Origin of the sequence: Chitinophaga varians (assembly GCF_012641275.1) — a bacterium.
Lineage (GTDB): Bacteria > Bacteroidota > Bacteroidia > Chitinophagales > Chitinophagaceae > Chitinophaga > Chitinophaga varians_A.
In genome coordinates this window covers 230,686-346,028 of sequence record NZ_JABAIA010000003.1, presented here as the reverse complement: position 1 = coordinate 346,028, position 115,343 = coordinate 230,686, and the positions used below count along the sequence as shown (strand labels likewise).

Below are 115,343 nucleotides of genomic sequence, written 5' to 3'. Positions count from 1 at the left end.
CCGGTGTCAGGTTGCCTGCCCTGTCAAGGATATAGAGCGGCGTATTGGCCACCGGCGCCCCAATAGGCACCAGCCCGTTTGCCTGTAATTCCCTCGGTGCATGCCAGCAGGTAACATCGATAGCCGCCTCCGTAGGGCCGTATAGGTTATATAATGCCGCCGTTCGTGATTTCTCATAGAAACGCACCACCTGCTGCGGCTTCAGTGCCTCACCGCTACAGAGCACCCTGCGCAGTGACACACAGGTATCGGCCGGCATATCGTCCAAAAATGCGTCCAGCATAGATGGCACAAAATGGATAGTGGTGATATTTTGCGCTGCGATCACTTCCCGCAGATACCCGGCTTCCTTATGCCCGCCCGGTTTGGCAAACACTAATTTAGCGCCAGCTATCAACGGCCAAAACAGTTCCCAGACAGATACGTCGAAACAGAAAGTCGTTTTCTGCAGAACGGCATCACTTTCATTCAATTTAAAATAGTCTTGTGTCCACAGCAAACGGTTCACGATACCACCATGTTCGTTCATCACGCCTTTAGGCTGACCGGTAGATCCGGAGGTATAAATCATGTAAGCCAGGTGATGCGGCGCCAGAGCCGTTTCAACGGGCGTGACCGGTTCCTGTGAAATGGTATCAGGCGTCACCAGCTTAACCGCATCCGCAATAGTTGCCAGTCTATCGGCGCTGACAGCATCGGTCAACAGGATATCCGACTGAATATCCTCCAGCATAAAACGGATTCTTTCTTCCGGATACTCCGGATCTATGGGCACATAGGCGCCGCCTGCCTTCTGAATGCCCAGTATGGCGATGATCATTGCCTCGCCACGGTCCAGGCATACGGGCACCAATGTGTCTTCTTTTATGCCCTGCTTCCTCAAATAGTGGCCCAGCTGGTTGGTTTTTTCATCCAGTTCACGGTAGGTCAACTGCACTGTATCCGCTACTACTGCCACGGCATCAGGCGTCTGCCGTACCTGCTGCCGGAACAGGTCTATGATGGTCCTATCTTTTGGATAATCCGCTGTGTTGTTATTAAACGCCAGCTGCAACTGCTCTTCCTCTGCCGCAGAGGTGATACGCAGCGCGTTGATCGCTGTGGCCGGCGCCATCACGATAGCACGCAGCAGCTGTTCGAAATGCTTCATCATTTGTTTCATCCTGTCGGCACTAAACAAATCGGTGCAGTACTCTGCGTAACCACGGATAACATCTCCCTGCTCTTCCAGAGAAACGGTGATATCGCATAAAGTGGTTTTATGCGGCACTTCCTCGTACGCCAGGTGCAGATCGCCCAGTAACAATTCCGGTACCGGCGGCGTGTTCTGCAAAATGAACATGGTCTGGTATAAAGGGCTGCGGCTCATATCCCGGTCTTTCACCACCTGTTCCACTATCTTTTCGAAAGGCACCTGCTGGTGCTCATAAGCGTCCAGCGTTGTACCTTTCACCTGCTGCAACAGGGAAATAAAAGAAGGATTATCACTGAGGTCTGTCCTTAATGCAACGGTGTTCAGGAAGAAGCCTATCAGGCCTTCTGTTTCCTGCTGCGTTCTGCCGGATACAGGCGAGCCCACGCAAATATCGTCCTGGCCACTATAACGTTGCAGCAATACATTGTAAGCTGTCAACAGGGTCATGAACAGCGTTACGCCCTGCTCCTTCGACAACTGCTGCAATTTGCCGGTCAGGTCCTGGTCAAGCTGGAACCAGCTGATAGCGCCATTGAACTGTTGTACCGCTGGACGGGTGTAGTCCGCAGGCAGGTCTAACGGCGGCACATTGCTCAACTGACGGTTCCAGTATGCCATTTTCTCTGCCAGCACGGCCCCATCAAAACTATTACGCTGCCAGAGAGCATAGTCGGCGTATTGAATTTCCGGTTTCTCCAGTATGGGCGCACGTTTCTCGGCATAGGCACGGTACAGCTCCACCAGTTCCTTCACCAATATGGATATAGACCACCCATCACAGGCGATGTGGTGGATAGTGATCAGCAGTAAATGTTCATCTGCCGCCAGTGATAGCAGGTGCGCTCTCAGCATATGATCGCGGCACAGGTCAAACGGCGCGTCTGCCAGGCTGCTCAATAGCTGCTTCAGGGCAGCTTCGTTTGACAACTCAGGTGTTGACGGTACCAGCGCCAGTTGCCACTGGTCTTTGTCCATAACATGCTGCCAGGCCACACCGTCTTTCGGCGCAATCACTGTACGTAATACTTCATGTCCGTTCACAATATTGCGAAGGGCAAACTCCAGTCCCTGTACGTCCAGGTTGCCGTGCAGCCGCAATATTACCGGCATATGGTAAGGCACGGTGCCCTGCAGCTGATCAATGAACCACAAACGTTCCTGGCTAAACGAAAGCGGAATATTGGCAGGCCTTGGTCCTGCCACCAGCGGCGGCAGGTGCGAACCTTTCTCCTGCTGTTGCAGATATACCGCCAGCAAAGCAATGGTGGGATAGATGAAGAAGTCTTTCACCGTCAGCTCCACGTCCATGTCTTTGCGCACAGCGGCCACTACACGGGTAGCCAGCAGGGAGTGGCCTCCCAACTCAAAGAAATTATCTTCAATGCCTACGCGGTCCACTCCCAACAGATGCTGCCAGATATCGGCCAGCCGAGCTTCTGTGTCATTGGTGGGAGCCACATAGTTGATCAGGCGTTTACGTTGTATATCTTCCCATGCCGCCAGGAATTTACGGTCTACCTTGCCGTTGCCGGTCAATGGCAATTTTTGCAAGGCCACGAAATCGGCTGGCACCATATAATCGGGCAAACGGTCCAGCAATTGCTGTTTGATATTTTTCTGCAAGGACTCGCAGATATCGGTGAACAGCGGAACGTTTGTTTTCACTGTGTCCGTAAAGCTGATGCTGTTGCTGTAGGATTGTTCCACAAATCCGTCAAACGGATCGCGCTCTATGAGGAGGTTGACCTTCAGCGGATCTTCGTCCAGCAAAAAGCGGTAGCTATAACCGGCGGCGGCAGCTTCATTCAATATTTCATTGACGGTGTGTGTTACCGCGTCCGGCGCGCTGATGTAATCAGACAGGTCGCCCACGTTGTTGCACAGGTTGTTTTTCAACGCATGCTCCAACATCCGCTCTCTCCATACACGGTGCCCGGGCACGTCCTGCAATGCTATCACCGGGATACGGTTCGTTAACTGGTCAATAATGGTGCTTTTGTCCGCAATAGCGTCCCACGGCTGCCAATCAGGCTGCAGCACGGGCTTTTCAACGCCTACGTGCATGATCACCGTATAACGGTAAAGGCTCAACTCATTGATATAGTCACCCTGTTTCCAAACAATTTCCACATGGGTGATTTCCGGGAAACGGGTTTGCAAATGATAGAAATAGGCAGGAGAAAAACACAGCTCTTCTTCTTTTAACACCTCCTGGTCCACGCTCCATTCAAACTCGCGGACACTGGTTTTATCATGTAATTTATCCAGTTGCAGCCGGCGTTTGAAAGAAGGCAGCAAACGCAGGTCACGCACGTCGCCCACTACAATGCGGCCTTTGCCTTTTAACAGCGTGATGGCCTTCGCCAGCACATCCGTCATATAAGCGGCTCCCGGGAAGTACTGCACAATTGAGTTTAAGATCACCAGGTCGATTTCTTCTTTTTCATCCAGGATGATTTCGTGAGCAGCACACAGCTTCATCTCCGTATCCGGATAACGGCGCTCACCTTTGGCAATGCGGCGTAGTATCTGTTCTACCGACACACGGGAAAAGTCGGTACCAATATACCGCTCGATATGATCGGCGATCGGATAGAAGATCAACCCCGTACCCGATCCTATTTCCAGTACCCGTTTAGGTTTCAGCCCGATGATCAGGTTAGTGATATCATCCACCCACTGCTGCATGTTTTCCGCAGGGATAGGCCCGCTGGTGAAGCTGTCATTCCAACCGGTGATATTGAACTCTTCATCCAGGTCTTCTATCTCGTCTGTTTTACTGTAGGCAGTATCGTACAAAGCGCGCCAGCTGGCGATCTGCAACTGCGATAGCTCATATTCCTTTTGTTGCAGCGTTTCCTGTTCCGGCACATAATAGCTGACCAGCCGTTTTTCGCCGCTATGCTGTTGTTTTACCACTACACAGCTGTCGCCTATTTCCGGCAGGTTGTTTAATACACGTTCTATTTCACCTGGTTCGATACGGTAACCGCGGATTTTCACCTGGTCATCAATTCTGCCTGCGTAGGCAATGGTGCCATCCGGCAACCAACAGGCTTTATCGCCGGTGCGGTACCAGCGGCCGGGCGCATTCTCCAGCGTTACATATTTTTCTGCTGTTAATTCTTCGTTATTGACATAGCCTAATGAAACGCCGTCACCTCCTACATAAATTTCACCGCTAACGCCTACCGGCACCAGCTGTTTATTTTCATCCAGGATGCGGATACGGGTATTGGCCATTGGTGTACCGATGGGAACGGATATCTTTCCGGTTACATCATTCACTTCGTAGCAGGTAGCGGCCACTGTTACTTCCGTAGGGCCGTACATGTTCACCAGCTTGTCTTTTCCAAGTACGGCCAACGCTTTCTCCAGATGCGGCAGCGAGGCCTTTTCACCGCCAAACAGAATTTTACGCATGGGTTTCAGGCCCAGCACCTGGTTATCGACAAAGTTGTGGAACAGGGCCGTCGGGAAAAGCGCGATCGTGATTTTCTCCGCAGCAATGATCCTGGACAGTTCGAATACATCTATCGCGGCATCATCTTCCACCATGCATAAGCAGGCGCCGTTGAGCAGCGTGCTGTAAATATCGAAAGTAGAGCCGTCGAACGCGTAGTTGGAGCATTGTAGCAGCCTGTCGCCAGGCTGTACTGATGTAGCCCCCCGGTCGAAAGCCAGGTTGATCAGGTTTTTATTGGTGATGGCGATCCCTTTGGGACGGCCGGTAGTGCCGGAGGTATACATCACGTTCACGCAGGCATCGCCGGCAGTGCGTATACCCGGCGGCGTTACCGCGCTGTTGCGCGCCGCAGTAATATCCAGTCCGGCTGTGAATGCCGCCATACCTGAAGCGTTGAATAGCTCCCTGCTGGTATATAACAATGTGGCGATACCGGCATCTTCCATCATGCCATAGAGACGGTCTGCCGGGTAACCGGTATGGAAAGGCGCATAGGCATTGCCGCTTTTAAGGATGCCCCAGATACCGACGATCATCTCTATACCGCGTCTTGACAGTAAAGCGATGGTATTACCAGGCTGAATACCTTGTTCCGCCAGGTAATTTGCTACCTGGTTGGCCTGCTCGTCCAGCTCTTTGTAAGTCAGCGTGCGTTTGCCGAAAGTAACGGCCGGCGTGTCCGGAGAAGCAGCCACCTGTCCTTCGAAAATAGACACCACGCTTTCGGCGGACGGATAGAGCGTAGCGGTATCGTTAAATGACACCAGTAATTGATTCACTTCCGCTTCACTGAGCATGTTCAGCATACCGATGGGCTGCGCCGGGTTATCTACTGCCGATTGCAGCAGTACCTGGAAATGCGCTACCATACGCTGAATAGTGGCTTCACTGAAGATATCCGTGTAATATTCCACTTCCACTTCTATGCCATCGGGGCCTTGTTCCATGGACCAGGAAAGATCGAACAGGCTGGTGGTACGCATGATCTTTTCATCCTGCATAGTCACCTCGCCCATTTTCAGTTCTTTGGTAGGCGGCACGTTCTGTAATACAAAAACCACCTGGAACAAGGGGTTCTTACTGATGTCCCGCTCTCCCATCACTGCTTCCACTACTTTCTCAAACGGTACTTCCTGGTGCTCATAGGCATCCAGCAACGTATTTTTCACCTGTTGCAGTAAAGAGGCAAAGTCCGGGTTACCGCCCAGGTCAGTGCGCAGCACCAGTGTATTTACGAAGAAGCCGATCAGGCGTTCCATTTCTGTCCGCATCCTGCCGGCCACTACGCCGCCGATGCTGATGTCTTCCTGACCGCTGTAACGGTACAACAACACTTTAAAAGCCGCCAGCAACGTCATGTACAAGGTAGCGCCGTGTTCCTGTGATAATTTCTCCAGCGCCGCGGTGAGCTGCTGAGGAATATGGAAAGTGACCAGCGCGCCGCGGGTGCTCTTTATCGCCGGGCGTTCATAGTCAGTTGGCAGGTTCAATAAAGAAGCGCCATCCAGTTGCTTTTTCCAGTAGGACAGCTGTTTGTCCAGCATATTGCCGGCCAGGTATTTACGCTGCCATACGGCGTAGTCGGCAAACTGGATGTCGAGCGGCTCCAATACCGGTTCGCGGCCGGTGGCGGCGGCAGTGTATGCCTCATTTAGTTCATTGACAAGAACGGCGGTAGACCAGCCATCGGAAGCAATGTGGTGCATCACCAGCACCAGCAGGTATTCATCTTTCGCCAGCTGTATCAGGTGGGCGCGCAACATATGATCGTGGAACAGGTCAAATGGTATCTGCACCAGCTCATCGATGTACGCCTGTAAAACTGCCGCATCTTCATACCCGGAGGTGCCATCGATGATATCCAGCTCCCACTTGTCTTTTTCCAGTACACGCTGCCAGGCATGACCATCTTCCAGCTGGATAACAGTACGCAGCACTTCATGACGGTTCACCACTGTACGCAGCGCATAGTTCAGCGCAGCGACGTCCAGTTTTCCCTTCAGCCGCAATGCAGCAGGGATATGGTATTGCACGCTGCCTTCCAGCTGGTGAATGAACCACAAACGGTCCTGGCTAAACGACAAAGGCACAGGCCCGCTGTCGTTGGCACGGGCTTCCCTGATGCTACCGGAGAAATGTTTCTCCTGCACACCGGATTTATGTTTCTTAAAATATGCTATCAGTGATTGTTTGTTGTCCCTTAATCTATTGAGAAAACCAGCATCAATCTCTTTATCTTCGTCGGCTTCCACCAATAAATTATCATCTTCACAGGATACCCTGATTCCGCTACCGTGGGCCTCGTTCAACAGATCAATTATTTCGTTGAGATTAAAATCAAACATCGTGAATGGTTTAAAAAAATAGGATTATAGAATAATTTTTTTCTGTTTAGCAGTTGGGGCAGCCACCACCGGCATATTGACGCCGATATACTTCGCCAATGCAGCCACCGTTGTCAGCTGGAAGAAAGTCCGCACGGATACCTGCATCCCAAAATCTTCGTGTACTGTAGCAGCCAGGCGCATCACCAGCAGGGAGTGCATCCCGATTTCGAAGAGATTATCGTGTATGCTTACCCGTTCTGTCTCCAGCAGCCGTGCACAAATAGCGGCCAGTTTTTCTTCCAGCGCATTCGTAGGCGCCACGTACAAGGCGGCAGACACGGGGCCCATATCTGATTCAGGTAATGCTTTCCTGTTGATTTTTCCATTCGCGGAAAGCGGCATTTCATCCAGTACCACCCATTGCGCGGGCACCATGTACTCCGGCAGTTTGGCTTTCAGGTATGCGAACAGTTCTTCTTTATCGAAGTTTTCCTGCCCTACCACGTAACCTACCAATCCTAATTGCTGGTGCTGGTCTGTTTTGGTGATAACGACCGTCTGTTTTACCATTCCGCTTTTTTCTATCACCCTTTCAATTTCTCCCAGTTCGATGCGGTAGCCACGGATTTTCACCTGGTCGTCTATTCTGCCGAGGTGTACCAGCGTGCCGTCCGGCAGCCATTTGCCAAGATCGCCGGTGCGGTACATCGGTATATCGCCGTTGCCACGGAAGGGGTCTTTCACAAATTTTTCTGCTGTTAATTCCGGCCTGTTGAGATAACCGCGGCCTACGCCGATACCGGACACACAGATTTCCCCGGCCACACCAATGGGGCATAACTGCCGGGACGCGTCCAGTACATAGATGTGCAGGTTTTGTATGGGCTTGCCTAAAGGCACATTGGCATGCTCCGGTGTTTCATACATAAAATGATGCGTAATATCATCGGAGGCTTCTGTAGGGCCATAGGCGTTCACCACAGGGATTGTATGATAATTTTTATGCTGGAACCATTCCGCCAATAACTGCCGGGGAAGCGTTTCGCCCGTCACCAGCAGGTATTGCAGGTATTGGAGCGATACTCCTTTCACGGTGGCCAGTATGGCCGACAGGTAAGAAGGCACCACTTCCAGTATTGTCACCTTGTCCTTCTCCACGGCCTGCATCAGCGCCGTGGGCTGTAAAATGGTATCGGTGTCGTAAATAATCGTATAGCCGCCACATAACAAAGCGGAAAACATCTGCCAAACAGAAATATCAAAAGTAAAGGCAGCAGTGAAGGCGACCACGGAAGCAGCGTTCATCCGGAGATCATTTACTTTGGCATACAGGTGATTGAGCATGCCGGCGTGTTCGATCATGGCGCCTTTGGGCAAGCCGGTAGAACCGGAAGTATAGATCACATAGGCCAGTTGCGATGGCGTCGGCAATGCCGGTAAGGCAGTGACCGGGCAACTGTCGATGGCCACACGCTCTTCGTCCAGGGAGATAATACGTACCAGCCCGGTTTGCGCCGGTTTGTGTTTGTCGGCGCTGCTGCTGATAACCACCTGCGCCTTGCTGTCGTTCAGCATATAAGCCACCCGGTCTTCCGGGTATGCAGGATCTATCGGCAGATAAGCGCCTCCGGCTTTCATAATGCCGAGGATAGCGATCACCATCTCCGGAGAGCGGTCTAAACAAACCGGTACCAGCGACGTATTATCTACGCCGGCCTCCCGCAGGTAGTGCGCCAGTTGATTGGAGCGCTCTTCCAGGGAGGCGTAGGTCAGCATCCGGTCTTTCATTACCAGTGCAGGCGCCGCAGGCGTGTGTTTGGCCTGCCCGCTCAACAGGTCGATCAATGTGCTATTGTGAGGAAAATCTACCGTAGTGTTGTTAAAAGTAACCAGCTGTTGCCGTTGTTCTTCTTCTGTCAACAGCGGCAAGGTGTTGATACGTGTATCCGGCGACGTGATAACGGCTTCCAGCAGCTGCATAAAATGCGTCATCAGCTGGGAGACAGTAGCTTCCCGGAAAACATCGGTGCAGTACTCCACATATCCTGTCAGCCCGTCGGCGCCGTCTTCCATAGACACCACGAGGTCAAACTGCGCCGTATTGTATTTCAGGTCCTCCCGGACAACGCTCATATCGCCCAATTGCACCTGCTCCACCGCGGGGGTGTTCTGTAATTCAAACAGCACCTGGAACAATGGCGTTCTGCTCAGGTCGCGGTCTGTGTTCACCGCCTCCACCACTTTCTCAAACGGAATGTCCTGGTGGTCGTAAGCCGCCAGGGTGGTCTGTTTCACCTGTTGCAACAAAGTGAGGAAAGAAGGATGCTGGCTCAGGTCACTGCGCAGTGCCAGGGTATTGACAAAGAAGCCGATCACACCGGCCACTTCTTCCTGTGTTCTGCCTGCAATGGAAGTGCCCACGCAGATATCGTCCTGGCCACTGTAGCGGTAAAGCAACACTTTAAATGCCGCCAGCAAAGTCATGAACAGCGTTACGTCCTGCTGCCGGGAGAACTGCCGGAGCTGCGCAGCGAAGGCAGGTTCCAGGGTGAACCGTTTCGACGCGCCCCTGGTGCTTTGAATAGCAGGACGCGAGAAATCGGCCGGCAGCTGCAATACTTCCACACCTTCCAGCTGCTGTTCCCAGTAAGCCAGCTGTTTACGTAATTGTTCACTGTCCGCTATGCTCCGTTGCCAAACGGCATAATCGGCAAACTGAATAGGCAGCGGCGTCAGCACTGCCGCACGATTTTCGATATATGCGTTGTATAGTTCAGCGATATCATTCACCAGGATGGTCACCGACCAGCCGTCAGAAGAGATATGATGTAAGGTGATCAGCAAAATATGTTCATCTGCCGACAGGCGCACTAAACCAGCCCGCAACATATAATCTTTCGCCAGGTCAAAAGGCGCGTTGACCATGTCTATCAACCGGTCCTGTAACAGCTCCGGCGAATCGTACATCTCGCCGGCCACCACGGAGAGCTGCCATCCATCTGCGGAAATAACCTGCTGGTAGGGCACGCCATGCTCTTGCCTGATGATGGTACGCAACGCTTCATGCCTGTCTACCACTGTATACAAGGCATGAGACAACGCAGCTTCGTTCAGCGTTCCCTTTAAACGCACCACCAGCGGCACGTGATAGGCCACCGTGCCGTTCATCTGGTCAATAAACCACAAACGTTCCTGGCTAAACGCCAGCGGCGCCCGTTCAGGTCTTTTGCCGGCAACAATAGCAGGCCAGCCGCTCTCCTTGTCTTTGCCAGCAAGGTGGGCTGCCATGGCTGCAATGGTGGGATACTGGAAAAACCGGGTAATACTCAGTTCTACGCTGAGGGTATTACGTATAGCCGTCACCACCCGTGATGCCAGCAGGGAATGGCCTCCCAGCTCAAAGAAATTGGCATGGGTGCTGATGTCGTTCTTCTGTAAAAACCGTTCCCATATAGCGGCCAGTTGTTGTTCTGTTTCATTGGCCGGAGCGATATAGGCCGCCGTTTCCGGGTCGTCTCCTTCCAGTGCCCGCAACGCTTTTTTGTCTGCCTTTCCATTGGAGGTAAGCGGAATTTTTTCGAGGGGCACCAGGCGGGCAGGAATCATATAAGCCGGCAGCCGGCCTTTCAGGTATTCTGTCAGCGCAACTTTATCAAAGTCGCCCTGCGGCACAATATAACCTGACAGGTATTTATCACCGGTGGCATTGACCTGCATCAGCACGACGGCCTGTTTAACGCCAGCATACTGTAGCAGCACGCTTTCTATCTCTCCCGGTTCTATACGGTGGCCATGTATTTTCACCTGGTCGTCAATACGTCCCTGGTAAACGATGGCCCCGTCTTCCTGCCAGCGTGCCAGGTCACCGGTACGATATAGTTTGGCGCCCGGGATATTGCTGAAAATATCAGCCACAAATTTTTCTGCGGTCAACGCCGGTTTATTCAGATAACCACGGGACACGCCGGCACCTCCTACATATAGTTCACCAGTCACGCCTACCGGCTGCAACTGACCCTCACGGCTCAGGATATACGCCGTACGGTTGCCCAAAGGGTAACCAATAGGAATGTTTATACCGGGCGTTATGCTGTTGATATACCAACGCAGCGAGAAACCGGTATTCTCCGTAGGGCCGTATACGTTAAGGACCTGTATTTCCGGGTATGCTGATTTGAATTTCCGGATATGTTCTTCCGATATCTTCTCCCCGCCTGTCATCAGGGCTTTCAATCCTTTAAAAACACTGATCTGGTCATCTACCAGCTGATTAAACCAACTGGTGGTAAAGAACATTTTAGTAACACCGCGCTGCCGGATCTCCTGTTGAAGCAACTGGTTGTCCAGCATCTTCTTCTCCGGGCATAATACCAGGTGCCCGCCGTTCAGCAGCATGCCCCAGTATTCCACGGTGGTAGCATCGAAGGAAGGAGAGCCGGTAGATAAGATAACATCAGCGGCGCCCAGCTCCACGTAATCACCGCCCATAGCCAGACTGGTCACGTTGCGGTGAGTTACCATCACACCTTTGGGTTGACCGGTAGAACCGGAAGTATAAATGATATAAGCCAGTGATTCAGGCGTAGTAGATACGGTAGGCGGAGGCGTGGCAACAAGCAGTTCCAGCACTTCGTCAACGCATATCAGCGTTGTACCCGGCACCTCTTCCCGCAACATAGACAGCTGTGCCCTGTTAGCAAGAATCAGTTCAGCCCGGGTATCTTCCAGCATATACCGGATACGCTCTTTGGGATACGCCGGATCTACCGGCACATATGCACCACCGGCTTTGAGTATGGCCAGTATGCTGACGATCAGTTGCACCGAGCGTTCCATACATAGTGGTACCATCGTCTCCTCACGCACGCCCCTGTTGTACAGGTAAGCAGCCAGTTTATCAGACTGTTCCTGCAGTTGCCGGTAAGTGAGCTGTTCATCTTCAAAGCTAAGTGCAATAGCATCCGGCGCCAGCGCTACCTGCTCATCAAATAACGCGGTAATAGTTTTATCAGCCGGATAGGGAATAAAGGAATCATTGCAGCGGAGGACCAGCGCTTCTTTCTCGCTGTGGCTTAGCATATCCAGACGGCCAATGGTTTGCGCCGGGTCTTTCGCGATAGCGGCCAGCAACATTTCATAATGCGAAAACATCCTGCGGACGGTACTTTCGAGGAACAGGTCAGTGCTGTATTCCAGGTAAATACTAATTCCTTCCGGACGTTCCTCTGCGATCCAGGTAAGGTCAAACAGGCTGGCGTTACGGGCCACCTGCTCCTCGGTAACCACTACGTCGCCTATACGCAGCGCCGGTATGGCCGGAACGTTCTGTAAAATAAATATGGACTGGAACAACGGGCTCCTGTTCATATTGCGTTCCTTCACCACGGCTTCCACTACTTTTTCAAAAGGAGCGTCTTCATGTTCAAAGGCTTCCAGCAAGGTGTTTTTCACCCGTTGCAACAAGGATAAGAAAGAAGGGTTTCCGCTGAGGTCCGTACGTAAAGCCAGTGTGTTGACAAAGAATCCGATCAGCGGCTCCAGTTCAGTGCGCATCCTGCCGGCGGCAGCACCGCCTACACAAATATCATCCTGGCCGCTGTAGCGATACAATAGTACCTTAAACGCAGCCAGCAGCACCATATACAGCGTGGCGCCCTCCTGTCGGGCCAGTTGCCGCAAAGAGGCGGAAAGGGCATTGTCTATATTGAATACCAGGAACGCGCCCCTGGTGCCGGCCACCGCCGGACGTTCAAAGTCCGCAGGCATTTCAGCCATGGTCACACCTTCCAGTTTGTCTTTCCAGTAGGCGATCTTCTGGTCCATCACGGCGCCTGACAGATAATTACGCTGCCATACGGCATAGTCGGCATATTGTATGTCCAGTGGCGTATAAACAGGATCACGCTTTTCTGCAAAAGCGCTGTACCCTTCCATCAGCTCATTGATCAGTACAGAAGAAGACCATCCGTCCGAAGCGATGTGGTGCATGATCAGCACCAGTACGTATTCTTCTTTGGTAAGGGTGATCAGGTGGGCACGCAACATATAATCTGCTGCCAGGTCAAATGGCCGGCTGATCAGTGCGGCGACGCGTTCCTGCAAGGCGGTACCGTCTTTCGTATAACCGGCACCGTTGATGTGGTCCAGCTGCCAGGTGTCGCGGGTTATGGTTTGCTGCCAGGTACCTTCTTCATCAGCGTTGATAACGGTACGCAATATTTCATGCCGGCATACAATGTTGCGCAGGGCATGTTCAAGCGCTGCTGTATCCACGGCGCCCTGTAGTTTTAATACGGCAGGCACGTGATATTGTACGGAGCCTTGCAACGCATCGATGAACCATAAACGCTCCTGGCTAAACGAAAGCGGCGTGCGCTCACCCGCTGTACGTTCCGTCGCCCGGATCTTTTCCGTACCGGGCGCTATGGCCGCGGTATCCGCTGTTGCCTTAAAGTAAGCCACCAGCTGCGCCTTGTTTTCCTTCAGGGTTTGCAGGAAAGCAGGCGCGAATTGTTGCTGCTGATTTGTTTTCAACACCAGCTCTTCTCCGTCCAGGGAGAGGCTTATTCCCAGGTCCTGTGCCTGTTCCAGTATCAGGACCACCTCCGACAAATTAAAACCCGGCATATATTTAATAAGTTAAATGATGAGAGAAAAAGCCGTTACAACCTCATTTCCTGTAATCCTTCTGATGTTTCCGGTACCGCCGCCTGGCTGATTTTGATATAAGCCGCCAGTGTTTTGATGGTGGTTAACCGGAAGAATGTGCGGACGGATATATGCAATCCGAATTTTTCCTGTACAGCCGCTGACAGGCGCATCACCAACAGGGAATGCATGCCTAAGCCAAACAGGTTATCGTTGACGCCTACACGGTCTGTCTCGAGCAGTTTTTTGCAGATGTCTTCCAGCACTTCTTCTATTTCATTGCCCGGTGCTTCGTATGGTGTCTGCACGACTTGTATGTCCGCCTCCGGCAATGCTTTTTTATCTACTTTTCCATTAGGCGTCAACGGGAGCCTGTCGAGCGTAACGAGTTGTTCAGGCACCATATATTCCGGTAAACGTTCTTTCAGATAAGCCACCAGCGCGTCGCGATAGTAGTCATCACCTGTCACGATGTAGCCGACCAGGCGTTTAGGGCCGCCGGTATCATCCCCATTCGCCAATACTACGGCAGCCTTCACGCCAGGGTACTGTTGCAGTGTGTTTTCAATTTCACCCAGCTCTATCCGGTAACCGCGTACTTTCACCTGTTCATCTATTCTGCCCAGCATCTCGATGCTGCCATCAGGCAACCACCGTCCCAGGTCACCGGTGCAGTACATGCGTACCGTGCCATCTGCATGGAAAGGGTCTTTGATAAACTTCGCTGCCGTTTTCTCCGGGTCGTTCAGATAACCCCTCGACACGCCGATACCGGAAACACAGATCTCTCCGGCCACGCCAACAGGGCATAGCTGCCGCGCAGTGTCCAGTATGTAAATGCGGAGGTTCTGTATGGGCTTGCCCAGCGGTACATTATTACGGGCAGGCGCTGCATACATGAAATGATGCGTAATATCATCAGATGCTTCCGTAGGGCCGTAGGCGTTCACCACCGGGATAGTGCCGTAGGAGGAATGGTTAAACCATTTCGTCAACACAGCCTGGCTGACCGGCTCTCCCGTCACCAACAGGTACTGAAGGCTGTCCAGCGGAGCCGGGTTCTCTTCCATCAGTATGGTGGCCAGATAAGAAGGCACCAGCTCCAGCACGGTAACGCCATCACTGCTGAGACGGCGTAACAACGCGGCCGGATGATGGACCTGCGCTTCCGTATAAACCACCGTACGTCCGCCGCTCAATAAAGGCGAGAACATCTGCCAGACAGAGATATCAAATGTATAAGATGCTGTATAGGCCATAATGGTATCAGCATCCATCTTGAGATCATTTACCTTGGCAAATAAATGATTCAGCATACCGGCATGCTCCACCATTACACCTTTGGGCCTGCCGGTTGAGCCGGAGGTATAAATAATATAGGCGAGATCGTTAGGGGCGGGCGCGGTAAACAGCGGCGTTACCGGCTGCGCGTCCAGTGTAGCGGCATCTCCATCCATCAGGAAAGTGTTCAGCACCGTGATGTCGCTTAATTTTTCACTGCCGTAGTTGCTACTAACGATCAGCGGAGCATTACAGTCATCGAGGATGTAACTGATCCTGGCGGCCGGATATTCCGGGTCAACAGGCACGTAGGCCGCACCTGCTTTCAGAATGCCCAATATGGCGACGATCATGTCCGCAGAACGTTCCAGGCAAACAGGCACCAGCGAATTGCCGGTGATGCCCTCCCCTGCCAGGTAATGCGCCAGCTGATTGGAACGCTCGTCCAGCGCTTTATAGCTCAGCACCGTATCCCCGGCGATGACAGCCGGCGCGCCGGGCGTAATGGCAGCCTGGGACACGAACAGGTCTATAAACGTTTTATCCTGCGGAAACGCTACGGTCGTGTTGTTAAAATAAACCAATAACTGCTGTTCTTCTTCCTGCCGCAACATCGGAATAGAACCGATGTGCGCGGCCGGCAGCTGCACAACAAAGCGCAACAGCTGCTCGAAGTGCTTCACCAGTCGCTGAATACTTTCTTCCGTGAACAGGTCCACACAATATTCTATGTAACCGCTTAAGCCGTCAGCATCTTCCTGCATGCAGCAGCTGAGGTCAAACAGGGTAACGGTATGCGGAATTTCTTCCTGTGTGATATGCAGTTCTCCTAATTTCAAATCAGGAGCGTCCGGCATATTAAAGAGCTCAAACATGACCTGGAACAAGGCCGTCCTGCTCATGTCCCGGTTTTTCTCCACCAGCTCCACTATTTTTTCGAAAGGCGCATCCTGGTGGTCGTAGGCGTCGAGGGTGGTTTCTTTCACCTGCTGCAGCAGCGTGATAAACGTAGGATTATCACTCAAATCGCTGCGCAGCGGCAGGGTATTGACAAAGAAACCGATTAGTCTCTCCACTTCCTGTTGCGTTCTGCCGGCGATGGTAGTGCCTACGCAGATATCGTCCTGGCCGCTGTAGCGGTACAGCAACACTTTGAAAGCCGTCAACAACGTCATGAACAGCGTGGTGCCCTGTTGCTGCGACAATACCTGCAGCTGGTCACGCAGTTCCCTGTCCAGGCGGAAGCGGCTGATAGCACCGCGTGTGCTCTGTATCGGAGGACGCGAAAAATCTGTTGGCAGTTGCAATACGTCCACTCCCGACAGTTTTTCCTGCCAGTACACCAGCCGTTTCTTTAAAGCAGCGCCTTCGAGGTGCGTGCGTTGCCAGATGGCATAGTCCGGGTACTGGATGTCCAGGGCAGGCAGGTGTGCCGCGCCGCCGGTGCTGTACGCACGGTACAGCGTGATAAGCTCGTCCACCAATATCGATACCGACCAGCCATCGGAAGCAATATGGTGCATCATCAGCACCAGTACATGCTCTTCTGCCGACACCCGCAACAAATGCGCGCGCAGCATAAAATCCTGGGCCAGGTCAAACGGTTTGTATACCAGGCTGGTGATATAGTCCTGCAAGGCTGCGGCGTCTTCGCTTAAAGCGGCATCGTCCACTACCACCAGCTGCCACTGGTCTTTGTCCAGCAGCTGCTGGTACGGTTTTCCCTGCGTTTGCCTGATGATGGTGCGCAGCGATTCGTGGCGGTGTACGATCTGCCCAATGGCATGTCCCAGCGCGGCATTGTCCAGCACGCCTTTCAGCCTTAACACGACCGGCATGTGATAAGACACGCTGCCTTCCAATTGATCAATAAACCACAGGCGTTCCTGGCTGAACGACAGCGGAATTTGTGCGGGCCTTTCTCCCGCGAAGAGCGCAGGCAGCAGCAGCCCTTTATGTTGCAGTTGCAGGTAGGCGGCCAGTGAGGCGATTGTAGGATGCAGGAAAAAGTCTTTTACGGTCAGCTCTGCTTCCATCTCTTTACGGATGGCAGATACCGCACGGGTAGCCAGCAGGGAGTGCCCGCCCAGCTCAAAGAAATTATCCTGCGTGCCGATACGTTCCAGGCCCAGCAGGCGTTGCCAGATATCGGCCAGCTGTTGTTCGGCAGCGGTGACCGGCGCCTGGTAATTCAATATGCGCTTGCGTTGTATAAATTCCCATTCCGTTAAAAACCGGCGGTCCACTTTACCATTGCTGGTCAACGGTAACAGCTGCATGGGCACAAAAGCGAAAGGCACCATGTATTCCGGCAGCCTTTGTTGTAACTGCGCCCGGATATCTTTCTCCAGTACTTCGCAGATATCGGGGAACAGGGGGATATTGGTCTTTATACCGTCGATATAACCGGCGGACTTGCTGTAGGATGGTTCCACAAAACCGTTGAACGGCACTTGTTCCAGCAGCAGGTTTATTTTAAACGGATCTTCGTTCAGCAGGAAACGGTAATGATAACCGGCGGCTTTAGCAGCGGCCAGTATCTCGTTCACCACTTTGGTATCATCGTCCGGCGTCAAAATATAGTCCGCCAGATCGCCCACCTGGTTAACGCTTCTGTTGGAAAGCGCCTGTTCCAGCAGTCTTTCTTTCCACAGCCTCGGGTTAGGTACATGCTGCAAGGCAATACGAGGCTGACCGGCAGCTAAGCGGGACAAGACACTGTGCTTATCGGTTATTTCGTCCCATGCCTGCCATTGCGGCTGCAGCACCGGTTTTTCTATATCGAGGTGCAACACTACGGTGTAGCGGTAAAGCGTCAGTTCATTGATATAATCGCCCTGTTTCCATTGAATGTCCACATGGGTAATTTCCGGGTACAATGATTGCAGCTGGAAGAAATAAGCGGGCGAAAAACACAGCTCTTCTTCTTTCCATACTTCCTGGTCCACATTCCATTCGAATTCGCGGAGACTGGTTTTACTTTGCAGCTTGTCCAGTTGCAGCCGGCGTTTGAAAGAAGGCAGTAAACGCAGGTCTCTGACGTCCCCGATCACGATATGCCCCTTCCCTTTCAACAGGGTAATGGCGTTGTCCAGCACATCAGACATGTACTGCGCGCCCGGGAAATATTGTACAATAGAGTTCAGGATCACGGTATCAATGGTGGTGCCTTCCTCCAGCGTCACTTCATGCGCTGCACATACCTTCAGCACGGTGTCAGGATAGTGGCGCAGGCCTTTGTCGATGTGCTGTTGCAACTGACGGGTAGACACCTGCGAGAAGTCGGTGCCAATATATTTTTCGACGTGACCGGCCAGCTGGAAGTAAATCAGGCCGGTACCGCATCCTATTTCCAGTACATTACGCGGGTTGGTGGACAGTACCACGCCGGTAATGTCTTCCAGCCAGCTGCGCATGTTCTGCGCTGGTATGGCTTCACCCGTGAAACTGTCGTTCCAGCCGGTGATGTTAAATTCCCCGTCGAGGTCTTTTACTTCATCGGCTTTGCTGTAAGCTGTTTCATACAGTTCTTTCCAGGTGGCCACCTGTTGCAGGTACAGCTCCTGTTCTGTGCGGAGCACGGCCTGGTGGTCGGGCACATAATAGCTGACCAGCTTTTTGTCGGCCGCCTGTTGTTCTTTCACCACCACGCAGCTGGCAGCCACGGCTTCCAGGTTGTTCAGCGCTCTTTCTATTTCACCGGGTTCTATTCTGTAGCCGCGCATTTTAATCTGATCGTCCATGCGTCCCAGGTACTCCACTGTGCCGTCCGGCAGCCAGCGGGCACGGTCACCGGTGCGGTACAGCCGGGCGCCGCGTTGTTCGCTGAAGGGGTCTGTCACAAATTTCTCCGCTGTTAATTCAGGTTGATTCAGGTATCCGCGGGAAACGCCGTCGCCGCCCACATACAGCTCTCCCGGCGTGCCTACCGGCAACAGTTGCATGGCGCTGTCCAATACATAGGCGGTGCGGTTGGCCAATGGACGGCCGATAGGAATACTCTTGCCCGGCACCACCGCGGTGATATTCCAGGTAAGGGAGAAAGTGGTATTTTCCGTAGGGCCGTAACCGTTAATGATCTGTGTAGCAGGATAAGCCGCACGGAATTTACGGATATGTTCCTCTGATAACTTTTCGCCGCCTGCCATCACTGCGGTCAGCCCTTCAAAAATAGAGATATCGTCATCCACCAGTTGATTAAACCAGCTGGCGGTAAACCACATTTTGGTCACGCCCCGCTGACGGATCTCCTGTTTGAGCAACTGGTTGTCCAGCAGCCTTTTTTCCGGGCATAATACCAGCTGTCCGCCATTCAGTAACATGCCCCAATATTCGATGGTAGTGGCATCGAAAGAAGGAGAACCGGTAGACAGTAAGGTGTCTTCCCTGCTCAGTTCTACGAAGTTGCCGCCACGGGCCAGGCTGGTCACGTTGCGATGGATCACCATAGCGCCTTTGGGCCGGCCGGTAGAACCGGAAGTATAAATAACATATGCCAGCGAATCCGGGTCTGTCTTCACGACCAGAGGATGCGCCGGCATAGCGGCCAGTAAATCCAGAATATTATCTACAAAAATCAGGGTCGCGTGTTCCGCTTCCGCTGCCAGCAACGCCTGTTGGTCGGTGGTGGTCAGCACCAGTTTGCTGGCGGTATCATGCAACATATAGGCAATACGGTCTTTGGGATAAGCCGGGTCAACAGGCACGTAGGCGCCGCCGGCCTTCAGGATACCGAGGATGCTCACGATCAGGTGAATGGAACGTTCCATGCACAGCGGCACCATCGTCCCTTCTTTCACGCCCTGTTTACGGAGGTAATGGGCTATCCGGTTCGATTGTTCTTCCAGTTCCCGGTAAGTAAGCTGTTGTTCTCCGAAAGACAAAGCGATAGCGTCCGGCGCATGGGCCACCTGCTCTTCAAACAAGGCGGTAATCGTTTTATTGACCGGGTAAGGCACTACATTATCGTTGAAGGTCACCAGCAGCTGATGCGTTTCTTCCACGCTCAGCATTTTCAGTTCTCCTATAGCGGTGACCGGGCTTTGTACGGCCGCTTCCAACAGCGCCATATAGTGCTGTATCATTCTCCGGATAGTGGCTTCCTGGAATAAGTCTATACAATATTCCACTTCCAGCGCAATGCCGTCCGGTCTTTCTTCCACGGTCCAGAAGATATCAAACAGGCTGGTGCTGCGGATAACTGGTTCAGTCGTCATAGCGGCTTCGCCTAAACGTAGTTCAGACATCAGCGGGATATTCTGCAACGTGAACATCACCTGGAACAACGGATTTTTCCGGATGTCCCGCTCGCCCATCACTTCCATCACCACCTTTTCAAAAGGCACTTCCTGGTTATCGTGGGCATCAAACAACGTATTCTGCACTTCTTTCAAAGCAGCGGCAAAGGAAGGGTTGCCACTGAGATTGCTGCGGAGCGCGAGGGTGTTCACGAAAAAGCCCAGCAACGGTTCCAGTTCCACCTGTGCCCTGCCGGCGGTAGCGCATCCAATGCAGATGTCTTCCTGCCCGCTGTAACGGGACATCAATACTTTCAGGGCAGTGAGCAAGGTGGTGAAAAGAGTAACGCCCTGCTGCTGTCCCATTTTCTTTACCCTGGCAGACAAATCCTTGTCCAGCTGCATGTAGATCACAGCACCGCGGGTGCTTCTCACTACCGGACGTTCAAAATCCGTAGGCAGCTGTAGCAGGGTAACGCCTTCCAGTTTTTTCTTCCAGTAGGCCAACTTCTGCGCTACCAGCGGTCCCTGTAAAAAGCGACGCTGCCATAAAGCGTAGTCCGCATATTGAATTTTTAATGCGGGCAGCTCCGGCTGACGGCCGGCCAGCCGCGCATTGTATATTTCTATCAGTTCCTGGAAAAAGATATGTGCAGAGGAATCATCAAAAACAATATGATGTATGACCAGCACCAACACATGCTCCGCGTCTGAAATACGGACCAGGTATGCCTTCAGCATATTGCCTTCAGACAATTTAAAAGGCGTGTTCACCAGGCCGGCAATGTACGTTTGCAGCGCGGCCGCATTATGCTGGTACAACGGGTCGTCTATTTCCTCGAGGTGAAAGCTGACCGATTCCTGTATCTGTTGATAGGTATGACCATCTTCCTGGTCAATGTTGGTCCGTAATATTTCATGGCGATCCACGATATACTGCAACGCGTACGCGAGCGCGTTTTTATCCAGGCGGCCTTTCAGTCTGGAAATAGCCGGCAGGTTGTATTGTACGCTGCCTTCCAGCTGGTCGATGAACCACAGGCGTTCCTGGCTGAAAGACAACGGGATGCGGGACGGCCGCTCCTGTTTTTCAATGACGGTGGGCAATACATTCAGCACGGCTGCCGGCACAGGCGCGGTGTGTTTTTTAGTAGCGGCGATTTTCGGCAAAAAGCCGGCCTGCTGTAATTCGGTGATAGTGTCTCTGAAACATTTTTCGATGAAGTCAATATCATCGTCGGTATGCGCTGCAGAGAGGAAACAGGTTTTACCTTCCCATATATATACGCCTTTTTCCAGCAGATGGTAGAAGAAAAGGTCCATGTTACCGGAAATGGAGAAATAAAACAGGGAGCCAAAGTGGTTCACTTTGATAGGCACCTGGTTATCATCGAGCAGTTTGGTGATATTGCCGATCAGGCGGCTGGTGCGCATATTCAGCTTTTCCTGCAAAGCGGGGCCTTGTCTTTCCAGTTCTCCTAAAACGGCCAGGGAAGCCACCATGCTCAACGGATGTTTACAGAACGTACCGGCCAGGAAAGTAGTTTCCGCCTTGGGATAGGAATCATCTTTATAGTTCCACAGCCCGCCGTCAAAAGCCTGCATACACCAGTCCCTGCCGGCAATGATGCCGATGGGCATGCCGCCGCCGGCGATCTTGCCGTAGGTGACCATGTCTGCGCGAATACCAAAATGGGCCTGTACTCCGCCCGGGTGAACGCGGAAACCGGTAATCATTTCATCAAAGATCAGGATGATTTTTTCCTGTTCTGTCATGGCACGCAGTTCCTGTAACAGCGCTTTGGGCTGATAGCCCGGCCTTCTGCTCTGAATGGGTTCCACCAGTACAGCCGCCAGTTCGTGTGCATGCGCACGGATCTGTTCCACCACATTGGGATTGAGGTAATCGAACACCAGCACGTCGGCCACCATGTTGGGGATAACGCCCGGCGCAATGGGGATGCCGATACGGTCATGTTCGATATCCTCCACCATGGCCAGCGTACCATCAAAATAGCCGTGATAGGAACCGAGGAAAATAGCGATCTTCTTTTTACCGCTGGTGGTACGGGCCAGTCGCATGGCAGACATTACCGCTTCGGTGCCGGAGTTGTGGAAGCTCACCCTGTCCATGCCTGTGAGCCTGGCAATGCGGGTGGCCACTTCACCCGCCAGGTAGGTCTGCGGTCCAAGCTGGTAGCCTTTCTCCAGCTGCTTATGAATAGCGGCCGTCACTATCTCGGGGCGATGGCCTAATAAGTTGACACCAAATCCCATGGTCAGGTCCACATATTCATTTCCGTCCACGTCAGTCATTTTTGACCCGAGAGAAGACTCGGCCACAATGGGATATACCATTTCTTTGGTCGCAAAACGGAAGCCGGCGGATACGCGGTTGTCCGCCAGTACCGGGCGGTACTTCTCCGTAAGCGCCTTGGAGGTTTTGGTTTTGGTAGTGTATTTTTCAATAAACGCGTTCAGGTAGGCCTGTTGTTCCGGTGGCAACTGTTGTCCCGGTTTGGTTTCTATTTTCGGGAAAATAGACATGCCTTTTTTAGGCGCAGCAGCGGCAGTATTGGCCTGTGTAGCCGGTGCTGCCATAGGATGCCCGTTCGCAGCATGACCATTTCCATTGCTCTGAACAACAGCCGGTGGCATGCCCTGCGACATCCATTGAAACTGTTGCGCAATAACGCTTAGTTGTTGCTGCATCAGCTGCACCGTGTCCTGGATAACGTTATACCCCCCGGGCGCTTGCATCTGCGGGGCAAACGCCGGTGCTGGCAGCGGAGCTGGCGCAGGAGCAGCAGGCGGTGTTACGGCTGCTGTTACCGGAGCTACAGGAGCTGTTTCCACCGGCATACTATCAGCCGTTACAAACACGGTGGCATGCTCCGCGATATACTCTGCCATCAGCTGAATAGAAGTCAGTTCTTCAAAGATCAGCCGCATGGAAAAACTCAATCCATATTCATTTTCTATTTTCCTCACCAGGCTGGCCATGATGAGGGAATCCGCTCCCTGCGAGAGGAAGGGCACGTGCACGTTCAGTTCCTGCGAGGGTGACATTTTCAGCAACCTGCGCAGATTCTCTGCCAGGTATTCAGCGATATATCCGGCACTATTGGGAAGTAAATGATCTTTGTGACTCATGGGCGTGTTTTTAGGGATGGTTATTTCCGCTACTGCAGGTAAACTTTCTTTCGGCTGACGATTCTTTTTTTCTATCCAGTAGCGTTCGCGTTGGAATGGATAGGTAGGCAAAATGGCTTTATGAGGGGCACCGGCAGCGTAAAAGGCCTGCCAGTTGATATTAATTCCTTTTACATGCAATGCCATCAGGGCGTTGAGCATGGTGGTCCAGGACGAACGTCCTTCTCTCATCACCGGCAGCAAACGATGTTCTTCATATTTCAGCGTCAGTTGCGCCATCGATAAAAGCGTGGGCTGTGGTCCCAGCTCCATCAGGTTGAATTCACCTGTTTCTTTTAGCGTTTGAATGCTTTGCGAGAACAGCACCGGCCAGAGGATATGTTTGCCCCAGTAGGCGGCATCCGTCAGTTCTTTGCCGGCAATAGCACCTGTCACGTTAGACACCAGCGGGATCACCGGTACATGGTAATGCACACCGGAGGCTATTTGATGGAACTCCTTGAGCACCGGTTCCATCAGCGGAGAATGGAAAGCATGCGACACCTGCATTTCCCGGCTGCTTATACCGGACTGTTTCAATGTTTGCGTCACGGCACGCACGGCAGCCGTCTTTCCGGAAATAACTGTCAGCTCCGGCCCGTTGATTGCCGCAATAGCGATGTCGTTGCCATATGGCCGGATAGCTGCTGCTACGCTGACAGCCGTTGCAAACACCACGGCCATGCTGCCTTCTTCGGTGACGGCGTTCATCAGCGCAGCCCTTGCAGTGATGAGCGCCAGGCCGTCGTACAGGCTGAACACACCTGCAGCATAGGCCGCTGCGTATTCACCGGCGCTATGCCCCAATACGATGTCAGGCGTAACGCCCCATGACTTCCACACTTCTGCCAGCGCACATTCTACGGCAAACAAAGCCGGTTGGGTGAAAACAGTTTGCCGTAACAGGCTGTTGGCTTCTTCTTTATCCTTTTTATAGAGCAGGTCTGTCAGCGAGAAAGGCCACGTCTTTTTCAGAAAAGCATCGCAGTCATCTATCACGCGTTTAAATACCTCGTTGTGGTCATATAGTTCGCGGCCCATGTTCCAGTATTGGGCGCCTTGTCCGGTGAACAACCACGCGATTTTGCCGGGCGACCGCAGGGCATCTCCGGTGTGTACGCTATGCTCCCCCCTACCGGCAACATAGGCCTTCAACTGACCAGCAGCATCTTCTCCGGACACAGCCTGCCAGGCCATCCGGTAAGGGTGGGCATCACGACCGGTGGCCATGCTCCGGGCAATAGCGCCGATGGTGTCTGTGCTGTGAGGCAGGAAAGCGATATATGCTGACACCATCGCTTGCAAGGCAGCCGGTGTTTTGGCCGACAGCAGCAAAGGATAGGCCGGCAACGTTTTTTCTTCGGGAGCTGTCACTGTCAGCGCTTCTTCCAATATCATATGCACGTTGGTACCGCTCAGGCCAAAGGCACTGACAGCCGCTCTCCGGGGCAACGCCGCAGCAGGCCACGGCGTGAGGATATCTGTCACCTTCACGGCCATATCCTTCCAGGGGATAAACCGGTTAGGCGTATTAAAATGAAGACTCGCAGGAATCTGGCGGTGTTGCAGGCTTAGTACGGTTTTTATAAAACCGGCGATGCCCGCCGCCGCCTCCAGATGCCCGATATTTGATTTCAGGGCACCCACCAGCAAAGGCGTTTCCTTTTTACGGGAGCGGCCATATACAGCGTTCAGGGCCAGTACTTCTACCGGGTCACCAAGACGGGTACCTGTTCCATGTGTTTCGATATATTGTATGCTGCCGGCATCCACGGCGGCATTCTTCAGTGCCTTTTCTATCAGCTGCTGCTGCGCGATACCATTGGGTGCTGTCAGGCCATTGCTTTGCCCGTCGTGGTTGACGGCACCGCCCTTTATCACCGCGAGGATATTATCCCCCGCTGCCAGCGCATCTTCCAACCGTTTCAGCACCACCACGCCGGCGCCCTCTCCCCTCACATAGCCGTCCGCGTTATCATCAAATGTTTTACACTGCCCCGTTGGGGAAAGTGCTTTCATACGGCATAATTTGATCGTCGTGTCCGGCGACAGCATCAGGTTCACGCCACCGGCCAGCGCCAGGGAACACTCTTTGCGCAACAGGCTCTGTGCCGCCTGGTACACGCTCAGCAGGGAAGACGAACAGGCCGTGTCCAGCTGCAGCGCGGGGCCGTGGAAATCCAGCAGGTAAGCGATCCTGCCGGCGGCAATGCTTCTTTCGATACCCAGACCGGTAAATACATCTTCGTAGTAGGTCACATCGCTGTTATCACGGATCACCTGCTGATAATCATCTGTGCTCATGCCTACAAAAATGCCGCTGTCCGTGCCTCTCAGGGAGGACGGCGCAATGCCGGCATGTTCCAGCGCTTCCCAGCAAACCTCCAGCAGCAGCCGCTGCTGCGGGTCCATCGCCGCCGCCTCTTTGGGGGAAATACCGAAAAACAACGGATCAAACTGGTCAACGTTTTCAATAAAACCACCGTGACGGGTATACATTTTACCGGGCGCATCTTCCTGTTGATCGAAATAAGCGGATATGTCCCAGCGGTTGTCCGGCACTATGCTCACCGCATTGCGGGATGATCTTAACAACTCCCACATCGCTTCAGGCGAGTTCACATTGCCCGGAAAACGGCAACCGATGCCCACAACGGCCAACTGATTACCGGCAGGCGTTGTCTGCGGTGCTATATGTTTATTTTCCGGCAACGGGAGCGCCATTCCGGCGAAATGCGTGGCCAGGCTTTGTACGGTGGGATAATTGAATACCACTGTATTTTCCACCGGCATATGCAGGAAAAGTTCCAGATCGGCCGCCAGTTGCACGGCCAGTATGGAAGTAAGGCCATATTCAGCAAACGTCCTTTGGGCCGCCATTTCTGCCGGCGTAGTATGCAAATGCTGTATCAGCCAGGCCTCCAGCCATTCCTTCACACGGGATAACGTATGTACGTTGACGGTAGTAGCCTCCGGTAACGGCAGGGTAGCTACCGCTTCTGCCGGGGCGACAGCTTTCTCTGCAACGGCTATTTCTTTGATCGCCTCGTTGTAAGCGCCTTTGATATATTCTTCAACAAATAGATGTCTTCTTACTTTTCCGCTGGTGGTCTTGAAGATCTTCCTCACCGGAATTACCTGTTTCACTTCCAGTCCCAGCCGCGATGCCACAGTCCTTTTCACCAGTGATATCATGGGCAAAAATTTCTCCGCAGACATTTTATGCACCACAAAAACAACGATGGATTCTGATCCATTGGCCTCATCAGGGATGCCACAGGCCACTACTTTACCGGTATCAATCTCGTCCAGCGTTTCTAAAGTATGCTCTATATCATGCGGATATACGTTGCCGCCATTCACGAAAATGATGTCCTTTACCCTGCCCATGATATACAACACATCGTTCAGCACAAACCCTGTATCGCCGGTGTTCAGCCAGCCATCCCTGAAGGTGCTTTTGCTGGCGGCGTCATTGTTGTAATAGCGACCCGCCACACAAGCGCTTTTCACCCAGATAACGCCGGCATGGCCGGCAGGCAGCGCAGTGCCTTTCTCATTGGCGATCCGCAGCTGAAAGTCGCCTATGAGGGTACCCACGGCCACCACTTCGAGGGTGTCTGCCGCTGGCTTCTTCTCCAGGGCATTAGTAATATCTTTCCCGATCGTCAACGCTTCCCTTTTCACAAATACGCTCTGGAAAGGCACATCCGCCCTGGGGAACGTGATTTCCAGCGTGGCCTCCGCCAGCCCGTAAACCGCGCGCATGGCCATCGGATTGAGCTTATAGGCCGCCATCCTCTCGTTGAAAGTTCTCGCCAGGCTGGCAGAAATAGGCTCGGCGCCATTCAGGATGATCCTTAAAGAAGACAGGTCTAAACCTTCTCCTTTCTCTTCTGAAAAATGATTTAAATAATATTTATACCCGAAGTTGGGAGAACAGGTGATGGTAACGCGGTAATCAGAGGCTTTCTGCAGCCATAACAACGGATGCCTGATGAACAGGTCCGTAGGCATGATGTATTGTTGTATGCCCGCCGCCAGCGGATTAAGATGGTACCCAATTAATCCCAGGTCGTGGGTAAGCGGCATCCAGCTCAGAAAGATATCATCGTCGGTGCATTCATAGGCTTCCAATACCGCGGAGATATTGGCGATCAGGTTGCGGTGCCGGAGCTCCACACCTTTGGGATTGCCGGTAGAACCGGAAGAGAACTGGAGAAACGCGATATCGTCCGGTGTAACATTTACCGGTGTTCCCGCCGGGAAATTGTCTTTGTTTTCATCCAGGAACAGCACCTGGTCATAAAAAGTGCGGTCGGCAGCGCCATCACTATAATCCTGTTTGCACAACTTTTCATAATGCGCGGGCGTGGTAACGATGTAAGGGTTTTTAAGATATGCCCTTATCTTATACAGTTTTCTGGCATTTTCGCTGTAATGCGTAACAGAAACCGGTACAGGTATGATCCCTCCTAAAATACAGGCCCAGAAATACTGAATAAACTGCTGGCTGTCGTCCAGCTGCAACACCAGTTCATCACCGGGTTTCAATCCTTTATGTTGTAAATATCCCAACAGCTGCAAAGCGTCCTGGTACAACTGATGATAGGACAGGAAATTGGTCCTGTTAGCTGCTACTATAAAACTGACGCCTTTATCGCGTTGATCTTTCTGGTTAATCAGCAGCTCAGACAGGGTCTTCGAGGACAGCTCTTTTCTCATTTGTGCTCAGTTATTTGTTCAGTAAAAACAATGATTTAACCTGTAGAAAGATGGGACCACCACCTCACTACATCCATACTATCAGCCGGCATAGGGTTAGTAATGCTTATTCTGCGACAGCATATTTCCGTTCGTACAACAATTCCTTTTCGCCAAACAGGCGCTCGGCGATCATACCTTTCTCCTGGCAGTTTTTAACGAGTTTGTCAGACTGGATAATAGGATTGGAAGCGTCCGTATATTTAATGCTGCTGATAAACTCCAGCCATGGCTCCATGCCCATTGCATATACGTACACTTCTTTCGGGTTAAAGATTTCCACCAGCGACATTCCTTTTACACAATCAGAACCTGCCAGCCTGCGGCTGCTGTCCTGCTCACGGGTGATCTTCTTTGTCATCAGCGGGCCATAGAGCCAGGTCAGGGGCGCGCCATCGCATTCCATGCCCAGGAACATTACGTCCACATCACCGATGCTGTCATGAATATGTTGGTAGAGTGCAGGCTCACTAATGCGGGAATCCGCCAGGAATAAAAGTTTGAAGCCGCTGATCTGTACCAGGTAGCAGGCTTTGGACAAGATATTGAGATCGCTGTGTTCTCCGGTAAAGGGTAATCCTGTGATAGTGGTATTGCTAAATGTTATGGTCTCCATTTCTTCTATCGCTTCCACCTGGTCAAAACCAATGTTCTGGAACATCAGCCGCAGGTCAGGGTTCTCCAGTTGGCCGGAGTTGGTACGGGGCACGATCAGGTGTTTGATCTTATGACGGAGCGGTAACAGTGTTTCAAACAAAATATGGTCCTGGTGATTGTGGGTAATCAGCACGTAATCGATCACATCCGGCAGGTCGGCATCGGAGAAATGTTCTATGTCGCTGTCGTATCCGTAGTAGCTGATCAGCGGGTCTACCAGGATGCTGACATCTTTTGTTTCCACCAGGATACAGGCGTGGCCGAAGTAGCGCATGCGGATTTTATCACCGGTATATTTCTTATAAACGGGGGGCGGTGTGGTAGTAAAAAAGGTATTAAAAAGCGCTTCGTCCTCTGGGGAGATGGCTAACAATGTCTTGATATATTCCATGCTTTTCGGACTGCGCTTCATTCTGGCCAGTTCATCGATGCCGGCATGGTCAAAGGGTATTTCCAGGTGCAACACTCCCGGCTCATTGAGCCGTGGGGTGCTCAGGCAGAAAGGACGATGGTCATTTTCTGTCACCCACAGGGCGATGCTTTGGGAAGACTTATTATAGAAGCGGCTCTTATAGAGCAGTGCTTCAAAAAAACGGAAATCCGCGTTGTTGTTACGGTCGTAGAACAGTTCTACATATCCTTTGAGGATAGGCGGCACTTTTTCGTACAACGATTCCATGCCCATGCCTTTTCCTTCTGACTCCAGCAGACGGTCCAGTTCTTTTACGGCTTTGGAAAACTTCAACGCTTTCTCCTGCTCTTTCATGGTTTTTTCATAGAGGGCGCTCACTTCATCTACACGGTCAACCGGTATGTCCATAAAAGGTCCCCCTTTCATTTTGGGGTTCAGCACCGCTTCCGCATGAACAGAAGGTTCCATGATAAAGGAGTCCATGATATTAAGATGCCGGCCCACTACGTTCATAGCGGCCGTGGCAGGTGATATCAGGTGGCTCCAGGCGTACCATCTGTCAAACAAGGGTTCAATTACTACGTTGGGTTTTAAGTAAAATTCATTACCACTCATGATGGTGAGATTTCGCATTTAAAAAATATTGATCATAAAAGTGTTTCCTCCCAGGTGTAGCAGACCTTACCACGACGTAAGGTCCGGCGTCCGCCTGGTGGAAACACTTGTGTATCATGAATGTCACAGGAGCTGTAGTCAATCCGGCAGTTTGGTAAGTTCCACCCATACCAGTGATTATCGGATAAAAACATGCTTCCTGCGAGCATCCAGACGACTTAACAAAAATACCTGTGATCTGGTGTCGGGCTGTTTACTGTTAATCGGCGAGTACCGTACCGACGTTTGCTACTTTCGCTTTTTCATAAAAGTAAACTGCAGTAGCAATGTCAAACACGGCCATTCCCATCGGATTAAACATGACCACCTCTTCCATCCCCGCATTTTGTAATTTGTCTTCACAAATGATATCCACAAGTGACAGCGTGCTTTCTTTCGTTAGTCCCTGCGTTTTGTGCATCACTTCGATGTCTGTATTTTCCCGGCATACTTCCTCCCAGTCATCGACTACGATGTATTTAGCGTAGTTGATAAATTCGGGCACATAATCTCTCAGGGAAACATTCAGTTGCAGGGAACCTTTCTTAGGCGCTTTGTTGATGTATGGCTTTTTTGATACAGTACAGGTCATGAGTATATCAGCATGCTCGAACGCTTCTTCCCAGGTATGGACGATATTTACTTTATCTTTTAAGGACGCAGGGACCAGTGACGGGTCGGGTTGATTAAGATCGTAGATATTCACATGGTCCAGGCGGTCACCCAGCAACGTGCTGATCATGTCCAGGTGTTGCTGGCCGATAGGCCCGAAACCGATAATACCTACGGTTAATTTCCCCTGCCGGTTGCGTTGCAGGTATTCCTTCACTACCAGGCCGGTTACCGCTGCCGTACGAACAGCGCTGACATGGCTGGTATTGATAATACAGGCAGGCACACCGGTGTCTGCATCATTTAATATAGTGACAGAATTAGCACGTGGAATATTCTTCCTGATATTATCCGGAAAGCTGGCGATCCATTTAATACCGGAAAAAGATACTTTACCGCCTACAAATGCAGGCATAGCGATGATACGGTTAGTGACGTCCCGGTATCTCAGGTAAGGTTTGATGGGTTGGGCAAAATCTCCATCCTTCAATGTGTGGACTGTTTCCCGGATCTTTTCGATCACTTCTTCCCAGTTAATTCCCAAGTGTAACAGATCGGACTTACTTAAATAGTACATGTTTATTATGCTTTTATGGTAGATAGCTTTTCCATCATGTTATTTACCCATTTCTTGTCGTATACATTGTTGATATAGGAATCTCCGCGGTCGGCGCAACAAAACAGTGTAACAGGGGCACCCTCGATAGCGTGTGAATTAAAATAGTTCTTGATAGCGGCATAGACGGCACCGGAAGAGGCGCCTGCAAAAATGTTCTGTTCTTTAACAAGCTCGTGACAGCCTTTCACCAATTCTTCGTGCGACACGATCATAATTTCATCGATAATGGCATGTTCCAATATGGAAGGTACTTTGCTGGAGCCCAGGCCGGAGACATATCTCTTTTGGGGAGGGATATTAAAAATCACCGAGCCTTCAATATCTACGGCGACAATGGTGACATTGGGGAATTTTTCCTTTACTTTTTGGGATATCCCGCTGATGGTGCCGCAGGAACTCACCGCAATAAACATATAATCCAGCTGCTCAAACCGGTCGCAAATCTCTTTTCCCAGCGTGTTATAGTATCCCCGGAAGTTATCAGGATTGTCATACTGGTTCGTCCAGAAGCTGTTGGGATGCCGGGCGCACAGTTCTTTTACCGTTTCGATCCTGGTCAGGAGATAACCCCCGGTGCTGTCTTCCTTCTCCACTTTCACTACCTTGTCCGTAAACAGGCGTAGCATGGCCTCATTCTCCCGGTTAATATTAGGATCGATGACAGGGATAAAGGACAGTCCCAGATCTTTGCAGATCCTTGCCAGCGCGATGGCAAAATTACCGGAGCTGGACTCAACGATGACTGTATCGCTGTTGACTTTACCATTACGGATGGCGTTAGAGAGAATACTCAGCGCAGCCCTGTCTTTAATGCTGCCTGAATAGTTCCTGTATTCCAGTTTGGTGAACAGGGACACTCCCGGCATGTTCAACGCTACAACTGGCGTATTTCCGATCAGACCGCTGATCTTTTCGAGGGAAGATAACATCATCTCATCAGGTTTTCAATGATTTAAAATGGGACATCGGGATAACAAAATGTTTTCCATTTACCTACCCGTTGCTGTTTTCTATATATGTTTTATTACATCCATATCTCACCATAGTTGACATAATACTGCATTCACCGTAAGGGATAAATTTTCTTACAGGCGTGACAGATATTTTGTTCATATGAAAGAGAAGCCCAGACTACGCAAGGGCAACAACATTGACAACAGTATCATAAGGCAGGTGTATTAAATACCCTTTTACTGTACTTAGGCCCTGTTGTAACAATTGTAGCGTAGCGGCAGCAATCAGCACGGTTTTCCGTTCCCGATTAAATATCCAATACCATTAGTAATGTAAGCCGGGTCTGGTAAAACGACAGTTATACCGACCGGAAAAACCAGGCGCACAGTTTTTTTCTTAAATCTCTTTGTGGAAAATCGCTCTTTCCGACAATACACAGTTTGTAAATCAAGTTTGTCATAACTTGACCCGGGTCATTCTAAACAGGTTTTTAAGGATGACTGACAACAGTGCTTATACACAAAATGTATAAATGCTGATGCTGGAATCTCTTACTGGTCTCTACATGTTCATGGGATTGAAAAATAGGGTCAGAGAAAACATAGTTGTGGTGGAAACAACCTTTTTATATCGTAAATACTTTCCAGTTCGTGATGGAAACATATTCGTTAGCGAAGTAAAGTAAATAAATAATTCTCAAACAACAAAAAGTCTTATCAAGAAAATGCAAAAAATTATTTTTCCCGTAACATTGAGTCACACTCCCAAACACCAGTAAAATAGCGCCTTTACATAAACACCATGAAATATTACCTCACCGCATACTGCCATTAAACTGCCAACGACTGCGGTCAATATTAGATGTCAAAACAGGTATTATTTACGTTTATTAATTATAATAGGAAACCAAACAATCATGATCAATGCAGTAATATTTCAGTAGAAATATTGACTATAATAAAAAACAAAACCCCGCGCACTGCACGGGGTTTTGTTTTTTTATACAGCTCACATAAGGCCTGACAGCCATTGTGACGGCAGTCATTTTTTCGCTTACTGCGAAAATCACTCGGTGATCACGATCTTGCCTGTTTTCAGCGGTTTGGCTGAAGGCTGTTTACTATTGTAAATACTATAGATATAAACACCTGTGTTCAGATTACCGGTATTGACAGTGCTGCCATCATTCACATATTCAACGCGCACCATCCTGCCTCTGACATCATATAACCGCAGCAGCAGCGTAGCATTATCATGACTGCGTACAGTCACGCTTCCGCCCAGTTGCACCCTTGTGGGATATACGCTGATATTGCCAACCTGTTGTTTACCAGCCAGCACCGCTTTTGTTGCAGATGCCGTAGTGTCCGGGCAACCGGCGAATGATAGTTCAGCGATGGAAGTCCACGGATTCGCGTTTACCTCAGAAGTGGCCACCAGTTTTACATAACGGGCTTTCACGGTGGGAGAGAAAACAACATCCTGTGCCGCCGTACTGTTCACAAAGTTGCCACTGGCCACCTGCGTCCAGTTGATGCTATCGGCGCTTACCTGTACCTGATAGGCATTGATGCGCCCATTGGTACCTGACTGCCGGGGCAGATAGGTGAGCTTGCTCAGGTTATACGCGCCACCGAGATAGATGGAGATATAATGTGGCATGGGCGCCGTACTGTTGTACCACTGCGTATGCCAGAAGGTACTGTTGTTTCCGTCAATAACATTGACCGCCGGAGCGCTCTCCCCTGTTGTTTCCTGGCTGTCGAACTGCGATACCCTCAACTGCGTACGTGGTATCGGATTGTTACAGGCCCCGGCCACTGGCGGAGTGCCCGGACTGCCCACGCCAAAGCCGCCCACACCGGTATTAAAGGTGCCCGCCACATAATAGATGGTAGCGCCTTTCTTCCCGCTGCTGTCACGCGATACGTAGATCGTACCGACCCCGTCAGGCTGAGGATTTGATGGGGTAACGTTGCCCACCTTGTTCTTCACTTTCACCAGCTGCACGGAATCCCAGGTGAGACCTGTAGCGGCCTCCCAACCTTGTTTTTCAGCGGCGGTATAATATAACGTTACCTGCAGGCTGCCGGCACTGTTGTTATTGGCAGTCGTGATCTTATATGTTTTTGAAGCCAGGTAATGTGTAGGGACGGTATCCCAGAACGGCACGGCAGTGGCGCCTGCACGGTCTATCTGCACGGTGGCGCAGCCATAGTCAAAGGCCGACAGGTTTTTCACCTTCGCCAGGACCTTGCCGGTGCTGTCCGCAAAGTAAACGGTGGCATTAGGCCCGAGGTACTGCGTAGTGTTGGTATTCAGTGTACCCGCCACCGTAGTAACGGCGGGCCGTGTATTAAAGATCAGGTTAGGCCTGGTAGAGCCATAGCCCGGCGCATTGAAACTACACCCTGCACCGCTGGTCTGCCGCTGGAATGCCGTAGGATTGGCACCGCTCACAGAAATAGACGCAACGAGATTGTCTCCCTGGTCTGTACCGTCCGCATTGTTGTAGCAGGACTGTATAAGGATGTTACTGCTGCCGTCCCAGTAGAAGGGCTGTGAGAACGGAACTTGCACCCATCCGGTGTCCGTTACGCTGATGCTGCCACTGTACACCGTTGTGACCGGACTGTTATCAAATTGTGTGTCCGTAAACGTTGGCTGTAAGGTAGTGCCTACTGCCAGGTTGAAATTCTGGAACGTGCTGGTAGTAGTGACGGTACGTGAAATCACATGATAAGCGATGGAGTAGATATTGCCGCGTTGCAGCCCTGCCGCTCTCAGCTCATCTGCCGGATAAATAGTCTGGGTACGTTTGTCAGACTGTGTGCCATTGAACGGGCTGGACGCGCTGCCCCCCGTAGTACCGTTGCCGTAAGTGAGGTTAACAAGCCCCGTATCTCCTACCGGCGATCCGTCCGGATAGCTGATATTCACGCGGCAGGTTTGTGCTGACGGGTTAGCCATCGCATTCGTAGTACCGTTGACGTTAAACGACAGCAATGCATATTTGCCGGCCAGGTCTGTCTTACTGCCGTACACCCTGAGGGTAACGGTGCGTGGCGCCGTCTGTCCGGATGCGAAGACCAGCGTGTCGCCGGGCGTGGTAAAGCTGCCGTTGGTGGTCACATCATAATCGATGCCCTTCACCGCGGAAGACGTAGAACCTGCCACCAGCTGCACATTGGCATTACCGGAGGGAGCCGGGCTGATGGTCAGGTCAACTGTATAATCCGTATAAGGCCTGCATCCTGATTTGCTAACGCCGCCGGCGGTCGTATTGACAGTGGTGGCCGAAAAAGAAACCAGCGGCGTGATGGCGTTATTGAATTTGGTGCCAAAAACACCACGGCCATAAAAGCTCACCCGCAGTTCACTGCTGTCCGCCACACCGTTGTTGTAGGCAAAGATGTCCGTAATGTCAGCAACCGTGGGCAGTCCGATGGAATACAGCGACCAGTCGGCCATGTTCTTGTTGCGGTAGTATACGCCGCGCGCGGTGGCAAGGTATACCGATTCGTTGGTAGCGTAACGGTCTTCCAGCAGCCGGATAATATTCACCGGCGGCAGCGTGCCACTGATGTCAGTGAAAGTGTTCCCCTGGTCTGCGGAGCGGTACACTTTGCTGCCGCAGGAAACATACACCACATTGGTATCGCTTTTAATGGTAGTAACGCTGGCGGCTACACTGGTGGCCACCGGCGCGGCCACGCTGACAAAGGTGGGCGATGCCGCCAACGCATTGCGGGTACGGTATACTTTCTGATTGGTGGTGACATAATACACCACATTGGCATCCGCATTGCTGACATGCAGCGCCTTGATCTTTTCTGTGTTGTTCACCAGCCTGGTCCATGCGGGGGAAGCTGCGGTAATGTTGGTACTGCGCCACAGTCCCGTATCAGCGATGAACGCCACGCTCACATTGGCGGGCGTAAATTCCAGCTCCATCTTATTGGAAGCGGTGAACGGCACATTATAAGCGCTTTCACTACCGGTTACCGCTCTTCGCTTACCGTTTTCGTAATAATACACCTGGTTGTTGGTGTTATAGTCAAATGCGGAACGTGAGCCCCAGTCGCCGCCCCTGTTGGTAAACCACGGATTGACGGCGTATTTGTAATACAGCTCTCCGTTGTCCTGCGTGCCGATGCTGATCATATCCCGGCGGATAGGGCTGTTGGAGGCATGGTACACTTCCGTTGACGAAAGCCCGTCGCTGCGTGGCACCCAGTTGGTACCGCCATCTGTGCTGAGCCACACGCCGCCATCATTGTAGTTAAACACCTTACTGGTGTTATAGGGACTTACCTTGATGCCATGCATGTCCGTGTGGATCATGGTCCACCAACCCGTCTGTATCTGTGTCCAGTTGCTGCCGCCGTCAGTGCTTTTCCATACAATATGCGCCACCAGGTAAAGAATGTCCGCATTCACCGGATCTGCGCCAATAGCGAAGTTATAGTTACCCTGGCCGCTGGAGGTGGCATTATAGCCTACCAGATTGGGTGCCACGTCGCCTTTTACCTGTGTGAAACTGGTGCCGCCATTGGTGGATTTATAGATCACGCCGCCGGAAACGGCATCATTGGCGCCTACCATTCCTACATACACCCGGTTGGAATCGGCGGGTGTTACGGCTATCCTGCTGCCTTTGGCCCCCGCAGCCGGCAAGGTAAGCGCAACGGGCGTCCAGGTTTCGCCCATATCAGTGGACGTATAGAACCCACCGGCCATGTTTACGGCATAGATAGTTGTGGTATTGGTGGACGCCTTGTAAGCCATATCCGTGAACTGGCCGCCACTGAGCTTGTTGGTCCAGGAAGTGCCTCCATCCGTTGTTTTCCATATGCCATCGTTGGTAGCGGCGATCAGCACATTGTGATCTGTTTTCGACATAAGCAGTTCTACTGCCATCCGGTTGCCGATGCCGCTGTTGGAAGGCAGCCACGACTGCCCGCCGTCAGTGGTTTTGTAAACACCCAACGCTGTGCCATAGTAGTTGGGATCACCTGTTCCCAGGTACATGATCTGATCATTGGTATAATCAATGCATACGGAAGCGCAGGACGCTTTAGGCAGCTCGTCGGTGCCCTGCAACTGCCAGGTATTGGCCGTGTCCGTACTTTTCCAGAGGCCCCATACGCTGGTGGCGTAGATGGTGGCTGCATTGGAAGGGTGGAACTTCATCTGTGTAACGCGGCCGATGCCGTTGATCTGTCCCGAAGAGTTGACCGGGAACAGCACCGGGCCTATGTTCCGCCAGTTGCCATAGTTCTGCGCTGCGGCAGATACCGATAAAAAAAGGGCGGATAAAAACAGGTATATATATTTACGCATAGTCATTGCGGTTATTTCAGTTGATGATGGGGAATCGCTATTGTTTTACAACTTTTTGCCGGAGTTATCATTGTTCTTCTCCTGTTCTTTCTTGTCTTTCGCGTGCTTTTCCTGTATGTTGGTCTTTAGTTGTTTTTGCTGCTGCCATATCTGCACCTGCCTTTCGCTGCTAAGGATAGACCCGTCCGGCTGTACATAGGGCAGTACCTGCCTTCTCCACCATTGGTACTTTTTGTAGGCGAAGGCGTATTTGCGTGCATCTTCTTCCCTGTCGCGTTCCGCTTCAGATTCTTTTCTCTTGAAAATGCCCAGGAACCGCCGTTTCCGCTCGGTGTTCTTTTTCACGTCCAGTATTTCATCTTCTTCTATAGGCAATTCCTTCCCCTTCCAGAAATCGTTGAAAGATTTTTCTATCACGAAAAAATTAACATTGGGATCATCCATCATAGTGACCCAATCAGGTTCTTTAGGCTGCTGGCGTGACTCATGCCGTTGTGCCGATACCGTTGTACCGAGCAACAGCCATGTCATCAGCAGCATGCAGTGCCGTAAAGGCTTCCAGACAAATTGCTTTTTCATTATTCAGGTTGTTTAAGTGTGAGAAACAGATATTGGTGAATGATAAACAGGTATAACGGCCGCGATGTCTTCACTATCCAGCTGATATACCTGTTGAATATGGGCAGGCGTCAGCACCGCTTCACGGGTACCTTGTGCCACCATCCGGCCTTTATGCAGCAACAGGACGTTATCGGCAAACTTCGCAGCGATATGCAGGTCGTGCAGCACCGCCACGATTACCAGGTCCTGCTGTTGCAGCAGTACTTTTAGCTGGCGCATGAACCGGAACTGGAAGTGTACGTCCAGGAAGGTGAGCGGCTCGTCCAGCAGCAGGTAACGGCAGCCATGGAGCGGGCTTTCCCATATCTGGGCCAGCACACGCGCAAAATGTACCCGCTGCTTTTCCCCGCCGGACAGACTGAGATAGTCGCGCTCCGCCAGGTCTTCCAGGTCAAACAGCGCCATCGCCTCCCTGCAGTAACGTTTATCCGTCAGCGTGGGCACGCCCTGGATATGCGGGTAGCGGCCCATCAGCACCACTTCCCTTACTTTCAGCGGGAAGGCCAGCTCCTGCTGCTGCGACAGCGCCGCCCTGACAGCGGCCAGCTCTTTCACGGAGAAATCGGTGACCGGCCTGTTACCGTACATGACAGTGCCCGACGCCGGCGCCAGCTGTCCCGCCGCAATCCGCAGCAACGTGGATTTGCCGGCGCCGTTAGGCCCCATGACGATGTGCATCCTGCCAGGGCCCCATTGTACGCTGATGTCTTCCAGCAATACGTTGTTGTGTTTTATACAGGTAATACCAGATAAGGCAAGCATCAGAAATAATATTTTTTCTTCTTCAGTAAAAAAATAAACACAGGCACACCGGCCAGGGAAGTAACAATGCCTATCGGCAGCTCCGCAGGCCGCAGCAGCAGCCTGGCCGCAATGTCCGCAGCTGTCAGCAATATGGCGCCGGTGAGCGCGCCGGCAGCCACCAGGTAACGGTTGTCTGCTCCCTTCCAGATACGCAGCAAATGCGGCACCACCAGCCCCACAAAACTGATCACTCCCGTAAAAGCCGTTACCACCGCTATCATGATCACATTGATAACCATCACTTCCATCTTCAACCGCTTTACGCCAACACCCGACAACTGCGCTTCCTCCTCTCCCAGCATCAACAGATTGAGCCTGGCCGCGCAGGCCATGGCCCGCCAACAGCACAGCGTCACCACAATAGCGGTGATGACCACTGATTCCCAATTGGCGCCGGATAAAGTGCCGAGGTTCCAGAAAGTAATAGAGCGCGCCTGCGGGTCCCGCGCGATGTACGACAAAAAGCCGGTGCCGCTGAGGAACAAGGCATTGACAGCTATGCCCATCAGCAACAACGTAACAATGCCTGTTTTACCGTTTTCCCTGCTGCCTGACAAACCCAGCACCATAAAAGTGGCCAGCATAGCGCCGGCGCAGGCTGCCAACGGCAACATCCAAACGCCGGCATGAAAGTGGAAAGTTGCGCCTGCGACAAAATATAGCGCGGCGCCAAAGGCGGCCCCGCTGGAAGTGCCTATCAGGCCCGGTTCTATGATGGGATTCCTGAACAGCGCCTGCAACAGCACGCCGCCTACCGCCAGCGCGGCGCCGGCAAATAAACAGAACAGCACGCGGGGCAACCGTATTTCCAGGAAAACCCGCTCATGAAGCGTATAGTCACTGCCGTTATAAAACAGTTTTCCCGCAGCACCGGCGATCTCCCTGATATGGATATCTATGGCGCCCAGACAAGCCGACAGCAGGACAGCGGCCACCAGCAGCGCCGTTAACCAGGGGAATACGCCTTTATTCGGACTGTTTTGCATGTATCAGTTTTTGCAGTGTCAGCACATTGGCGCCGGTACGCGGCCCCAGGTATATCAGGTCATGTTCTTCTACCCGGTAAATGCGGTTATCACGCGCGGCTTTAGTGCCGGCCACACCGGGCAGTTCCTTGATCTTTCCGATAGAACCCAGCCTGTCGTAACCGAAATCCGTCAGCAGTATCACATCAGGGTCTGCTTGTGCTATCAGTTCCGCTGAAACCTGTTGCATGCCTTTATTGCCTCCGATAGGAATGACCCCGCCGGCCCATGCTACCATCTTCGCTGCCGTACTCTTCTCCGTCACAGCGAGATAAATATTCATGGCGCGGCCAAAGTGGATGATCACCACATGGGGCGTATCCGTATAGCGTTTACCGTTAGCCAACGCTTCGCTCATCTGGGCGTCCAGTATGCGGCAAAGACTGTCAGCCTGGCGTTCTCTCCCAAAGTAACGGCCCAGTTCCCGGATCATGCCTTTATCCTGTTCTATCGTAAACACACTATCAGCAAACGTTTTCATCGGTATCTTCATCTTCTCCAGCTGCTGCATTACCTGTTCGGGCCCTACGTTATTGTCATGGACCACCAGCGTAGGTTCCTGCGAGATAATGCCTTCCGCGCTCAAAGCCCGGTGGTAGCCCACTGTAGGCAGCGCTTTAATGGCCGGCGGATAGGTACTGGAAAGATCTACCGCCACCAGGTCTTTTTCTGCGCCCAGCGCATAGATCACTTCGTTGTACTGCTTGGCAAGGCAAACAATACGTTTACTTCCGGCATGCTGGTCCTTGTTGCCAAACCGGCCACAGGAACATGTCAGCAGCAGCATGGCCGGCAACAGGTATTTATTTCTCATGGTGATACTTTAGGGGATGACTAACTTTTCAGAATTTATAGGACAGATTAAAACCGCCGTACCACACGGCTTTATAGGGCCCGGGAAGATAAATATTAGGCGGCGCTGCGCTGTAGTTGGCATTCAGGAACACCATCGTGTAATACCTGCTGCCTGTCATGTTGTTACCGCCGGCAAATACATCGAGGCTGAAATGTTTCCCGAGATCACGCCGATAACCTGCCTTAGCCTGCAACAGCGTATAGGCATCGGCGTAATGTGCATTGTCGTATGTAATAGGCATACGGTCGATATACTGCCAGGTGGTATTCAGATAAACACCCCATACTGACACGAGGTCCACACCGGCATTAAACAGATGCGGCGATACGCCGGAAACTTTGTTGCCGCTGTAGTCCACCGTCTTGGCGTTGTTGTTGTTATCACTTTTAAACTGCCTGTAGGTAAAGCTGGAATAGGTATAACTTACAAATGGCCTTACCAGCGAAAATACCTGCGGATGTTTTGGTTGCAGCGCATAGGCGATATCCGTTTCGATGCCCAGGTTTTGCTGCGCGCCGGCATTGGTGCTCATGGTATATAGCACGGTACCGGTGTTGCCCTCCGTGACAGCCTGTGAGGTGAGCTTGTCTTTGATCTCCATATCAAACACCGCCACCTGGAACGACAGCCGCTTCCCCAGCAGACTGCCTTTAGCCCCTGCCTCATACTGTACCCCCTTCTCAGGGCGCAGGGCTGTATTCACCGCGCCAATCTGCGGGATCACTACCTGCCCGGACACCGGCGGCGAGTATCCTTTGCTCACGCCGGCGTATACCGACACTGTTTCATTCACGGCTTTCAGCACGCTCACCTGCGGTGTCAGTACGGGCGTAAACGTTTTATGGCCCGACTGGTCCTTGTGCGTGGGATTGGCCGTATTGGTCAACCGGTCGGTAATGCTGTATTCGATGTAGTTATTGCTGACGCCGGCCGTAACAAGGAAACCCTGTGGCAGCTTCAGTTCCCATTGCGTAAAGAGACTGTACTGCATGGCAGACACCTCCAGGTCACCGGTGGGTGGCCCTTGTACAGCATTGGCGAGCGCATACCCCTTTTTGAAGGAATTTGTTTTCTGGTATTCAGCGCCCAGGGTACCATTCAGCGTGACGGTCTTTCCCGTAAAGCTCAACCCAAAAGCTGTGCGTGCGCCCACATTCTGGGCGATGTTGGACGTCAGTCCGGCTGCAAAAGCCTGCGACTGTTTGTAGCCGCTGAAATAAGCACTGGTGATATTGTTGACATGCGGGGAGAAGGTGTACTGATGAGAAAGCCCTGCTCGGTATGTTTCAAAGGCAACGTATCCTTTATTCTTCAGATAGGGTATTTCACCGGTGTCTTTACGCTGTGCAAACTGGCTGCTGTCCAGCTGTCCGGCCAACTGGTCATTGGAATTGTTATAGGCCGCATATACGGAGAAGGTTTGTTTTTCGTTACTGTGAAAATCCCCGATGAAAGACACATAGTCTTTTTTGGAGGCGCTGTTGATACGGTAACTATCATAATTCTGATGACCGTAATTCAGCATAACGGACGATTGTTCGTCGGCATATTCGAGGCGGGTATTGGTCCTGAAAAGTCCATAGCTTCCAGCCGTCGCTTCCTGTGAAATACGTGTGCCATATACTGACGGCTTCAGCGTGTACATCCTGAGCACCCCGCCGATGCCGCTGCCATAGAGGCTGGAAGCCGGCCCTTTGATCACTTCCATGCGGCCGAGGATAGAAAAGTCTATATCATCGAGAATGGTGGTCCCTTCCCCATCCGTCACCGGAATACCGTTCAGGTAGGCCTTATAGCCGGTGCCATTGAAGTTGGTACCATTACCATAACCGCGTATGGTGATGCGTTGTCCGCCGGCCATTGTCCTTTTCTCCATCCGTACCCCGGGGATCAGGTTGAGCGTATATTCCGGGGAGATACCGTCATTACGCTGCAGGTCTTTCCGTCCCAGCACCGCCACCGACTGCGGCTGCAACAAATTACTGCGGGGCTTCGCCGCGTTGACGGAAACCTCACTGAGATTATAGGACGTGGCTGCAAGACCTATCAGCATCAGCGGGCCATTGCCTTTTACGCGTATGGTCTGCGGCTCATAACCGGAAGCCATCACCAGCAACCGGTCGTAATGCTCGCCGATACTGAATTCTCCGGCGACATCGGTTGTTGTTAATAGTTGGTCGCCTGCATAGATACCGGCACTTTTTACGGGAGACAGCGTGTAGAGATCATAGACCCTTCCTTTGAAAGACTGTTGGGCATAGGTATGTAGCATGCATAGCCATGCCACCGCCAACAAGGACATTTTTTTCATTGTTTATCAGATGTTTGGTTGAAATATAATGCTCGTCAATATTATCTATGGGCCAACGTCGGCAGGTTCAATGTCACAATGGGATCAGGTTCACAGGAGCGGTCAGATTTTTCAATGTCAGCTTGGATGTTCACTTAAATCAGGATAGCCATTCGTTACTAAAGCTAGTGAAAATTTATCATGATGCGGAATTTTTTTTCAGTTCGATTTTATGCGGGCAATAATGCATATCAAAGCCAATATCCTTGTATCCGGGGATAGATAGGTTGCTGTCCTTCCCTTATCTTTGCACGATGTACCCGAAAAAAAAGTTTCTGAAGTTTGCTGTTCGGTATAGCTTCCTGACATGCTTAATCATGGCCAGCCACCTGTTGCAGGCACAAGATGCCTCCGATACGCTGGAGGTATATAAGATCACATTTGCCGCAACCGGTAAGCCGGCCAGCAGTAAGACGCCTTCCCCTTCCATGACCGTCTGCTATCATCCTGACTACCTGTCCGCCACGCAAACCTATGCGAACCGGAAAGCTACCAGCTGGCTTATCTGGCACCACAAAAAGATGTTGCTGCAAATTGACGGTAAACAGGGGCTTCCCTTAAACTACGGGATGCAACTAAAAACCAATGTATATCTCCCGGAAGAAACGATCGACAGTACGGCAACCCCGGAGACAAACAACTCCGCTGACAACGGCGACTGGGACAATGCCAACGAATATAACGGCCCCGGATATGGGAAAATAGATTTCACAGCAGATACGATGACCATTGCAGGATACGGATGCAGGAAAGCCGTCATCAACTATTATTATCCCCCTCAATGCACCAATGGCCTTATCAGCAGTGTAACGGTATGGTATACACCTGATCTGCCCGCGTTTTACCTGCCTCCTTTTACTTACCTGCAAAAGATACCCGGTGCCATGCTGATGATTCGTATTACGATGGCAGACGGTACAAAAGACGGATACAAGGCAACTGGTATCATAAAGGAACAGCAGCCTGTTTCTTTCTTCAGGCCGGCAAAAGATATTCAGGTCCTGTATCCGCCGCGGCTTAAGTAATAGCTGGTTGATGACGGTGAATATTTACCAGCGCCGCATGCGCCCCGCAGTGAGTATCGTTATTTTCATCGTTCACCATTAAACCTGTAGTCCGCATGAAAAAAATGCTTTTGTTTGTATCCCTCGTTGTGATAAGCGCCTTCACAACGACTGGCTCCTCTTTTGGCACCAATAACGACGCCAATCACGGCCAGGCAGCTGCCAGACTGACAACTACCTACTATCCCAGCAACTGGAAAGGTGTGGCCATTGATCCGGCAGATGCCAGCTATATGTATGCTTATACATACCTGATCAATTATTCCGCGGGGACCGCCACGCTCATGAGCGGCCCTAACTACTCCATGCTGGCCCTCACTGCTTCCTGCCGGAACGAATGGCTCAATTCCAACATTAACCCTTCCTGTGTGTCCGGTTGCAGAACGTGGTCTTACTATTACAGCGCAGCCCCTTCCTTCACCTCCAGGTACAATTACCTGGTGTTTGGATGCTCTGATGTGATCGATTTTAAATAATGCCGGCCGGCAGCATACATTCATTGTGCGCTGCCGGTTTTGACTTTTCCCGTGAAAATAAAATGTAACGATATTACGCCCCAACATTTGCGCAACGATCTCCCGCCATCATGTGACACCTGTTTACCGTTCCTAAAAAAATAATTCTTCCTTGCAAATTTCTGAATAGAAACACTATATTTGTTTATGTTCATACATATGAACTTGTTGGATAGCAAGGATGAGCAAAAATAGCATCGATCAAAATCAAAATAGCATAACTATGCCCGCCATCGGGCATTACCACGTTCCTATAGCACGGGGAGATGGAGATTCATGTCAATAAGTGAACAATAATATTCCGAAAACCAGATTATGTTCCAACGTTATGTAAAGGCCGCCGCCTGTATCCTTACCATTTTTACGGCCTGCCATCATCAGGATGCGCAGGACCAGCCGTCTGATAAAATGCCAGATATAGTGGACTACAACTTCCACGTCCGGCCCATTCTGTCCGACAAATGTTTTGCCTGTCACGGCCCGGATGCCAATAAACGCGAAGCCGGCCTGCGCCTCGACATTGCCGACAGCGCCTACAAAGCGCTGAAAGACGATCCCGGCGCACATGCACTGGTGCCGGGCAACCCGATGGCATCGGCAGTATACCAGCGCATCAGCAGCACCGATACGGCCATGCGCATGCCGCCGCCATCCAGCAACATGACACTCAGCAGCTTTGAAGTGAAGCTGATTGAGAAATGGATCAAACAAGGCGCTCAATACAAACCGCACTGGGCCTTCGTTACGCCTGTCACCCCGGCACTGCCGCAGGTAAAAGACCGCACATGGCCGCACAATGAGATCGACTTCTTCACGCTCGCTCAGATGACGGAAAAAGGACTGGCACCTAACCCGGTGGCAGATCATGAACGGCTGCTGAAACGCCTCAGCCTCGACCTCACCGGTCTCCCTCCCACCATAGCACAGATGGACCGCTTCGCCAAAGACACCAGCGACAAAGGCTATGAACGAATGGTGGATGAACTGCTGCAGGACAGCGCCTACGGAGAGAAAATGGCCGTTCACTGGATGGACGTGGCCCGCTATGCAGACTCCCACGGTTACCAGGACGATAACTACCGCAGCATGTGGCCGTGGCGCGACTGGGTGATACACGCTTTCAACACCAACCTCTCCTATAAGGATTTTGTGACCTGGCAACTAGCCGGAGATATGATCCCCGACGCCACCCGCGAACAACTGCTGGCGTCAGGCTTCAACCGCAATCATAAAATCACGGAAGAAGGTGGCGTAATAGACGAAGAATATCGCGTGGAATACGTGACCGACCGTACCAATACCTTCGGTAAAAGCCTGCTGGGCATCACACTTGAATGCGCCCACTGCCACGATCATAAATATGATCCCTTTTCACAGAAAGAATATTACCAGGTCTTCGCCTTCTTCAACAATGTAAAGGAAGTCGGCCTCGAATCAACGGTGGGCGGCCCGGAGACCTACGCCAAAAAGCCTTACATGGAGATCACCAAAGAAGACCTCCGGGGCGTGCTGCGGTTTCTCAACAAACAGGATACGGCGAAGCTTATCGTATCAGTGATGGGAGAAAGAGATACAGCAAGAAAAACATTCATACTGGGCCGGGGCAACTATGACAATCCCACTGCGGAAGTAACCCCAGCCACGCCCAAAGCGATATTGCCATTTAATACCAACAGTTACCCGGGCAACAGGCTGGGCCTCGCCAAGTGGCTGTTTGATCCTAAAAACCCGCTCACCGCCCGCGTTTTTGTAAACCAGGTATGGCAGGATATTTTTGGCAGAGGCATTGTAAAAAGCACCGGCGATTTCGGCATGCAGGGCGACCTGCCCAGCAACCCCGCGCTGCTCGACTGGCTGGCGACGGATTTTCAGCAACATGGCTGGAACATCAAAAGGCTGGTGAAACAACTGGTGATGTCATCCACTTACCGTCAATCTGCTGTGATCTCCCGGGAGAAGCTAAAGGCCGATCCGGAGAACATATACCTCTCAAGGGGACCACGTTTCCGGCTGCCGGCAGAAACAGTACGCGATCTCGTATTGCAAAGCAGCGGCCTCCTCGTCCATGAAGTAGGAGGTCCCAGCGTAAAACCCTATCAGCCCAAAGGACTGTGGGAAATGGCCACCTCCGGCCGCGGACAGCTCTCCACCTATCGCCAGGACCACGGTGCAAGCCTCTACCGCCGCGGATTGTACACTTTCATCAAAAGAACAGTCCCGCCGCCTTCGATGATGATCTTCGATGCCAGCAACCGCGACCAGTGCGAAGTAAAACGGTCTGCCACCAACACACCGCTGCAGGCGCTCATGATGCTCAACGACCCTACCGTGCTGGAAGCCTCCAGGGTACTGGCCTCCCGTCTGCTGCAACAAAACAACGGCATACCGCAGCATATACAGCAGGCCTTCCGCCTGATCGTCTGCCGCACGCCACAGGCACACGAAACCGCCACCCTGCTGCAATACTACGAACAACAACAGGCATACTATAAAAAACAACCGGCCAACGCCGCCAAACTGCTGCACCATGGAGAATATCCGATGACAGCAAATCTTGACCAGGCCTCCTGGGCTGCCATGATGCAGGTGATCACCACCATTTATAACCTGGAAGAAACGCTGTCCAAAACATAAACCGGCAAAGGTCCATCTGCCTCAACATCATTCCCGATAAAAAACAACACGATGAAAAACGAATTCCTGGAGCACCACCTGAATATGAACCGCCGGAAATTCCTGTCACGGCTTAGTTTGGGCATCGGCAGCGTAGCACTTGGCTCCCTGCTGATACCCGACCTTTTCGGTAAAAGCAGTAGCCATGAAGCACCTTTCATACCAGGTATGCCTCACTTTGCACCCAAAGCCAAAAGGATCATCTACCTGTTCCAGAACGGCGCCCCTTCCCAGCTGGAGAGCTTCGACTATAAACCCAAACTGCGTGAGATGATGGGACAGGAACTGCCGCCATCCATACGCATGGGGCAAAGGCTCACCGGCATGACCGCCGGACAGTCGTCCTTTCCCCTGGTAGGGTCCCACTATGATTTCAAACAATATGGGGAAGCCCGCGCATGGGTGAGCGACCTCTTTCCGCATACCGCACAGATCGTAGATGATATTTGTATCGTGCGGTCCATGTTTACCGAAGCGATCAACCATGATCCGGCACTCACCTTTTTCCAGACAGGCGCACAACAGGGAAACCGTGCCAGCTTTGGCTCCTGGATGAGCTACGGCCTCGGCAGCGAAAACAAAAACCTTCCCGCCTTCTGTGTACTGTTGTCACGCGGTAAGGGCAACGGCCAGGGCGTATACTCCAAACTGTGGTCCAACGGGTTCCTCGACAGTATTCACCAGGGTGTACAGTTCAGCAGCGGTGATAACCCGGTATTGTACCTCAACAATCCCGAAGGTATCGATATGGGCAACCGCCGCCAGATGCTTGACCAGCTGGCCGCCCTTAACGACCAGTCCTATAAGGATTTTGGCGATCCGGAAATCAACACCAAGATCCAACAGTACGAGATGGCCTACCGCATGCAGACGGCCGTACCGGAACTGACCGATCTCTCTAAAGAATCAGACGACATCATCAAACTATACGGGCCCGAATGCCTCGTCCCCGGCACCTTTGCGGCCAACTGCCTTTTGGCGCGCAAACTCTCGGAAAGCGGCGTACGCTTCGTGCAACTATATCACCAGGGCTGGGACCAGCATGGCAACCTGCCCAATGAAATGGCCGGCCAGGCAAAAGATGTGGACCGCGCTTCCGCCGCATTGATCACCGATCTCAAACAACGCGGACTGCTCGATGAAACGCTCGTCATATGGGGCGGCGAATTTGGCAGAACAAACTACTGCCAGGGTAAAATGACGGCCGATAACTACGGCCGCGACCATCACCCGCGCTGCTTCTCCATCTGGATGGCCGGCGGCGGCGTAAAGCCAGGCATCGTCTATGGCGAAACAGACGAGTTCGGGTACAATATCATCAAAGACCCGGTGCATGTGCACGATTTCCACGCCACCGTTTTACACCTGATGGGGCTGGACCACGAAAAACTCACCTTCAAACACCAGGGCCGCCGCTACCGGCTCACCGACGTAGCAGGAAAAGTTATACCAGGGCTCATGGCCTGATAAAAAATACGATTCATGGAGAGAAGAAAATTCATACAAGCATCAGCGTTAGTTACCGCATCATTTTACATTTCCCGCGACCTCTTCGCCCGTCCCAAAGGGCCGGTATACGGCCATCAGGATATGCGCTATACCCTCGATACCCGCTGGGGCACGCTCGACAGCAGCCGGCATCCTGTAAAGGACTGCCATGAGATGGTGCAGGACAAAAAAGGCCGTATCATCCTCCTTACCAACGAAACAAAAAACAACATCCTCGTCTACAATAAATCCGGCAAACTGCTGGAATATTGGGGACACGAGTTTCCCGGTGCGCACGGCCTTACCCTGGCCCATGAAAACGGCACCGAATACCTGTTCATCACCGACACGGAAAAACACCAGGTATATAAAACCACCATGGACGGCAAAATCGTGATGACCATCGACTATCCCGCGGAAACAGGCTTCTATAAGAAGAAAGAGGAATTTGTGCCTACAGAAACCACCGTCACTGACGAAGGAGACATCTATATAGCAGACGGATACGGCGCGCAATACATCATGCATTACGACCGTCAGGGCAAACTGCTGCATACTTTCGGCGGCCGCGGCGAAGGCGACGCTCATCTGGACAACGCCCACGGCATCTGCATCGACCGCCGCCAGGGTACGCCCACCCTGCTGGTGACAGACCGCACCCGCAACTGTTTCAAGCGTTTCACGATGAGCGGACAGCTGCTGGAAGTGATATCCCTTCCCGGCGCCTGTGTATGCCGCCCGGTGATCAAAGGCGACCATCTCTACGCAGCAGTATTGCGTTCTCCCGATATGAATGCCAGCGGCAGCGGCTTCGTCACCATCCTGGACAAAAACAACAAAGTGGTGTCCAACATTGGCGGCACCGCCCCTGTCTATAACGATCAGCAGCTACAACCCATGCAGCAGGCGGAGAAACTGTTCGTTCACCCGCACGACGTATGCGTGGACAACGATGAAAACGTTTATGTAGCACAATGGGCCTCCGGCAAAGTGTACCCATATAAACTCAGGAGGGTATAATGACGTGGAACCGTATCCGCTGGCAATACGCCGGCAGCCAGCTTTTATTTGCCGCTAATATTTTTGCACTGGTATTGTTCATCGCCGGCAGCGGCGCCATTATACCTGCATGGTTGCAGGTAGTGGGCCGCATGCACCCCCTGGTGCTGCATTTCCCGATCGTATTGCTGCTGCTGGGCTCCCTGCTGCTGTTTGTGCAGCTGCGCGAACCGGAGGCCAACCGCTGGAAAACGCAGTTCACCGCCTGGCTGTTGCTGGCAGCAGCGCTCAGTACAGCCGTCACCGTTATCATGGGACTGCTGCTTGCCCGGGAAGAAGGTTATGCCGACGGTAATATCCAGTGGCACAAATGGGGCGGAATGGCCGTATTATGGACCGCATCTTCATTATACTGGCTGAGAGAGGCTTCCAGACCGTGGTTGCCGAAAACGGGAGCACTGGTAACGGCAGTCCTGTTATTGGTGACAGGCCATTGGGGCGCTGACATCACCCATGGCAATAACTTTGTGCTGGCGCCTGTTACACCGCACAACACGCCCGTGCCATTGGAGAAAGCGCTGGTGTATGAACATCTGGTGAAACCCGTTCTGGAAGAAAAATGTATGAGCTGCCACAACGCAGGGAAAACGAAAGGCGGCCTGTCGATGGAGCTTCCGCAACAGCTGCTGGCCGGCGGAAAAAGCGGCAAATTGTTCATTCCCGGCAATCCCGCCATCAGTTTGATAATGCAGAGATTACACCTTCCGGTGGATGACAAAAAACATATGCCTCCGGCCGGCAAACCACCACTCACCGAAGAAGAAGTGGCACTGCTTTACTACTGGATCAAAGGCGGCGCGGACTTCAAAACGCCGGTGGCATCACTGCCGGCGCGTGACAGCCTGCGGCTGCTGGCCGCTGCCCGCCTGCAACCCGCGGCTGCCAAAGAGCCGGTATATGATTTCTCTCCAGCAGATGATAAGCTGGTGCAACAACTGAACAACAACTACCGCGTCGTATATCCGGTGGCGTTACATGCCGCCCCGCTGGTGGCGAACTGGTACAACAAAGACAAGTTCAATATTGCTTCCGTTAAAGAGCTGCAGCCGGTAAAAGAACAGCTGACAGAAATGCACTTGCAGAAGATGCCGGTACAGGATGCCGACCTTGACGTACTGGCGCAGTTTAAACAGCTGCGGGTGCTCAATCTCAGCTTCACCAATATCACCGGGCAAACACTGGCCACCCTCGCCAAATTGCCGCATCTGCAAAGCCTCTCTGTATCAGGCACGCCGGTCACACTTCAACAGCTCACCACCCTGAAAGCCGCACCTGCCCTGCAAACACTGTACGTATGGAACACCGGTCTTTCCCATGCTGATATTCAGCAGGCACAAAAAATACTGCGGCAGGTCACCGTGGTGGAAGGCTTTACGAATGACAAAGGAGAACAACTGAAGCTGAACCAGCCAACCATACTCAACACAGCGGCCGTTTTCAGGAGCAGCATACAACTGAAACTGCAACACCCTGTGAAAGGCGTGGAAATACGGTATACCCTGGACGGTAGCGCCCCTGACAGCCTGCATTCACCGGTTTTCAAAGACAGCCTCCTGATCACCGGCAACACTACCGTGCGTGCCATTGCCTGTAAACAGGGATGGTATGCCAGTGATCCGGTACAGCTCCAGCTGGTCAAAACCACCTATATACCGGACAGCGTTACACTGGTCAACCAGCCGGAAGGGTCTTATCTCGCCAGCGGCGGCAGCACCCTGACAGACGGTCAAAAAGGCGGAACGGACTATAACAATGGTAAATGGCTCGGCTATACGAAAAATGTACTGGAAGCGGTGGTGCGGTTTCCGCAGCCGGTGCCGCTTAAATCGGTGAGCATCGGCATGCTGCGCAATGTGGGTTCTTATATCTTCCCGCCTCGCCAGGTTGAGATATGGGGTGGCGTTCATCCGCAGCAGCTCAAATTGTTGAAGAAAATCAGTCCGCCCGCAGGCAAAAAAGACGACCCTGTTGCCGCGATGGACATTGATTGTGCTTTCCCGGTGACACAGGCGTCCTACATAAAGATCATCATGACACCGGCCATCCTCCCGTCCTGGCATCCCGGCAAAGGGAAACATGCCTGGGTGTTTACGGATGAGCTGCTGTTCAACTAAATAAAACCAATTGATATATCTGCCGGTGATGACATGTCACCGGCTTTTTTATGGGTAGATTTATTCGCCCCACCAATCCGGCATAGGCACCTGTTTCAGTTCTTTATAGCTTTTGGTGATCAGGTTATTCAGCGCTTCGGCCCCTTTTCCTGCTTCCAGGATATAACCGTCGTTCAGGGTATATATCGTCCCTTCTTCATTGATGGCAAGGCAGGTGGCCGTGTTCTCTCTTCCTATCAGGGTAAGCATCTTACAACCGATGGCCCGGGGATAGTCTTCCACTATCAGGTCTTTCTCATACAACCTGGCTTTAGATAATGACCATGCTATATCAAAACTGACAAACATGTCTGCCCCCAGGCTGTTGGTATAGTTCAGGTCCAGACCCTCGAACTCTGTCAGAAAAGCCTCTACCTTGTCAAATATGAGGTACCCTGCATTCTCCAGCAAATGGATGCTTTTCTGGATAGAAACGGTTCTTCCTTCGTACCAGCCGGCTTTCTGCAACACCGCTTTAGCGGCCCCTGAAATCATGCTCATAAAAATATTATTTCATTTCGTCCCTTCGGATTTAGATTCGGTCGTGTTGATCTTTCAAAATTATATCAGCCCCCTGAATAAATTTACGATAAACCGATATCACATTTTTTTAATGATTTTCATTCCGATATTTCCAATCTGCCGTTCCGGGACCAGCGGTCATATTTCATTCATTTTTCCCTAAAAATTCCTACCTTAGAATAAGTATCGAGCCCCGTCCCTCCGCTTACCAGTCGTTGCCCCCGGCTTTTTTTTATTATTTATAATTTTAGAAACCATTTTTATGAAAAAGATTCCCCTTTTCGTATTGATTGCTTTTCTGGCAGCCTGTACCTCCAGCCCCAACCAATCCAAAACAGCAGCAGACACCACCTCCGGGCCCGGACCTGCCAAACAGGAAAACATGGCTTACCCCTACACGGCAAGCTATTCTTCGGATTTTGAGATGGGTGATGCAAAAAACGCACAAACACTGCTCACCGTTTACCAAAACTGGGACAACAACACCCTTGACAGCGCCAAACGTTTTTTCGCGGAAAATGACACCATGTTTTTCTCCGACGGTATTATGTTTGCCGGCAACAGGGACAGCCTCTTCGTGCTCGCTAAAAAGAAAAGAGAACCGATGGGCAACGTGGTTGATTCCATCCACGCCTGGATACCGCTCAGAAGCAAGGATAAAAAGGAAGAATGGGTGGTGATATGGACCCGCGAAATAGCTACCGACGCCCATGGGAAAAAGACAGCGAAAGAACTGCAGGAAACCTGGCGGTTTGATAAAAACGGAAAAATCAACCTGATGTACCAGTATGAACAGGCCCCTCCTAAAATGATGCCGCCGGCGGCGAAAAAATAATCACAAAAAATAACGGGGCTGGCCTTTTTAAAAAGGCCAGCCCCGTTCATATTATGGTAGCAGGTTTTGCATAGAAACGCAAATCCCAAACTATAATGTAATAAACTCCCCTTTCTCCTTAACAGCCTGGTTGCCCCATGCTGTAATCGCTTCCAAAACAGGGACCAGCGTTTTCCCAAAGTCCGTCAGGCTGTAAACAACTTTGATGGGAGGCTTTTTACCCTGCACCTTCCTCGCCACCAGGCCGTCCTTCTCCAGCTGTTTTAACTGCAGGCTCAATGTCATCTCTGTAACGGAAGGCATTTCTTTGCGAAGCTCATTATATCTTTTAGGCCCATCTTTTAAATGGTACAGGATCACTGCTTTCCATTTCCCTCCCACCAGGTCCATGGTCAAACTTACCGTGCAGGGATAAAGTTTACCATTCATTTTTATGTGATCACCAATACATTCTGTCTTCATGTGGTTATTTTTTGCACCTATCTGTTTTGATAGTTATTGCAAATGTACCCCACTAAAAATAGTTTTGCAACTATAATAATTATAGTTCAAAAACTTCCAGATATGACTGACCATTTAACAACAGACAGTAAAGGCGTACAGCGAGACAAACCGCTTGTTACGATCGTAGGTATTTTGGGCAAACAGGGGCTCAGTGCGGCACGCACGCTGCTGGCCTCCGGCAAATACCGGGTACGAGGCATTACCCGCCGCACCGATTCGCCGGAAGCGCTCTCCCTGGCCGCCCGGGGTGTAGAGCTGGTGAGCATACCGCTGGACCTAGGCCACAAAAAAGATTTTGTGAAAGCATTCCGGGGCGCTGATGCTGCATTTCTGATGACGCCCAACATTACCCCGCCGTCCACCCATGAGTTCGAACTGGGCAAGGAGCTGGCCGATGCAGCGATGGAAGCGCAGGTCCCACATATCATATTCAGCGCCCTGGAAAACGTCGATGAACGAACGAAAGGGGAAAAATTCGCCCCGCATTTTACGGACAAGGGTAAAATTGAAGCATACATCCGAACCCTGCCCATCAAAAGCACGTTTATCTCCATGGCGTTTTTTTATACGAATTTGATAGAATTCTATACGCCTGTCTTACGGGGCGATACCCTGGTATTCCCGGTCTATCTGCCTGAAGACTTTCGAGCGCCGTTTGTTGACCCGCTTACTGCGACCGGCCCTGCCGTATTGGAAATCCTTACCCATCCGGATCAGTATGCGGGACAATCCCTGCCCGTCATCGGCGACATCATCTCTCCGCAGGAAATGGTGGACACCTTTGTCAGGGTAACCGGTAAAAAAGCGGTTTATAGTTCAGCCTATACACGGGAGGAACTCCTTGGCCACTTTCCGGCATTCGGCGCCAACGAGACTTTGGTACGGGAACTCCTGGGCATGGTGGAATACGCGGTGGAATATGGATACTTCCGGGAAGACCGCGACCTGGGCTGGAGCCGGAAAATAAACCCTGCAACGCTGACCTGGGAACAGTTTCTGCGGAGCACCGGATGGCAGGGAGAAAAAGTAAATCTCTCCTGACATAGGGTTGTCAAACCCGGGTCCTACCTTTGTTATAACAATCACCCGTAAACTATTCTACGATGGAAACACTGGATGGAAGACAAGCAGTATATGCCCGCACCAGAAGGGAATGGCGGAAATGGCTGGAGAAAAACTGTCAGGCGGAACCCGGGGTATGGCTTATCCAATATCATAAAAAAAGTAAAGTCCCCTGCATCTCCCTAATCGAGGCGACGGAAGAAGCGTTATGCTTTGGATGGATAGACAGCAAAGCTAAAAAGCGTGACGAGGAAAGTTTCTATCTCACATTCACCCCGCGCAAAGCGAAAAGCAAATGGAGCAAACCCAATATAGAACGTGCGCAACGCATGATCGCCACCGGGCAGATGACCGTGCACGGACAGGAAAAGATCGATCTGGCAAAACGTACCGGGATGTGGACAGAAGAATAAGATAAGACAAAGAAAACAGGGCGGGTTGTCAGAAAAGCTGTTTGTGCATTACCTTTGCGACGGTATAAACAACAGATATGAGTCAATTTCCGCATATTAACCTGCCATTAAAGAACAAACTGACCTTCACCGCTAACCCGGTAAACGTAGTGCCATTACCGAATGGCGAAGTGCTGATGAACTTTGCGAGCCAGCCGCTGATCACAAAACTCAACGCTGACCTTGAAATTGTCTGGGAAAAAATCATGCAGGGGCAGAACACCAATTATGTCAGCAGCAAGCTGTCCGCCTCTGCTGATGGCCGCCTCATTGCTATTGCCGGCATGACTGACGTGCGTATTCTTGACGCTGAAGGCACTACTGTGTTACATACCGTGGAACATAGCTCCTGGGGCTGGTTCCTGGGTGCTGCCTGTTATTTTTCCAGCGATAATAAAACCATCTGGTACGTGCTGCCCGGCGGGGAAAATGAAACAGATACGCTGCAGGTGATGGATGTGGCCACTTTTGAAGTAATAGCCGCTCACCCGCTGCTCGAAAGCCATCGTTATGCCTATGCATTTCATGCCACACCCGACAAAAACACCATCCTGCTGGAAGCTGCCGCCGGCCAGGAAGAATCGGTCCTGATGCAGCTCCAATGGGACAACGGCGTCGTTTCCCTGACAACGCTCCCTGCATGTGATAATATGATCATGGGCAACTTTGCCCCTTCCGGGAAAGAGTTTGTCATGGCCCCGCATTATGATGAACCGCTGGAAATATACGCCTTCCCTGCCATGACCAAAGTAGCGGAACAGGACCAGCCGGCTATTTTCGACGGCAGCAAGGACTTCCCCGCCGCTGAACCGGACAATATCAACTACACGGTGTTTTTTGTGGATGACCACAACATCCTGGTCATCTCCCAGTTTGGAAGATTGTTATTACTGGACAGAAAAAATTTACGCTGTAAAGCCGAGGTAATGCCGGAAGGCATCGAATTCACAGCATATGACCTGGATGGCAATCCCACTGCCAACCCCGATTACATCTATGACTACAGTAGCAATATCATCAACGTGATGATGGTGCATAACAAGTTGCTGCTAACAACCGGTGACGGCCAGCTGCGCGGATACGACCTGCCGTTATGATAAAACACGTGTATTTCATATCACAGGCCCATATTGCGGGACAATATGGGCCTGTCCATCCCTGATCAATTCATTCCTATCCCCCTTCCATAGCAGGATAGTCAGTGTATCCGACATGGTCACCTCCGCCATATAGCCGGCGGCTGTCCACTATTTCATTCAAGCCGGCTCCACGCTGAAGCCTTTCCGGAAGGTCAGGATTAGAAACAAAATAACGTCCAAAGCCCACGAGGTCTGCGTGTCTGCTTTCAATGAGCGCCACTGCTTTTTCAGCCGTTTTATTACCGGTGGCAATGATCGTATTCTTAAAGGCCTTCCGTAGATCTTTTCTGAACCCGTCTGACAATTCCGTTCCGTCCGGCCAGTCGGCTTCTGCAAGATGAACGTAGGCGATGTTTAGTTTGTTTAGCTGTTCTGCTACCAGCAGTGTGGTTTCCAGTATTTCCGGGTCTTCGGTGTCTTTATAAACTACGTAGGGAGATAACCGTACCCCTACCTTTTGTTGACCGATGGCATCCGCAATACCTTTAGCTGTCTCCACCAGCAACCTAGTACGGTTTTCCATGCTGCCGCCATATTGATCTGTTCGTTTGTTCAGCGTACTTCTCAAAAACTGATCGAAGATATAGCCATTGGCCCCATGTATTTCGACGCCATCAAAGCCCGCTTCCATGGCCTTTATTGCGCCTTGTACAAACGCCTGCTGAAGCCATGTTATTTCCATCGCTTCCATGGCACGGGGAGTATCCACCGGCACAAATGTGATCAGTCCATCCGGCCGCCCGTCATAGATATATACTTTATTATCCTCTGAAGGGACGATAGTAGATGGCGCAACCGGCTGCAGGCCGTTTACCAGGTAAGACGACATTCTTCCCGTATGCCAGAGCTGTAAAAAAATCACGCCCCCTTCGTGGTGAACGGCGTCAGCAGTTTTTCTCCATCCGGCCACTTGTTCATTGGTGATGATACCAGGCGTCCTGGCATATCCTTTCCCTTCCAGACTGACATAGGTGGCCTCGGTAATAATTATACCCGCAGACGCCCGCTGACGATAGTATTCCGCCATTAATTCATTGGGGATGTCTCCGGGCTGGGATGTCCGGCTCCTGGTCATAGGCGCCATCAGTAACCTGTTTTTTAAACTGACGCCACCCAGGTTGTGTGGGGTGAATAAAGCAGGATATGCCATAACAATAGGGTTTCTTCAATTCTTAAAGCTACTGCCGGTCGCAGCATATATTATCGCAGTGTTAGCGCTGTTAATTTAACGGCCTTAAATTATCTGCAAAAAATTTCGCAAATACAGATTAAACTTAATGACACCTGAGCAGTCTTATCAGCGTTGATTAAATAATCCTTAACCCACCATTTACCGCAAAGCTGTACCCAGGCCTTGTATAATGAAGAATATTAAAGTCCTTGCGATAGGAGGATGTCACGTTGTTGGCTATGGCCTATCGGATCAAAAAGATAATTTCATAGATGTTATGATTTCCACCGTTAACTCTAAGGAAGTCTCATTTGAAAAAAAAACACAAGGTCATGTTACACTGAAAAATTTCATAGAGACGACCAATAATATTCATGAATTTGCTCCCGACATCTTGTTAGTACAGTTGGGAAATTATGAATTCTCTTTCAGTATCAAACAGGAACTATCCCGTTCCCTGAAATTTAAAAAAAAGAAGAAAGTTGCCAGGAAATCCAGCAATGATAGCACAGCCTCTTCCAAAGCTGGAGTAGTATCCCAACCACAATATCTTAAACTGTTAGTTAAGTCCTGGTTTAAAATAGCTTTCGATACTTTCAGCTCCGTTACCAGAAAGAAAATGCAGGTGAGAAAAGCTGAGCTAAAACAACTTCTGGAGATATTAGATCAGTTGAATTACAATATTATCCTTCTGTCTCCTCTTCCCGTACTAGACAACTTCGTACAAAAAACAAGAAGCTCTGCCAACAAAATTTTAGAAAACTATAAATTCCGGAATAAGAAGATAAGGTACATAGACACACATACCCTGGTGCCACAAAAAAGGAGGTATTTCCAGGATGCAACGCACCTTAACAAAGAAGGGCATTCGCAAATAGCCAATAAGTTACAGTCTGTATTTAATGAACTATGTGAACTAAATCAATCACATACTGTTACTACATAAAAATTTGCGGGACAAAAGATTTTACTATGGAATTTCTCCTGTCTGCCTGTCAGGAGACTTCAGGATATATTATGCACTGCGCAAACAATCACTACCGGCACCAGTAACCACACCTGCAAAAGATACTACAATATGCCAGGGAAATACTGTAAAATTACGTTCACTACTGTAGCCGATTTTGCAGACTCTCAAAATCGGCTGACATGTCAATCGTTCCGGCGCAACAGGAAGCGTTAAGCAGATTGTCAGCGAATTAACCTCGCTTTTAAATTTATTTTTTGTTACTTTGCCACCGAAATAACCATAATCCATATACCCGACAGAACAAAAGTATTTTATCAATCATAAACCGTGAAAACCTATGCTTAGGAAATTCTACCTACTGTGTTGCTTGTCAATGCTGGCAATTGTTATTAATCCATCGACAATTTCTGCCCAGTTGCAATTACCCTTCTCAACAGTCCTGCTTCCATTCAACGATTGTTATGAGTGTAATGTTTTTAATCCGATGTGCCCGCAGCACACACAACTATGGTCACAGCTGTATCCCAACCTGACCGTCAAATCTACCCACGGTTCTCCCGACATTGAAATGCGGGATAACCTGGTGAACCTGCGGCTCTGGTATTATAAAAGTAAATCGGAAGGTTTTTTTGTGAAGTACGACTTTAAGCCTTATATCACTTACAGGATAAGGATAATGGCATCAAACCCCGGCTATTTTAGTGGTTCTGGTAACACACACACCAACCTTGCCGCGCTGTATGTGGCGCTGACTAATGGTTTACAGGCTTCTTCCACCACCAACTGCGATTTTGGTACCATCCCAACTCCTACAGGAGATAACATGCCACCACAACAGGTGCCTATTCCCGGTAATTTCCAGGAAATGGCTGTTAATGTAAGCGTGCCGGTTGGCAAAAGCTACAGTCAGCTGTTCATGTATGTAAACAGTGCCCAGCAAGATACCGGTGGCGTATTGATCCGCTCCGTTTTCATAGATGAATACAGGCATTTTGATTTTGGCCCGCTGAATATTACACTGGCATGTGGCGACGTAGCGCCACGTACTTTTACTATCAACAATCCGCTGAATATTTCCGGCATCACTTCCTATAAATGGGAAATTGGTCCAGGATGGCTATATAATGGTCAGCCTGCCCCCTCTGTGCTCAGCACCACTACCACCAGCATCCAGTTAAAACCGTCAGGTAATGCGGTGCCGGGGAATGTATCTGTTACGCCAATGCAGCAGGAAACCGGGTATGAAAAGTATACCTGTACTGTAAAACAGAACCCGCCAACACAGCCACAGTTTACAACTACCACCGGAACTGTTTGTAACCAGTCAGCCAATTTCGCGGTTGGGGCTGTAGCCGATGCCACGCACTACCTGTGGGAAGCAGAGAATGCGAATCTCCGCATTAACGGGGCGTCTTCACCCGCTTTGCTGCCCGCTGCAACCGGCAACGCCATTACATTAACAGATGTAAGCGCAACGTTCTACTCGTCTTGGGTGTCTGTAAAAAGTTACAACGCAGGGTGCGGCTATTCCCCAGCTACCACACAACTATTGAATGTAGGAGTACAGGAACCGGTCCCATACTACTCAGACGGGCTATCTATATCAACCGAAACGCCCATACTTTATGGCCAGGCAAACGTATGTTCCGGCAAGTTCAGAGTGGGATTAACTCCTACTCCGCTGGGATCTGTGACCTGGACAAAGATAGCTGGCACCTATCCATTTGCCGGCAGCACCGGCAACTTTGTAAACGGGAATATTGCTGTAAGTCAATGGATCACTTTCAGAGGAAGTTACCCAACGTCGTGCGGCACCAGGTATCAAGAATTTACTATATGGGGAGTTAAATGCAGCGGCGGTATTGATAAATCGATGATGAAAGCCGAACGCTTCAGCATTTATCCCAATCCTACTACCAGCTATATCTTACTCACCGACAATGCCAATCAGGACCAGAATGCCAACAAGGAGATTGCCTTGTACGACCTCAGCAATAATCTGGTACTGAAGATACAATCACATAACAGTCAGACTACCATCAACACAGCCAACCTGAAGCGCGGCAACTATTACCTGGAAGTGCGCACAGGAAATCAGAGAGAAGTAAAACAGCTGATCCTGAAATAATTTTGCTGCTGAAGAATGCTGCTTCTGTTTTAAATATTAAAAAAGCTGCCTCAAATTACCTTTGAGGCAGCTTTTTTAATTTGAGAAACAGGCATGTATTTAAGGTCTCAAAGGATAATAAATTTATCTTGAATTATATTGTGTATACTGAAAAGTAAATCAAAATTCATTCCCATGAATACCAATAACCTTTGGGACTATACGCCGTTGAAATCATATTTAAGTACACTCGCGACATTTGAAGAACAGGAATGGGAGTGGCTGAATGAATTGTTATGCATCAAACAATTTGACACAAAGGAATATTTTAACAGGGCAGGAAGCAGATGCAAAACAATTGGATTTATTTTAAAGGGCTGCTTTCGATGGGTTAAAAATCTGGATGGTATAGAGCGTACTTTTGATTTTGCCACAGAGAATGATTTTGTAACAGACTATATAAGTATTTTACTAAGGAAGCCGGGAGAAGTTGATATAGTTGCTGTTGAACCGACCACCATGATCTGTATTGATGCTGAAAATATGCTTAAGCTATTTGACAGATCATATTCATGGCAGAAAGCAGGAAGACACCTGGCAGAACAAACAGCGTGCTACTCGATGGAACGCCTGTTAGCTTCGTATTACGATACGCCTCAGGCCCGATATAAGCGTCTCATGCTTACTTCACCAGAATTATTTCTGCGAATACCTCATCATATTCTTGCCAATTTTCTGGGAATGACCAAAGAGACATTGAGCAGATTAAGAAATATAAATATCTAGGAGTTATTTGTTGATTCAGATCAACAATTTCACTTTGTCCGCTGTGTAAGTTTGAGAAATTTTAAGATGAAATGGAAAATAATTTCTACCTGAAGCAGCAAATGGATGCCATTTTCACAGCCCCGCATACCCCGGCAGGTTTAGATTTCCGAAGGACAGACATACCACTTCCCAAACCCAATCAGGCACTGGTAAAAGTAAAGGCCTTCACCGTCAATCAGGGTGAAACACGTACCGCCTTGTCAACAACAGAAAGTTATATCGTAGGGTGGGATTTTGCCGGTATTGTTGTGAAAGCTGCCGAAGATGGCAGTACTCCCAAAGAAGGTACCAGAGTGTTCGGCTATATAGCACAAGGGTCCTGGGCTGAATACCTTGTTGCTCCCGGAGGACTGATGGCTGAAATTCCGGAAGGCATTACAGACGCACAGGCGGCCTGCTTACCAATTGCCGGCCTCACAGCTCTTGACTGCCTGGATGCCAGTGGAGACATTCAAGGTTTACGCGTACTCATAACTGGTGCTGCAGGCGGAGTCGGACGTTTTGCCTGTCAGTTGGCAGCCAATGCCGGAGCAAAAGTATTTGCGGTAAGCAGACGTACCGAATTGGCCAATCTGTTGCAAAACCCATCTGGTATATTTAAAGATGCAGCTGAAGCCAAAGCGGCCGGTGAATATGATATAATCTGGGATTCCATAGGTGGTGATACCCTGGCCACAGCTCTAACGGCATTGTCCCGTAATGGCATTTGTATCAATTATGGTAACTCTGCCCGTGAGTTTAGTAACATAAACATACGTTCAGCAGGATGGCCATTACATCGCATAAAATGTATCTGGCTTGGAAGAGAACCACTATTTCCAAGTACTCCAATGCTGGAGCGTCTTGCAGCTATGGTAGAAAATGGAAGCCTGAATACACCTATCGACCTTGAACTTCCCTGGAAAAGTATATTCACTGCCGTTAATAAATTATTACAGCAGCAGGTGAATGGCAAAGTAGTCTTACACGTAGCGTAACAGCACTACTTTCGCGGCAGAAGCTCACTCGGACCGAAGTAATTTTCGTAGCTGATAAAAGAAACGTTCTATCAACCGTAGGTCCTGTGTAACAATCTCCGCATTGCCTTTCAGTTCTTTATCGAAGGCAAGTGTTTTGTGGAAAGAGGTTTTCAGGCCATCCGGGAGAATCACGTTCACGTAGTAGTTACCATCTTTATCGGGGGTATTAGCGATGCTTTTTACCTTGCCCTGTACCGAGCCAAATTCCTGGTAAGGATAGTTGTCCAGCTTCAGCAGTACCTTCTGCCCTTCCTTCACTTTGCCGGAGTTGGTGGCTGGTACCTGCAGGCGGCCAATCAGCATATTTTTATCTTCCGGCATAACGGCAACGAGTATATCACCGGACTTTACAAACTGGTTTTTACCCAGGAACTGCTGAAAGCCTACCACGCCATCTACGGAAGAGGTGAACAGGTAGTTCTGCTCCCAGGATTTAACAGACCGCCGCAATTGTTCAAACAGCTGGGCGGTCTGTGAGCTCAGGTTGATCTGGTCTTTTTGCGCGCTGATAGCCACACCGCTTCTCGTTTTTTCTATACCCAGTATACTCTCCTGCAACTGGGAAATTGTAACATTAAGATTTTCAATATTTTGTTCTGCCTGCAGGAATTTGATTTTCTCCTGGCCCATCTCCGCCGCAGACACCACTTTTTCCTTAAACAGTTCCTGGTACCTGTCGAACTCCCGTTTGGAGACTTCATACTTTTTTTGCTCCAGCTCTTTTTGCTGTTGCAGAGTACGGATGCGGTTACGTGACTCCGTGAGGCCCCTTTCCGCCGCAGCGAAGTCCGGAGAATAGGGCTGCAAGCGGGCATACAGCTGTTCATCCGTGAGTGCTTTGGCAAAAGCATTATAGTCAGCCTGTACCTCCCCGAGCTTAAACCGCGCTACTTCCGCCAGGGGAAAATGCGGCAATGCCTTACAATCCAGCGAATCCATGATATTACGCAGACGGATCACGTCCCGGTAGTCAGCGGTGGACTGCAGCACCAGCAAGAGCTGGTTCTTCTTTACTTTTTGGTGGTCTTCCACAAATATTTCTTCCACCTTGCTATTGGTGCGCGCTTCGAGCTTCTCCGGCGGATTGCTGGAAGAGATGATCACCTTGGAAGGCACAAACTCGGGGTATTTGATCACATAGCTCATCAGTAAAATGAGCAACAGGATTACCATAATAACGGTGTTGCCCCAGCGTATCATCCAGTGCGGAGGCAGCGTCAGAATGTCCTGCACTCCTTCCGAATGCAGTTGCACGGTGTCCAGTATGTCTTTTTTAGTTTCCAAGTTCCAATTGATTTTTTACCAGCCTGTAATATTCTTTTTTGAGCGACACCAGTTCGTCGTGACTACCTTCTTCTACTACCCTTCCTTTATCCAGTACGATGATTTTATCCGCATTTTTCACGGTTGACAAGCGGTGAGCGATGATCACCGCGGTTTTCCCTTTGAGAAACTGTTCCAGATTGCCCATGATAGCCTTTTCCGTATTGGCATCCAGCGCACTGGTAGCTTCATCGAAGAAGATGTACTCCGGCGCTTTATAGACAGCCCGGGCAATAAAGAGGCGTTGTTTCTGGCCACCGCTGATACCGATACCTTCGTTGCCGATCTTTGAATTGTAATTCAAGGGCAGGCTTTCAATAAAATCCCTGATGCACGCCACCTCAACTGCTTTGCGCAACTGTGGCCGGTCAATATCATCAATGCCGACGGCTATATTTTTAGCGATGGTATCATTGAACACATAGCCTTCCTGCATCACCACGCCGCATTGATCACGCCAGTAGCGCGGCGAAACATGTTTCAGGGGCGCATGGCCAATCTTTATTTCTCCCTCCACCGGATCATAAAACTTCATGAGCAACTTCAGCAGCGTAGTTTTACCACTACCGCTGGCGCCGACAATGGCCGTGGTTTTACGATGCGGGATACGCAGGCTCAGGTTTTCAAATACAGGAGAACCAGCGCCTACATAACGGAAAGAAACATTATCCAATACAATATCCTGTTCTGGTATATCCATCACCGTTTGTATATCGCTACGTTCTTCGTCTTCCTTTTCGTGGATCTCGCTCAACCTTTCCAGGGATATCTTAGCGTCCTGTACCTGCTTTACGAAATCCATCAGCTGCACCAGCGGGCCATTCAGTTGGCCGATGATATACTGTACCGCCAGCATCATACCCAGTGTCAGGTTACCGTCGAGTACCAGTTTGGCTGCCAGGAAACTGACAAAGATGTCTTTCATCTGGTTGATGAAATTGGAACCAACGGTTTGCCATTGCTCCAGGGACAGGGAACTGATATGGATCTTAAACAGTTTTACCTGCATAAACTCCCAGCCCCAGCGCATCTGTCTTTCAGCATTGTATATCTTGATTTCCTGCATCCCATTCACCAGTTCCATCACCTTGCTTTGTTCCTCCGATACCTGAGAGAAACGTTTATAGTCCAGGTCTCTTCTTTTTTTAAGGAAAAAAGAGATCCATGCAATAGACAATACCCCGCCCAGCAAATAGATCAGAAAGAGCCGGTAATCATACAACAGCAATACAATACTGAAGATCACCAGGTTCACCATGGAGAAAAGCGTATTCAGTGACGAATTGGTCATCAGCTGTTCTATGCGCTGGTGGTCATTGATACGCTGCATGATGTCCCCCGTCATGCGGGTATCAAAATAACTGATGGGTAATTTCATCAGCTTAATAAAAAAGTTCGATACAATGGAGATATTGATCCTGCTGGACAGATGTAACAAGATCCAGCTGCGTATCACTTCTATCCCGGTCCTTCCCACAAACAACATCACCTGTGCCAGTAGCACCAGGTAGATGAAATTCAGGTCATGGTTCTGTATGCCGATATCTACAATACTCTGGGTGAGAAAAGGGAAGATCAGTGACAGCACGCTACCGGCCAGCAGGCCGAGGGTAAGCTGGGTAATCAGTTTTTTGTACCGGAAAAAATAGCTAAAGAGGAAAGAAATATCTTTCCTCTTAGCAGGTGTATCGGTTTCTGATTCATAAAATTCGGGCGTAGTTTCCAGCAGCAGGGCAATTCCTTCTTCATCATTTTCCTTTTTTCCCTTGCCCATCCAACCATCAATAAATTCCTGCTGGCTGTAGGTGATCAGCCCATAGGCCGGATCTGACACGTGAACGAGGGTACGTCCACCTGATTTTTTGATATTATAAACGACAACAAAATGTTGTTGTCCCCAGTGACAAATACAAGGCAGTGGCGCCTCTTCCACCAGCGTGGGAAAATCTATTTTCACCGCCAGTGACTTAAACCCCAATCCTTCTGCAGCCGCAGACAATCCCGCCAGAGAGCTGCCCTCCCGCGTTGTTTCCGCGAGGGTACGGATAGCCTGTATATCTGTCAGCCTGCCATAATGCTTGCTGATGATTTTGATACAGGTAGGGCCACAGTCCTTCCCGTCCGGCTGCTTATAAAAAGGAAATTTTTTCAGCTTCATATCATTTGATTATCTCTGCCATTCCATACCACTCGATAGCGGCTTGTTTCATCGGATGTTGCGCCCATTCTTCCCAGTTGTTGGTGTAGGGGTTGTACCCGCATTTCAGGGGTTTTGAATAGATGTCCTGTGGATTCTCTATATAAGCCCGGCAGTCCGTACATACATGCCGGAATTCACAGTCTTTACAAACAGCGATATCATCTTTACGGATATGACTGTAACGGTTAAACGTTTTATTGTCCAGCACAGCCTGCAGGGAGGTATCTGCCACATGGCCATAATTCTCCCGCATAGAAGGACAGTTTTTGATATATCCCTGCTGATCTATGCTCAGCTTACGATTCAGGCAGCTATTAAAACGCAGGCTTTCGGTGAATAGTTCCGTGTTCACCGTAAAGTGGTTGGCACGTATTTCGCCGCAGGCCATGCAGGAGTTGATTTCTCCGGTGAAATAGTATACCGGTACAGAATTCGAGAATATTTTTTCAAGCTTTTCCTCCGGTGAACTATGTAGCAACAGGGATTTTACCCGTTGATTTTTTTTCACCAGTTCGTCCAGTGTGGCTATATTCAGGCTTTTCTCGTAGGGCAGTACCAGTTTGATATGTCGCAACGTAGAATCGCTGAACAATGCCAGTAATTCCCTGAGTTCAGGCAGCGCCACCGGCTGATAAAACCTGATCTCCAGCCCTTCCAGGTGCTGGTCCAGCAGTTGCCGGAAAAACGGTCCGGTATAGTCGATGGTTTCCTGGTATTCAATAACAACATTGGTAATATCCGCAAAGCGGTCCCAGGTGAGCTGCATTGCGGTAAGCTCCGGCAGGATATGGTCATCGATGAACCCCAGCTCCCGGCTGACGAAAAAGTCCACATAACCGGTGATAGCTTCCCGGTTATCTTCCCCATAATGTGCGATACATTCGTCGATGGAATATTGTTGCAGGAACAACAATACTTCGGCAGTATCATTCGGCAGGTGATAGAACCGGCGCATTTGCAGATCGCAGAGCAGCGACATATTGGCGCCCTTTACCAGTTGACAGTTTGCGTATATATTTAGATATTCCATAACAGAAAATCAGAATTTGGAGATCGGTTTATAGAAATTATACAGTTCGAATCCTTCCGCGTTAACCCTCGAGGCTTTCTCAAACTTCGTGATGGGCAGGGAGGCAACGGATTCACTCTGCTTCAGAAAATACAGTGGCAGGGGCAGTATTTTCTTTGTTTTCAGGTTGCTGATGTATTTCTTTTTCATGGAGAACAGATTGATGAAGTAACCGTGCGAATTTTTTTTCCAGGTAGTAGTTGCAGGGATGGGACACCATGCCGAACTGACCTTCCGGGTTGATTTCGAGGAAATGATAGTTCCCCTGCATGTCCACCATCAGGTCGATGGACCCTGTGCGGAAGCGCAGTATTTTCATGAGCTGGTCCAGTTTATGTTCCAGGTCAGCGGGTAATTTATAGGGTACGGTCCTGTTGGGCCGATGGTTATCATAATTCCGGAAATCATCTGTTGTTTTCCGGTTGTTTTGCGAGAAGATGGCCATGGAATAACATACACCATCCAGGTAAAAGGTCCTGATCTCAAATTTTTTGACAATCCTTTCCTGTACCAGGGAGGGGAAAAATGTTTCCGGTACTGCTCCCAGGCTCTTTTGATCGATGGTGCTGGTCAGCATTTTGTAAGCCCTGTGCTCGGTATCCTCCAGTAAAATACATTCACTGAGGGGTTTTACGATCAATGCGGGGTATTGTTCCAGCAAAGCCATAATTTTTGTTTTGGTAGTCACCACTTCCGTAAAAGGCGTGGGGATGTTTAACCGGCGGGCCAATTGTAACACCTGGAGTTTATTCAGGTTTTTCTCTGACAGGGGATCGTTCAGCCATTTTTGGGTGTCGATGGAATGAAACAGAAAAGAATGCAGGCCGTTGAATTCATCTACCAGAAAACGTTTCAGGGTGTACTGGCTGTTAAAGTCCGGTTGCTTCAGGCTGAACTCAGCGGGAAAGTGAGCGATTTTCCTGCGGTACCAAACCACGGCAGTTTCTGTATTATCCGGCAGATCATTAAGCTGTTGAAACCGGAAGAAGTCTTCACCATTCAACCGCCGGTAAGGTATTTTCAGATAGTCCATCCATTGGCAAACCTGGTCTGTAGTACTTTCCAGGTAGGACTGACTTAATATGAGTATCTTTTTAGACATGACCGGATATTGATTTTTGTGGGGAAGAACTGCCAGCTGTTGCTGGCAGTTCCCTGATTTCCTTCATCATGATGCGGAAGGAGAAATGATTAGTTATCTTGTTTGTGATCGCAGAAGTACTGATCACCTCTCTGGGTGGCAGAGTGAGTGGTAACACCGCCGTCCATTTCCATGCTGGCCAGTGCCATCAGGCCACCTTTAATTACTTCCGGGGCTTCAACTTTTTTTGCACTCAGTTTGGATAATTTCTTTTTCATATTGTTTTTAATTTATTAGGTTAACTACTTTTTTTGGGGTGTACTTAGTCCGCTTTGGTATCAGTAACATAATGTCTGCCATTCCAGGAAGCGCTGTTGCTGGTGGTTTTGTCGCCGTCTTCCAGGCATTGCAGCTGCATTAAGCCGCCTTTCAGTGTTTCAGGAGATGTTACCTCTTTTGGGACCAGTTTTTCTAACTTTTTCATGTGTTGCAATATTGAATGAATGAATAAATGAAGGTTGATTAGTTGTCTTGTTTGTGATCGCAGAAGTATTGATCACCTCTTTGGGTAGCAGAGTGGGTAGTAACACCACCATCCATTTCCATGCTGGCCAGCGCCATCAGGCCGCCTTTAACCGCTTCGGAGTTCTCTACTTTTTTTGCATTCAGTTTTGACAGTTTCTTGTCCATGGTTTTTAATTTAAAGGTTAAACGTTTCCTTCCAGGTGATAATTAACAATCTGTTTTGTGATCGCAGGAGAACTGATCCCCTCTCTGGGTGCAAAAGGCGGTGGTGAAGTAACAGTCGCCGCCTGAAGTATCGGAGACCATTTGTAACAAGCCACCTTTAATGGCTGCAGGTGTTTCCACCTTTTTTGCATTCAGTTTTGACAATTTCTTTTTCATCGTTTTTCCAATTTAACAGGTTGACATTTTTCCGGGGGCACGATTAATTTCCGGGGTCCTGGTTTACGTCAGTAACATAGTGTCTGCCATTCCAGCTCGCGGTGTTGTAAGTAGTTTTGTCACCACCGTCGGTGAAAGCTTCCAACTGCATTAATCTGCCACCTTTCAGGGTTTCAGGGGATGTTACCGCTTTGGCAACCAGTTTTTGTAACTTTTTCATGTGATGTAGTTTTTAATGATGATGTAAAAGTAGCCGAAGGAATTACATCGTTGGAGCGGGATGAATATTTGAGTGGGGGCAGTCGATATTTGCGGTGTTCGGGGGAATATTTGCGGCGCCGTTTCAGGATAGGAGAAGGGGTAATCAATTGGCTGAAGCAGGATTTTTATCTCATTGTCATTCTTCATACCTTATTAAAAACTGATTAACCTGTATAAAGTACAGGAAAGAAATCGGGGTTATATAAAAGGATCTCGACTAAACGCCTAAAAAACAAAACCCCGCGACTAACGCGAGGTTTAAAAGTTGTCTGTGATCTCTATGGTACAAAACTCGAACTTATTTGTATTTCGAGCAAATGCCTATTTACTTAACAATAGGCATTTGCCTGGGTGCGTAGGCAAAGCTATCAGGCAGAAAAATTTTTCCAAACCGGGTAAAATGATTATTTTTCGTAACCGATAGGTTACATATTATTTGAATCACTGCACATGAGTGGTGGAGGAAATTTTAATATATAGCATAGAAAACTACAAATCATAGTTATACGACGCTATTTCGCTGTACCAGCAGCACGGCAAGCCAAAAAAATATTTTTCATGAACCGACAACTATTTGTCTCGAAAAACAAAAGATAGATATGAAACTTTCTTCTAAAGCAGAGAATATCCTGGCTCAAATTAATAATAAAACCAAGCTGGGAGACTTACGGAAGATTGCAAAGGAAATCCAAAAGGATCACGAACTGGCTATGGAACTATGGTCTACCAAAAGGTTTTTGCTCAGGCAATTGGCTATCTTGATTATGGATAATAAGCTTCTTTCCCAGGATTTGATTAATACGCTTGATAAGGATGCACAGACTCATTCATTGGATGAGAGAAATCAGCTAACGGATTGGCTAATGGCTAATCAGCTTACTAAGGACAAAAAGACAATTACACTGATTCAATCTTGGGAAGATAGTCCTTCTACCCTTCAGAGACGTATATTCTGGTATTATCAAGGTCGCTTACGCTGGATGGGACAAACTCCTCCTCCAAACAATGAAGAGTTATTATCTAAAATTGAAAACCAGATTGAAAAAGAAGAACCAGAAGTTCAGTGGGCAATGAATTTTGTTGCAGGGTGGATTGGGGTTTATGACAAAAAGTACCGAAATCGTTGTGTTGCACTTGGAGAAAAAACAGGTCTTTACAAAGGTAAGAAGGTATCAAAAGGGTGTACTCCGGAATATTTACCCGAGTTCATTACCATTGAAAGCAACAAACGAAATTTATAAGCTAAGAAGTTCAAATTCTATTTCCCATATATAGAATTCCCGAGAAGTGTAAAAAAACTGTGTCAGCGTTTAATTTAGAATCACAATTTCAGTCGATTCCCAAAATAATTGACAGCTGAGACACAGTCAGACTCCGGTTCTCTTCCCCAGACAACTGTCCCCTCATAGGCAGCGATGGCAGTGCGTGCATCTGCGAACTCACTGCTGAGCAGGCATTCCGCCAGCTCCAGGGCATCCAGAAATCGGGGTTTTATAAAAGGAACTCGACTAAACGCTCAACTAAAAAACAAAACCCCGCGCAAAGCGCGAGGTTTTATAAGTTGCTTGTGAACCCTATGGTACAAAACCCGAACTTATTTGTGTTTGATTTACGAAAATTAGCAGAAATTATCTGATGAACGTCAAAATAACATCACTCAACATTCTTTCATTAACATTCTGCGCAATTAGAAATATTTTTATCTATAATTGTAAAGGCCGCCAGTTCTAACTGGTGACCTTTACTTTATAGCGGCTGATCCGGCCAGAAATCTTTGGGTGAACATAGCCGATTGTTCTGCCATACATTCTTTTGACATGGAAAATCACAAACCCCTGAAACCGCGCATGGGGAGATTGAAACACAGCACCCCGGTTATCCGGGCACTCAGGACACCTATTATGTTGGCACCATCAAAGGTGTTGGTCGAATTTACCAACAGACATTCATTGACACATATTCAAAAGTGGCCTTTGCAAAGGTCTATGACCGTAAACACGCGCTCATAGCTGCAGAAAAGATCTATTCTACTCTGGAGCAGATACAGGATGATCCGGATATATGGATCAATGAGTATAATACCAACCGAACTCATACTGGTAAGTACTGCTTTGGCAGGACGCCACTACAGACTTTTGAAGAAACGTTACACTTGGCAAAAGAAAAGCAACTGGATGATCTACCTCCAGTTGCCTAAAAATTTATCCTACTGTCGGATCAAATCGGAGCTTTTACAGATTATCTGAAGGCTCGAGAATTGCATAAACGAAAATTCTCTCTATCAGATAATCTTTTGAGACATCCTCTTATAAATACTACATCATTCGAATTCCTCGTAACTTATCTTCTTCACCGGCACATTGCGGGAAATGTTAAGATCCGTATAATCCTTATGTGGGAAGAATATAGCCGTCATAACAGAGCGTCCTCCATCTGCAAATAGCTCCACTGATGAGACGTCTATCACCAATGTCAGGTCCAATACTGCGCTGTGTGTAAACCGCGGCACGGTGTATCTTGCGGCAAATCCGTTGTGAAAGGCCGTATCTCCCGATAGTCTTCTGTCGATGAAATATTCCCGTTTTTGATGATCGTAACCTATCACTGTTTGCTCGCCTACATCGTTGGAAAGTGTAACAGTAAACGATGCCGCCCTTGAAAGTGATAAAGCCAGTTTCCCTTTTGTAGCTTTGATATGATAGTTACCAGTGCTGGTTTTTACCTTATTAAATTCTCTCACGGGTTGAGAAGCCACCAGATATCCATCCGATGTTTTCACCAGCTTAAGTTCTCTCGCTATGGAGGTAGCACTGCGCCAATTTTGGGTAGGCACTACATTCGCATAATCCCAATTACTCATCCAGCCTAAGAATATTCTGCGGCCAGGGGTATTGGACCAGGTAACACCGGCATATTCATCCGGCCCATAGTCCAACCATTTTGTGCCAGTGTGATCCGCTTTAAAACTGTGCCCATCAAAAGATCCGGTGAAGTATTGCGTGCCGGAGCCACCATTCGGGCCTCCCGGGTTAATATTGACAATAAGGACCCATATCTCCCTACCGTTATCATTCAAAGGAAAAAGATCCGGGCATTCCCATACGCCGCCATGTGCGCCGAGGTCTTTTCCAAACTGGCTTTCTTCTTTCCAGTGTTTCAGATCAGGTGATGAATAGAAAGTGATACGATCTTTTGTGGCCAACGTCATGATCCACTTTTTCCCGGCCTCATACCACGATACCTTCGGATCGCGGAAATCGCGGATGCCAGGGTTTGATAACACCGGGTTCCCGTTGTATTTAGTCCAGGTTTTGCCCTCATCCAGGCTGTATGCGATACTTTGGTTCTGGAATTTATCGGAACCGGCAGCTTCCAGCCGGTGGTTATGATTGGTATAAATGGTCACCATCGCCTGTTTTCCGAATCCCGCGGTGTTGTTAAAATCTACGACAGCACTGCCTGAAAAAATAGTTCCCAGGGAATCAGGATACAAGGCAATAGGCAGTTCCTTCCAATGCACCAGGTCTTTACTGACCGCGTGGCCCCAGTGCATGGGCCCCCAGACGGTGCTATCCGGATTGTGCTGAAAAAACAAATGGTAGGTTCCATTAAGATATACCATACCGTTAGGATCATTCATCCACCCTTTTTTGGGAGAGAAATGAATTGCCGGGCGATGCATTTCCTGTGCCCAGGCTAATGCCGGCATTAGGTATGCCATTAATAAAAATCTTTTCCTCATGGTATGTTTAATTATTCATCTGATATACTTGCAGGTTTTTCAGCTGAACATTTCCGTTAGCTGCGTAAAAACCCCAATAGTTATTCGGCAGGGAATAGATCCGTGATGTCAGCGCTGCCTGATCATTGATATACATGGTACATACGGAGCCATCTATTATCAATTTCAGCTGGTATTCCTTGCCTGGTGTTATCATATAATTGATAGCCGCATTGGCGCGTGGCCAACCGGCATTCATATAAGTGCTGGTGATGTGGTCCGTTGCCTCATCAAAGCCTACCAGGTACCTGTTCCCCTGCTGAAATGACCTGTCCATTCCGAATGCCACGCCAAACTGTGCGCCAGCGGCTACGCCGGCGATAGTAGCGGTGATCATTCTCTTTCCACGTAGCTGGTTAAAAACAATATACGAAGGATTGGTGGTAGCATTAAACGAAATACCTTGCTGGTCCTGCTGCACGGTTGCATCCCTGAACACGGAATTCAGCTTAACCGGGCTGGTGAATTTTTTTTCTATCCCGGCAGGCGCCTTTATGTTCAACGTACCGTCGCTGTTTTGGGTCAACTGGTGCGATACCAGGTTGCCACCCCAGAGGCGGCTGCCATTATCATTGTTATCCGCGTTGCGGGGCGTCCAGCCAGCCAGGAAACGTTCCTTTTCATTGCCGGCTGTTTTGCCGGCGTAAAAATATTCCCCATCCAGTACATCGTTTGCAGGCCTTATCCACGGGCCGTTCATGGAGCGGCTGTAGCGGTAATGTACCATCGGGTGATCCCCATTTTCAGAAAACACCAGGTACCAGTAATCGCCTAACCGGAATACATCGGGGCATTCCATCATCACATAATTATCTGCATCGGCGGTGTAAAACAAGCCCTTATAGCTCCAGTTGTTGGCTGCGGGATCTGTGGTGGTGAATTTCGCAATCACCGCCTTGTTATCCAACCGGGAAGCCACCAGCATCAGATATTCGTTTGTTTCCCTGCTGTATATAACGGCCGGATCTCTAAAATTATACAGGTCGGAAAAACCTTCCGGTGAATAAATCGTATATCCGTAATGTTTAGTCCACGTCTTCAGGTCGGTACTGGTGGCATACATGATACATTCTCTCGATTTCCCGAAAGCCCAGTTCCCTTCATCAGAATAGGTATAATACATGTAATATTTATCCCCCGCTTTGATAACTGAGCCTGTTCCGATTTTCGTATCCGGCTGATCGGCTGCCCCGAAAGGCATTACCCGCCCATTGTACCGATAGCCGGAAAAATCATTTGTTTCAAATGTATGAATGGGATGGTATCCGTACCCAGTCCAATCCCCATCGTGCAAATAAAAAACATGATAAGTGCCGTTATCATAAAACGGCATTGGATCACCGACGAACCCGGAGGAAAAATAAGGCTGGCTGCCTGCGGGCTGCATCCACATGGCGGTAGGCAGCGGATACACCTGGTTGCTACTCATGGTATCCGGCGCCGGCGCCGCTGCCTGGTCACTTTTTTTACACGCAAATAACAGCAGCATTGCACACAGGCAGTAAAAATATCTATAAGTATAATTCATGTTCTTCTATTTAAGGATGCGTTACCGTGATATTGCTGAAAGTAGCATCGCTGTGATCCACGAAAATGCCCCAGGTGGTATTGGGCGCGCGGTAAATGCGATTCGTAAAGGCAACCTGGTCATTGATATACACCACTACCACCGAATGTTCCACAATGATCTGTACTTTATAGTTGGTGTTGGGTACAAGGGTAACCGGGATGTCGTTTACAGGAATACTGTCCACCAGGCTTCGGCGTTTGGTTTCAAATTTAAATTTATTCTGTGCGGGCACAAACCGCAGCTGGTACGTATTTTCATAGCCGTCGCAGGCGCCGATGAAGAAACCAAAATCTTTGGATGAACTGGCATATGAAACTGTTGTGGTAATCATATACTGATCCCTGTTAACGGGATCATACAATACATTGGCCACATCAAAATCTGCATTGCTCACCAGCCGGTAGGATTCTGTGCCAGCTACGGTGTTTGTAACATTGCCCCACTGGCTGTTTTTGGCAAATGCTTCTGGAGCGTTTTCCAGCCAGGCTTTCACCGTATGCGGGATGGCGGTGGCCAGGTCGCCGTTTGGCAGGGGATAGATCTTATGCGCCACCAGGTTGCCACCCCAGTCAGGCGTACCGCTATCAGTGTTACCTGACAGCGTATGACACCACGCGAAAATATAGGCGTCACCATAGCCATCGGGAACGGCTTTGGCCGCATAAAACGCGTTGCCGTCGATACGGTCAGGCCCCGTAGGCATTGTCCATGGCCCATTCAGGGAAGTACTCTTCCGGTAATGAATATATCGCTGGCTGGCGTTGCTGATGCTCTGGTCTGAAAACATCAGGTAATAATTGCTGCCGTATTTCAGGATCGACGGGCATTCCATGTTGAAATAGTTGTAACTGCCCCCATCGTAAAAAACGCCCTGGTAGGTCCAGTTCCTCAGATCAGTGGAAGTATATTTGGCAATCACCCCCCGCCAGGCGCCGTTATGATTTTTCCGCGCGGCAATCAGCATCATCCAGTTATTGTTCGCGTTGTCGCGGATTACAAACGGGTCGCGCCAGTTATCATTTTCATCATAACCGATTCCTGCCGGTGTGTTGATGGTAGCGAAACCGGTGTCTTTTACAAACCCCGCTACCGGGTTAGTGGAAGTAGCCAGCATCACCCCTTCCCGCTTTACGCCATTGGTGCAACCGGTGAGGTCCGGGTTATGGCCGGTATAAAAAGCATAATAGGTATTGCCGTTCTTAATCACACCACCGGCGCCAACTGAGTTATCCTGTGCGCAGGCGTCGGCGGACGAAGCAATAACAGAACCGGTTTCTGTGTAGTTATGAAAATCGGAAGTCACGAATCCAAACCAGGGATGCTTCTGCCCTGCGCCGCTCCAGATATTCTTCAGGAAATATAGTTTGTAATTACCGGCAACAGAATCGTAGTAAGGCGTTATATCCCCCACCCGCACATTATCGGAACACATGCGGTAGATGGAATAATTGATATACTCGGGTTGTGCCGTGCATTGAATGGCAGCACCAGTGCCAACAACGCCTAACGTCTTATTTTTTGAAACTGAAATAGTATCATAAGAAAGTTTGCTACAGGCGCCCAATGCAGTAGTAATCATCAACGTAAAATGAAGGGGTAGCTTATTCATAACGAAGGATTTTGGTTTTAAGAATTTTATTTACTGAGGTATCGTAGCGCGTTTGCTGTCATTTTATATATGTTGGGGAGATAGCCGTTCACGGGCTGACTGGCTGCATTGCCGGGATCGGGTTCCGAATACCAGTCGTAACATCCGGAACCGATAACAATCGCTTTCCCATGTGCGGTAGTTCCGGGAAATTCAGCCATGGTTACTACGGTATTATGATCTCCATCCCATTCGGTACTGCCCAGGTCGATGCCCCCTGTTTGTACGCGCCAGTTGGCAATGCTGCCGTAACCGCCCCAGTCAGGGACGAACCACTGCGCAGTATGATTGAGCCGGTAAGTACCATTGGAAAGCGTATAGGCGGTAGCGTAAGGTTTATCCGCTGTTAAGGTGAGGCCTGCGAAGACAGGGTGGTTTTCATGCCCCTTGAAAGAAATGCCCCACGACCAGTTAGGCTCCATCCATTGTTTGCCGGCCGCATCGCCAAATGAATTATTGGGCGTCTTACCTGCTGGTATAATACCCAATGCTTCCACGTACCTGGCGCCATAGGAAGAAAGCAGGAAAGAACCGCCATTGGCATAATAGGTTTTTAATGCTGCCAGCACGCCCGCATCAAATGCAATACCCGGTAGGTCCTGCGTATTATCTTCATGCCACCAGATGGCAGAAAAAGCGCTTACATCCACGCTATGGTCCCTGATGCTGCTGAATGGCAGGAACTGCGCTTCCGGATTGTTACCGCTCAACCATGCCCAGGCTGCTTTTTCGTCAGGATTCACGAGGTCGCTGGCACTGGTGGCCGTGCTGAGGAATGCAACCCGGACCGGGGAAGTAATGGTTACCGTATAATCAATACTGACCTGGCCTTTGGTGATTTTGTAAATTACCGGGTTGGTAAAATCAATTAGTTGTCCTCCTGGCGGCGTTACTGTAGCACCGGTGGCCAGGTTTATTTCCGGCGTGAGCGCGCTCAAGTCTGTACCGGATGGCAGCATGGCTTTAATAGTGCGTGCATTGTTATCTATCTCTGCCTGCACACCTTTTACAACAAATGACTGAATCACCTTTTCTTCAATGGCATTGGCAGTGTAATCCTTATAAATATTACCGTTGATCACCCGGAAGCGCACGGCAGTTTTCATATTCACCACCGTTCCGGAAGCGGGTGTTACAGTAGCTCCGGGTGCCACGGCAATAGCGGGTGCCACTTTGGTAAAATCGGTACCGAAGGGCAATGTAACGTCTACGGTACCTTTTACTGTATCAACGACACCAGCGGCGCCGCCGACGGCAAATAATGTAATGGCCACATTCCCCGAAAGGTCCAGCGCCATACCGGCATCGTTCCGTTCGCAGGAAAATAACAGGCACGCAGCTATCAAACAAGACAGATATCTTTTCATAACGTAACTGGTTGTCGGTTTACTTAATAGTTTGGATTTTGTTGATATACACCGCGACTAAAATTGAGTTGGTTCTGTGGAATAGGGAGATACTCGTGTTTATTTTTGGTGAAATTCCCACTGTTCAGGAAAGCATGCCTGGTTCTTTCCACGCTGAAATATTTGTTTAATGTTTCGGCGGCAATGCCCCAGCGTACCAGGTCGAAGAACCGTTGATTTTCCTGGCCCAGTTCCACGCGGCGTTCAAACCGCAATGCTTTCCGTGCCGTGGCCTGATCCCAGGTAACGTTTACACCCGGTACATACAAACCCACTTTGTAGTGTGCCTCGTAACTGCCATCGGCTTTTTTCAACCGTGCAGTACTGTTGGCAGCGCGTTGCCGCACCGCATTGATCAGTGGAAGCGCATCTCCCTGGCGGCCCAGCTCAATCAACGCCTCCGCTTTCATCAGCAATACTTCCGCAAACCGCATCAGGATTTTGTTTTTTGAATTGGGGAAAAAAGGAGGCCTGAATAAAAAGTATTCACCATCCGGCGATACATTTTCTTTCATGGAAGCATAGTATCCATATACCGCAGGGTTGCGGCTCCACGATTCTTTGTACACCCTGGCAGGTTCATATTTCCAGTTAAATTCGGGGATACCTACCGTATGGTTTAAGCGGGGGTCAATATTATCCTGGTAGGGGTTCACATTTACATCGTTAAATGCATCCAGCAATGGAAGTCCGTTTACATCTGTCTTAAATGCATTTACAAAATTCTGACTGGGCTTATGAAAATCGCAGCATCCCAATCCCTGCGGCACACTCAGCGCCTCGCCAATGTTGAGATGCCCTGCATCCGTACCATCGTTCTGTGAAAACTGGATGGCAAACATACTCTCTGGCCCGTTCTCGTAATTCCCCGGCAGAAAATTATTAGCGTAGTCATCTTCCAGGTGAAAAGAAGAATTGATGGCCTGGTTACAGGCATCTACCACCTGCTGCATTTTCTGCGGGTCCACTCCTGTTACATTGTAACGTTCATCCTGTTTAAAGCCCTGGTAAAGCCGGGTTTTAGCCAGAAAGGCATAGGCTGCCACTTTGGTGGCTCGGCCCTTCTCCGCCTGTATAGCGGGCAAATGATCGGCCGCGTATTGAAAATCGGCCGCAATCTTTTCCCAGAGGGCATCGCTGCTGAGCGCGGTGTTCGATATCTTGCCATAGTCATCCAGCGGCACATTTTCATCCAGGTAAGGGATCCTGTGGAACAGCACTTTCAGCATGAAATAATACATACCTCTCAAAAATCTTACTTCGCCTATACGTTGTTCTTTCAACGGGAATGCTGAATGATCGATTTTATTAAGATAGCCCAACGCCGTGTTAGCCCTGCCTACACCCAGGTAAATCCGGAACCACTGGCCATCGAAAGGCCAGAAGTCCGCGCGGGTATTGGCAAATGTTTCCATAAAATGAAACTCCTGTCCGTCGCCTTCATCGCGGCCGCCTTTATACGCATCATCCGCGCGCACATCACCGTATTCCCAAAGGCTGTAGGAAATGTTGATGTCGCCGCTTGTTAAGATGGCATATGCCGCCGTTACAAACTTGTCGGCATTTTCAGGGGTGGCTACCTGGTCAGGACTCAGCACTCCCTGCGGCACTATATTCAACTGCTTATTACAACTTATCATTAAGAAGCCTGCGAGCGCAAGGCCATATACTATTCGTTTCATGGTAATGAAATTGGTAATGAATTAAAAGGTGACATTCAGCCCTCCTGTAAACACGGCAGGATTGGGATATCCGAAACCAGGGTTTTCCGGATCAAGACCGGTAAAGGATTTGTTTTTGTGCAGCAGCCACACATTGTCGCCGCCGGCGTACACCCTTAATTTTTGAATATGAATACTGTTGAGTAATTGTTTGGAGAAACTATAACCCAGTTGGATATTTCTCAGCTTCAGATAATCTCCCTTCTCTACGAAATAAGTCGAGAACCTGGATTCGAAATTATTGTCTGTAGCAGACAATGCAGGTATAGAAGAATTGGGATGCTGCGGCGACCACGCGTCCAGCAGCCTGCTTCCCTTATTGGAACCGGTTTCCCGTACACTCCAGAAATCAGTATTATATTTTACGTCATTGATAACAGCGTTGCCTTGTACTCCCTGGAAGAAAGCAGAAAAATCAAAATTTTTCCATTGCACGGCCAGGTTCAATCCGTAGATAAAATCAGGATGCGGCGTTCCTATCCAGGTACGGTCCCTGTCGTCTATCATGCCATCGTTGTTGAGATCTTTATACCTGATCCGGCCCAAACCCTTGCCCAGCTGGTTAGCCGATTCATCTACCTCTTTCTGTGTTCTGAATAATCCGTCTGTCACATATCCGTAATAGGAATTAACCGCACGACCGAGAATGTTATCGTTCAGGCCATTCCCGCCATAGTTATTTACTACAGACTCCGGCAGTTTGGTAACCTTATTCCTGTATCCTGATATATTTCCGGACGCCTGGAATTCAACGGCGCCCACCTGGCCGTTGTAGGTAAGTGCAAACTCCCAGCCTTTGTTTTCCATGGAAGCGCCGTTTACCCATTGATTGCCCGCCTCGCCCAGCACCGCGATGTACGGCGGCAATACGAGTATATCGCTGGTATTTTTGGTGAAGTACTCAAAGCTTCCGGTTAACTTCTGTTCCCAAAAACCAAAGTCAACGCCGTAGTTGCTCATGGTAGTTGCTTCCCATTTGAGCAGATCATTACCACGCTGTGTAATATGATAGCCGGAGGGCAATGTACCGGTATTGGTCCCTCCCAGGTCATAGGAAGTACCGTTGTAATCCGTTAGATAAATGGAATACGCTCCCACATTGCTGATCTCCTGGTTGCCCGTTTGTCCCCAGCCATAACGCAATTTCAGATCGCTGATAAAAGCGGGAACGTTTTTCCGGAAGAATTCCTCCTGGCTCAAACGCCAGCCCAGTGAGAAAGCGGGGAATGTGCCGAACTGGTTGCTGGCGCCAAATCTGGAAGAGCCATCACGGCGAAGGGTAAACGAAGCCAAATACCTGGATGCATAGGTGTAGTTTACTTTACCGAAGTAAGATATCAGCGCGTTGATAGCGCCACCGCCGCCATTGTTCTTTTCCCCGGTCCCTGCGTCCAGGTAGGTATAGCTAGGATCTTCAATCGCGAAATTTTTCCTGCTGGCCCAGAACGATTCGTCGTTTTGCTTATAGAATTCAGTTCCCGCCACGGCATTCACCAGGTGTTTACCAAAGGTGCGATTGTAGTTCAGGGTATTGGTCCAGGTAACTCTTGAGCTATTGGAGTAATTCATCGTCAACTGGTTTTCATTTCCCACCAGGTAACCGGACTGGTACTTTTTCAGAAAATTATCAGCGAGGTAATTGCCATAGTCGACACCCGCGCTGGTGCGCAGGTTGAGGCCTTTGATAATGGAAAGGTCAGCGTATACATTTCCGAATATCCGCAGATATTTGTACCCGTTTTGCTGGTTATCCATCAGCAGCCTGACGGGGTTTTGGCGGTCGTTCATACCGCCCCAGGGGCCACCCCATCCTTTTCCATCTACGGTGTGTACCGGCACAATAGGCAGTGCCTGCAGCGAAAGGTTTAATACGCCCGGGTCCTGCACTTCTTTGGTCCTGTTGATGGTAAAGTTCTCGCCAATCTGCAGGCGCCCCTGGAGCATTTTGTAATTGGCATTCATGCGCGCGGAAAGGCGGTTAAAACCAGTGGTTTTGATCACGCCTTTATTATCAAAGTAACCGAGCGAGAACAGGTAGTTACCTTTTTCCGTTCCATTTGATACAGACAAATCATACGACTGCACGACTCCCGTTTGTGAAATAGCATCAAACCAGTTGGTGTTGGCCGTGCGCATGGTGCGTCTATCTCCATCAATAAACTCCGGCAGCAGGATCTTATCCAACACAGGAGTGCCGTTACCCTCCACATGCCATTGATAATTGTAACCAAGGTTATTGGCATTGGGGTCCCGGCCGGTGTTCACCGCGGCTTGCCAGTAGGCCTGCCCATAGCCTCCGGCATTCAGCATTTTCGGTTTGGTGGTATAGGTTTGTACTGCTGTATAGGCGTTCACGTTAACCATCATTCTTCCGCTACGGCCCTGTTTGGTGGTAATAATGATCACGCCATTGGCAGCCCTGGCGCCGTAGATGCTGGCAGCAGACGCATCTTTCAGCACCTGCATGGTTTCTATGTCGCTGGAGTTTAGTTCATGCAGACCGGACTTGGTGGGTACACCGTCAATAATATACAACGGATCGTTGTCGTTCAGCGTGCCCACACCCCGGATCCGCACCGTTACAGGCGCGCTGGGTGAACCACTGGATGTGATAAAAACGCCCGGCACCTGGCCCTGCAAGGCTTTGATGGGGCTTGCCACTGCCTGTTTCTTTAAATCGCCTACATTCACCACGCTTACCGCACCGGTGAGGTCCGCCTTGCGTTGCGTTTGATACCCGGTGATCACCACCTGGTTTAAATCAGCAATGTTGGCTGATAACTCCACCACCAGCTTCCCGGACGCTGGCACCGGTACTGTGATGGTGTTCATGCCCATACAGGAAATAGTAATGATTTCCTTTGCATCGGCTTTCAGTGAAAAGTGTCCGGTACTGTCCGAGATAACGACTTGTTTCTGTGAAATAATGGTGGCGCCCGTAACGGGAGTACGACTGCTCTTGTCGGTTACGGTACCTTCGACCTTTAATTGCTGTGCAAAGCCAGGACTGGCGATGCACAGAAGCATCATAGTCAGAAATTTTTTCATAGCGGTGGAACGTTTTACAATGAAATAGTTCTTAAATTATTCGTGGACGACGTATTCACTGTTGGTTTTATCTAAAACATGACATCATATTCCGGGCAGCCACCTTCTCTTGTGGCTACGAATGCTCCTACTTTGCAGGCAAACGTCAATGCTGCCTCAACATCTTTATTTTTCATAAATTCTGAAAGGAAGGCGGCGAGGAAACTATCGCCACTGCCAATGGTATCGGCCACCTGTACTTTGAAGCCATCGTGCATATAGCATTCATTGTGGTAGTTAATGGCGGCGCCTTTTGCACCGCGGGTAACGATCAGCGTTTCTACCTGGAAAAGGTCCTGCAGCAGGCGCATTTTTTCTTCAATGCCGATATAATTTCCATACCATCCCGCTACCAATGCCAGTTCTTCTTCATTCATTTTAACTACTTCCGCTTTTTTTAACTGGTAGATGATATCCGCCTTGTTAATAAAAGGTGCACGCAGGTTGATGTCCAATACTTTCCTGCAGGGCAGCTCCATTAGCGCCAGCAGCGTATCCCGCGAGGTCTTGCTGCGCATAGTCAGGCTGCCGAAAACGAAATAACGGGCCTGTGAAATAAGCGCCTCATGGTCCGGCTGCTGCGCAATATAATCCCAGGCAACATCTTCCACGATATCGTATTTCATGTCACCGGCCTCATTGGGAGTGGCCAGCACTATACTGGTTTTGTGGCTGGCATCCGTTTGCACATAGCTGGTATCAATGCCCTTATCTTCAAAAATTTTTCTTAATGCAATACCCCGCTCATCGTTCCCTAACCTGGAAATGAGCGTAGCTTTACGCCCCAGCTTTGATAAGTGGTAAGTAACATTCATGGGCGCGCCACCCGGTAATTCCCGGCCAGGCAATACATCCCACAGAATTTCACCAAAACAGACAACCTCGTTGTGCTTATTCATCATTTTTATTTCAGTTTCTTTTTTAAGTCAATTATTAAACTGGCTGGGTAAGCGGTTCAGTGGTTTTGGCCCCCAGTTTTTCTTCCATCTCCTCCAACGATACACCTTTTGTTTCCGGCATCTTTAATAGTACCCAAAGCATCTGCAGGGTCATCATCAGCATAAAAAACAGGAAAATCTTCGCAGGGCCGATAGCGGGGTTATTGGCGAAAAATGGGAATATACTGGTGATAACGGCCGCCATCACCCAGTGCACGGAGCTTCCGAGCGACTGCCCATAGGAGCGCACCTGGTTGGGAAAAATTTCAGAGATAAATACCCATATAACAGCACCCTGTCCAATAGCATGGGAGGCGATGAAGAGAAATACCAGCGCCGGTACCACCATGCCGCCAAGATAATGAAAATGAAAGGCAGCGGCGATTGCGCCCAGCGACAGGACATATCCTACGGAACCAATCAGCATGAGGCTTCTGCGCCCCAACCGGTCTATTAACCAGAGGCCCATCATGGTGAAGATCATATTCACCAGACCGACACCGGCGCTTTGCAGGAAAGCGGCGCTTTTGCCCAGTCCTGCCATTTCAAAAACGCGGGGAGCGAAATAAATAATAGCATTGATGCCGGACAGCTGGTTAAACATGGCCACCAATACAGCCATGATTATAGGTTTGAGGTAACGTTTGGAACAGAAAGCAGACAAACTCGTTTTCTCCCTTTCCGCTTTTGCTTCCTGCTGGATAGCCAGGATCGCATCGTCCACACCTTCCGGATCCGAAATTTTCAGAATTTTACGGGCGGCCACATAATCGCTTTTGTGCACCATCAGCCAGCGCGGGCTTTCAGGAACGAAATAGAGCAGCACCACGAACAGCGCTGCCGGTACCGCCAATACACCCAGCATCCAGCGCCATGCATCTGCCCCCTGGGAAGTTAACAGGAAGTTGGAGAAGTAAGCGAGTAAAATGCCGAAAACAATATTGAACTGAAAGGTAGCTACCAGTTTCCCCCTGCTTTTTGCGGGCGCAATTTCCGAAATAAACATGGGTGCCACTACAGAGGAGGCTCCCACACCCAGGCCCCCGAGAAAACGGAAGAGCATAAACGTAACCACGTCGTGGGCCAGCGCTGATCCGAGGGAGGATATAAAAAATGTAATCCCTATCCAGAGCAACACTTTTTTACGGCCATACTTTTCCGCAGGAATCCCACCCAGCAATGCGCCGATAATAGTTCCATATAATGCAGCTGCCAATGCCTGGCCGTGTACCACATCGCTGAGTTTCCAGATTTGTTGTATTTGTTGTTCGGCTCCGGAAATGACTGCTACATCCATTCCAAATAGTAAGCCTCCAAGAGCAATTACAATGCTCCAAAATAGAAGTCTGTTTTTCATAACGCGAGTCGTTCTTTTTTTACTGCCCTGAAAATAATACCGGCTGATGTTTAGCCTATTTCAATTTTGTTACTATTATATTCAAATTTTAAAACGAAATATTTAATTGATTATTAAATAATTACAAAGTATATTTTTTATACTATTTAATTTTTGTATCACCTTGTTTTAAAATTGTATCTCTTTATTATACATTTGGTCAGGATGAATTTAAAAACAGGTTTCATTTATCTCTTTTGTTTTTCTATAACAGTTGTCATATTGCTTCCAGCCTGCCAGGAGAAGCAGGAGAAGACGTTTGTGATAGGTATATCCCAGTTGGGTAATGCTGATGCATGGCGCTGGGAAATGAAGGAAGAGATAGACCGGGAACTGGTATTTAACCCGGATCTGAAAATTATATACAAGGAGGCAGGATACAACAGCGCGGAACAGGTGCGGCAGATCCGGGAGTTGGCAGCCCGGAAGATTGACCTGTTAATCGTATCTCCCAATGAAGCGGCCCCGCTTACACCGGTTATTGACAGTTTGTATCAGCATGGAATCCCCGTTGTGTTGGTGGACAGGAACATTTCGTCGGACTCCTATACCTCTTTCATAGGCGCGGATAATATAGAAGTTGGCAAACTTGCCGGCCAGTACGCCGCAGGATATTTAAACAGATCCGGCCACATCATTGAAATTACAGGGCTGCCCTCGTCCACACCTGCATTGCAGCGGGAAAAAGGATTTGGCGATGAGATTGCCCGTTACCCGAACCTGAGCGTTACTGTTATCAGTGGCGACTGGCTGGAAGGCAGCGTGCAGCAACAATTGCCGCACATGGTGAAAGAGCTGCAAAACACCCGGCTTATTTTCGCGCATAACGATGTAATGGCCCATACCGCCGCTAACATTTGCCGGCAACTGGGATTTCCGAATATAAAAGTAATAGGCGTAGATGCGCAACCACGCACTGGCCTGGCTTTCGTCGAAAACAGATCGTTGCTGGCTTCCGTGCTGTATCCCACTGGCGGTGGGGAGGCCATCAGGGCCGCCGCAAAAACCCTTCACGGCAAGCAGGCTCCCAAACGTGATCCCCTGCGAACGATTATCGTAGACAGTACCAATGTGGAGATGCTGCAACAGCAGTTCAATCGCGTTATTGCGCAACAAAAAGATATTGTACGGCAAGATGGCCTGCTAAAGGAACAGGCGAGAATCTTCCGGAGTCAGAAAAACCTGATTCTTATTTTAGTCGGTAACCTCGCCCTGCTCTTAATGCTCGCGGCACTATTGATTTACCTGAGAAGAAAAAATATAAAAGCATATAAGCTGCTCCAGTCGCAGAATAATGAAATCCGCTCCCAGAGCGAACAAATCAGCGCAATGGCCCAACAGGTACAGGAGGCCAGCGAACAAAAGAGCAACTTCTTTACCAACATCTCACATGAATTAAAAACACCGCTCACGCTCATTCTTGCCCCTACGGAAGAATGCCTGCAAAATCCTAAAACGCCTGCTCATATCCGCTCGCAGTTTACCCTGATCAAAAAAAACGCTTCCCGCCTGTCGTTGTTGGTAAATCAATTGATGGATTTCCGCAAGCTGGAGTTGAACAAAACACGGTTGAAAATCCAAGAGGTAGACATGCTGCCTTTTATCAGCGATATTCTCGATGCATTCAAAGGATTGGCTAAACAACATCATATCGACTGCCGGCTCATTACCCGCGAAGCTGTGGTGAAGCTCTGGATTGATCCTGGAAAGATAGAGAAAGTATTCTTTAATATATTATCCAACGCTTTTAAATTCACGGAAGATACCGGCCACATCTATGTGATGGTAGAAAAAGACGACATCGCAAACCAAGTGAGCATAAAAGTGGTCGACTCCGGATTTGGACTGAATCCCCAGGACAAAGCGCATATCTTTGATTTCTTCTATTACGGCGACGTACACAATCAAAACGGCAGCGGCATTGGACTGGCCTTATCAAAGGAATTCGTAGAACTGCATCACGGTACCATTGTAGCTGAAAGTGAAAAAAACAAGGGAACGGCATTTACCATTACACTACCACTTGGCCATTCGCATTACCGCGAAGAAGAAATTGTACCGGTGAAGGACTGGGGTTATAACAGCGAAATGGACACGTGGATTACGGATTATAACATCGACCCCTCCTCTTCAGACATACAGTCTTTACAACCGGTATCAGACCCGTCGTCCCGCAATACCATCCTGATTGTAGAAGATAACGATGACCTGAGAACTTTCCTGGCCAATCGCCTCGGTACACAATATTCCGTTGTTACCGCTAAAAACGGATCAGAAGGCGTTCGTATCACCTTTGAAGAAATGCCGGACCTGGTTATATCTGATATTATGATGCCGCAGACAGACGGTCTGCAGATGGCACAAATACTGAAAACTGACATACGGACCGCCCATATTCCTATCATCCTGCTGACCGCCAAAACTACCGACGAGCAAAAAGTAGCAGGCTTAAAAACTAACGTAGACGCCTATATTACCAAGCCATTTAACAACGAAGTACTGGAAGTAACCGTCCATAACCTGCTGGAGAACCGGCAACGGCTGAAAGCGCATGTTACTACCGATATACCCAGGGAAGCCCTGCCACAAGCCAATAAAGGAGAGAAAGCCTTCCTTTCAAACTTCAATGCGATCGTCGAGAAAAATATTTCCAACGAGAATTTTTCCATCCAGGACTTGTGTGATCAGATAGGCATGTCTAAAATCCAGCTATACCGGAAAGCCAAACCATTGCTGGATGTAAGCATTACGGAATACATCCTGCTGCGGCGGGTACAGAAGGCGAAATATTTAATACAGCACGAGGACTTATCTTTCGCAGAAATAGCCTACGAAACAGGATTCTCTACGCCCTCCTATTTTTCAACATCCTTTAAGAAAATAACGGGAATAACACCCAAGGCGTATAAAGAAAAGTACGGAACAAAGACTTAAATAGCTTTGCAGAAACCAGCTCCGGCCGGTCTATATATACTTCTCCATATCTTAGTAAAAGCTGATTAACCTATATAAAGTTCGGGAAAGAAATCGGGGTTATACAAAAGGAACTCAACTAAACGCTCAACTAAAAAACAAAACCCCGCGACTAGCGCGAGGTTTATAAGTTGTCTGTGATCCCGCTGGGACTCGAACCCAGGGCCCATACATTAAAAGTGTATTGCTCTACCAACTGAGCTACGGAATCATTCCCTTTTTCGAAGGGAGTGCAAAGATAGAAAATTATTTTATTCTGCAAAATAAATATTTGATTCTCAGCCTATACCCCTGAAAACCGCACAAAAAATTGTAAGTTTTTTACACCAGCACGCCTGTAAGGCCGCCGTACTTTTGTACTATGAAAACTATTATCACTCTCACCGGGAAACACGGCGTTACGCTGAAAGCCATTGCCCATACCGATCTGCAGGAGCTGTCTGTGCTGGCCAACAATCCTGCTATTGCGGCCAACCTGCGAGACAGCTTCCCTTCTCCCTACTCGCTGAAAGATGCAGAAATATTCTTTGCACTTATTCAGCAAGGTAAACTGGACCACGTATGGGGCATCTATGCAGATGATCAGATTGCGGGTGTTATCTCCCTTACCCGGCAAACAGACATCTATCATCATGCTGCTGAAATCAGCTACTGGCTGGGGGCGCCCTACCATGGCAAAGGCATCACCACGGAAGCGGTGGCGCTGGTGACGGCCTGCGCTTTCCGGGAACTGAACATTTACCGGATCTACGCAGGTATATTTGCGTATAATGATGCTTCCAAAAAAGTGCTGCTAAAAAACGGCTATCACCTGGAAGCGGTGAAAGAAAAAGCGATTATCAAGCAGGGCCGCCTGTATGATGAACACCTGATGGTTAAACTGAATTGCTGATGACTGATCATATAGCTCAAAAAATTGCAGAAAAAGCCGGGGTGCCCGGCATGCCGGAGGCACTCCGTTCTCTCAGCGGCTCGGACCTGTCGTCGTTGCTGATGGAAGTGTTCCGTTTGCGGGCAGAGCAGACGCCGGCCGGCTCGCTGCTGCAACAGTACCAACGCAATGCCTTTGCGCAACCGGCTGATACGGACATGGTCCTGATGCTGGAAAAAGAGCTGGAGATACTGCGCTATCTGCGGCAGCAACACTATCAACCGCTGGAGCTATCTCCTGTAGGGCAGTTCGGCAGTTGCGCAGTTGTGGGTACCGTTAGTCAGAACAAGATCATCTCCGCCATTCGCCATACGGAAGTGATGGCCGACGCTACCAATGCGCTGGCGCTCCATATGGCGGGCATCCGGAGCGCCGGCGGGTTCAACAGCGAAATACTGCGGTACAGCACTGTCCACCGGCATATCCGTGCGATGCGCCTGCCGGTAAAAGGCTATACGCCGCACTTTAAAGTGGCGTGTATGGTGGCTGCAGGAAAAGACACCGGCAACTATTCGTTCGAACTCACCACGATAAAAGAGCAGCTGCTGCATATTTATTGGCTGCTAACCGTTATTTTTACTATAAAGCAGATATCGGTGAAAATCATTCCGCGCGGAGGCTATACCGGTGATACGCTGATCTCCGCCATCGGAGCGCTGACTACCGGCATGCCCATGGAGATGGCTGTTGAACCGCATGCGGAGGAAAACAACTACTACAAAGGGCTGCAGTTTAAGGTGCTGATACAACCCGAACAAGGCCCGGAAATGGAAATTGCGGACGGAGGTTTCACAGACTGGACACAACAGCTGACAGGCAACAAAAAGGAACGCTGCCTTATATCCGGCATAGGTTTAAGCCTGCTTATCAAATATGCGCAACACCAGCAAAGTAATATTTGAAAACGAAAAAGGCCATCCGCTCAGGATCGCCTACCCTTCCCCTGCCCTTTGCTCACTGGTTGAATATTATTTTGAGATAGACCTGTCAACAGCGACTGCCAGCCAGTCTATAAAAGGACTACCGGCCATGACCACACTGCTGGCTTTTCAGTTGCGCCCTGCCGCATGGACATCCGTTAATGACGCCAACGGCAAAGTGCTGCTGTTACAACACGCTCAGCTCCTCGGACATCTGACCCATTCCTGCAGCAGCACGTACGCCCCCGGCACGTTGATGTTCTTTATCAAGTTAAAACCCGGCTGCGCGGCAACGCTTTTCCGTTGTCCGCCGGCCGAACTGGAAAACAACCAGTTGCCACTGCCCTGTTTGTTCAAAAATCCGGACCTGGAAGAACAACTGGGATCTGCGGATGGTTTCGCTGACCGCGTCCGGCTTTGCAACGAGGCCCTGCAGCGAATGCTGTCACAGCTTCCCGGCAACGACCACCGGTTTCAGATCGTTGAGCACTGCCTGCGTAAATTTGAATCATTGCAGCTCAGGAACGAAAAAGGACTGCAACATCTCTGTGGCAGCCTGCATGTGACATACGCTTCCCTGAGACGGTACTTCCTCTCGACAGTAGGTGTAACACCCAGGTTTGCACAGAAAACTGTCCGCTTTAAAAAAGCCTTACAGGAATACAGATCGCGTGGTTATAACTTCTACTATGAAGATTTCGGCTACACGGACTTTTCACATTTTGCCAAAGATGCAAAGGCGCTCACCGGATGCAGTCCCCTGGAACTGTGACACACTCCGGCCTGAAAATTGTGCGAAGACAACCATGGAAATACCAAATATCACAAGGCACCTGCAGGTACCGGTAGCGCCGGACCAGGCCTATACTAAATTCGTCTACGAAATCAATGAATGGTGGCCCAAAGCCTATACCTGGTCGGGGGAAAAACTGCTGAACCTCCGCATCCATCCGGCGGTAAACGGACTTTGCACTGAAACAGGCCCGTATGAATTCAGGTGCGACTGGGGCCGGGTGATTTTTCTGACTGAAGGGGAAAGCATTGCCTTTTTATGGCAGATAGGGCCCGACAGGATGCCAGAGCCAGACCCGGACAAGGCCAGTGAAGTGTTCCTTCACTTTTTTAAGGAGAGTGATCAGAAGACAAGGATCGACTTCGGGCACCGGCATTTCGCACGGCACGGCCAGAAAGGCGGATTGTACCGGGAAGCGATGAACAACCCCGAAGGATGGGATTTTATCCTGGACAAATTCGTTCAATACTGCTCAGCATAAAACGCCTTTCCACCGGGCCCGAACCGGCGGAAAGGCGTGACATCATCAATACTCGTCAGCACTTGGCCCGTAGCTGCCAGGGATTGGTATGTCCAAAAGACGAAGATATACGCCCAGTTGTGCCCTGTGGTGCACAATCTGGCTGTAGCACGTCCGGATAAATTCTGCTTTGGTCTGCTCAACCAAAACGGTATCTCCATCCCGCAGCGTCCATGTTCCTTCCAGGTCCTCAGGTGTTGCGGCTGCCAGTCGTTGTTTGGCGTCCGCCAGGGTGGTCTCGAAGTAATTCATCAACTCCGCCGCATTTTTTACTACTACCGGCGAATACCCTCCCTTGGAGAAGTCCAGCCCGGAAGTGTTCAGCGTCATCGTCACCCAACCCGGCAATTCTGCCACGTGGGTAGCCAGGCGCCCCAATGTCATACTTTTGGGATGCGGCTTCCAGTCATATTTATCTTCCGGTACACGCGAAAGCATCTTACGGGTGGTAGCAGCCTCCTGTTCCATTTCTTTTAACAGTGCTTGAATTTCAGACATGGTGGTTATATTTTGTTTTCTGAAAACAAAGTAAAAAACGCGGAGTGACAACCCTATGTCAGCAGCCTTAAAAAATATTTTTAATGGTGACATTAAACCGCTGCGCGAGGGCGATTACGCGGGCAGCGTCTGCCGGCCGCACTACCAGCAGGCAGCGGTCTTCCGGGGAAGCATCCATATGCACAAGCAGCCAGCCTAATGGCTGTAACTGCGCCTGCGCCTGTTCAAACAATGCTGCCTCCGGTAAGGACGCGGGCAAATTAAAATCTTCTCCGGTCAGCTCACTCAGGCATTCTTCCAGTTCAGCGGCGGCAGGATGCCGGCTGCAATACACCACCGGCACGGCCTTTTCCAACACAGACAGAAACAAATCGTCTCCTTCTTCCTCTTCCATAAACTCCGGATGGAAAGCCGCAAACGACGACGGCGCGCTCCATGCCAGATACAGCGCCTGTGCAATAGTATCAAGGTCAGCGTCATCGGCGTACACCCCGGGCGTCAACAGTGCTATAAGCTCACGGAGGTCGGCCAGCTCCTCTTCGGCGGAACGGTGCCGCAGCAATTCGGGGATTGCTATGGCACGGGCAATAGCAATATGCAGCTCGCGCAACAACGCAATGAGCGCTATTTCCAGGTGCTCGTGACCGCCGGCAAGCAACTCGTCACGGAAAAAAACTACCGGCTCACGACCGGTAAACACCAGGAACACCTCCACCGGATCTGAAGGGTAACGCACCTTCAGGGCGGTATCAAACTTCAAACGCGTGCCTTCCGGCAGTGAGGCCAGCAACGGGCTGTCCTCCACCAGAGACGCCACGATGTCTCCCTTTAATCCTCTTACCGGCAGATGGATATGCCTCCCTGGCTCCTCTTCAAGGGCCCTTACCAGTTTCTCCACGTATCTTGTCTGAAGAATATGTTCCGTCATACCACAAAAATAAAGGCATCTACATTAAAAAAACATATATCTTTGCGCCCTCATATATTTTGTTAACCTTAAAACTACCTAACCTAATGGAACGCAAACTTGCGTCTGTCGTTGTAATAGACGACCTACAGCCCATACCCGGCGCTGATCTGATAGAAGTAGCCACTGTAAAAGGATGGAAACTGGTTGTTAAAAAACAGGAATTCCGCATCGGCGATCATGCAGTGTACTGTGAGATCGATTCTTTCCTGCCCGAAAAAGAGGATTTTGAATTTCTGCGTAAAAGCTCCTTCCGCACCATGGCCGGCATCCCTGGCTTCAGATTGAAAACTATGCGCTTGCGCGGACAGATCTCTCAAGGCCTGCTGATGCCTGTAACTGTACTAAACGGTTACGCATACACGCTGGGAGAAGATGTATCTGCCAGACTGGGCATTGTGAAGTACGAACCGCCGATGCCCGCATCCCTGGCGGGCGTAGCCAAAGGCAATTTTCCTTCCTTTATCCCGAAAACGGATGAAGAACGCATTCAGAACCTCAGCGCGGAATATGAAGCGTACAAAAATGAAACCTTCTACGTAACGGAAAAACTGGATGGCTCTTCTGCCACCTTCTACTTCCGGGATGGTGAATTTGGCGTATGCTCCCGTAACCTCGACCTGCTGGAGACAACGGACAACACCTTCTGGAAAATAGCCCACCGGTTACATCTGCCGGACAGACTAGCAGCGCTGGACAAAAACATGGGATTACAGGGAGAACTGATCGGTGAAGGGATACAGGGAAATCCTTATGGCATCAAAGGTCAGACTGTTCGTTTTTTCAATGCGTTTGATATCGATGCTTATACTTATCTGCCCCTGCCTGCTTTTCGGGAGATAATCAGGCTAATGGGACTGGAACATGTGCCTATACTGGATACGGCTTTCACACTGCCGGACACGGTCGACGAACTCCTGTTGGCCGCCGAAGGCAATTCCGCTTTAAGCCCGGCCGGTAAATATGTGGAACGCGAAGGAGTGGTGATCCGTTCTGCCGATAAACGTATATCCTTTAAAGTGATATCCAACAAATTTCTGTTGAATGAAAAATAGACAGGTGGCGCTGTAGAGAGATCACAGCGCCACATTGACACCCCCGAAATACGTACGGCCCGGTGCCGGATTATAATACCGCTCTCCCACTGCGTTCAGGTCGTTACCCAGACTGTAAGACTGATTCAACAAATTATCTGCCCCTGCCTGCACACTGATTTTACATTTTCCGGAGATGGGCAACTGCCACGCCGCCTTGCACTGCATCAGATGATGCCCGCGTGCATAGGCGCTGTTGGCGTCGTTCAACGGAATGGTGCTGGTATAATTATGCGCCACATACAAATAAACCGCCTTCGGTAAATACACGGTCAGCCCCGATACCACAACGGTACGTGGCACGCCGGTCAGCCGGTTACCCGAAAAGTCCTTGCCGCTGCTTACATAGTCCCTGAAATAAAAATCGCTCCAGGTATAGCTGCCGCGTAGTTCCAGTCCGCGCACAAAACCACGCACACGCGGCTGCATCAGTTGCAGCATGCCTTCCACCTCTACGCCCGTCTGGTTTACGCCGCCGGCATTAACGAAAAACTCCGCCCCATTGTCCCGCAGCTTACGCACGATAGCGTCCTGCATGCGGTAATGAAAGCCCGTCACATCCAGCGAATAGCGGCGTGACAGCGGCAACAGCCGCAGCCCTGCTTCATAGTTCCAGCCTGTCTCCGGCCGTAGAGCGGTATTGATAATATTATCGGACGCCCTTACTTCAGCTGTTGCCGGTGGCGAATATCCCCTGCTGACAGTCACCCTGCCGGTCAGTTGCTCGTTGACCAGGTAAGACAATGACAAACGCGGCATCACCTGCGGCGTAAAGGCCACTTTCGTATTGCCGTCGCGGTTATAGGTGTAATGATAGTAGTTCATACTGGCGGCAGCCTCCATTGTCCAGCGTTGCAGCTGTGCGTGGAAGCGCGAGAAATAGAAATACTGTCCGGCCGTGAGTTTGTCCGCTACCTGCACGGCGCCGCGGGCGCCCTGGTTGTTGTTGTAGTTGATGATATCAGAAACGGTCCGTTGCCATTCAATACCGGCCTGCCATCTCCATTGAAACAACGATGATGCAGGTTTATTGGTCCATGACAGATAGGTGCGGAAACCGAAAGTATTTTCATCGCGGGCTTCGTAGTTGGTGATAAACGGGTTCTCAAAGTGCGTATTGGCGCCGAACACGACGATCACATGCTGCCAGCGGGGGCTGAACTGTGCTTCATGCACCAGTCCGCCCTGTGCGGTGCGGTTGTAGATACCGGCTTTTTGCGTGACAGCTCCCGGCAAAGCCGGCGTGGCCGGACGGGCGGCACGCGGGTCCTTGTCCAGCTGCGCCAGTGTTAAACCGCCAGGCGTACGATACCCCAGATCGGAATAAAAGCCCAGCATCTTCAGCACGTAGCCCGGCTTGTATTCCCACCGTTGCCCCAGCTGCGTATAGGAGCGGTGCATAGCGGTATTCTGCCGGTAGCCGTCGGCCTGCTGATAGCCCTGGAACAGCTGAAAGCCGTAGTTCCCCTGTTGTTGCCGGTAACCGGCCGTGGCGTGAAAGAGACCGTAACTGCCGCCTTGTACACCTGCCTGTAACCGGGTGCTGTCTGTTGCCTGTGGCAGCACGTCCAGCCGGACCACGCCGCCGGAGTTGGCCCCAAACAGACTGCCATCGGGGCCTTTCAGCACTTCGGCGCTCGTCAGCACCGCCGGGTCGAGCAGATTGAGATAGGTATTTCCACCTGCATCTGTCAGGGGGATTTCGTCCATATATATTTTTATGTTGCGTATGCCGAAGGGAGAGCGCAGCAGGCTGCCGCGGATAGACAGCCGGTAGCTGCCGGGAGAACGCTCCTCCATCCGCACGCCGGCCACACTGTTGAACGCCGGCACCATAGAGGCGCCCTGTTGCAGCGCCAGCTGTTGCGGAGACAGCACACTAACGGCCGTGGGTATACGCAATAACGGTTCTTTCGACAAATAGGATTTCACCACCACTTCCGGCAGACGGTGCAGGGTGTCCTGCTGTGCAGCCAGCGGCAACGCAAATGCCAGTGATATGGTGGCCATTAAAGGAGCTTTCATTCGGTTGATTTGTCTGTTAGAGCAGCAGGATATCTATGCGGTGTGCCTGTACCATCTGTTTGGTGACAGACCAGGAGAAGATGGTAAAGTAACCGTCCTGGGAGGCTACCAACGCAATGGCATCGGGCTGGTCGTGCACAAACTGGGCGGCCGACAGGTGCCGGGTACCACCAATGGCGGAAGGATGCACGTAGGCCGGAGTGCCACCCAGCACAGGTTCCATCATCAGCACTTTTTCCACCGGGGAAGAGTAACTGGCACGGGTGATCTTGGCGCCAAAGGCCAGCAGCTCATGATGCTGATTGATAATGGTAGCGCCATCCACGGCGGTAAGGCCGCTGATATTTTCCACCTCCCGGCGCAGCGCGTTCTGCCAGAAAATTTCGCTGACGGTAGAACTTTCCTGGCGTATCAGGTCGGCCACGCCTGCAAAAGCCGGCGATATCGGATATTGTAACGGTTGTACGATAGATTCTTTCCAGGAAGAGTTTTTGTCCGGCACCACCAGCAGGATGCCTCCCCGCTTATGCGCCCGCATGGACACCGCGATCTGTATGAGTACGTTTTCAGGGTTGTTCCAGAGAGAAGAGGAATCGATACCCAGGAGTGATCTTAACAGCGCCGGGCTGCACATCGGGTAACCGGAATTTTCATCCACTACTTTTATCTGGTCACCTTTGAGCATGGCCACGTTGGTGAACTTGCCAAGCCCCATGATACGCCGGTGTTTGACCACCAGCAATCCCGGCTCGGACACGTCCAGCACAAAACAGAAATTAGGCAGTTTGATGGTGGTGCCCCAGATACACAGCTCATCGCCGTTATACCACACCCCCACATGGATACCGGCCCTTTCCACGCCGGGCGCCAGTTTGGTGAGCACCTGCGGCGTGAGAGGCAGTGGCTGTTCAAACAGCAACGGCTTGCCTGCCTGCTCGGGGCTCACAAATGCCAGCGACATGCGGGTGGCATTGCCTTCTTCCCGCCGCAGGCTGGCCCAGAAAGCCACGTCGATGATTTTCTCCACCACGCGCGCCGAAGGGGCCGTCGCCAGATTCTCGACGCCCTCTTCCTTCGCGGTTTCAAGATGTTTGATAAAATGCGATTCTATAATGTCGGCGACTGCTGATGCTGCCTGATATGTCGATTCTGTTGTCAGTGCCATGCCCTTTCTCTTTAATTTCAGGCATAAATATACGCAAAGCCTGCCTATTCGGAACGGAGGCTCTTCACCGGGTTGGCCATAGCTGCTTTAATGGACTGAAAACTGATGGTCGCCAGCGTGACAGCCAGCGCCGCTACTGCGGCGTACAGGAACACGGCCGGTCCCAGCGTGATACGGTAGTCGTACTGCGACAACCAGCGCTCCAGCGAATATAAAGCGATGGGTGAAGCGATCAGGCAACTTAACAATACCAGGACGATGAAGTCTTTGGACAACAGGAACCACACCTGCGCGACTGACGCGCCCAACACTTTGCGCACGCCAATTTCCTTTGTACGCTGCTCTGCCATATAAGCGGCCAATCCCAGCAGGCCCAGACAGGATATCATGATGGCCAGCATGGCGAAGATACCAGATAACCTGCCGGTAAGCATCTCCTGGTGAAACTTGCTGTTATAAGCATCGTCCGCAAATTCATATACATAGGGGAATGCAGGGTTATGCCGGGTAAAGATGGCCTCCAGCTGCTCCACCGCGCGATGTGGCGCCACGCCGGACGCCAGCTGGTACAACAAATAGCCATTTTTGTCATCAGTCTTCATAAATAACATGGGCTCGGCCCGCTGGAAAGGATTCGACATCAAAGCATTCTGCACCACGCCTATTATTCTTAACCGCCTATCGTTCCACTTAATTTCACTTGTCAGCGGATCTTTCAACCGCAACCGCTTTACCGCCGCTTCATTCAGGATCACATTGAGCGTGTCAGACAATCCTGGCCTGAAATCCCGGCCACTCAGCAACTTCATGCCCATGGTATTGATATAATCGTCGCCGGCCTGCACCATTCCCATCTCCAATGTTTCTCCGGGCAACTTACCGGGAAAATCATCGAGATCACTGTGCCAGTTGATGTCTGCCGGCGGACAGGAAGCGGTGCTCACATGGCTCACCAGTCCGCTCTGCAGCAGGTCCTGTTTTAAAGCATCATTGGTTTTCTCCATGTCCTGCGTTAGCTGGGAAGACATCAGGCGGTTTGTTTCAAACCCTGTAGGCCTGTCTTTAGCATATTTCATCTGACGATAGATGACCAGGGTGCTGATCACCAATACCACTGAACAGGTGAATTGCACTACCACCAGCGCCCTGCGGGACCATGTAGCGGAGGCGCCTATCTTCATGGTACCTTTCAGCGTTTTGACCGGGTTGAAAGAAGACAGGTAAAATGCCGGTTTCAGGCCCGCCGCAATACCGGTCACTGTCACGCACACCATTGTAATCACCCAGAAACGGATATCGGTAAAGGGTATATGAATTTCCGCGCCGGTCATCTTATTAAAGAAAGGCAACGCCACTGCCACCATCACCAGGCTGCACAACAGGGCTATAAAAGTCAGGGTCAATGATTCTGCCAGAAACTGCACCACCAGGTGCAGGCGCCTGGAACCAATGGCCTTACGGATACCTACTTCCCGCGCACGTTTCTCGGACCTTGCAGTGGTGAGGTTCACGAAGTTGATACAGGCTATCAGCAACACCAATATGCCGATGCTGCTGAAAATCCGGATATAGTCGATAAAACCGCCGGATTCCTTGCCATTCTCATAATTACCGAAGAGATGCCAACGGTCCATCCGTTGCAAAATCACTATGGATCTCTCCGCATTGGTATTTCCTTTCTCCCTTTTCTCCAGAAACGCGATTTTCGATGCGAGCTGCGCCAGGTTAACCTTCGGTCTGACCTTCACGAATAGCTGAAAAGCATTGCCACTGAAAGTACCGGATTTACGGTTGCCCATCACAAAGTTGTTGGTCTTGTCCAGGAAACTAAAAGGATAGAGGTATTTAAAACGAAAAGAAGAAGTAGCCGGCAGATCTTTCAGAATGCCGGTTACCGCCAGGTCGTGCCGATTATCTATGCGTACCAGCTTACCCATCGGGTTTTCGTTGCCAAACAAGGCCCTGGCAGTGGATTCAGTCAACACGATAGAAAAAGGGTTTTTAAACACAGAAGCGGCATCGCCCTGTAAGAGACGGAACTGAAAAGCCTTCAGAAAGTCGTCCTGTACCCCGCCTCCGTTCAGTACTACTTTGCGCTCACCCGCTTTCAGCGCGTGATTGCCCAACCAGTCGGTCTCGCATACATACTCCATTTCCGGGATCTCATTCCGCAGTACGTCCGCCAGCTTCAGTGAAACTGTTGTGAAAGTGAGCGTGTCCCCGTTACTGTCGAAGTTGCGCTGCACCCTGTATAAACGCTCATGGTCCGGCATAAACCGGTCGTACGAATATTCATGCACCACCCACAACGCAATCACCATTGCAACGGCCATACCGGCCGCCAGCCCGAAAATGTTAATGGCACTATAGCCCTTGTTGTTGAGGAGGTTGCGCCAGGCAACCAGGAAGTAGTTCTTGATCATGTCGGTGACAATCTAATAAAAATGCCAAACTGATGATGTCTTTAAATCAATATTTTTTATATTTATATAAATAAAATATGTTCGGTTTTGATACAGGGGATGTTCGCTTATGCAGCATCGTTTTAATTCGCCGATGATCATACCAGGCCAGCGTTACAGGGAAACAGGGAGTAATACCATCCTCGTTTTCCGTAAGATGCCGCACAAAAAAAGAGGCCGGCCCTCCTGGCCAGCCTCGTGTTTATGGCTCTCTTCTTTGGGGGGATGTATCAATACGTAAAGAAATACTGTTGCAGGGTTTTCTTGTCTTTTGTCTGCGTAAGGCCCAGCATCAGCAGGATGCGGGCTTTCTGTGAGCTGAGGTCATCGGCCACAAAGGTGCCCAGTTTGGCGTCGTCTGTTTCGTCGTACAGCGTTACACGGCCAGACACCACGCGGGAACCGCGGCACACCGCCACGCCCTTGGCCACTGCGCGTGTCACCGCTTCCATATTGGCCTTATTGAGATTACCATTGCCCAGCCCGGAGACAACGATGCCATCCACGCCGGAAGCCACATAAGCATCGATAGCGGTAGAAGGCGCGTCGGCATAGAGTTCTGCCACGGCCACATTGGGCAGTTTATTCAAACCGGTAATATCAAAAGGCGTGTTTTTATTGGCCTTGCGCAAATCATGCATATAGAACACCACCTTGCCATCGTATACCTGTCCTAGCGGACCGGCGTTCGGCGATTTGAACGCGTCCACATGGGTGGTGCTGACCTTCTCCACGCCACGACCGTCAAAAATATTTTCACTGAAAACCACCATCACGCCACGGCCCTGGGAATTGGGGCTGGCGGCGACAGTCACCGCGTCATAGAGGTTTTTGGGACCATCAGCACTGATGGCCGTCGCCGGGCGCATAGAGCCCGTCAGCACCACAGGATGATCGTAGCGGCAGGTGAGACTGAGGAAATATGCTGTTTCCTCCTGCGTATCGGTACCATGTGTGATCACCACACCATCGGCTTCATTGTTTTTAAAGATTTCATTGATCCGTTTGTTGAGCTTAATCCAGATATCTACCGTCATGTCCTGGCTGCCCACATTGGAAATCTGTTCACCTGTAATTTCCGCCACCTTGTCAATGCCCGGTACTGCATCTATCAGGTCTTTGATAGGCAGTGAACCTGCTTTGTAGGCCGCGCGGTCTGCTGACGCGCCTTTCCCGGCAATGGTACCGCCGGTTGCCAGGATTTTGACACGGGGAAGTTTTTGCGCGAAGACCGCGAAACAAATCATCAGCGAACAGATAACACATAACAGTTTTTTCATACAACCGCTTTTTAATGTTGGGGGAAGATTATTTTTTCAAAGTTCCGTTACTTTTCCATACGCTGGCGTATTCCCGCATAATTTCAGTGATACGTTTACCAATAACGGAGTAAGACGCGGTAGGCAGATTGGCCAGCGATACACGCACCGACCACTCAGGGCCATCGAACCCGCCGCCATTCAGCAATACCACGCCGGTCTTTTCCGCCAGCCGGAACAGGATGTCCACCGGTTCAAAATGTTGTTGTAACCATCTAAAGAATTTATCACCATATACTTTTTCCGCCCACACCTGTATATCTATTTCAGAATAGTAACCTGCATTCAGCGGGTCTTTCACCAATGGTATCTCCAGCTCGTCCCACAAGAGTTTCAGGCGTTTCTGCACCAGCACCTGTGTGAGTGTTTTATATTTGTTCTTAGTGTCCAGCAGGGCAAAGGCGGCAAACAGCATCATCTGTGTCTGCTGCGGCAATGACAGGCCCGCTGTATGGTTCAGGGCCACCTGGCGGCTGTCGGCCACCATACGGTCAATGAACTTCAGCCGCTGCGGGTCCAGCGTAATGCTGCCGTAACGTTTGTTGAGCGCCTTCGTGGCCGGCGCCGGAAGCCGCCGGATATTGTCATCGAACATATTTTTCTGGTGTATAGCGATCACGCCTAAACGCCATCCGGTACAACCGAAATATTTGGAGAAGGAATACACCCCGATCGTATTGTAGGGAATGGCCGCCATCAGGGATTTGAAGCCGGGCACAAAAGTACCGTACACATCGTCTGTCACCACCATCAAACCGGGATTGTCTTTCTTTACGATCTTAATGATCTTCTTCAGTGAATCCGGATGGATGGCCGAAGAAGGCGGGTTGCTGGGATTCACGGCAAACAATATACGAATGGAGGGGTCTTTCAACTTCTCCAGTTCACTGTCGGGGTACTGCCAGGTATGACGCCCGTCTTTGTTCATGGTGTTGGACTTGATTTCCACCACATCAAAACTGTAGCGTTCCAGTTCCGGTATTTCGATGTAGGGCGTAAACACCGGCACCATCAGGGCTATCTTGTCCCCTTTTTTGATCAGGAAGTTCTGCATCAGCGAATCAAAGATGTAGCACATGGCAGCTGTGCCGCCTTCCACCGCAAAGAGGTCATATTTGCCTGCAGGCGGTTCGTTGTTGCACATCTCCTGAATAATATAGTCGTGCACGATAGGCTCCATGTGCGACAGCATCCTGTCCGGCTCCGGGTATTGATCACCGATCACACTTTCAGCCAGTTCATGCACCCAGGCGTCTGCATCGTAGCCATGTTGCTTGAGGCCATATTTATAGGCCTTCTGCAGCAGGTCTATTCCAGGCGCCGTCTTATTGATCGACAGAAATTTTTCAAATCTTTTGGCGATGCCTTTTTTATCGGGGATACCGGCCAGTCCCTCTGCGTTGTCCATCACCCTTCTGCATTCCTCGATGCCAAAAAGGCCGAGTGTAAAGAAGGCTTCGCGCGGCGTAGTGGCTACCCAGTTGGGGTTACCTCTGCCGGCGTTCAGCATCACGGTGGCGGCTTTGCGGCTTTCGTCCTGTGCAAGACTAATGAGATTGTCTTTTAGCTGGAAAGGACTCAGGCTTTCCAACAAGTGTTCCCGCTTTCTGCTGGTTTTAATTTTTGTCAGGGCCATACGGTAAATATTTTTGGGAGATAGCTAATATGGGTTTCATCGCATCAACATGACTATCACAACACCCCAGATGATCAGGAGGGTATTGCCCACCGCATAAGTGACAGTATAACCAAGGGCTGGCGTTTTACTGTCCACCGCATCCTGAATGGCCCCCAGCGCGGCGGTGGTGGTGCGCGCGCCGGCAGTGCAGCCCAATATCAATGCGGGGTGGAATTTAAAAATATACTTGCCCATCAACACTCCTGCCAGCAATGGTAAGGTAGTAGCGACAGCGCCCACCAGGAAAAGGCTGACGCCCACCTGTTTGAAGCCATCCACAAAACCGGGGCCGGCGGTGATGCCAACTACAGCTATAAACATATTCAGTCCCACATTGTTCATCACCCATAACGCAGGTGCAGGAATGCGGCCAAAAGTAGGATGCTGCGAGCGGAGCCAGCCGAACACCAGGCCTATGATCAGGGCGCCACCGCTGGTGCTCAGACTGATAGGCACGCCTCCAATACGGACGGTCAGCACTCCTATCAACCCGCCAATAACAATACCCAGCCCTACGAAGGTCATATCTGTTTTCTCCGTAGGCCTGTCGGCGTAGCCGATCTGCTGGACGGCTTTATCTACCTCTTTTTTAAGTCCCACCAGCTCCAGTACGTCTCCTCTTTCCAGTACGGTATCAGACATGACGGGCACTTCGATATCAGCCGCTTTGATACTGCGGATAAAGATGCCATGCATATAAGGTTGCGCCCTCAGCTCACTGACTTTCATACCGGCAATATTTTTCTTTGCCACCAGTACCTGTAAGGCTTCCGCCGGGAAGTGCAGCAGTTCAGCGTCCTGTATCTCCGGCCCTATCAGGCCTCTTTCTCCCATCAGGTCTTCACGGCGGCCACTTAAAACAATCTTATCGCCTTTATGGATGACCACGCCGGGAGCGGCATCAACCAGCTTATTTTGTTGCCGGAGCCGTTCCACGAACAAACGGACATGTTCTTCAGCCAGATGGGCTTCCAGCTGCTGTACTGTTTTCCCGTCGCCAAACCAGTCGGCGGTAACTGTATAAGCACGGAAAGCTACTACCCTGTCGGCGGGGATCATGCCAGGCAGGGAGCTCTCATCACCGGCCCCCATGGAGGCTTCCAGCTCCTTGCAGGCTTTCCGGACTTTGTCCAGCCCACCCAGCATGGCAGGCGCCAGGCTGGCCAGCACCCACGCAGAACCGGCTGTCCCGAAGATATAGGTCACCGCGTAACAAACAGGTATGGCATTGTTGTAATCCGCTTTCTGTGCAGCCGTCAACGGTAGTCCGTTGATGGTGTCCCCTGCTACGCCGATCACGGCGGAGATAGTCTGTGAACCGGCCAGCAGCCCTGCCGCCTGTCCCATATTATATCCCATGAAACGCGCGCAGAGCCAGGGAAAAATGAGGCATGTCAATAACATCAGCACCGCGAACCCCATTTGTGGCAGCCCTGTTTTTTTCAGTCCCCGGAAAAACTGCGGCCCCACACTATAACCCACCGCAAACAAAAACATCAGGAAAAACACGGACTTCACCGTAGATGAAATATCGATCTTCAGTTGACCTACCAGCACGCCCACCAGCAATACGGCCGTAACAGTACCCAGACTGAATGTTTTAATTTTAAGAGGGCCAATAGCAAAGCCCAGTGCGATAGTGAGAAAGATAGCCAGTTCAGGGTATTGCTGCAATACATGAGTAATCCACTGCATAAATGGTCATTTTCGTTCGGGAATAACGCTGTTACAGCACTTAAACAAGGGCTGCTTTGTTTTTGTTCAATGACCACGAAATGAATAAGATAGTAGTTAGTGCTGATAGTCAGGCAACAGTTCCGCCACATTACTAACGGCCTCGCACCCACCATCGATAAGCGATGCACAGATCTCGTGCGCCACAATCTTCCCTTTTAGCAGGATGTCCTGCCATGAAGCCGGCCGAACATCCTTCCTGCCTTTTGCCACCACAGCCAGCGCCAGGCCGATATCATGCGGCTCATAAAAAACATCGAGGTCCAAATTCACAAAGCCTCCTTCCGCCATGAAAGCAGGCGGGTGATCAAAGTTCGAACTTCTTCTAAACACAGCAGCATAGTCCCATTGATCATCCGGCACATCTTTCATTAACAGCTCCGTTGATGTGACCACCAGCTTCAATTGCGCTAAAAACAAGTACTGGTCTACAGGTTGTATTAACGAACGGACAGGTTCCGTAAATGCGGGCAATGGCGCAGGAGGAATATCAATTGATGTATCCCGTCTGAATCTGAATGGAAAAAAATGTTGCCACAGTACCACGACAATCATCGTTATACCCATAATGGGGCACAGCCAAAAGTTAAGCTCAAAATGTTTCAAATGGTATAGGAGACGTTCCATTCCTCAAAGATTAGAAAAAACAGCGGAAACATCTTCTTGTTTTACCAACTCTCATGTGATGGATATTTAAATCCAAACATGATAAGCGGGCTTAATACCTGATATGGTGGCGCTACTTTTGTGCAAAAATCGAAGAGACGGCCGAGGGCGTCTTCCTCTATCACTGATTCATTTGATGAATTACTGCCATCCCTAAAGTATATGGCAACAGGCAACACGATGCTAAAGTTCCTCTTAGCATAGAGTTTGGGGGCTATCTTTGCCCAATCTGCTTCCATCAGTATTTGTTCGCATGCCTGAAAGCCACTACGAAGACTATCTGATTCTTTTTCGGGGAAATAACGTACAGACTTCTTTCCATCAGCGACTGTATACACAATCGTCAATTGAGTGGCTTTAGCCGCTCGTCGGATTGAACGGGGAACACGTACATTCTTTGAGATCTTAACCATTAATGGTTTATAAAGGCTGTCTTCCTGTGCTTCCCCTGCAAATGGAAGCATGACCAGTAATAACAGTGATAGCAGGGTAGTAAGTTTGTACATATGCTGCAATATTTAAAGCCGGGTAACCTCGTCTGTTTTGTGATGTTCCTTTCTACGGAAATTCACAAACACCGGATCACAAACCCTGTAAGGCAGCGCAAGCGATGTCATATAACCGAAAAGCCTTTGGAGTATCGCCATCTCCTGTTTAACGGTTACCGGCGGATCATTCTCAAACCGGACAACAAAAGGTACCACAACACTGAAATCCCCCTTCACACTAAGGGAGGGAAATATTTTTGCCCAATCCGTCTGCATCAATACCCGCACAGGCGGCGAGAAATATTCATAAATACTGTCGGGGACCTCTCCAGGGATATAGCGGACCGTTTTCTCGCCATGGGACACCTCACACACCAGGGCGAGTTCGAACGGCCGACCATTCTGCTGAAATGTCGTTGAAAAACGTGGCGCCTGGCGAATAGCCTTTTGAAATTCAATGTATGCCGCACTATCAGTTTGCGCTTTTCCGGCAAAGGGCATCATCACAAAAAGCAGGAGAAAGCACCAGGGCTGCTTAAGCATATTCCATAACGTAGTAGGCTGAAACATGGGGCCTATCTGATTTGTTTAAAAAAGTTTACAAATACTATGTCTGATATCTGATAGGGAGGGTCTACCTTGTCCGTGAAATCAAAAAGCTTTCCGATAACCGCTTGCTCTTCCTCCTTTGTCATACCAGGACCATTGAGAAACCGGAAGACCATCGGTATCACGATACTGAAATTGTCTGCTGTTTTTAGCGCCGGATATATATCCTGCCATTTTGTTCTTTTAAGTACCCGTTCACATTCACTCAAATCGCGGGAAACGCTGTTGAGTACCTCATCCGGAAAATAACGTACCGTCTTCTTCCCGTTTGAAAAAGTATACACCATCGTCAGTTCAAACGGCTGTCCATATTCCAGGTAACCAAGAGACATACGTGGAGCGCGACTTATATCCCGCACAAATATTTTGTACGCAGCGCTGTCGAGCTGAGCTCTTCCTGCAAATGGCATCATGACAAAAACAAAGAAAAGAAACAGGGTAACAGGGGGCTGTTTAAACATATGCTACAATATTCGAGGTGAAAAGGCAAAGTACTCTGGCAGGAAGTTACTACATTGTACTGAGATAATTTTGCCGTGAAAGCACTTTCATTCCGGGGTTCTTTTGGGCCATTTGCAGCAAGGAAACACAAACAGGCGTCATGCACCGGGGTTGACCGGAGGATAACGCCTGCTTATGAATTATTCATGTAGAAACAGCGGGTTATTGCTGCATCACCTTGTCGAGATAGATAGTGAAAGTGCCTGACACCTTTACCTTCTTAGCACCGCAGAGGTCTGCGTTGTACATCGGTAATCGGCCGCTGTTGGCCAGCGCTTCCTTTATACAGTCGTCTGACTGCTTATCAGGGCCGTACGCTGCGTTATATCTAAACTGTCCTCTTAGCTTCAACAGGTTAGCGGTATCCTTTACTTCTGTTAAAGTCAGGTAAACCTTGCTGTTGGCTGCATTGACGTCAGTGTCATAATAGAGGAAATAAGACTGGCCGGCGTATTGGGTTTGGTTGTTGCCGCTCTTAACCGTCACTGAACCCGTAGCTGTTCCGGTCTGTTCAGCGCCGGCTTGCAGCTGCAGCTTCATCAGGCCGGTGGTAGCTTCCGTTTTCATACTACCATTGCCATCAGGTATAAAACCACCCACACCAAACCCTTCGAGGGAAGTTTTGGTAAACTTCAGCAGGGCCACTTCCACGTCTCTGCCCCGGGCTTCAATTTTCTGGTTAAACTCCCCTTCTATGGAAACGGAGATACTGTTCAGGTCAGCAGGATCGGCATCTTTTGACGTCTCTTTGTCTGATTTGCTGCATGCGGCCATCGTACAGGCCAATAGCGGTAGATAGATTTTTCTGTAAAACATGGTGCGCAAAAATAAGATTCTTTTTTTACCCCGCCAACCAGCCCAATGATAATCATAATATAACCTTCCCCGTATTTTAATTTGTCTTGTCCGACCCTATTTTTGATGGTCAGAAACAGTGCACCCGATATGACTATGCTACTTAACAAAGCTGAACTTGCGGCATTCGACAGTATCTACAGCCAGTACCACCAGGCTGTGTTCCTGAATATCTGTAAGCTGGTACCCCAGCAGGAAGTGGCCGAAGATATCCTGCAGGAGGTATTCCTGGCGCTGTGGAACAACCGCCGCAAGCTGGAACTGACCAACGATGTGGCACGCTGGCTGTTTGTCGTAAGCTATAACAAATCCATCCAATACCTGAAAAACGCCGCTAAAGAAAAGACCATACTGGCTACCCATCCCGAACAAGCGGTATCAACAGACGACGACAACTTTGCGGCCATGAAGGAGATGCAGCTCCACCTGATCAGCGATGCCATCGAACAACTGTCGCCCAGGAAAAAAATGATCTTCCGCCTTTGCCGCCTGGAAGGCAAGTCGCTCCAGGAAGCGGCTTCCATCCTTGGCATCTCCCACCATACGGCCAAGGAATACCTGAAAGCATCTTCCTCTTTTATTAAAACGTATATCGCTACACAACAGGCATCCTTACCTGTAGCGGGTTTGATCCTGCTGGGCACCTATCTCCATTAGTAATGCCCGTTAGTTAATAATTTGGTAACATACTCCCCTCCCCCCTCTTTCCCTTTTGTTGAGTTTTTATAGATGAACACATGGAACAGTTCTACTTACTATTAGAGAAATTCAAAAAAGGGCAGGCTAGCGCCGCAGACATCGCTCAACTGGAAGCCTGGATACAGCAAGGCGCAGACGAACCAGTGAAAGCAGCCATGCTGAATGCCTATCTGCAAAGCATTGCTGACCGGCAACAGGTGCTGCCTCCGGAAAAAACCGCCGCCATGTTGGACCGGCTACATACCGCCATAGCAGCAGAAGCGGCTACGCCGGCACGGAAACGGCCACTGAGAGCGATATTGCTTCCCCTGTCTGTTGCAGCCTCGGTATTGATCGTGGTGGGCGCTGTGTATCTGAAATACCAGTTGAACACTTCCGGGAGAAAAGCAGCGACGGCATCTATGACCAGCCATCAAATACACAATAATGGCAACGATATAAAAACGCTGGCACTGGCCGACGGATCTGTCATACACTTGTCGCCCAACAGCACGCTGAGCTGGAAAGATACCGTACAAACCTTGCGCAGGCTTACCTTACAGGGGAAAGCAGACTTTATCGTGCACGCAGATACGAAAAGGCCATTTATCGTGGAAGCTGCCGGCATCACTGTCACTGCCCTCGGCACCACTTTTACCGTCAACACGCAGACTGCCAACAAGGTGGCGGTAAAATTATCAGCCGGGAAAGTACAAATACATACAACAGACAATAACGAGGATGTTTGCCTGTTACCAGGAGAAGAGTATGCCATCAACACCATCACCCGGTCATTTGACATCAAAAAGTCCGGCAGTAGCGGAAAAGCACCTGGCAGCATAGCTCCGGAAGTCAACAACGTCGTGCTTTCCTTCAACAACGAACCGCTGGACCAGGCCATACGCACCCTGGCAACACACTTTAACACAACGGTGAGTTTCCGGCAGGAAGATGTCAATGCCTTGTATTTCACCGGGAAGGTACTGAAGAAAGACTCCCTGAAAAATATTCTGGCAGCCATATGTGCCATGAACCAGCTGGAGCTCAGGACCACAGGAGATAGCATCATTATCAGCAAATAAAAAAAAAACAGGCCGCTTTATCTATCTGACGCATGCTGCAGCATGTGCAGGGCCTCTCATTTGTAAAAAATCATACAAATACATTGTCATATGATCAGACTTTTAAGAAGGTACTCCCGTATTCTTTTATTGCTGCTATGTGCCGTGCACACCTATGCACAGGAAGCAGGCAAGCCCGTACTGGTGAAAGGAAGTGTGGTAAGTGAAAACGGCGAGCCGCTCATCGGTGTGTCCATTACCGTTAGACAACGGAACGGTAAGGAAACCTACAACGCCTCTACCAACGAACGTGGCGTATTTCAGTTGCAGGGCCTTAAAGCCGGTACGCAATATGACTTCGCATTTAGCTTCATCGGTTATGAAAACAACCGAGTAGATGGTTTCATCGTTAAAGCAGGAGACGGCAACCTGCTGCTCGTGCGGATGAAAGAATCCAGTCACGGGCTGAACGAGCTGGTAGTAGTAGGCTACGGCAGCCGCACCAGGAAAGAGCTGACCGGCGCAGTGGCTTCCGTCCGCTCAGCCGATCTGATGCAGCAGCCGGTCACCTCCTTTGACCAGGCCCTCGCCGGAAAAATGGCTGGCATACAAGTGATGCAGACCAACGGCGCTCCGGGAGGCAACGTGTCTATCCGCGTTCGCGGCGTGGGCTCCATCAGTGCAGGTAACAATCCGCTGTTTGTCATCGACGGCATGCCCGTTACCAATGACACCCGCAACGCCTCGCCCGGGCCTAACAGCTACCAGCAACCCGCCAACCCGCTGGCGTCTATCAATATCAATGACATTGCTTCCATTGACGTGCTGAAAGATGCTGCGTCAGCAGCCATCTATGGCTCCAGAGGCTCTACCGGCGTGGTGCTTATCCGCACCAAAAAAGGCACCGCCGGCAAACTGACCGTCAATTATGACGTCAACTACGGTCTTCAGAACGTCAACAAACATGTGGACGTACTAAACGCCTACGACTATGCCAAACTAGTATACGACGGCCACAATAACGCCTACCTGGACGCAGTGCCCGGTGGCAAACCCACAGACCCAAACAGCGTGCGCCCGAAAAACCCGTCTACCTGGGTGCCTCCACAGGTACTTCCCTATCTCGCCGGCGAGAAAGGGCTCACCAACACCGACTGGCAGAAGGAGATCTTCCGGCAGGCGCCCATGCAGAGCCATACCGTGAGCATCTATGGCGGCAGCGAAAACCTGTCCTATTATTTCTCCGGTAACTATCTCAACCAGGACGGCATCGTTATCAACAACAACTACAAACGTTACTCCAGCAGGTTCAGGATTGACGGCGGCAGCAAACGGTTTCGTTTTGGCGTAAACATGAACCCCTCCTTTACCGACAACCACCTCGTTAACGCCGAAGGTCCGTGGTTTGCGCCCAATTCCGGCGTAGTGGCCCTGGCGCTGGGATATGCGCCCATCTTCCCGGTACATAACCCCGACGGCACCTTCGCCGATTCTGTCAATGTATGGGGATATGGACAAACCAACCAGCTGAACCCCGTAGCCGTAGCTTCCCTGATCAAAGACCGTATGAAAAATTTCCGCCTGATGGCCAATGCCTATATGGAATACGAAATCCTCAGCGGCCTGAAATACAAAATCTCCGCCGGCGCAGACATCAATACTTTCCGCCGGGATTACTACCGCCCGTCTACCCTGCCTATTCCGTCAGGCACGCTGCCTTCCGTGGCGACAGGCTTTTCTAACACCGACCAATACACGAACTGGCTGATTGAACATACCGTGTCTTACGCGAAAAGCTTCGGAAAACATAAAATAGACGCGCTGGCCGGCTTTACTGCCCAGAAAGAAAACCAGGAACACAATACCCTCACCGCCATCAATTTCCCGACAGACATCGTCACTACGCTCAATGCCGGCCAGATCAACGCCGGCGCCTCTTCCCAGGAACAGTGGAGCCTGAACTCCTGGCTGGCAAGGGTACAATACAGTTACGGTGACAAATACTTCCTTACCGGTTCAGTGAGAAGGGATGGCTCTTCCCGCTTCGGCATCAACAAAAAATGGGCGTCTTTCCCTGCTATCTCCGCAGCATGGCAGGTATCCAACGAACCGTTTTTTAAAAACATCAATGCCATCAGTTCCCTGAAAATCAGGAGCAGCTACGGTCTTACCGGCAACTTCCAGATACCCAACTATGGCTCGCTGGCACAGCTGGCCAACTACAACGGCACCAACGCCACCAACAGCAATTATATCTTCGGCAATCAGACACTGGTGAACGGCGTTTCAGTAGTAACGCCCGCCAATCCGGACCTCACCTGGGAAAGCACCGCCAGCTTCGATGCCGGTGTGGAAATAGGATTCTTCAAGGACGCCCTGAACCTGACCGTTGACTACTATAATTCCAATACCACCAAACTGCTGCTGAACCTGCCGGTGCCAGGCATCTCCGGTTTCAGTACCTATCTGCAGAATATCGGCGCGCTGAACAACCGCGGCGTGGAGATCACCCTATCCTACAATAAAAAACTGGGTAAAGACTGGTCACTGGAAGGCAATGCCAACATCGCCTTCAACAAAAACAAAGTCACCCGCCTTGGCCCCTCCGGTGCACCTATCATCGCTACCGGCGGTACCGGCAACGCCTACTTCATCACTAAAATCGGAGAGACGATCGGTTCCTACTATCTGTACGTTACCGATGGCATCTACCGCGACAAAGCCGACCTGGACGGTTCCGCCAAAACCAGCAACCCAACCTATGTGGGCGATCTGAAATTCAAAGACATCAATAACGATGGTAAAATAGACGCCAACGACAGGACCATTGTCGGCAGCTTTCAGCCTAAGTACATTTTTGGTTTCAGCAATACCGTGCGCTACAAACAGCTCGACTTCAGCTTCTCCATACAGGGCAGCCAGGGTAATAAAATCCTGAACCTCTTCCGGCGCTACATCGCCAACGTAGAAGGCAATTTCAACAACCTCAGCTTCGTAAAAGACCATTATGTCTCTCCGGACAATATCGGCAACGGCTATATCAACAGGCCTAACCGCCTCGCTACCGGCGGCAACGGCATCACCTCTTCCTGGCATGTGGAAGACGGTTCTTTCGTGAGGGTACGGAACATAGCGCTGGGATATAATTTTCCCGCTGTCCTGCTGAGCAGGGTACATCTCTCTGCCGCGAGGATATACGGCGCCGTACAGAACCCGTTCACCTTCACCAAGTACTCCCTGTTCAACCCGGAGATCAGCAACCGTACCGACAATGCCCTGACCGCCGGAGAAGACTACGGCTCCTACCCGCTTGCACGTACATATTCTCTTGGCCTTAACATCACCTTTTAACGAACTATCATGAAAAAGCAACTATTATATTTACCGGCACTTTTTTTTCTGTTAAGCTCCTGTGGCAAAGACTTTCTGAACCTGACACCGCCATCGGCCATCTCTCCCGGGAAGTTCTTCAAAACGCAGGACGACGCCATTACCGCCGTCAACGGCTGTTATGAGTCGCTGGCACTGAGCAGTCAATACGGCAACACCTTCCAGGTGTTAATGGAAGCCAGGGCCGACAACTTCACCGACCAGGACCCATCCTCAAATGCCGGCCAGAACTACCAGATCAACCGGTATTCCGACAACCCCGGCAATACCAACTTCTACAACACCTGGGTTGGCGTATACAATGGTATCTTTCGCTGTAACACCTTGCTGGGCAACATCGACGGTATCAAAATGGACGAGACGTTGAAAAACCGTATCAAAGCAGAAGCGAGGTTTATCCGTGCCCTGGATTACTTTAACCTGGTGCGGCTCTGGGGAGGCGTACCGGTATTGACCACTGTCGTAGATCCTATCAGTGCCGTCAACCAGAAAAGAGATGATGTAGCCGCTGCTTACAAGTTGATAGAAGACGATCTTACTTTTGCCGCCGCCAATCTGCCGGCCACCTATCCGGCCAATGACCTGGGACGCATTACCGCCGGCGCCGCCAAAGGCCTGCTGGGAAAAGTATATCTCTACGAAAAAAAATACGGTAACGCACAAACGGTATTACAGGATGTCATTGACTCCAAAGTGTTTTCCCTGCTGCCTGCCGTAGCAGATGTGTTTAATACCGGCAATAAATACAATGCGGAAATCGTCTTCGCTGTCCGTTACGCCAAAGGTGTAGCTAACCAGGACCACGGCTTCTGGTACGCCAATTCACAGGTGATCACCGTCGATACCACGCTGACAAAAGCCTACGACGCCAACGACCTGCGCAAGCCGCTCGTAGACCCGGTAAAACCTACCGGTAACGCCAATATCATGCCGCGCAAGTTCCTCGATCAGCCGGTCAACGGTAACGCCGGCAACGACTTCCCGGTGCTGCGTTTTGCGGACATCCTGCTGTTACAGGCAGAGGTATTAAATGAACTCGGATACGCCACCAACGGCAACGCCTTTACCTATCTTAACAATGTGCGTACCCGTGCCGGTCTCGCTGCCCTTACTGCCGCAGACCTGCCGGACCAGGCCAGTTTCCGCGCGGAAGTGTATAAACAGCGCCGGCTGGAGCTGCCTTTTGAATGCGACCGCTGGTTTGATCTGGTACGGACTAATCGCGCCATTTCAGAAGTGCTTGCGAATAAAAAGGTGAATCTGCCGGCGTTCCGGTTGTTGTATCCGATACCGCAGCAGGAGGTGGATATTATGGGATTTGCGCAGAATCCGGGGTATTAGAGCGTGGGGTTAAAAGGAAATGCCTTAGTGATAGTTAATGGATCACTAAGGCATTTCCATCATCTTTCTTTAATACCATCAGGTATTAACCTGATTTCGTTAGAAGAGCCCGTTGTATCTAAGGTAATTTTATAACCAAACACTTCTTCATCTATCTGTTTTGTAAATACCATACTTTTAGATGGCCCAAGAACCCTCAGAATAACATTATGGTTATCGAGGCTTACATTCAGAATAGTCCATGTTGCTTTAAAAATCTCTTTCTTATGACCATTTTTTTCCACCACTACAAAATCGGGGCTATTGTTGGAGATGTAGCTATAGTAATACCATTTTATAGTGATGTCTTTATTGTTAATCTGTTTTCGCACAAATTTAGGTTCCTCCTGGTTACAGCTTAAGAGGAAACTGAGCAGTGGTATAAACATTAATATTTTCATACATTTAGATTAGTCCACCTGCTATTTGACAACAGCCACTTTCGGCTTTGCTGTTGTCTCATCTTTACCCCATAAATATTGCGTCGCATCTTTCGATGTTCCAAAATACAGCGCTCCATGGATCTGCTGGACTCACCTTAAACCCAGGGTAAGCAACTTCTTCAACCAATTCTCTAACCACACTGGTTTCTGAACTGGTTAGTGCTTTTCGCCCACCTAAAGTGGCTTCCTTGACAAGGGCATCCAAAGCGGGCTGATCTTCCATCAGTCTCAGAGCTGAATACAGCCACACTTAACCGCATTCAGGATATAAACAAACTTTCTCCCAAAGACAAAGAACTCGTATATGAGTTCCTTGATTCTTTCATTGCTAACAGAAAAATAAAAAACGTTTTACAATAAATAAAGCATCCAGAGGCGTTGTCTCTGAATGCTTTTAAATCATAGGGGTTATGGAAACTTAGGCTTTTTCTTCCTTCTTTCAATAGCACTAATTAATTTTGAAATCTCTTTACCTATCTTTTTATCAACTTGATCTTGCTTTGATTGCAAAAATGGTATATCATCTATAGAACCATATTTACTAAACACCTTGAACCAAATTGGCATAGGATACTTTTCAAATATCAACTTAAGAAACGCTGTCAAGTCTTCTGCGCTTTTAAACCCTCCTTTCAGCGGCAACCCCAAAAGCAACATATTCCGCTCAAAAGCATATCCATGATTTAAAAATTGAGCTCTAAGCCATTCTGATATATCGAAGGTAGGGGCATAGACCAAAACGGTCCCAGGACCACTCTTCATCGAACTATTAATGAAATCGCTTTCAAATAAATTAATAATAACTGTTGGATCAAAGGGCTCTCTAGCACTTATTAATGACCTTACCAATATATCTCCAGCCCCGATATGCTCCTTATAAATATCAGGTAACCATCTTAATATTATGGCTACTTCTTCTGGTTCAAGCTCTTTCTTCTTGAAAATATAATTGACATCGTGATATTTGAACCCCGCTGCTTCAAGTTCCTTTAATAATTCCTTTTGAATTTGTCCCATATGCAATAATTTACTATGTTCCCGGAATTGTCTTTCTTCTGACATTCCCATTCTTAATCTCTTCCTGCAATTGCCTGGATACTTTCGTATCCGATCTTAACCATAACATAAATTTCCTGCCTCCATCTTTTGCATACTGAATGGCATCTTTTAATTGCGTACTAAGGTACTGATAGCCTACATTTTTTGTTTCATGCAATTGAGTGATTGT

At 49.9% G+C, this 115,343-nt stretch carries 73 protein-coding genes, 1 tRNA gene and 1 pseudogene (2 of these 75 only partly in view); 26 read left to right on the top strand and 49 right to left on the bottom strand.

Annotated features, from left to right (window positions below):
• From HGH92_RS24890 to HGH92_RS24835, 12 genes are all read right to left on the bottom strand, one after another.
• Positions 1-7,006 carry the 5' portion of a non-ribosomal peptide synthase/polyketide synthase gene (locus HGH92_RS24890; RefSeq protein WP_168873522.1) on the bottom strand. Its footprint begins 13,880 nt before the window's first position, so only the first 7,006 of its 20,886 coding nucleotides appear in the window; the start codon lies at positions 7,004-7,006; its stop codon lies beyond the left edge, outside the window.
• 24 nt (positions 7,007-7,030) lie between these two features.
• Positions 7,031-13,615: a non-ribosomal peptide synthetase gene (locus HGH92_RS24885; protein WP_168873521.1), complete on the bottom strand. Its 6,585-nt coding sequence runs from the start codon at positions 13,613-13,615 to the stop codon at positions 7,031-7,033.
• Positions 13,616-13,650: 35 nt separating this feature from the next.
• On the bottom strand, positions 13,651-28,071 hold the full coding sequence (locus HGH92_RS24880; RefSeq protein ID WP_168873520.1) for a non-ribosomal peptide synthetase/type I polyketide synthase: 14,421 nt from the start codon (positions 28,069-28,071) through the stop codon (positions 13,651-13,653).
• 106 nt (positions 28,072-28,177) lie between these two features.
• Positions 28,178-29,812: an MBL fold metallo-hydrolase gene (locus HGH92_RS24875; RefSeq protein WP_247655048.1), complete on the bottom strand. Its 1,635-nt coding sequence runs from the start codon at positions 29,810-29,812 to the stop codon at positions 28,178-28,180.
• A gap of 241 nt (positions 29,813-30,053) precedes the next feature.
• Positions 30,054-31,022, bottom strand: a complete 969-nt coding sequence (gene sbnB, locus HGH92_RS24870; RefSeq protein ID WP_168873519.1) for a 2,3-diaminopropionate biosynthesis protein SbnB — start codon at positions 31,020-31,022, stop codon at positions 30,054-30,056.
• Positions 31,023-31,027: 5 nt separating this feature from the next.
• Positions 31,028-31,996 carry a 2,3-diaminopropionate biosynthesis protein SbnA gene (sbnA, locus tag HGH92_RS24865; protein WP_211092739.1) on the bottom strand — a complete coding sequence of 323 codons (969 nt, stop codon included), beginning with the start codon at positions 31,994-31,996 and terminating at the stop codon, positions 31,028-31,030.
• A gap of 1,087 nt (positions 31,997-33,083) precedes the next feature.
• Positions 33,084-37,361 (bottom strand): discoidin domain-containing protein, encoded by a 4,278-nt coding sequence (locus HGH92_RS24860; protein ID WP_168873518.1) that lies wholly within the window; start codon positions 37,359-37,361, stop codon positions 33,084-33,086.
• 45 nt (positions 37,362-37,406) lie between these two features.
• Positions 37,407-37,940 (bottom strand): hypothetical protein, encoded by a 534-nt coding sequence (locus tag HGH92_RS24855; RefSeq protein ID WP_168873517.1) that lies wholly within the window; start codon positions 37,938-37,940, stop codon positions 37,407-37,409.
• A gap of 12 nt (positions 37,941-37,952) precedes the next feature.
• Positions 37,953-38,744: a heme ABC transporter ATP-binding protein gene (locus HGH92_RS24850; protein WP_168873516.1), complete on the bottom strand. Its 792-nt coding sequence runs from the start codon at positions 38,742-38,744 to the stop codon at positions 37,953-37,955.
• Positions 38,744-39,772, bottom strand: a complete 1,029-nt coding sequence (locus HGH92_RS24845; protein WP_168873515.1) for a FecCD family ABC transporter permease — start codon at positions 39,770-39,772, stop codon at positions 38,744-38,746. Before HGH92_RS24845 ends, HGH92_RS24850 begins: the two co-directional genes overlap by 1 nt.
• Positions 39,753-40,625, bottom strand: a complete 873-nt coding sequence (locus HGH92_RS24840) for a hemin ABC transporter substrate-binding protein (protein WP_168873514.1) — start codon at positions 40,623-40,625, stop codon at positions 39,753-39,755. Before HGH92_RS24840 ends, HGH92_RS24845 begins: the two co-directional genes overlap by 20 nt.
• A 28-nt stretch (positions 40,626-40,653) precedes the next feature.
• On the bottom strand, positions 40,654-42,978 hold the full coding sequence (locus tag HGH92_RS24835) for a TonB-dependent receptor (RefSeq protein ID WP_168873513.1): 2,325 nt from the start codon (positions 42,976-42,978) through the stop codon (positions 40,654-40,656).
• 356 nt (positions 42,979-43,334) lie between these two features.
• Between HGH92_RS24835 and HGH92_RS24830 the strand changes: the two genes are divergently transcribed.
• The 6 genes from HGH92_RS24830 to HGH92_RS24805 all read left to right on the top strand — a co-directional run bounded on the left by HGH92_RS24830 (position 43,335) and on the right by HGH92_RS24805 (position 51,930).
• Entirely contained in the window at positions 43,335-44,042 is a 708-nt protein-coding gene (locus tag HGH92_RS24830; RefSeq protein WP_168873512.1) for a hypothetical protein, read from the top strand.
• Positions 44,043-44,137: 95 nt separating this feature from the next.
• On the top strand, positions 44,138-44,557 hold the full coding sequence (locus HGH92_RS24825) for a hypothetical protein (RefSeq protein WP_168873511.1): 420 nt from the start codon (positions 44,138-44,140) through the stop codon (positions 44,555-44,557).
• A 354-nt stretch (positions 44,558-44,911) separates the two neighbouring features.
• The gene (locus HGH92_RS24820) at positions 44,912-47,230 is read left to right on the top strand and encodes a PSD1 and planctomycete cytochrome C domain-containing protein (RefSeq protein ID WP_168873510.1); all 2,319 of its coding nucleotides are present in this window, start codon (positions 44,912-44,914) and stop codon (positions 47,228-47,230) included.
• 51 nt (positions 47,231-47,281) lie between these two features.
• Positions 47,282-48,736, top strand: coding sequence for a DUF1501 domain-containing protein (locus tag HGH92_RS24815; protein WP_168873509.1), 1,455 nt, complete (start codon positions 47,282-47,284; stop codon positions 48,734-48,736).
• A gap of 15 nt (positions 48,737-48,751) precedes the next feature.
• Positions 48,752-49,777, top strand: a complete 1,026-nt coding sequence (locus HGH92_RS24810) for a 6-bladed beta-propeller (RefSeq protein WP_168873508.1) — start codon at positions 48,752-48,754, stop codon at positions 49,775-49,777.
• Positions 49,777-51,930 (top strand): chitobiase/beta-hexosaminidase C-terminal domain-containing protein, encoded by a 2,154-nt coding sequence (locus HGH92_RS24805; RefSeq protein WP_168873507.1) that lies wholly within the window; start codon positions 49,777-49,779, stop codon positions 51,928-51,930. The genes HGH92_RS24810 and HGH92_RS24805 overlap by 1 nt, the downstream gene beginning before the upstream one ends.
• A gap of 60 nt (positions 51,931-51,990) precedes the next feature.
• On the opposite strand, the gene HGH92_RS24800 is transcribed toward HGH92_RS24805, so the two are convergent.
• The gene (locus HGH92_RS24800) at positions 51,991-52,470 is read right to left on the bottom strand and encodes an SUKH-3 domain-containing protein (RefSeq protein WP_168873506.1); all 480 of its coding nucleotides are present in this window, start codon (positions 52,468-52,470) and stop codon (positions 51,991-51,993) included.
• 283 nt (positions 52,471-52,753) lie between these two features.
• Between HGH92_RS24800 and HGH92_RS24795 the strand changes: the two genes are divergently transcribed.
• On the top strand, positions 52,754-53,326 hold the full coding sequence (locus tag HGH92_RS24795) for a hypothetical protein (RefSeq protein WP_168873505.1): 573 nt from the start codon (positions 52,754-52,756) through the stop codon (positions 53,324-53,326).
• A gap of 90 nt (positions 53,327-53,416) precedes the next feature.
• Here HGH92_RS24795 and HGH92_RS24790 read toward each other — a convergent pair whose 3' ends face one another.
• Positions 53,417-53,788 (bottom strand): winged helix-turn-helix transcriptional regulator, encoded by a 372-nt coding sequence (locus tag HGH92_RS24790; protein ID WP_168873504.1) that lies wholly within the window; start codon positions 53,786-53,788, stop codon positions 53,417-53,419.
• 102 nt (positions 53,789-53,890) lie between these two features.
• Here HGH92_RS24790 and HGH92_RS24785 point away from each other — a divergent pair, with 102 nt between their 5' ends.
• The 3 genes from HGH92_RS24785 (at position 53,891) to HGH92_RS24775 (ending at position 56,441) form a co-directional block, all read left to right on the top strand.
• Positions 53,891-54,871 (top strand): NmrA/HSCARG family protein, encoded by a 981-nt coding sequence (locus HGH92_RS24785; RefSeq protein WP_168873503.1) that lies wholly within the window; start codon positions 53,891-53,893, stop codon positions 54,869-54,871.
• Between the two features lie 62 nt (positions 54,872-54,933).
• The gene (locus HGH92_RS24780) at positions 54,934-55,305 is read left to right on the top strand and encodes a YdeI/OmpD-associated family protein (RefSeq protein WP_168873502.1); all 372 of its coding nucleotides are present in this window, start codon (positions 54,934-54,936) and stop codon (positions 55,303-55,305) included.
• Between the two features lie 77 nt (positions 55,306-55,382).
• Positions 55,383-56,441: a hypothetical protein gene (locus HGH92_RS24775; RefSeq protein WP_168873501.1), complete on the top strand. Its 1,059-nt coding sequence runs from the start codon at positions 55,383-55,385 to the stop codon at positions 56,439-56,441.
• Between the two features lie 76 nt (positions 56,442-56,517).
• On the opposite strand, the gene HGH92_RS24770 is transcribed toward HGH92_RS24775, so the two are convergent.
• On the bottom strand, positions 56,518-57,633 hold the full coding sequence (locus tag HGH92_RS24770; RefSeq protein WP_168873500.1) for an alkene reductase: 1,116 nt from the start codon (positions 57,631-57,633) through the stop codon (positions 56,518-56,520).
• Positions 57,634-57,844: 211 nt separating this feature from the next.
• On the opposite strand from HGH92_RS24770, the gene HGH92_RS24765 reads away from it, so the two are divergent.
• The 4 genes from HGH92_RS24765 to HGH92_RS24750 all read left to right on the top strand — a co-directional run bounded on the left by HGH92_RS24765 (position 57,845) and on the right by HGH92_RS24750 (position 62,536).
• The gene (locus HGH92_RS24765; protein WP_168873499.1) at positions 57,845-58,600 is read left to right on the top strand and encodes an SGNH/GDSL hydrolase family protein; all 756 of its coding nucleotides are present in this window, start codon (positions 57,845-57,847) and stop codon (positions 58,598-58,600) included.
• Positions 58,601-59,108: 508 nt separating this feature from the next.
• Positions 59,109-60,752, top strand: a complete 1,644-nt coding sequence (locus tag HGH92_RS24760; protein WP_168873498.1) for a T9SS type A sorting domain-containing protein — start codon at positions 59,109-59,111, stop codon at positions 60,750-60,752.
• A 174-nt stretch (positions 60,753-60,926) separates the two neighbouring features.
• The gene (locus HGH92_RS24755; protein WP_168873497.1) at positions 60,927-61,517 is read left to right on the top strand and encodes a Crp/Fnr family transcriptional regulator; all 591 of its coding nucleotides are present in this window, start codon (positions 60,927-60,929) and stop codon (positions 61,515-61,517) included.
• A 71-nt stretch (positions 61,518-61,588) separates the two neighbouring features.
• Positions 61,589-62,536, top strand: coding sequence for a zinc-binding dehydrogenase (locus HGH92_RS24750; protein WP_168873496.1), 948 nt, complete (start codon positions 61,589-61,591; stop codon positions 62,534-62,536).
• Positions 62,537-62,560: 24 nt separating this feature from the next.
• On the opposite strand, the gene HGH92_RS24745 is transcribed toward HGH92_RS24750, so the two are convergent.
• From HGH92_RS24745 to HGH92_RS24705, 9 genes are all read right to left on the bottom strand, one after another.
• Positions 62,561-63,862, bottom strand: coding sequence for an HlyD family secretion protein (locus HGH92_RS24745; RefSeq protein ID WP_168873495.1), 1,302 nt, complete (start codon positions 63,860-63,862; stop codon positions 62,561-62,563).
• A complete protein-coding gene (locus HGH92_RS24740; RefSeq protein ID WP_211092738.1) occupies positions 63,852-66,059 on the bottom strand; it encodes a peptidase domain-containing ABC transporter in 2,208 nt (735 codons plus the stop codon). The genes HGH92_RS24745 and HGH92_RS24740 overlap by 11 nt, the downstream gene beginning before the upstream one ends.
• A 1-nt stretch (position 66,060) precedes the next feature.
• Complete coding sequence (gene gwsS, locus HGH92_RS24735; RefSeq protein ID WP_168873494.1) at positions 66,061-67,131, bottom strand: grasp-with-spasm system SPASM domain peptide maturase; 1,071 nt, start codon at positions 67,129-67,131, stop codon at positions 66,061-66,063.
• Positions 67,132-67,243: 112 nt separating this feature from the next.
• Entirely contained in the window at positions 67,244-68,272 is a 1,029-nt protein-coding gene (gwsG, locus tag HGH92_RS24730; RefSeq protein WP_168873493.1) for a grasp-with-spasm system ATP-grasp peptide maturase, read from the bottom strand.
• An 89-nt stretch (positions 68,273-68,361) separates the two neighbouring features.
• Complete coding sequence (locus tag HGH92_RS24725; protein ID WP_168737798.1) at positions 68,362-68,529, bottom strand: hypothetical protein; 168 nt, start codon at positions 68,527-68,529, stop codon at positions 68,362-68,364.
• Positions 68,530-68,573: 44 nt separating this feature from the next.
• Positions 68,574-68,735, bottom strand: a complete 162-nt coding sequence (locus tag HGH92_RS24720; protein WP_168873492.1) for a hypothetical protein — start codon at positions 68,733-68,735, stop codon at positions 68,574-68,576.
• A 38-nt stretch (positions 68,736-68,773) separates the two neighbouring features.
• Complete coding sequence (locus tag HGH92_RS24715; protein WP_159455959.1) at positions 68,774-68,941, bottom strand: hypothetical protein; 168 nt, start codon at positions 68,939-68,941, stop codon at positions 68,774-68,776.
• A 42-nt stretch (positions 68,942-68,983) separates the two neighbouring features.
• Positions 68,984-69,157, bottom strand: coding sequence for a hypothetical protein (locus HGH92_RS24710; protein WP_168873491.1), 174 nt, complete (start codon positions 69,155-69,157; stop codon positions 68,984-68,986).
• Between the two features lie 43 nt (positions 69,158-69,200).
• Positions 69,201-69,377 carry a hypothetical protein gene (locus HGH92_RS24705; RefSeq protein ID WP_168873490.1) on the bottom strand — a complete coding sequence of 59 codons (177 nt, stop codon included), beginning with the start codon at positions 69,375-69,377 and terminating at the stop codon, positions 69,201-69,203.
• A gap of 640 nt (positions 69,378-70,017) precedes the next feature.
• Here HGH92_RS24705 and HGH92_RS24700 point away from each other — a divergent pair.
• Both HGH92_RS24700 and HGH92_RS33930 read left to right on the top strand, forming a co-directional pair.
• Positions 70,018-70,659 carry a DNA alkylation repair protein gene (locus HGH92_RS24700; RefSeq protein ID WP_168873489.1) on the top strand — a complete coding sequence of 214 codons (642 nt, stop codon included), beginning with the start codon at positions 70,018-70,020 and terminating at the stop codon, positions 70,657-70,659.
• A 602-nt stretch (positions 70,660-71,261) separates the two neighbouring features.
• A pseudogene (locus tag HGH92_RS33930) lies at positions 71,262-71,615 on the top strand (hypothetical protein); the annotation flags it as partial.
• Positions 71,616-71,738: 123 nt separating this feature from the next.
• Here HGH92_RS33930 and HGH92_RS24695 read toward each other — a convergent pair.
• The 8 genes from HGH92_RS24695 to HGH92_RS24660 all read right to left on the bottom strand — a co-directional run bounded on the left by HGH92_RS24695 (position 71,739) and on the right by HGH92_RS24660 (position 84,926).
• Complete coding sequence (locus tag HGH92_RS24695; RefSeq protein WP_247655047.1) at positions 71,739-73,139, bottom strand: glycoside hydrolase family 32 protein; 1,401 nt, start codon at positions 73,137-73,139, stop codon at positions 71,739-71,741.
• Positions 73,140-73,167: 28 nt separating this feature from the next.
• Positions 73,168-74,727, bottom strand: a complete 1,560-nt coding sequence (locus tag HGH92_RS24690) for a glycoside hydrolase family 32 protein (protein WP_168873487.1) — start codon at positions 74,725-74,727, stop codon at positions 73,168-73,170.
• A 10-nt stretch (positions 74,728-74,737) separates the two neighbouring features.
• Positions 74,738-76,378, bottom strand: a complete 1,641-nt coding sequence (locus HGH92_RS24685) for a glycoside hydrolase family 32 protein (protein ID WP_168873486.1) — start codon at positions 76,376-76,378, stop codon at positions 74,738-74,740.
• Positions 76,379-76,404: 26 nt separating this feature from the next.
• On the bottom strand, positions 76,405-77,784 hold the full coding sequence (locus tag HGH92_RS24680; protein WP_168873485.1) for a DUF4960 domain-containing protein: 1,380 nt from the start codon (positions 77,782-77,784) through the stop codon (positions 76,405-76,407).
• A 23-nt stretch (positions 77,785-77,807) separates the two neighbouring features.
• On the bottom strand, positions 77,808-79,505 hold the full coding sequence (locus HGH92_RS24675) for a RagB/SusD family nutrient uptake outer membrane protein (protein ID WP_168873484.1): 1,698 nt from the start codon (positions 79,503-79,505) through the stop codon (positions 77,808-77,810).
• 21 nt (positions 79,506-79,526) lie between these two features.
• On the bottom strand, positions 79,527-82,592 hold the full coding sequence (locus HGH92_RS24670) for a SusC/RagA family TonB-linked outer membrane protein (protein WP_168873483.1): 3,066 nt from the start codon (positions 82,590-82,592) through the stop codon (positions 79,527-79,529).
• A 71-nt stretch (positions 82,593-82,663) separates the two neighbouring features.
• Positions 82,664-83,533 (bottom strand): carbohydrate kinase family protein, encoded by an 870-nt coding sequence (locus tag HGH92_RS24665; RefSeq protein WP_168873482.1) that lies wholly within the window; start codon positions 83,531-83,533, stop codon positions 82,664-82,666.
• Between the two features lie 31 nt (positions 83,534-83,564).
• Positions 83,565-84,926, bottom strand: coding sequence for a sugar porter family MFS transporter (locus HGH92_RS24660; protein WP_168873481.1), 1,362 nt, complete (start codon positions 84,924-84,926; stop codon positions 83,565-83,567).
• Between the two features lie 261 nt (positions 84,927-85,187).
• Between HGH92_RS24660 and HGH92_RS24655 the strand changes: the two genes are divergently transcribed.
• Positions 85,188-87,899: a substrate-binding domain-containing protein gene (locus HGH92_RS24655; protein ID WP_168873480.1), complete on the top strand. Its 2,712-nt coding sequence runs from the start codon at positions 85,188-85,190 to the stop codon at positions 87,897-87,899.
• A gap of 177 nt (positions 87,900-88,076) precedes the next feature.
• Here the strand turns inward: HGH92_RS24655 and HGH92_RS24650 are convergent.
• Positions 88,077-88,149: transfer RNA gene (locus tag HGH92_RS24650), tRNA-Lys, on the bottom strand.
• Between the two features lie 150 nt (positions 88,150-88,299).
• Here HGH92_RS24650 and HGH92_RS24645 point away from each other — a divergent pair.
• Genes HGH92_RS24645 through HGH92_RS24630 form a run of 4 tightly spaced genes read left to right on the top strand, consistent with a single transcriptional unit; the run spans position 88,300 to position 91,063 of the window.
• Complete coding sequence (locus HGH92_RS24645) at positions 88,300-88,830, top strand: GNAT family N-acetyltransferase (protein WP_168873479.1); 531 nt, start codon at positions 88,300-88,302, stop codon at positions 88,828-88,830.
• Positions 88,830-89,771: a hypothetical protein gene (locus HGH92_RS24640; RefSeq protein ID WP_168873478.1), complete on the top strand. Its 942-nt coding sequence runs from the start codon at positions 88,830-88,832 to the stop codon at positions 89,769-89,771. Before HGH92_RS24645 ends, HGH92_RS24640 begins: the two co-directional genes overlap by 1 nt.
• The gene (locus tag HGH92_RS24635; RefSeq protein WP_168873477.1) at positions 89,743-90,561 is read left to right on the top strand and encodes a helix-turn-helix domain-containing protein; all 819 of its coding nucleotides are present in this window, start codon (positions 89,743-89,745) and stop codon (positions 90,559-90,561) included. The genes HGH92_RS24640 and HGH92_RS24635 overlap by 29 nt, the downstream gene beginning before the upstream one ends.
• A 34-nt stretch (positions 90,562-90,595) precedes the next feature.
• On the top strand, positions 90,596-91,063 hold the full coding sequence (locus HGH92_RS24630) for an ATPase (protein ID WP_168873476.1): 468 nt from the start codon (positions 90,596-90,598) through the stop codon (positions 91,061-91,063).
• 45 nt (positions 91,064-91,108) lie between these two features.
• Here HGH92_RS24630 and HGH92_RS24625 read toward each other — a convergent pair whose 3' ends face one another.
• Positions 91,109-91,600 carry a DinB family protein gene (locus HGH92_RS24625; protein ID WP_168873475.1) on the bottom strand — a complete coding sequence of 164 codons (492 nt, stop codon included), beginning with the start codon at positions 91,598-91,600 and terminating at the stop codon, positions 91,109-91,111.
• Positions 91,601-91,667: 67 nt separating this feature from the next.
• Positions 91,668-92,528, bottom strand: a complete 861-nt coding sequence (locus HGH92_RS24620) for a hypothetical protein (RefSeq protein ID WP_168873474.1) — start codon at positions 92,526-92,528, stop codon at positions 91,668-91,670.
• A gap of 86 nt (positions 92,529-92,614) precedes the next feature.
• On the opposite strand from HGH92_RS24620, the gene HGH92_RS24615 reads away from it, so the two are divergent.
• Positions 92,615-93,622, top strand: coding sequence for an RNA ligase (ATP) (locus HGH92_RS24615; RefSeq protein ID WP_168873473.1), 1,008 nt, complete (start codon positions 92,615-92,617; stop codon positions 93,620-93,622).
• 21 nt (positions 93,623-93,643) lie between these two features.
• On the opposite strand, the gene HGH92_RS24610 is transcribed toward HGH92_RS24615, so the two are convergent.
• From HGH92_RS24610 to HGH92_RS24560, 11 genes are all read right to left on the bottom strand, one after another.
• Positions 93,644-95,686 carry a TonB-dependent receptor gene (locus HGH92_RS24610; protein WP_168873472.1) on the bottom strand — a complete coding sequence of 681 codons (2,043 nt, stop codon included), beginning with the start codon at positions 95,684-95,686 and terminating at the stop codon, positions 93,644-93,646.
• Positions 95,687-95,702: 16 nt separating this feature from the next.
• On the bottom strand, positions 95,703-96,851 hold the full coding sequence (locus HGH92_RS24605; protein WP_211092737.1) for a putative sensor domain DACNV-containing protein: 1,149 nt from the start codon (positions 96,849-96,851) through the stop codon (positions 95,703-95,705).
• A gap of 44 nt (positions 96,852-96,895) precedes the next feature.
• Entirely contained in the window at positions 96,896-99,274 is a 2,379-nt protein-coding gene (locus tag HGH92_RS24600) for an ABC transporter permease (RefSeq protein ID WP_168873471.1), read from the bottom strand.
• Positions 99,275-99,543: 269 nt separating this feature from the next.
• Positions 99,544-100,593 (bottom strand): type II asparaginase, encoded by a 1,050-nt coding sequence (locus tag HGH92_RS24595; protein WP_168873470.1) that lies wholly within the window; start codon positions 100,591-100,593, stop codon positions 99,544-99,546.
• 28 nt (positions 100,594-100,621) lie between these two features.
• The gene (gene aspD / locus HGH92_RS24590) at positions 100,622-102,268 is read right to left on the bottom strand and encodes an aspartate 4-decarboxylase (RefSeq protein WP_168873469.1); all 1,647 of its coding nucleotides are present in this window, start codon (positions 102,266-102,268) and stop codon (positions 100,622-100,624) included.
• Between the two features lie 36 nt (positions 102,269-102,304).
• The gene (aspT, locus tag HGH92_RS24585; RefSeq protein WP_168873468.1) at positions 102,305-104,005 is read right to left on the bottom strand and encodes an aspartate-alanine antiporter; all 1,701 of its coding nucleotides are present in this window, start codon (positions 104,003-104,005) and stop codon (positions 102,305-102,307) included.
• 96 nt (positions 104,006-104,101) lie between these two features.
• Positions 104,102-104,671 (bottom strand): hypothetical protein, encoded by a 570-nt coding sequence (locus HGH92_RS24580; protein ID WP_168873467.1) that lies wholly within the window; start codon positions 104,669-104,671, stop codon positions 104,102-104,104.
• Between the two features lie 41 nt (positions 104,672-104,712).
• Positions 104,713-105,216, bottom strand: a complete 504-nt coding sequence (locus tag HGH92_RS24575) for a hypothetical protein (protein WP_168873466.1) — start codon at positions 105,214-105,216, stop codon at positions 104,713-104,715.
• 12 nt (positions 105,217-105,228) lie between these two features.
• Positions 105,229-105,768 carry a hypothetical protein gene (locus HGH92_RS24570; protein ID WP_168873465.1) on the bottom strand — a complete coding sequence of 180 codons (540 nt, stop codon included), beginning with the start codon at positions 105,766-105,768 and terminating at the stop codon, positions 105,229-105,231.
• Between the two features lie 5 nt (positions 105,769-105,773).
• Positions 105,774-106,268 carry a hypothetical protein gene (locus HGH92_RS24565; RefSeq protein WP_168873464.1) on the bottom strand — a complete coding sequence of 165 codons (495 nt, stop codon included), beginning with the start codon at positions 106,266-106,268 and terminating at the stop codon, positions 105,774-105,776.
• Between the two features lie 202 nt (positions 106,269-106,470).
• Positions 106,471-107,124: a hypothetical protein gene (locus tag HGH92_RS24560; RefSeq protein WP_168873463.1), complete on the bottom strand. Its 654-nt coding sequence runs from the start codon at positions 107,122-107,124 to the stop codon at positions 106,471-106,473.
• A gap of 129 nt (positions 107,125-107,253) precedes the next feature.
• Here HGH92_RS24560 and HGH92_RS24555 point away from each other — a divergent pair, with 129 nt between their 5' ends.
• The 4 genes from HGH92_RS24555 to HGH92_RS24540 all read left to right on the top strand — a co-directional run bounded on the left by HGH92_RS24555 (position 107,254) and on the right by HGH92_RS24540 (position 113,633).
• Positions 107,254-107,820: an RNA polymerase sigma factor gene (locus HGH92_RS24555; RefSeq protein ID WP_168873462.1), complete on the top strand. Its 567-nt coding sequence runs from the start codon at positions 107,254-107,256 to the stop codon at positions 107,818-107,820.
• 80 nt (positions 107,821-107,900) lie between these two features.
• The gene (locus tag HGH92_RS24550) at positions 107,901-108,923 is read left to right on the top strand and encodes a FecR family protein (protein ID WP_168873461.1); all 1,023 of its coding nucleotides are present in this window, start codon (positions 107,901-107,903) and stop codon (positions 108,921-108,923) included.
• Between the two features lie 90 nt (positions 108,924-109,013).
• On the top strand, positions 109,014-112,253 hold the full coding sequence (locus tag HGH92_RS24545) for a SusC/RagA family TonB-linked outer membrane protein (RefSeq protein WP_168873460.1): 3,240 nt from the start codon (positions 109,014-109,016) through the stop codon (positions 112,251-112,253).
• 9 nt (positions 112,254-112,262) lie between these two features.
• A complete protein-coding gene (locus HGH92_RS24540; RefSeq protein ID WP_168873459.1) occupies positions 112,263-113,633 on the top strand; it encodes a RagB/SusD family nutrient uptake outer membrane protein in 1,371 nt (456 codons plus the stop codon).
• Positions 113,634-113,692: 59 nt separating this feature from the next.
• On the opposite strand, the gene HGH92_RS24535 is transcribed toward HGH92_RS24540, so the two are convergent.
• From HGH92_RS24535 to HGH92_RS34230, 3 genes are all read right to left on the bottom strand, one after another.
• The gene (locus tag HGH92_RS24535) at positions 113,693-114,073 is read right to left on the bottom strand and encodes a hypothetical protein (RefSeq protein ID WP_168873458.1); all 381 of its coding nucleotides are present in this window, start codon (positions 114,071-114,073) and stop codon (positions 113,693-113,695) included.
• A gap of 450 nt (positions 114,074-114,523) precedes the next feature.
• Positions 114,524-115,132: a hypothetical protein gene (locus HGH92_RS24530; protein WP_168873457.1), complete on the bottom strand. Its 609-nt coding sequence runs from the start codon at positions 115,130-115,132 to the stop codon at positions 114,524-114,526.
• Positions 115,133-115,145: 13 nt separating this feature from the next.
• Positions 115,146-115,343: the 3' end of a putative toxin gene (locus HGH92_RS34230; RefSeq protein WP_317166456.1), read on the bottom strand. 783 nt of this gene lie beyond the right edge of the window; 198 of the gene's 981 nt are visible here — the last part of the coding sequence; its start codon lies off the right edge, out of view; it ends in the stop codon at positions 115,146-115,148.

Bases quoted from the DNA above. Each gene is read 5' to 3' on its own strand.
- HGH92_RS24885 (WP_168873521.1), bottom strand. From the start codon at position 13,615: ATGCCGGGTTTTAATTTGTCGGAGGTGGTCCTGATACTGGAACAGGCA.
- HGH92_RS24880 (WP_168873520.1), bottom strand. From the start codon at position 28,071: ATGAGAAAAGAGCTGTCCTCGAAGACCCTGTCTGAGCTGCTGATTAAC.
- HGH92_RS24875 (WP_247655048.1), bottom strand. From the start codon at position 29,812: ATGCGAAATCTCACCATCATGAGTGGTAATGAATTTTACTTAAAACCC.
- sbnB (WP_168873519.1), bottom strand. From the start codon at position 31,022: ATGTACTATTTAAGTAAGTCCGATCTGTTACACTTGGGAATTAACTGG.
- sbnA (WP_211092739.1), bottom strand. From the start codon at position 31,996: ATGATGTTATCTTCCCTCGAAAAGATCAGCGGTCTGATCGGAAATACG.
- HGH92_RS24860 (WP_168873518.1), bottom strand. From the start codon at position 37,361: ATGCGTAAATATATATACCTGTTTTTATCCGCCCTTTTTTTATCGGTA.
- HGH92_RS24855 (WP_168873517.1), bottom strand. From the start codon at position 37,940: ATGAAAAAGCAATTTGTCTGGAAGCCTTTACGGCACTGCATGCTGCTG.
- HGH92_RS24850 (WP_168873516.1), bottom strand. From the start codon at position 38,744: ATGCTTGCCTTATCTGGTATTACCTGTATAAAACACAACAACGTATTG.
- HGH92_RS24845 (WP_168873515.1), bottom strand. From the start codon at position 39,772: ATGCAAAACAGTCCGAATAAAGGCGTATTCCCCTGGTTAACGGCGCTG.
- HGH92_RS24840 (WP_168873514.1), bottom strand. From the start codon at position 40,625: ATGAGAAATAAATACCTGTTGCCGGCCATGCTGCTGCTGACATGTTCC.
- HGH92_RS24835 (WP_168873513.1), bottom strand. From the start codon at position 42,978: ATGAAAAAAATGTCCTTGTTGGCGGTGGCATGGCTATGCATGCTACAT.
- HGH92_RS24830 (WP_168873512.1), top strand. From the start codon at position 43,335: ATGGCCAGCCACCTGTTGCAGGCACAAGATGCCTCCGATACGCTGGAG.
- HGH92_RS24825 (WP_168873511.1), top strand. From the start codon at position 44,138: ATGAAAAAAATGCTTTTGTTTGTATCCCTCGTTGTGATAAGCGCCTTC.
- HGH92_RS24820 (WP_168873510.1), top strand. From the start codon at position 44,912: ATGTTCCAACGTTATGTAAAGGCCGCCGCCTGTATCCTTACCATTTTT.
- HGH92_RS24815 (WP_168873509.1), top strand. From the start codon at position 47,282: ATGAAAAACGAATTCCTGGAGCACCACCTGAATATGAACCGCCGGAAA.
- HGH92_RS24810 (WP_168873508.1), top strand. From the start codon at position 48,752: ATGGAGAGAAGAAAATTCATACAAGCATCAGCGTTAGTTACCGCATCA.
- HGH92_RS24805 (WP_168873507.1), top strand. From the start codon at position 49,777: ATGACGTGGAACCGTATCCGCTGGCAATACGCCGGCAGCCAGCTTTTA.
- HGH92_RS24800 (WP_168873506.1), bottom strand. From the start codon at position 52,470: ATGAGCATGATTTCAGGGGCCGCTAAAGCGGTGTTGCAGAAAGCCGGC.
- HGH92_RS24795 (WP_168873505.1), top strand. From the start codon at position 52,754: ATGAAAAAGATTCCCCTTTTCGTATTGATTGCTTTTCTGGCAGCCTGT.
- HGH92_RS24790 (WP_168873504.1), bottom strand. From the start codon at position 53,788: ATGAAGACAGAATGTATTGGTGATCACATAAAAATGAATGGTAAACTT.
- HGH92_RS24785 (WP_168873503.1), top strand. From the start codon at position 53,891: ATGACTGACCATTTAACAACAGACAGTAAAGGCGTACAGCGAGACAAA.
- HGH92_RS24780 (WP_168873502.1), top strand. From the start codon at position 54,934: ATGGAAACACTGGATGGAAGACAAGCAGTATATGCCCGCACCAGAAGG.
- HGH92_RS24775 (WP_168873501.1), top strand. From the start codon at position 55,383: ATGAGTCAATTTCCGCATATTAACCTGCCATTAAAGAACAAACTGACC.
- HGH92_RS24770 (WP_168873500.1), bottom strand. From the start codon at position 57,633: ATGGCATATCCTGCTTTATTCACCCCACACAACCTGGGTGGCGTCAGT.
- HGH92_RS24765 (WP_168873499.1), top strand. From the start codon at position 57,845: ATGAAGAATATTAAAGTCCTTGCGATAGGAGGATGTCACGTTGTTGGC.
- HGH92_RS24760 (WP_168873498.1), top strand. From the start codon at position 59,109: ATGTGCCCGCAGCACACACAACTATGGTCACAGCTGTATCCCAACCTG.
- HGH92_RS24755 (WP_168873497.1), top strand. From the start codon at position 60,927: ATGAATACCAATAACCTTTGGGACTATACGCCGTTGAAATCATATTTA.
- HGH92_RS24750 (WP_168873496.1), top strand. From the start codon at position 61,589: ATGGAAAATAATTTCTACCTGAAGCAGCAAATGGATGCCATTTTCACA.
- HGH92_RS24740 (WP_211092738.1), bottom strand. From the start codon at position 66,059: ATGAAGCTGAAAAAATTTCCTTTTTATAAGCAGCCGGACGGGAAGGAC.
- gwsS (WP_168873494.1), bottom strand. From the start codon at position 67,131: ATGGAATATCTAAATATATACGCAAACTGTCAACTGGTAAAGGGCGCC.
- gwsG (WP_168873493.1), bottom strand. From the start codon at position 68,272: ATGTCTAAAAAGATACTCATATTAAGTCAGTCCTACCTGGAAAGTACT.
- HGH92_RS24725 (WP_168737798.1), bottom strand. From the start codon at position 68,529: ATGAAAAAGAAATTATCCAAACTGAGTGCAAAAAAAGTTGAAGCCCCG.
- HGH92_RS24720 (WP_168873492.1), bottom strand. From the start codon at position 68,735: ATGAAAAAGTTAGAAAAACTGGTCCCAAAAGAGGTAACATCTCCTGAA.
- HGH92_RS24715 (WP_159455959.1), bottom strand. From the start codon at position 68,941: ATGGACAAGAAACTGTCAAAACTGAATGCAAAAAAAGTAGAGAACTCC.
- HGH92_RS24710 (WP_168873491.1), bottom strand. From the start codon at position 69,157: ATGAAAAAGAAATTGTCAAAACTGAATGCAAAAAAGGTGGAAACACCT.
- HGH92_RS24705 (WP_168873490.1), bottom strand. From the start codon at position 69,377: ATGAAAAAGTTACAAAAACTGGTTGCCAAAGCGGTAACATCCCCTGAA.
- HGH92_RS24700 (WP_168873489.1), top strand. From the start codon at position 70,018: ATGAAACTTTCTTCTAAAGCAGAGAATATCCTGGCTCAAATTAATAAT.
- HGH92_RS24695 (WP_247655047.1), bottom strand. From the start codon at position 73,139: ATGGCATACCTAATGCCGGCATTAGCCTGGGCACAGGAAATGCATCGC.
- HGH92_RS24690 (WP_168873487.1), bottom strand. From the start codon at position 74,727: ATGAATTATACTTATAGATATTTTTACTGCCTGTGTGCAATGCTGCTG.
- HGH92_RS24685 (WP_168873486.1), bottom strand. From the start codon at position 76,378: ATGAATAAGCTACCCCTTCATTTTACGTTGATGATTACTACTGCATTG.
- HGH92_RS24680 (WP_168873485.1), bottom strand. From the start codon at position 77,784: ATGAAAAGATATCTGTCTTGTTTGATAGCTGCGTGCCTGTTATTTTCC.
- HGH92_RS24675 (WP_168873484.1), bottom strand. From the start codon at position 79,505: ATGAAACGAATAGTATATGGCCTTGCGCTCGCAGGCTTCTTAATGATA.
- HGH92_RS24670 (WP_168873483.1), bottom strand. From the start codon at position 82,592: ATGAAAAAATTTCTGACTATGATGCTTCTGTGCATCGCCAGTCCTGGC.
- HGH92_RS24665 (WP_168873482.1), bottom strand. From the start codon at position 83,533: ATGATGAATAAGCACAACGAGGTTGTCTGTTTTGGTGAAATTCTGTGG.
- HGH92_RS24660 (WP_168873481.1), bottom strand. From the start codon at position 84,926: ATGAAAAACAGACTTCTATTTTGGAGCATTGTAATTGCTCTTGGAGGC.
- HGH92_RS24645 (WP_168873479.1), top strand. From the start codon at position 88,300: ATGAAAACTATTATCACTCTCACCGGGAAACACGGCGTTACGCTGAAA.
- HGH92_RS24640 (WP_168873478.1), top strand. From the start codon at position 88,830: ATGACTGATCATATAGCTCAAAAAATTGCAGAAAAAGCCGGGGTGCCC.
- HGH92_RS24635 (WP_168873477.1), top strand. From the start codon at position 89,743: ATGCGCAACACCAGCAAAGTAATATTTGAAAACGAAAAAGGCCATCCG.
- HGH92_RS24630 (WP_168873476.1), top strand. From the start codon at position 90,596: ATGGAAATACCAAATATCACAAGGCACCTGCAGGTACCGGTAGCGCCG.
- HGH92_RS24625 (WP_168873475.1), bottom strand. From the start codon at position 91,600: ATGTCTGAAATTCAAGCACTGTTAAAAGAAATGGAACAGGAGGCTGCT.
- HGH92_RS24620 (WP_168873474.1), bottom strand. From the start codon at position 92,528: ATGACGGAACATATTCTTCAGACAAGATACGTGGAGAAACTGGTAAGG.
- HGH92_RS24615 (WP_168873473.1), top strand. From the start codon at position 92,615: ATGGAACGCAAACTTGCGTCTGTCGTTGTAATAGACGACCTACAGCCC.
- HGH92_RS24610 (WP_168873472.1), bottom strand. From the start codon at position 95,686: ATGAAAGCTCCTTTAATGGCCACCATATCACTGGCATTTGCGTTGCCG.
- HGH92_RS24605 (WP_211092737.1), bottom strand. From the start codon at position 96,851: ATGGCACTGACAACAGAATCGACATATCAGGCAGCATCAGCAGTCGCC.
- HGH92_RS24600 (WP_168873471.1), bottom strand. From the start codon at position 99,274: ATGATCAAGAACTACTTCCTGGTTGCCTGGCGCAACCTCCTCAACAAC.
- HGH92_RS24595 (WP_168873470.1), bottom strand. From the start codon at position 100,593: ATGAAAAAACTGTTATGTGTTATCTGTTCGCTGATGATTTGTTTCGCG.
- aspD (WP_168873469.1), bottom strand. From the start codon at position 102,268: ATGGCCCTGACAAAAATTAAAACCAGCAGAAAGCGGGAACACTTGTTG.
- aspT (WP_168873468.1), bottom strand. From the start codon at position 104,005: ATGCAGTGGATTACTCATGTATTGCAGCAATACCCTGAACTGGCTATC.
- HGH92_RS24580 (WP_168873467.1), bottom strand. From the start codon at position 104,671: ATGGAACGTCTCCTATACCATTTGAAACATTTTGAGCTTAACTTTTGG.
- HGH92_RS24575 (WP_168873466.1), bottom strand. From the start codon at position 105,216: ATGTACAAACTTACTACCCTGCTATCACTGTTATTACTGGTCATGCTT.
- HGH92_RS24570 (WP_168873465.1), bottom strand. From the start codon at position 105,768: ATGTTTCAGCCTACTACGTTATGGAATATGCTTAAGCAGCCCTGGTGC.
- HGH92_RS24565 (WP_168873464.1), bottom strand. From the start codon at position 106,268: ATGTTTAAACAGCCCCCTGTTACCCTGTTTCTTTTCTTTGTTTTTGTC.
- HGH92_RS24560 (WP_168873463.1), bottom strand. From the start codon at position 107,124: ATGTTTTACAGAAAAATCTATCTACCGCTATTGGCCTGTACGATGGCC.
- HGH92_RS24555 (WP_168873462.1), top strand. From the start codon at position 107,254: ATGACTATGCTACTTAACAAAGCTGAACTTGCGGCATTCGACAGTATC.
- HGH92_RS24550 (WP_168873461.1), top strand. From the start codon at position 107,901: ATGGAACAGTTCTACTTACTATTAGAGAAATTCAAAAAAGGGCAGGCT.
- HGH92_RS24545 (WP_168873460.1), top strand. From the start codon at position 109,014: ATGATCAGACTTTTAAGAAGGTACTCCCGTATTCTTTTATTGCTGCTA.
- HGH92_RS24540 (WP_168873459.1), top strand. From the start codon at position 112,263: ATGAAAAAGCAACTATTATATTTACCGGCACTTTTTTTTCTGTTAAGC.
- HGH92_RS24535 (WP_168873458.1), bottom strand. From the start codon at position 114,073: ATGAAAATATTAATGTTTATACCACTGCTCAGTTTCCTCTTAAGCTGT.
- HGH92_RS24530 (WP_168873457.1), bottom strand. From the start codon at position 115,132: ATGGGACAAATTCAAAAGGAATTATTAAAGGAACTTGAAGCAGCGGGG.